Here is a 109390-nt window from a genome sequence, read left to right on the forward strand (position 1 = left end):
ACCCTTTGGTGAGCCCCGCCTGGCGAGTGGACTACGAGGATCTCCAGCTTGCCGATCCCGGTGTTCCGGGTGCAGTGGGAAACACCCCGCGGCACGCAGAACATATCGCCTGGTCCAATTGCGAAAGGAGCCGCGTCTCCAATCACTTGCTGACCCTCCCCCGAAATAACATAGGCGAGTTCTAGCGCATCAGGATGACAGTGAAGGTCGTCCACTTGGTTCGGGAGTACCGCCATCTGACCGGCGGCCAGGCTGACTTCCGCCTCACTGAGGTGCCACCTGATCTGGCCCCACTCAAAGATCTCAGTGCCAGTATCTTTGATGTTGCCCTTGTGCATCTTCGATCCGATCCAGGTTCGCAGTCTATGGGAAACAGGCGCAAAACGAGCATAGCGCCTTTAGCAACGTGCCCCTACCCCATCGCTCGCCCTCATCCCTCTCAGCTGGCAGAACCAACTCCCCCAACGCATACATATTTCATATCGAGAAACTCGTTGATGCCGTACTGGGACCCTTCTCGGGAATTGCCGCTTTCCTTGATGCCACCAAAGGGAGCAAGTTCGGTCGAGATCATCCCAGTATTCACGCCGACCATGCCGTACTGGAGCCGCTCCATTACGCGGAACAGGCGTGCGGCGTTCTGCGAATAAAAGTAGGCGGCAAGCCCGGTGTCTGTCGCATTGGCTGCCACGATCACCTCATCCTCGTCGATGAACCTGAACACCGGAGCGAGAGGACCAAATGTTTCTTCTCGGGCCAAGGTCATCTCGCCCGTTACCCCAGTGAGCACTGTCGGCTCGAAGAAGGTGCCGCCCCGAGGATGGCGCCTGCCGCCTAATTTGACCGCAGCGCCCTTTTGAACTGCATCGGCGATATGAGCCTCCACCTTCTGGACGGCCGCCTCGTTCACCAGCGGACCTTGCATGACCCCTTCAGCAAAGCCGTCCCCGACCTGGAGCGAGCGCATCCTGTCAGTCAGCCTGGCGACAAAAGCGTCGTGCACGCTGTCGTGTACATAAATACGGTTCGTGCAGACGCAAGTCTGGCCCATGTTCCGGAACTTGGAAACGATCGCACCTTCCACGGCCGCTTCGATGTCGGCATCTTCGAATACGATGAAGGGTGCGTTTCCGCCCAGTTCAAGTGCCACTTTCTTGACTGTACCGGCGGCTTGTCGCATCAGGATCTTGCCGACTTCGGTGGATCCGGTAAACCCTACCAACCTTATGTCTCGGTGGGTGGTCAGCACCTGCCCGATGGCAATGGCATCACCGGTCACCACATTGAGCACCCCTGCTGGCAAGCCGGCACGCCGCGCCAATTCTGCCAATGCAAGAGCGGTCAGCGGAGTTTCCGGAGCTGGCTTGAGCACCACAGTACATCCAGCCGCCAGGGCGGGCGCAACCTTGCGCGTTACCATGGCTGCCGGGAAGTTCCACGGAGTTATTGCAGCCACCACACCGACCGGCTGGCGCAACACCATGATGCGTGCGTCTGCGCGATGCGCCGCCAATACCTCGCCAGAGATGCGTTTGGCCTCTTCAGCGTAAAACTCGACATAGGATGCTGCATAGTCGATCTCCCCCAGCGCTTCGGCAAAGGGCTTGCCCTGTTCGCTGGTAAGAACAGTCGCCAGATCCGTGCGGCTGCCGACAATCAGATCGAACCATCGGCGCAGCAATGCCGACCGGTTCTTTGCCGTGGTGCCCGCCCAGCCAGGCAAAGCGGTGGCAGCGGCATCGACCGCCTCCTCTGCTCCGGCGCTCCCGACATCGGGAACCTGGGCCAGCAACTCCCCGGTAGATGGATTGGTCACCGCAAGGCGGGGCTCACCAACAAAACTGCCGCCTATGTAGCTCTGGTTCTGCAGCAGGTCGGCATCAATAAGAGGACGCATGGCTTTCCTTTCTTGCCAGCGCGGCGGCAAGCGCACGCTCCAGTTTTTCGAGCCCCTCACTCAGCGTGGCATCGGATATGGTCAGTGGATTGAGAATGCGGATGGTGTTGCCGTGGATGCCGCAGGACAGCAGCACCAACCCTTCGTCCAGTGCATGCTGGATGACACGCTTGGTGCCCGCAATATCGGGCTCTCCTCGCTCGCCGACGATATCAAAGGCAATCATGGCGCCTGGTCCGCGGATGCCGGAGATCGATACCACGTCATTGCGCCGCAGCAGTGCTTCGAGCTTGCCTCGAATAGCGGCGCCAATGGCCTGTGCACGATCAAGAAGCTGCTCTTCTTCGATAACATCAAGGACGGCAAGCGCCGCAGCACAGGCCAGGGGGCTGCCGGCATAGGTGCCTCCCAAACCGCCTGGTGCCGCTGCCTCCATGATGCTGGAGCGGCCGATTACGCCCGAGAGCGGAAAACCGCCGGCCAGAGATTTCGCTATGGTGACGAGATCAGGCTCAACACCAGAATGCTCGATGCCGAACATTTTGCCTGTGCGGGCAAATCCGGTCTGTACCTCATCTGCGATGAGCACGATGCCATGGTCATCGCAGATCGCCCTGAGCGCCTGCAAGAGTTCGGCGGGAGCCGGCAGGAAACCGCCCTCCCCCTGCACCGGTTCGATGATGATTGCCGCCACGTCGGTCGGTGCGATGTCGGCGCGGAACAGGGTCTGTAGCGCGCCCAGAGTATCGGCTAGAGTGACGCCGTGCGTCTCGGCGGGAAACGGGAGGTGATAAATGGCCGGCGGCGCAACGCCGAATTTGAGCTTATAGGGCGCGACCTTGCCGGTAAGCGCCATTGTAAGCGTGGTACGCCCATGAAAGCCTCCGCTGAAGGCGACAACGCCCAAACGGCCGGTGTGGGCACGAGCCAGCTTTATGGCGTTTTCGACAGCTTCCGCTCCGGTTGAAAAGAGCACCGACTTGGCAGCACCGGTGAACGGGGCCAGAGTGTTGAGCCTTTCGCATAAGGCGACATAAGGCTCGTATGGCAACACCTGAAACGCCGTATGACTGAACTCGTCCAACTGGTCGCGAACTGCCGCCAAGATTTTGGGGTGGCAATGTCCGGTATTGAGAACGGCTATTCCTCCGGCAAAATCGATGTACCGCCGTCCCTCCACGTCCCATAGCTCAGCATTCCTGGCGCGCGCTGCATAGACGGGGAAGGCGCTGGCGAGGCCCTGAGGAAGGGCATTTTCCCGGCGCATCTGAAGCGCGAGATTGGCAGACATCATGGTGACCTCGAAGGCGAATTGATCTCCCACACGATAGTTCGGCGCAACGGTGCGCTGGTAGCAGATTGAATTGTTCACAGTGGTGCACTAGAGCTTCCACTCGTGAGTAATGCACCCAAACTGCCGCCACTGACTATGCTGCGCGCGTTCGAAGCCGTCGGGCGCACCGGAGGGATGCGAAAAGCGGCAGCCGACATAGGTGTCAGTCACACGGTCGTTGGTCGCCACGTGCACAATCTTGAACATTGGATGGGGCAAAAGCTGGTGGAGACGACGCCGCGGGGCGTGGTGCTGACAGCCTCGGGGCAGGTCTTGTTTGGTGCGGTGGAGCGGGCGTTCAGGATCATCGGCAATTCCGCCGCCGAATTGCGACCGGCACACCCACGGACTGCGCTGAGAATCTGGTGCATGCCGGGCCTTGCCACCCGTTGGATGACACCACGCTTGGCGGTAATGGAAGCAGCTCTGGGGCCGGTTGATATCAGCTTGCGCGCGATTGACCGTCTACCCGACTTTTCCAGCGGCGAGGCTGACCTGATGATCGGGTTTGGCAGTGCCGATGCGATACCCGAGAACTCGCGCAAGCTGATCCAGCCGCGCATGTTTCCAGTGGCGAGCCCTATCTGGATCGCGCAGCACGGGGCCCCCGATGATTTGGCCGCGCTCGCGCGTGCGCCGCTGATCCATGAAGAGAGCAAGCAGCAATGGACCGACTGGTTCGATGCGATGCGGCACCGGCTCACTGATGAGTTGAAGGGACCCCGGCTATGGGACGCGAACCTGGGCTTTGATGCAGCCCTGGCCGGCCAAGGGATTGCCCTCGTCACCCGGCTGACAGCCGGTTCCGAGATCGATGAGGGGCGGCTTGTGGAAATTCTCGAGAGCCAGGTGCGGCTAGGCGGATACTACCTGATGATTGCGCCCCAAAGGCGAGGCAAGAGAATTCTGGCACAGTTCGAAGCGTGGCTGGCCGACAATCTGGCTGAGGACTAAGCGGCACCCATCTGGCTGCCGCGACGCAATGCCTAACCAATCTCCAGGACGCGCAGCCTTCCGGGCATCGATCTTTTCTGAGACTTACCGTCTTGACGAACCCGCAGTCGACGCCAAGCTTTGGTGAGCCCTTTCAAAGCAGCGTCCTGTTCTTCCATGCACAATAACACCAAACCCCTGATCGGGGTGATCTCCTGCACACGTTCAGTGGAGGGCGAAGAAGCCTACATTGTCAAAACCCGTTATGCGGATGCAGTGGCGCGCTACGCCCATGCCGTGCCCGTGATCTGCCCTGGTCTCGAGGCAACCCAGGATGCCGAGGCGCTGGTGGCGCGTCTCGATGCAATTCTGTTGACCGGCAGCAATTCCAACATCGAACCGGCACGGTATGGTGCAAACAGTGGACGCTCGCCCTTCGACCGCAGGCGAGACGCCATGACTGACGCGCTTGTTTCGGCCGCATTGAAAGCAGGCAAGCCCGTCTTTGGAATCTGCCGGGGGTTGCAGGAAATAAATGTCGCGCTTGGTGGGACCCTGATGGACCAGCGGGACTCAAGCATGCAGGACCTGCTTCATCATGCTCCCGACGGCGCTGACCTCGATGCGATGTTTGGGCACGCCCATATCGCCACACCGGTCCCGGGAACACCTTTGGCTGTTCTCCTCGGGGACGAACCACTTCGCATCAACAGTGTGCACTACCAGACAGTGGGCACACTCGGGGCAGGTCTCGTCGTGAACGCGACAGCCGAGGACGGCGTGGTGGAAGCCATCTCGTCAGCTCCCGGCGCACCCTCGCTCCTGGCCGTACAATGGCACCCCGAATGGCGCCCCGAAGGACGTGCCCATGATCTCCTCTTCTGGGAAGAAGTGGGTCGGATCGCTCGGCTAGGGCATTTTTGATAAAACTTCCTTATCGCTAAAATTGCAATTCGGAATTGGACAGGCTCGCGGCAACGGCTTTGATTGATGCATCAACTCAAGCCATGGCGATCATGTCCGACAAAAAGTTCTATCTCAAATTCGTCGATGCCAACGTGCAGGGCATCATCACGCTTTATTGGGACAACGCTCCCAAGACCTGCGAAGCCCTCTGGGGTGCGCTTGAAACGCCGATCCAGTGGAAGGCGACACATGCGATGTTCTCGGGGCCTGAAATCATGATGGGCCTTCCCGAGACGCACCGCAATTTCGATCCCACAGCACTTCCCCCGGAGAACCAGACGGTTCTTCCAGAACCAGGCGAGTTGCTCTGGTTCTACCAGCCCAAGAACTTCTTCAAGATTGACCCCACCGAGTTTTGGGAAATTGGCATGTTCTACGGCGTTGGGGGACGCACATTTGGTCCGACGGGTTGGATTCCCTGCACCTATTTCGGCAAAATGACGCAGAATCTTGAAGCCGTGGCCGAGCAGTGCCGTCTGATCCGCCTCGAAGGCGCCAAGACCGTGGAAGTCGGTCGCCTCGCCTAACATCACTTTGCCGGACCCAAGGGTCCGGCTTCGGTTCAACCAGGAAGGGAACGTCAAATGAAAGCAAAACTGAGCACCGCCGTTTTGGGCCTCTCGGCCCTCCTCGGCTCGACAGCCATGGCGCAGGACAATACGCTCACCATCAACTCGTTTGGTGGCGCCTATGAAGAAGCCCATCGCAACTGCGTCATCACCCCGTTTGAAGAAGCGACGGGTGCCACGGTGAACGTCGTCACCGCCTATTCAGCGGATGCCTTTGCCCAGCTGCGCGCCCAAAAGGATGCGCCGCAGTTCGACGTCATCCATTTCTCGGGTGGTCAGGAGATCGTTGCAGCAGATGAGGGCCTGCTGTCTCCGATTGACGCGGCTGCATTGAGCAATGCCGGGGATCTCTATGACTTCGCTAAGGCCAACTTGTCCGAGGGCGAAGGACCGGCCTACTCGATCGCGGCCATTGGTCTGGTCTACAATAGCGAGGCAATAACCACTGCTCCGACAAAGTGGACTGACCTTATGAACCCGGACTATGCCGAGCACCTGGTGCTTACGGACATTTCCAACGGCTATGGCATGCTGGGCTTCCTGATGCTCAATCAGGTGCAGGGTGGTGATCTGAACAACATTCAGCCAGGCCTTGATGCGGTAGGTCAGCTGCTTGACGCCGGCGCTCTGATCGTCTCCACTTCCCCCGAAATTCAGCAGGAGTTCGCACAGAACGACGCCTGGATTGCCCCATATGCTTCGGACTACGCCTACACCCTCCGCAATGCGGGCCTACCCACCAGGTTCACCCAAGGAGAGGAAGGTACGCCGGCCAGCTTTATCACGGCAAACCTTGTCGCTGGTCGACCCAACACCGAACTTGCCCTCGAGTTTATCGATCTGACAATTTCGGCGGATGCTCAGGCCTGCTTCGCTGAAGCGCTGCGCTATACCCCGACGAATTCCCAGACCGAGCTGGCCGAAGACGTCGCAGCCGACGTTGCATATGGCGAAGAGGCAGTTGCAGGACTGCTGCGCTTCGACCCAACCGTGATTGAAGCTAATCGCTCCACCTGGGTTGAGGAGTGGAACAAGGCCATCGCTCAGTAGCGCTGAGCACACTTGAATCTGAGCGCTCCCGGCGTTCTGCATCCCCGCCTTATCGGGCCGGAATGCTGACCTGGGGGCGCTCCAATGCACTAGCTGACGCCGGCGAGTAACCTCATCTTCTCAGCGAGGGCGTGCGCGAAAACCGCAATTGTATCTCTGTCCGACAAACAGCCGGCGACCGTTCCACGCGGATCTCGGCCGGTGACGGAGATCATCGCCATGTTTTTCAACTTGTGAACCACAGTGCCGGCAACCGCTCGAGAGACATCCTAAGCCGATGAACGACCGTACAGAAAACCTGCTGCTAGCCCTTCCTGGGGTTTTGCTGCTAGCCTTGGCCTTCTTCATGCCGATCGCCCAAATGTTGGCGTTGAGTTTCTCCGGTCCCGAAGGCTTGACACTGCAGCCCTTCGCACGGTTTTTGTCGGATTCATATTACCTCGGCATTCTGTGGCGCACCGTGCGCTTGTCTCTGCTCATAACCGCGATCTGCGCAGCTATTGGTTTTCCTCTCGCCTACATCATGACGAAAGTGGGTCCGCGGCTACGCCTTTGGCTCGTCGTCATGGTCATCCTGCCGCTGATGACCAGCGTGGTCGTACGTACATTTGGATGGATGGTCCTGCTCAGCCGCAGTGGGCTAGTCCCCGAACTGCTTCGGGATTGGGGCTTTGTAGGCCGGAACTTCGCGCTGATGCAGACCGAGACCGCCATCGTGATCGGCATGGTGCAGGTTCTCTTGCCGTTCATGACCCTCTCCATCCTGGGCGTGCTGACGCGGATGGATGGGCGCTTGGAGGAAGCCGCTCGAACAATGGGCTGCTCGTTTCTGCAGACCATCCGCACTGTCGTGCTGCCGCTTGCACTGCCTGGTATCGTCGCCGGCTCGCTCCTGTGCTTCACCCTGTCAGCCAGTTCCTTTGTGACCCCAAACCTGCTCGGCGGAACCCGTATCCAAGTCCTCGCGGCCTCCATCTACCGCTCGGTAACGGCAACCCCTGACTGGCCCTTCGCGGCAGCGCAAGCCGTCATCCTGTTCGCGGGCATCCTGCTGGTGCTCATTCCCTACATCAAGCTGACGGGGTCCAAGCATGGTTAGGGCTATTCCGCTTGGCCTGCGCGCCGCTGGTGTGATCTTCGTCGCGCTTACGGCACTTTTCCTGTTGGCGCCACTGATCGTCGTGGTAGGCGTTTCAGTGTCGGAAAGTCAGTTCATCGCCTTCCCGCCCGACGGATTGAGTCTACGTTGGTACCAGCAAGTTCTGTCGTCCGATGCCTATCTGGGCGCCGGCTGGATCAGCCTGCAAATCGCTGTCCTCGTTACGGTAATGGCAACTCTGATTGGCGGATCGGCCGCCATCGCCATTCACCGTCGCCAATTGCCATTTTCCGAATTGCTAGCAACGCTCTTCCTGTCGCCGCTGGTACTACCCACGATTATTTATGCGATTGGCATGCTGATGTTCTGGAGTGCGGCTTTCGGCCCGGTAACCCCTGCAGTCCTGGCGTTGAGCCACACGGTTGTCGCCTTGCCCTATGTCGTGCGGACAACGTTAGCGGTGCTGTCCGAGTCCGATCCCTATCTCGAGCAAGCGGCGCGCACGATGGGAGCGAACCGTCTCCAGCGGCTGTGGTTCGTAGTCGTACCGCAATGCCTTCCCGGTCTAGCTGCAGGGGCTTTCTTCGCCTTCAATATCTCCTTTGACGAGGCCGTCCTCTCGCTCTTTCTACGTGGCCCCACCCTGACAACCCTGCCGGTGCAAATCTACGGTCAGTTGGAGTTTTCTCCCGATCCCTCCGTTGCTGCCGTTTCCACCATCATGATCGCTCTGACAGTTGCTCTGATCGCCATCATAGATCGCATGCTGGGGCTAACCAAATTCGCGAGTTCATGACCATGGCAAATGTGCGCCTTACCGACATCCGGAAATCCTTCAACAAGACGCAGGTGCTGCACGGCATCTCCCTGGAAATTGCCTCCGGTGAATTCATCTCCTTGCTGGGGGCGTCCGGCTGCGGCAAAACCACGTTGCTGCGCATCGTGGCAGGCCTTGAGGGCGTAAGCGGCGGGCAGGTCGAGATCGACGGCCGCGACATGACCACGCTCCCGCCCGAGAAACGGGACATTGCAATGATGTTCCAATCCTATGCCCTGCTCCCCCATTTGAGCGTGGCTGAGAACGTGCGGTTTCCGCTGCGTATGCGCGGCATTGGCAGTCGGGAAGATCAGGCGGACAAAGTGAAAGGAGCGCTCGAGACTGTCCAGCTGGGACACCTTGCGGAACGCAAGCCGCGCGAGCTTTCGGGCGGACAGCAACAGCGCGTAGCCCTCGCCCGGGCGATCGTTTCTCGACCCAAGGTGCTGCTGCTGGACGAGCCGCTTAGCAACCTCGATGCGCGCCTCCGGGAGGACATGCAGGTGGAGCTGATCGAAATCCACCAACGTCTGGGGCTAACCACGATATTTGTCACGCACGATCAGGAAGAGGCACTCAGTCTGTCTGACCGCATTGTTCTGCTCAATGGGGGCCGTGTCGAGCAGGAAGGCACGCCCGCGGAGATTTACGGGCAGCCGGCTACTGCCTTCGCGTCTAATTTCATCGGTTCGGCCAACCTGCTGCCCGCCGAAATCGTGGAAAGCGCAGGAAGTCCGCTGGCACGCTTCGCCGACGGACAAGAGCTGGTTCTGCCAGACGAGGTTGTGGTGAGAGGGCGGGCGACCGTAGCGCTAAGACAAGAGGATCTTACCTTGACCGAAGCCGGGATCGGGCCGCGCGCGAAGGTGCGAACCCGCGTATTCTTGGGTGCTCGCAACCGTTATGTGATGACGCTGGCCGGCGAGACACTCCGGGCGCTCACCGGCAACGACATTGAATTCTCTGATGGGCAGGAGGTGTCATTGAGCATTGAACCTGCCCGCATTCGCGTAATCCCGGCAACGTCTGGAAGCCAAGCATGACCTACGAAACCCGCCTCTTCATTAATGGCGAATACATCCTCGGCCAGGGCTCTGACCTGCCCGCCCGTGAACCAGCAACGGGAGGACTCCTGGCCGAGGTGGCGTCTGCAGATCCCGAACAGATCAACAAGGCGGTGCATGCGGCTCATGCCGCTTTCGCCAGGTGGAGCCAGACCACCCCCAAGGAGCGGAGCTTGGCTCTGCTGCGTATTGCCGATGCAATCGAGCAGCGCGCCGAGGCGCTTGCCGATATCGAGTCGATAAACGCCGGCAAGCCATGGCGGTATGTCAAAGCCGGCGAGTTGGCCAATGTGGCCGATGTGTTCCGCTTCTTTGGCACGGCGGTTCGCAATGTGCCGGGCACAGTTGCCGACGGTTATCGTTCGAGCCGACACACCAGCATGCTGCGGCGCGACCCGATAGGCGTAATCGCATCCATCGCTCCCTGGAATTACCCGCTTTTGATGGCGGCCTGGAAGATCGCTCCAGCAGTGGCCGCTGGAAATTGCGTGGTTATTAAACCCTCGGAGAATACGCCGCTCAGTCTGCTATTGCTGGCATCAATTCTGGGAGAATTTCTGCCGCCAGGGGTCGTCAACGTGGTTTGCGGCGATGGACCGACCGTCGGACAGACGCTGATTACCCACCCTCTGGTGCGCATGATTTCATTGACCGGGGATATTCGTACCGGGCGTGCCGTCCTCAAGGCTGCGGCGGGCGAGAGCATAAAGCGCACACATCTCGAGCTTGGTGGTAAAGCACCAGTCATTGTTTGTGCGGACGCCGATGTCGATAAACTGGTCGAGACCCTGCGTGAGGCGAGTTTCTACAATGCGGGACAGGACTGCACCGCCGCCTGCCGCATCTTTGTGGATAAGTCGATAGCGCGCGACCTGACTGACAAGCTCTCCAGCATGATGGACTCGCTGGTCTACGGGGAGCCCAGGCGCGACGATGTCGAGTTCGGCCCCCTTATCACCGCCGCACAGCGCGACCGCGTGCTTGGCTTTGTCGAGCGAGCTCGCGCGAGTGGTGCCGATATCGTCACGGGTGGAACCGCGATAGATGGCAGCGGCTACTTCTGTGAGCCCACCTTGGTGGCTGCACCGTTCGAAGCGGAAATCGTCCAGAAGGAAGTGTTTGGCCCCGTCGTATCCATTACGGCCTTCGAGGAGGTGGAGACTGCCCTTGGTTGGGCGAACGCCTCGGAATATGGGCTTGCCTCCTCGGTTTGGTCGCGCGACGCAACGCAGGCTATGAACATAGCCAACCGCCTTGAGTACGGCGTGACTTGGGTCAACACGCATGGTGTTTTTGCTACCGAGATGCCACATGGCGGCATGAAGAACTCCGGCTACGGTTCGGATCTCTCCATGCAGTCACTGCTGGACTACACTCAGGTGCGGCACATTATGGTAGCGTCCTGAGCCAGGAAAAGCCTGCAGAACATGAGCAAGTCTGATAGAGGAAGCGCCATGCGCATCCTCGACATGACGACCTTTGTCGCTTTGGCCCGGCATCGGCATTTTGGCCGAGCGGCAGAGGAACTGCACACAACCCAACCAGCTATATCGATCCGCCTGGCGGCTATCGAGCAGGAGTTCGGTTGCAAGTTGATGCATCGTACTGGGCGAGCCTTTTCGCTGACCTCCGAAGGAGAACGGGTCCTCGCCACTTTCCGCAGCATCCTGGCCAACTACGAAGGCTTGAAACGGGAGCTCTCGGATCATTCAGACTTGGGCGCCAAGGTCGTGCGGATAGGTGCCATCGACTCCGTTTCCTCGACTTGGATGACGCCCTTGGTTGAGGATCTGCACTCCGCATTTCCAACGCTCAAGATTGAACTGACGATCGAAGGCACCAAGCACCTGATCGAGGGCCTCAATCGAGGCGAGTTTGACGTGATTTTCGCAGTTGATCCGGCCATCGGTGATAGTTTCCGCAGCTTCACCGCCTGCGTGCTACAGATGACATGGGCCGGGTCACCCAAAATCATCGATCCAGATCGCATCTATACGGTGGACGATCTGGCGGGAATGCCCATCATCACCTTCCCGAAAGATACACCACCCTACCGGATGATAGCTCCCTACTTCCAAGACGAGCAGGTTCTGGCCAGTAAACTCACGAGCTCAAATTCCCTGTATTCCATCGTCAACTTGCTGATCGACGGCTTCGGTGTTGGCGCTATTCCCACGGTCACCATCAAACGGGAACTTAAGCTCGGACTTTTACACCAGATCAACGTCAGCAAGCGCTTCCCCGCAATGCCCATCATCGGCAGTTACAATTCGGCAAGCGAAGTTGAGCTGGTTCGCCGCGTCGTGGAACAGGCGCGGCTGAATGCGGCACGCTTTTGTGCCAGTGTGGATCCGAACATGGCCTGGCTGAATTGACTTGGGACAGCTACTCCCACGAAGTTCAAAGCCACGCAGATTTTGGAAGGTCAACATGCGGAAAAAATTCAAACAGACTCTAGGCAGAGTGTGCGAGCAGATCCGATCCTTCCTTTCCGACGTAATCGATGACGACGTTCATCTTGGGGAGATCACAGTTCTAGATGGATCTGTCATTTCGACCAGTGACCATCTACGGAGGCAATGTAGTGATCGGCGCCGGCAGCGATCGGATCGCCAGCAAGCGAGCAGTTCCCGTATTAGACCTCAACAAATAGCCGCACCCATACACGTTTGTTTTTGACTGCCATTGAGTTTCGGCCGCTGCTTAGACGCCATCCACTCCAAACCGACAGCGCCGCTGGAATGACAAACTTGGGGCTAGACCGGCAGCTTTCAGGCGGCGACATAGAAATAGCTGCCGTTTGGCGGCGGTTTGGACGATGGCAGCTACCGCCCCCTACCTGCCGCCCAGACCACGATTTCCCTAGATCTGCCATTCAGTGCATATGGCTGCGGCTGCACCACGCCGTTTAGCTGAAACGCATCAGAACAACCGCGTCGAGGTCCGCCACGAGTTTGTCGATGTGGCGCAGTACCGATGCGGTTCCGCCCAGACCAGAATAACAGCCGTGCCGGATGCCCCGAGAGGCGAGGCCTTGATGAACGACAACGGAATCGAAAAAAGCGGAACCATGAGGAGACTTCAGATCACGCGTTGAAAGCTTGCCCTTGCAACCCAAGCCGTGACGCGACAGGATCCTGAGGGGGAGACTTTGCGCTTCAGTGCTATGTGCTCCGATGCTCGGAAGAAGGAAAAATCATTGCTCGATTTCAACATTGGGGAGGTTATCTACTCGAGCAAAGACCTCAGACAACATGAAGACAAACCATACCTGAGTGCGTTCAAGCAGCTCCTGGAGTGGCTAAGTTCGATTGGAAGTCAACGATGATCGGCTCAGCGGTCGCACCGCGAGGAAGGACTTTGGTGGCGGAAGTTCAAGAAGCATTGGTCGAGGGTGTTCGTCGCTGTCGCGTGGGCACACTCGAACGGCCTTTCGATGACCTGCAAAGTACGCGAAAGTGGTACTTCGATCATCTTGAGGAGCGTATATCCTCAAGTGCGAATGTTCCCGACTGCATCCTCCTCAACTGGCACAATCAGATTGTCGCTCGTATTACGCCGGATGGAAAGATTCATTCTCACCGTTGTTCAGGTGAAGCTACATGCCAGGCGTCAGAAATCTCACCAGAGAAGTGGCAACTTGCGATGATGAAGTGGCTGGGTGGTTGAGGTAAGACGCCTCTTTTTGATCTAAGTCCAACTGATGCGGGACTCATCAAAGGGCATTGCTTAGAGGCGCAACTATTTGCGGCCTGAAAGCAGCGCGAGGCCGGCTACTCACTACGCTTTATCTCCTCGCTCTCCTGCACACGTATCGCTGCTAAGAATGCCTTGAGGCGCGCTCCCCATGCGCATACTGGCCAAGCACCTGCAGGAAAGGTAATCAACTGACTTCGGCGCCGATGCCGGCCGCACACCTCTCCCCGAGCTATGAGCTCTGCAGTCCAATTCCACAGGTTTGAGATTCTATATGGCCAATCATACGTTCAGCTGTTTCGACGGTCACACCTGCGGCAATCCGGTGCGTCTAGTGGCAGGTGGCGCACCACGCCTCAGCGGCGCGAACATGATCGAAAAACGTGCTCACTTCTTGGCCGAGTTCGACTGGATACGCACAGGTCTGATGTTTGAACCGCGCGGTCACGACATGATGTCGGGTTCCATTCTCTACCCACCCACGCGTGAGGACTGCGATGTGGCGGTCCTCTTCATAGAAACGTCCGGGTGTCTGCCAATGTGCGGTCATGGCACAATCGGAACAGTCACCATGGCGATCGAGAACGGCCTGGTCACGCCCCGAGAACCTGGCAAACTCCGCCTCGATACTCCTGCTGGCCTTGTGACGGTCGAGTACCGAATGGAAGGCCGTTTCGTTGAAGACGTGCGCTTGACCAATGTTCCTGCCTTCCTTCACTCCGAGGACCTTTCCGCGAATGTAGAAGGCTTGGGTGAGATCAAGGTCGATGTCGCTTACGGGGGAAACTTCTACGCCATTGTTGAGGCGCAGCACGGCTTCCGCGACATCGCTGACTTCACAGCTGGCGATCTGGTCCGCCTCAGCCCGCAGCTGCGAAGCGCCCTTAACGCAAAGTACGAATTCGTCCACCCCGAGAACTCCGCAATACGAGGGCTCTCCCACATTCTCTGGACGGGAGAACCCACGGTCCCAGGCGCAACGGCGCGCAATGCGGTCTTTTATGGCGAGAAGGCGATAGACCGATCCCCATGCGGCACTGGCACTTCAGCGCGCATGGCCCAGTGGGCGGCAAAGGGCCGGCTCAGCGTTGGCGACGAGTTCGTGCATGAGAGCATCATCGGCAGCCTGTTCCGCGGGCGGGTGGAAGAGGCGGCCAAGGTGGGGGATCGCGGGGCCATCATTCCCTCGGTCTCTGGCTGGGCCCGCCAGACCGGCATAAACACCATCTTCATCGACGATCGCGACCCCTACGCTCGCGGCTTTGCTGTGATCTAGGATCATGGAACCACCTGCCGCAGGAACGCGCCTATCTGTCATCGATCTGAACCGGAGGGTCGAAGCGATCTTTTCCAAAGCCGGGCTCTCGGAAATGCAGGCACTGGCACTGGCTCGAGCCATCACCGCTGCGGAACGCGACGCATGCCCATCGCACGGAATCTACCGGATAGAGGGGTGCCTGCGCACGGTGAAAGCCGGCAAGGTCGATCCGGCAGCCGAGCCCGTCCTCCAGCTCGACGACACAGCGGTTGTGCGGGTCGATGCCAAATACGGCTTTCCTGCCCTGCGGTCGAACTCGGGCTTCCGTCACTCGTTGAACGAACCCAGACCTACGGGCTCGCCGCGTTGGTCATTAACAATTGCACCCATTTTTCTGCGCTCTGGTACGAGATAGAACTTCTGACGCAACTCGGACTAGCAGGGCTTGCGATGTGCCCAAGCTACGCTACCGTTGCGCCCACGGGTGGCAGCAGACCTCTGCTGGGCACCAATCCCCTCGCCTTCGGATGGCCGCGCCCCAACCAGCTTCCCTATGTGTTTGATTTTGCCACGAGCGTCGCCGCTCGAGGCGAGATCGAGCTCTACCGCCGCGCGGGCGAACAACTGCCAGACGGGTGGGCGCTCGACGCAGCCGGGGCTCCAACCAATGATCCTGATGCGGCCTTGGCAGGCGCCATGTTGCCGTTCGGGGGGCACAAAGGGTCGGCCATTTCCACGATGATTGAGCTCTTGGCCGCCGCCATGATCGGAGATCTGACCAGTCATGAAGCACTCGATCAGCTGGGGTCGACCACACTCGCGCCGCGCCATGGCGAGCTGATTATCGCCTTTGATCCACTAAAGTTCTCATTCAGCGGTTCAGGAGACCCGTTCTCCCGCGCAGAGACCATATTGTCGTCTATCGTTGGGCAGGGAGCCCGCCTCCCCTCCTCGAGACGCTACGCGGCACGCGTAGATGCTGAGCTCAACGGCGTTGCGATTAGTGGTGCTGACGCTGCCATGCTCGATCGTTTACTGGCGGGCGGGCTCGACGCGATCGCCTAGTGCCAGAGGCAGGACGCCGGTTCGAACCCGGTGATGCCGCCTTAGGGCTGAAACTCCACGACCTCTCTGTCCTCGCTCATTGTGCGGGGAGGACGGGATCGTGACGCAGGCTGAATGCCTTTTTCTTCATGTCTTCGATCAGCGCTGCCATCGCTCCGGAGGCAGCCTCCGCATCTCCTTTGACGAAATGGTCCATTACTCTGCAGTGGAGCAAAACGGCTGCCTCTATGCCTGTGTCGGCAAAGAAGCGGAACCAGAACCGACGCGAGTGTGACTGCAAGGGTCGCAGTGTCGCTGACAGGTATGGGTTCGGGCAAGCGCTGGCCAAAGCGGCATCGAACGCTTTGTCGGCCTCCAGGAACGCCGATGTATCGCTGTGCGCGAGCGCGTGAAGCATCTCCTGCCGGCACTCTTCAACCCGCCGGCGCTGAGCACCGGTAGCAAAGCGGGTCGAGAGCAATGCCAGACTTGGCTCAAGCATCCTTCGGACATCGAGCACATTCAGAAAATCGTCGGGCCGGATCTCTGCGATACGGATGCCAGCACGAGGTCGGATCTCGACCAACCCTTCCAGCGCAAGTCTCTGCAGCGCTTCTCGTGCCGGCGTCCGCCCTACTCCGGACAGCTCAATCGTGCTGGCTTCGCTAACGACCGTGCCCGGCTCTATTTCAAGCATGACGATCTTGCGCTCAAGCGCGAGATAAGCCAACTGAGAGTGGCTTTCTGTGGTGGTGGGCAGCATGCAACACCTAAAGTTTTCGAGGCCAGGTGTCCGAAATCTTGTAGCCTCCCGGCCATGGGTCATCAGGATCGAGCATCTCCTGACGCGACCCAGTAATCCAAGCGCGGCCGGTGATCGAGGGCACTATCGCTCGCTTGTCTGCCAGCCTGGCATCCCGCTCAACGCGGCAGTCAAAGCGGGAGTCGATGATTGAACGGCCAATGAATCGATCACCCACGCTGAGTTGCCCGCGCTCTCTCAGCACTGCCATTCGCGCAGAGCAGCCCGTACCGGTGGGCGAACGGTCGATTTTTCCAGGCTGGATTACAACCGCACTCCTGCCGCTCATCACACCTTCCTCCGTGCCTAGCGGACCCGCGATCTGACAGAAAGAAATGTGGTTCCACTCGGCGTTTGTTGGATGGGTGAAGCCCAGTTGTTCGTTGGCCGCACGGGTGATCTTCACGCCGGACTCGGAAAGCTCCCTGGCCTCATCGGGTATGAGGCCAAATCCGAGCGCCTCTGCATCCACAATCACGAAACTGTCCCCGCCATAAGCGGTATCCACCACCAGTGTGCCTAGCCCTTCCACCTCCAGGTGCGCGCCAAGCCTGTCGGCAAAGCTGGGCACATTGTGAACCGTGATCCGCTGAGCTTTCCCGCCGACGCAGTGCGCAACCACTTCCACCAATCCGCCGGGTGCCTCGAGCACCATATAGGTTTCGGGCTCGGTCATTTCGATGATGCCGGTGTCAAGCAGAACCGTCGCAACGCAGATCGAATTCGAGCCGCTCATGGGCGGAGTGTCTTCGGGCTCCATGATTATCCAGCCCATCTGTGCGCGAGGGTCTTTGGGCGGGACCAGCAGATTAACGTGGCGGAATACGCCACCGCGAGGCTCGTTCAACACGAAATCACGTAAGGTCTTGTCCTGTGCAATCCAGCGCGACTGTTCCCAGAGGGTTTCCCCTGGCGGTGGGGCGACCCCGCCGACGATCACGTCGCCGACCTCTCCTTCCGCGTGGCACCCCACGATGTGGATCGTCTTCACCGAACGCATCTACTCCTCCTCGACCACCAACTATCTAGCGAAGAGTGCGAAACGCTGTGGCCGGAACGGCGTCAAGTCGATAGAAGGAGCTTCGCGATTGAGCAACTGAGTCACGAGCCGGGCGGTGCCGGCCGACTGAGTGAGACCCAGATGTCCATGACCGAAGGCGTAAACAATGTCGGCCCCGGCTCGAGAGTGGCCTATGGCTGGGAGGCTATCGGGCAAAGACGGACGATAGCCCATCCACTGCTTTCCGCCTTCGATCTTGAGATCGGGCAGGAAGGCCTTGGCCTTTTTCAGCATGGCATCGGCGCGAGCGAAGTTGGGCCCTATGTTCAGCCCTCCCAGCTCCACGGCCCCCCCAATTCGAACTCCGATCTCGAGTGGGGAGATTACAAAGCCGTGGCCTCCGAAAATCAGCTGACGCTTGAGCTCGATTGCGCCCGATGGGAGCGTCGTATTGTAGCCGCGCTCTGTTTCGAGAGGGATCCGGTCGCCCAGTTGAGTGGTCAGCTTGTTTGACCAGGCGCCGCCTGCGATCACCACCTGCCGGGCTGCCAGAGTACGGCCATCCTGCAGCGACACCTCTGTGCCTTCCCCGGAGCGCCGAACGGAGTTCACGGCGCCCAGCGCGAACTTTGCTCCCCGAGCTTGTGCAGCTGCGGCAATAGCGACGGTATAGGAATAGGGATCGTCCACCATCCGCCATTGCGGGACCAAGGTGCCGGCGTAAAATCGGTCGGAAAGACCTGGTTGCACCTCTGCTAACGCAGTTCCTTGCACATGCTCAAAAGCGATATCCTGCTTCTCGCGCTCAGCCCAGGCGGGCAGGGACGCCCGATATTCGTTTTCGCTTTCGTAGAGTTCGAGCGAACCGGTGGTCCCGACCTTGCTGCCGATCCCCGCCTCTTGCACGAGCCAGTCCGTCGCTGCTTGCGACAGGCGCATCATCTCGGCTTGCGCTCGGATCGAAGCCTGGATCTTGTCAGGCCAGCCCGCGCGCCAAAAGCGGATCAGCCAGGGCGTGACCTGCGGCAGGTAGCGTGGCGGGATCGTTAGCGGCCCCAAGGGGTCGGCCAGCCACCGCGGAACTTTGGCCAGCATACCTTTGGTGGCCAGCGGAATGATGTCTGAGAAGGCAAACGCCCCCGCATTGCCCGCACTGGTTTCGCCGGCGACGCCCTTGGGATCGATGACGAGCACGGAACGCCCCGCAGCTTGTAGTGCGAAGGCGCATGAGGTGCCAATCACTCCCGCACCAACTACCAAGACATCGGCTGACGTGGCCAAATCCTGCTCGTAGTGCACCTGTGCCTGGGCTTGCAGTGTCATTGAGTACTCTTGGTAAGTTTGCAGACCCTGCGACTCCTACTCGCCGAGATATGCTTGGACTATCGAAGTGTCCTGACGCAGCCCGGCGGCATCGTCCTGCATGCGAATTCGTCCACTCTCCAGCACGTATCCATAGTGGGCGAGCTTGAGTGCCAACCGTGCATTCTGCTCCACGAGCAGAATGGTGGTGCCGGCCTGATTGAGGCGCTTCACAATGCCCATGGTCTCAAGAACCAGCTTTGGAGCGAGCCCCATCGATGGCTCATCGAGCAGGATCAACTTGGGCCCATGCATGATCGCTCGGCCGATCGCAAGCATCTGCTGTTCGCCACCGGAGAGCAAAGCCCCATCTCCGCTTTGACGCCTTTCAAGTATCGGGAACAGATCGAACACTTCCCGCATGCGCTTCTTGCGCAATGCAGGATCTTTGACCGTGAAGGCCCCGAGCTCAAGGTTCTCCTTGACTGTGAGCCCGCGCAGGATATGCCGCCCTTCCGGCACCTGAACCAGCCCCGTCCTGGCGATCTCGTGAGCGTTTTTTCTGGTGATGTCCTCACCAAGAAACTCCACGGTGCCAGCGCTCGCGCGGACAAGGCCGGAAATAGTTTTGAGGGTCGTCGACTTGCCGGCGCCATTCGCCCCAAGCAAGGTAACGATCTGTCCTTCGCGCACTTCCAGGTCGATGCCGCCAAGCGCCTGAATGCGGCCGTAACCTGCCTCCACCCCGGTAAGCTTCAGGACGACGTTTCCAGACGTGCTCATAACACGTCCTCGGCGTCTTCCTGACCGAGATAGGCCTCGATCACCTTGGGATCGGACTGGATTTCCTTGGCGGTTCCCTCTGCAATCATCTTGCCGTGGTCGAGAACGCTGATGCGTTCGGAAATCTTCATCACCAACCCCGTGTCATGTTCAATCAGCAGTACCGAAACGCCACGCTCGGCTCGGATGCGGGTGATCAAGTCGATCAGTGCAGTCTTCTCGCCAGCATTCAAACCCGCTGCCGGCTCATCCAACAGCAGCAGCTTGGGCTGGGTGGCCAGTGCACGGGCGATCTCAACCAATCGCTGATGACCGTAAGCGAGCGTGGTGGCTTCGCGGTCAGCCAGATGTTCCAGGCCAACAAACTCCAGGCATTCGAGGCAGTATTGGTAGATCTCCCTTTCCTCACGCCGCTGGGAGGGCAAGCGGAGAACGGCTGCTAGGGCGCCCGCCTTGGTGCGGCAGTGCATGCCGCTCATGACGTTTTCCATCACCGTCATTTCGCGGAACAGGCGCACGTTCTGGAATGTGCGGGCGATGCCGGCCTGAGTGACCTGGTGCGGCTTAAGCTTGAGCATGTCACGCCCGGCAAACATCACCTGACCCTGCTGCGGCTTATAAAAGCCCGTAATGGAGTTGAACAGCGACGTCTTGCCAGCACCATTTGGGCCAATCAGGCTGACGATCGCGTCCTTTGGGATTGAGAAGTCAACATCCTCGAGCACGGTGTTGCCGGCAAACGCCAGCGTCACCCCCGACAGCGCCAAGAGAGTATCGTTCGCCACCGCTATGCCCTCCTTGCCGGCCAAATGCCTGAGGGGCGGAACAGCATGATGAGCAGCAACCCCACGGCGAATACGAGCAGTCGGAACTCACCCAAATCTCGTAGAAGTTCCGGGCCGAGAATGATGATGAAGGCGCCCAAGATAACGCCAGGAATTTTGCCCATTCCGCCCAGAATAACCGCCATCAGTACCAGGACCGACTGCTCGAAAGAGAAGCTTTCCGGAGAAATGGCGCCAAGATTTGTCGCGAAAAAAGCCCCGCCGATTGCGCCGAATATGGCTCCGATCACGTAGGCAGCAAGTTTGACCTTCACCCGGTTGATACCCATAGCCTCCGCCGCGTCCTCGTCGTGACGAACGTAGAGCCAGGCCCTTCCCAGACGCGAGTTGGCCAGCCGGAAAGACGCCAACACCGCGAGGGCGGCTAAAAAGACGAAAACGTAATAGTAATCGATGCTAGAGTTTATGTGCCACCCGAACAGCCACGGATCCTGGATGCCCGACAGACCACTGGCGCGCCCGGTGACTTCAAGATTGCGCGCTGAGAACCGTACAATCTCACCAAAGCCAAGCGTCACGATGGCGAGATAGTCCGACCGCAGGCGCAAGGTGGGGCCGCCGATGATCACCCCAGCAAGTATTGCGGCCAAAATTGCAAACGGGAATGCGACCCAGAAGTTGAATCCGAACTGAACCGTGAGCACACCGATGGTGTACGCGCCAACAGCAAAAAACGCGGCATACCCAAGATCGAGAAGACCAGCATACCCCACCACGATATTGAGCCCCAGACAGAGCACAACATAGAGCAGCGCATTGGTGAGGATTACGATCCCGTATGGGCCAAAGATCAGCGGCGCGGCAATCAGAACCGCCAGTGCGATGAGGCACGCCACCCACCGAACGCGGGCATCCTGAAGAAACGGGCCTAGGCCATGATCGGGAAGCGCGGGCTTGGCATCGGGCATCACATGCGCTCCTGTTCGGATTTTCCCAACAGTCCTGTCGGCTTGAGCACCAGCACGAGAATGAGAATGGCGAAGGAGAATACGTCCTTCCACTCACTGCCTACGCCCGGAAGCTGTGTCCCGAAGGCCTCCAGAAGACCCAGGATAAGCCCGCCGAGCATCGCTCCAGGTATAGATCCGATGCCACCAATCACTGCGGCGGTGAAAGCTTTGAGCCCTATCAGAAAGCCCATGAAGTACCAGACAGAACCGTAATAGGCGCCAGCCATCGTACCTGCTGCAGCTGCCAAAGCAGAACCGATCAGGAACGTGATGGCGATGACGGCCGAGACATTGATGCCCATCAACTGGCACATGTCCTTGTCGATCGCCACCGCACGCATGGCCCGCCCGTACTGGGTGCGCGAAACAAAGAGCTCTAGCGCTATCATCAGCAGGGCAGCAATCCCGATCAGAATCATCTGGTTATAGGTGATAAACAGATTGCCCAGATTGATGCCGCCGAAACCGAAGTCGGACCGGAAGGCAGTGTACTGTCCATGCGTCAGCGCCAGAACCGTGTTCTGAAGGACCAGCGAAACCGCCAACGCGGTGATCAGGATCGAAAGGCGGGGAGCCCGAAGCATGGGGTGATAGGCCACTCGCTCGATCACGACGCCGAGGCAGCCGACCGCGATCATCGACATGAACATCGCAATGGCGACACCGCCCCAGCCGGCGCCGACGACACTTGAGATTGCTGAAAGTGCCAGAAACCCGACAAACCCACCGACCATGTATAGGTCACCGTGGGCGAAATTGAGCAGTTTGATGACCCCGAAGATCATCGTATACCCCAGAGCAACCAGAGCGTAGAAGGACCCGAGCACCAGCCCGTTTACTATCTGCTGCAACACAACGTCAAACGTTGTCATATCCACTCGCCTCGCGTTCGCGGTGGCGCGACAGTATGCCGGCGCACGCGTTCCGCGCGCCGGACATGTGCACTCACCTTACTGTCTGATCAATCGTCAGCGCGCGTCCAGGCGCCGCCCTGACCTTCGAGAACGATGAAGTTGGAGCGGGCCAGCGTGTTCTCTTCCGTAAAGGAGATCGGACCGGCAAGCCCTTCGAAACCATCTACGGAGGCTAGCGCTGCAACGATGGCATCGGCGTCAGTGGAGCCAGCTTCCTCGATGGCTTGAGCGAGGAGCTTCATGCCGTCATAGGCAAGCGGAGCGTATGGGCCCGGTGCACCACCAAATTCAGCCTCATAATCTTCGATGAAAGAAGCTGCCTCTGGCAGAAACTGTGCCGTCGGGTTTGAGAACGCGAACACGCCTTCGGCCGCTTGACCGGCAATGTCGAAGAGCTGCGGCGAGTTGGATCCATCACCTACAGCGATTTCGCCCTGATAACCGGCTTGGCGGAGTTGACGGATGAGCAGCCCGCCATCCGCGTAGTAGGCGGTCCAGAACACTGCATCGGGGTTGGCGGAACGGATGTTCGTGACCACAGCAGAGTAGTCCTGCTCGCCCTTGTTGACCGTCTCGGTGGCCGCTACTGTATGACCCGCCTCCTCCCATGCTTCGGCGGTCAGATCAGCCAGGTCTTGCGAATAGGCGTCTCCCTGGTTAACGATCGCCAAGGTTTCGACTCCTTGACCCTCGAGGAACTCGACGGCCTTCGCCGCTTGATCGGCGCCCGTCGAATTAATCATGAATGCGTTGCCAGGATTCTCTGGGATCAACTGCGTCGAGTTGGCGGCGGCGATTACGAACGGAACATTGGCATCGCCATAGATTTGCATCGTCGGCAGTGTGGCACCGGAGCAATACCCACCCACAACACCGACCACCCCTGCCGAAACCAGACGGCTCGCAGCATTCACCGACTGCTGCGGGTCACAAGCGGTATCGCCCGTCACGATGGCCAATTGCTCGCCGAGCAGACCACCATCAGCATTGATTTCGTTGATAGCGAGCTGAACGGCATTGATCATGTCTTGTCCATACGTCGCTTCAGAACCGGTAGTTGGCACCTGCACGCCGATGTCTAGAGCCTGCGCACTGACGCTCGTTGAAAGAGCGACAACGCCAGCAATTAGTGCCCGTGTGAAAATCTGCATCATTCCTACTCCCTTGGGTGAATTCCAGCGCTGGTATCGTGCACCTAACAAGCTGAGCTTGTGAAGCCGCTTTCAGTGGAGCTCTTCGCTACGGTGACAGCCCTCTGATGCCAGCCGCCTGATATATCTATCATGCACGTGAAGCGTATCCATGCAAGCGCATAGCGCTTGTCCGTTTCCTGGCCTGAGCAGGTTCTTCAGCTCGATAGTCCAGCCTCGAGTCCCGCCCTCGACGTATTGACCGCCGCGAATAGATATATCAGACTTCTTGGAGGTGGCAGTTGTTCAGACCGCCCTCCCTCAGCAGTTGATTAACGCCGCGCTGCGAAAGTCAGCGATAACCACGAGACACACCATGAACGCCGACATTTTCAACGGCACTCTGCCGGCCCTTATGACGCCATGCAACGCCAACCGCGAGCCGGACTACGATGCTCTGGTCCAAAAGGCTCTGAGGTTGATGGAAGCGGGGATGTCCGGGATTGTCTACTGCGGCTCCATGGGAGACTGGCCCCTTCTTACCGATCAGCAGCGTCAGGAGGGCGTAGCACGACTTGTCGGTGCTGGCATTCCCGTGGTGGTGGGCACCGGTGCCATCAACTCGGCAAGCGCGGTCAGCCATGCTGCCCATGCCGCTAAGGTGGGGGCTGCCGGCTTGATGGTGATCCCGCGTGTCCTATCGCGCGGGCCCAGCAGCCTTGCGCAGAAGGCACACTTCAAAGCGATCCTCTCTGCAGCTCCCGATCTTCCGGCGGTGATCTACAACAGCCCATACTATGGTTTCTCAACGCGCGCAGATCTCTTCTTCGACCTGCGCTCCGAACATAAAAACCTCATTGGCTTTAAGGAATTTGGCGGTGCTGACGACCTCCGGTACGCGGCTGAATACATCACCAGCATTGATGCAGACGTTACGCTCATGGTCGGTGTGGACACCATGGTTTACCATGGGTTTGTGAGCTGCGGGGCTCGCGGTGCAATCACCGGGATCGGCAATGCCCTGCCGAAGGAAGTGCTCCACTTGGTGGAATTGTCCCGCAAGGCCGCAAAGGGAGATGCCAAAGCCCGGGCGGCCGCCAAGCAGCTCGATGAGGCGATGAATGTACTGGCTTCCTTCGACGCGGGCCCCGACCTAGTCCTCTACTACAAATATCTTGCCACCTTGGCGGGCGATGATTGCTACGAGCACCACTTTATCGAAACTGACCGGCTGTCGGATAGCCAGCGCGAGTATGCCCGTGCTCAATTCGAGCTCTTCCGAGCCTGGTATAGTTCTTGGTCAGCTACTCAGTAATGTAACTCTGGCGGCAGCGAACTTGTCGCGTGGCGCTGTGGGAACACCGCGTTGTAGGAAAGAAGATCGTGGCCAGACTGATGGAGGCTAAACGACGTTGCGCCCGCAGGCTCTTATGTGGCCTAATCGCCGATGGAGAAGCGCATCGCCTCTATGCTCAGTTTGGCTTCGTTCCCAGTGCCCCTGCCTGCATCGGCATGGGCTAGTTCATCCGGCCCCTTCGCAGTGACCTACCGGAACTAGAATTGCATTCCAGGCACCACGCACTAGGCGGAGTTTACTTGTGAAGCGTAAGCTTGATCTATACCGAGCCGAAAAGCTGCCATGCTTCAGAAGCAGCCTGCCTCGCGTTCTAAAGAAAGATAAAGCTGACCGGCAGCTATCAGGAGACCAGGCCAAAGGCCTGTACGGCGCGAATGGGGGCGCACAGCTGCTGGGCAGCTTTGCGATCTTTCCCACGAGACGCTAGAGCGTCGCTTGTAGCCACGATTCGAATCAGGCGCTCCTTGCCGCAGCTTTCGGTCTGCAACTTCCTCCAACGCGCCAGACGTTCAGGATCGAGCATCCCAACTGCCACCAACGCGAAACATAGCGCAGCTTGGTTCGTGATATGATTACAACTTTGAAAGCTTGCATCCTAGAGTGTTGCGACGCTCCGTTGAACCCACCGGTAGAGGGCGGGTTGTCCGTTTGTGCTAAGATTACATGGAAGACGTGTCAAAACCCGGCGAATTGACGAAAGATCAGCGGCGCCATGACTGCGGTTGCTAATCCGTTTAGTGCCATTGCCAGTCCGGCAAACGTGCCAGCGACTTGATCTACCTGGAAGGCCCTAGCGGTGCCGATGCCATGTGAGGTGAGTCCCGCTGCAAAGCCCCGGGCAGCAAAGTCGGTGATCTTAAAGGCATTCATCAGGGGCGTGACGATCACAGCCCCTAGGATGCCGGTTGAAATCACGAGGACCGCCGTAAGTGCGGGTTCGCCGCCGATTTCGCCAGCGATGCCGACCGCAATACCGGCCGTCACCGATTTCGGCACTAGCGCCAAAACGATCTGGTGTCCTGCTCCCACGAGCGCAGCGATGCCGGACGCGGACAGTATGGCGAAAGGTGCCCCTACCAGCAGCGCTGCAAGGATCGGCAGGGCCGACGCGCGCACCAGATGCCGACTTCGATAAAGAGGCACCGCAAGCGCCACGGTCGCGGGACCTAGAATGAAATGTATGAACTGGGCGCCATCGAAATATATGTCGTAGCTGGTTCCGGTCACCTGCAGCAGCACGACCATCACGACGATGGTGATTAGCACTGGATTGACGACCGGGTGATATCCACTGGCCCGAGCAAGGCGCTGCGCAGCAAGGAATGCCCCGATCGTCAGGGTCAGCCAAAGCAGTGGGCTGGCGGCGAGATAGGCCCAGAGATCAAGGGCCGGTGGGGTCACGACTGAACCTGCCGGTGAGCGGTCCAGCGGCTGACCAGCCGGAAGACTCCCATGGTAACCAACAGCGTTAGAACCGTCGACAGCACCAGAGCGCCCACAAGAGCGATCCCGTTGTCGACAATCAGCTGGTAATGCTGCGAGATGCCTACGCCGGCAGGGATGAACACGAGGCCCAGATTGCTAAGGAGGCCGTCGGCTGCCTTGGCGACCTCACCCTGTTCCGCCGCTTCGGATGGTTTTAGTCGTCCGCGCGTCAGCATGATAACAAACAGCAAGACGATGCCGATGACAGGGCCGGGAATGGGCCAGCCCATTCCGCGGACAATGACTTCGCCAACCAGCTGGCACGCAAGGAGAACAAACAGTCCGAGCAGCATGGCGACTCTCAATTTCCGGGCAGCATCTAGCGCCGCGGAGTCATTGCAACCGGTTCTTGGCGAAGTGGCCTCGGGCCATGATAGCAGCCATCCGCGCGCCATCTCCCTGCAATTGGGAAATGTCTTCGAGCGGATTCCCGTCGACCACCAGAATATCGGCCGAAGCGCCGGCGGCGACCACCCCCGCCACACCCTCCAACCGGCACAGTCGGGCGCCGATGGTGGTGGCGGAGCGGATAATCTCGGCGGGCGTGAGCACCTTTGCCAGGAGCTCGAACTCCATGCAATGGTGTTTGCGCAGCGCGCCCAGGAGATCCGAGCCGAACGCCATGGGCAGACCCGCGTCGCGCATGACCTCCAAGGAGCGCATTCCGCCGCTGCGGACCACCTCGATCTTGGCGAACTCAGCAGCTCCGAGGCCAAGGGCTTCGCCTTCTAACGCCAACGCCTCGTAGGCGACGAGCGTGGGCACGGCGATGCAGCCTTTTTCGGCAGCGAGACGCGCCGTTTCGGGTTCGATCAGGTTGCAATGCTCGAGCGAATGCACGCCCAGTTCCACACAGCGAAGAATAGCCTTGTCGGTATAGACGTGTGCGGCCACGTAGATCCCCGCATTCTCGGCTTCTTCGACCATGGCCAGGATCTCCTCGCGGGAATACTGGATGGAATGGATGGGATCGTTGGGCGAGGACACGCCGCCATTGGCCATGACCTTGATGAAGTTTGCCCCTTCCTTGATCATAGTGCGGCAGGCGGCACGGACATTGTCGACCCCGTCGACGATCAGACCCATCGACCCGAGGCGGTCCGAAAAGAGGCCAGGCCGGTCGTCGGTGCGCGAGCGCAGATCGGCATGGCCGCCCGTGGTGGTCAGGCCCTTGCCGCAGATGACGATCCGGGGCCCCGCAATCACGCCCTCATCGACGGCGCGGACCAGCCCGTAGTCGGCCCCTCCCAGGTCGCGCAGCGTGGTGAAGCCGCGCATCAGCGCCTCGTTCATCACGCGCGCGGCGCGCAGGGCGGCAAGCGAAGCCGGCGCCGTCATGTTGCCCCACAGATCAAGGGTTTCGGCCACCACATGGACATGGCAGTCGATCAGCCCCGGCATCAGCGTGCGACCGTCCAGATCGATGGTCGCCGCATCGGACGGCGCCACGAGGCCAGGGCCAACCTGGGCAATGGTGTCGCCGACCACCAGCACATCGAGACCGTCAAGGAGGGCGCCGGCCTCGGCGTCGAGCACGCGCCCACCGGTGAAGAGATAGCTTGAGGTCATGGGCAAAGATCCAGGATCAACGGTGATGACAGGCAACGAGCTGGCCACCATCGCGTGGCGTCAGCTCCGGCTCGACGGTCTTGCAGACCTCGGTCGCCAGCGGGCAGCGGGTGTGGAATGGGCAGCCGGAGGGCTTGCGGGTGGCGCTAGGGATATCGTCATTGCTGGCGCTGAACTGGTGGCGTTTGCGCGGATCATGCGACGGCGCCGAGCGCATCAGCAATTCGGTATAGGGATGGATGGGGTTGGCGAAGATCTCAGTTTTCGGGGCGATCTCCACGATACGCCCCAGATACATCACCGCCACCCGGTGGGAGATGTATTCGACCACGCCCAGATCGTGCGAGATGGCGAGGTAGGACACCCCCAGGTCGCGCTGCAGGTCACCCAGGAGATTGAGGATCTGCGCCTGCACGGACACGTCGAGCGCAGACACGGGCTCGTCGCAGACGATCACATCGGGATTGAGCGCCAGGGCGCGGGCAATGCCGATGCGCTGGCGCTGACCGCCGGAAAACTGATGGGCAAAATTGTCGGCTTGGTCGGGGCGCAGCCCCACGCGCTCCATCAGCTCGGAGACCCTGGCCTCGCGCTCGGCCTTGCTGCCGATCTTGTGGATGTCGAGTGGCGCGCGGATGATATCCTTTACCCGCTGGCGCGGGTTAAGCGAGGAAAACGGATCCTGAAACACGATCTGCATCCGCCGGCGGTAGCTTTTGAGCGCCCTCCGGTTAAAGCCGCGAATCTGATGGCCGTCGAAATTGACCACGCCGCCGGTGGGCTTGACCAGGCCCATCAGTGCCAGGCCGGTCGTGGATTTGCCGCAGCCGCTTTCCCCCACCAGGCTCAACGTCTCGCCCTTGCCCAGGGAAAAACTGATGCCGTCGACGGCTTTGACAGCACCCACCTGACGCTGCAGCACCCCGGCGCGGATGGGAAAATGCACTTCGAGATCGTTGACGCTCAGCAGCGGCGTAGCCTCAGGCTGCATCATCGTGCTCCCAGCATGCGGCCCAGTGACCCGGGTATTTCTCTGCGAATGGCGGCCGCTCCTCGAGGCAGCGCGCCGAGGCATTGGGGCAGCGCGGAGCAAAGGCGCAGCCCTTGGGCAGGTCCCACAGGGGCGGCACGGTGCCAGAGATATCGGCCAGCCGATCGCCGGCCTGGCTGGAGGCGCCGGCACGCGGAACGGCCCCCATCAGCCCGATGGTGTAGGGATGAAAGGGGCGATCGAACAGATCATAGATGCTCGCCTCCTCCACCTTGCGGCCGGCATACATGACGATGACGCGGTCGGCGACTTCAGAGACTACACCAAGGTCGTGGGTAATGAGGATCTGCGCCGTGCCGAGCCGCTTCTGCAGGTCCGAGATCAGGCCCAGGATTTGCGCCTGGATGGTGACGTCAAGCGCTGTGGTGGGCTCGTCGGCGATGATGATCTTGGGGTCGCACGCCAGCGCCAGGGCGATCATGGCGCGCTGGCGCATGCCGCCCGATAGTTCGTGCGGATACTGCCCCGCACGCCTCTGTGGATCAGGCATCTGCACCAGTTGCAACGTATCGATGGCCTTGACCATCGCCTCCTTGCGGGAGCAGCGCCGATGCTGGCGCACCGCCTCGGCGATCTGCTCGCCGATCTTTAGCACGGGGTTGAGCGCGGTCAGCGGCTCCTGGAAGATCATGGCGATCTGCTCGCCCCGGAAGTCCTCGACCTGCCGTTCGCCCATGGCGAGGAAATCAATGCCGTCGATCAGGATCTTTCCTGAAGCCACCTTGGCCGCCTCGGGCAGGAGGCGCAGCAGGGCGAGCGCGGTCATAGACTTGCCGCACCCGCTTTCGCCCACAATGCACAAGGTCTCGCCCGCGCGCACCGAAAGGTTCATGTCAGAAACGACCGCAAACGGGCCGTTGCCGCCGCGGATCTCGATTTCGAGGTCCGAAACCTGAAGCACCGGAGCCTGGGAAGCCTGTGCCGTGACACTCATCGCCGTCGTTTCCTTGCCTTGGCGCATGCAGCCGGCCTCGATTAGTCCGTCGCTCCGTCGAGATTGCCGACCATGTAAGCGTAGTCGCCGCTCTGCACGAGATTGCGGGTCAGGTGCTGCATGATCATCACGCCGTTGGCAAACGGGGTACTGATCTCTTCGAGCACCTCGAAATTATAGGGGCTAACGACGCGGCCGAGCAGCTGGTCCCCGGTGATGTTTTCCCCGTTTGCAGGCGCCAGCGTCTCGATCCAGCCGCCCTGGCTGGGGCGGATGCCGGCCAGCTCGTTGACCACGATCTGCTTGGGGCGGGGAGCCACATCGCCGGGGATCGCGCCCTTCAGGCGCAGCATGTTGAGCACGCCATCGACAGTGCGCTTGATATAGGGGGTCTGGTCAACGATGCCGCCACCGAGCTCGATCACCGCGACCGGAATGTTGCGCTGGTCGATGGTGACCGACTTGGTGGTGCCGCCGAACACGGTGCCCTGCTTGTTCTCGACCGGACGGTAGAGAACCGTGGAGCCGAAGGCGCGCGACAGCGGCTCGTCGTTCCAGATGTAGACATAGTCGACGGTTGGGCGATCGGTGCCGCTGTGGAGGTCGATATGAACATCGATAACATTGAAATAGTGCTCGGTCAGGGCATGGGCGAGCTGCTGGCTGTAGGTGCCCTTGGGGTTGCCCGGGAACTGGCGGTTGAGATCCACCTTGTCGATGGTGGCAAAGCGCTCGTTGACGGCGAAGGCGGACGGATTGGCGACCGGTAGCAGCAGGATGCGGCCCTTGATCGGCATGTCCTTGAGCAGGCGGAACAGTTCGAGAATGGCCTGCGAGCCGGTGTTTTCGTTGCCGTGGATCGAGGCGGATATACCGATCGTAGGACCATCCTGTTCACCGACCAGTTCATGCATGAACAGCACGGCGTCGCTGCCATCCGCATTGGTGGTGAACTTGGGCCGCAGCTGGTTGATGGACTTTACCATTCGAGTTTTCCTTGTCTTATTTGGTCTTGCCTGCACCGCGCGAAAGCTGGCGAGGATCGAGGACGTCCCTGAGCCCATCGCCCAGAAGATTGAAGCCGAGCACCGTGAGCATGATCGTGGCGCCCGAGACGATGGAGAGCCATGGCGCATCGCGCATGAAGCGGGTGCCGTAGGCCAGGGTCCAGCCCCAGGTCGGAGTCGGCGGCGGCAGCCCGAAGCCGAGGAAGCTCAGCGCCGATTCCGCGATGATGGCCGTGCCCAGTCCCAGCGAGGCGAGGACGATGATCGGGCCCAGCGCGTTGGGCAGGATTTCCTTGAACAGAATCCGCAGCGGGCTGGCCCCCAGGGCGCGGGCGGCCTGTACATAGTTCTGCTCACGCAGCACCAGCGTGGTGGAGCGCACCACTCGGGCATATTCGGTCCAGGCCACCACGATGATGGCAAAGGATACGTTGAGCACGCCGGGACCCAGCACCGCGACGATGGCAAGGGCCAGGACGATGGCCGGGAAGCCGAGGAAGATATCGGTGATGCGCATCAACACCTGGTCGACCCAGCCACCAAAGTAGCCTGCGGCAAGGCCGAAAATGGTGCCGATAAGCGCCGAACAGACCACGGAGATGATGGCGATGGTGAGGGAAATGCGGGCGCCGAACACCATGCGCGACCAAAGATCGCGGCCGAAATTGTCCGTGCCGAGGATATGTTCGACCGTGGGCAGGGCGAAGCGATTGCGCATGTCCATTTCCTCGACGCCATGGGTGGCCACGTAGGGAGCAAAAATGGCGCACAGGATGATGGTCAGGGTAATCAGGCCGCCGATGACCAGCGAGGTATTGCGGAGAGCTTTTGGAAGACGCATGGCCATCATCCGAGCCGGATCCGCGGATCGACCACGGCGTAGAGAAGATCGACCACCAGATTGATTAGCGCATAGACCAATGCGAAGGTCAGGACGATGCCCTGAATCAGGGGCAGGTCACGCTGCGAAATGGCAGCGATGGTCAATTGGCCAAGTCCCGGCCAGGCAAAGATGGACTCGGTGATTACCGCGCCGCCCAAAAGCGCGCCGAAGCGCAGACCGATGACGCTGAGCACCGGCAAGAGGGCGTTGCGCAGCGCATGGCGCACGACCACCCTGCCCCGCCGCAGGCCCTTGGCATAGGCGGTCCGCACGAAATCTTCACGCAGGACCTCGAGCATGGAGGCGCGCACCAGCCGCGAGATGATGGCGGCTGAATTGGCCGCCAGCGCCAAGGCCGGTAGGGCGAGATGGGTCAGGGAGTCCCACAAAAGCTGCGGGCGACCGGTAATGGCAGCAAACAGCGCCTCGTGCAGCGGAACGCCCCGGCCGATAGCCGGTAGCCAGCCCAGCTGCACCGCGAACAGCAGCATGAGCAGCAGGCCTAGCCAGTACACGGGCATGGACACGCCGAGCTGCGCAAAGAGCATGGTGACGGTGTCGATCCAGGAGCCCTGCCGAATGGCGGCTAGGACCCCCAGGGTCATGCCGATCAGCGTGGCGATGATCAACGCGACGACCGCGAGCTCGATGGTGGCGCCCAAGCGCCCCAGGATGACCTCGGAGACCGGTTGGTTCTGGAAGATCGAGCGACCCATGTCGCCCTGCAGCAGGTCGGTGAAATAGCCCCAGAGACGAATATACCACGGGTCATTGAGACCCAGCGCATTGCGCAGATTCGTGATGGCCTCAGGGGTAGCGTCCTGCCCGAGCAGGACGGCCGCCGGGTCCCCGGGGATCAGCAACAAGAGCCCGAAGGTCACTACCACCATGCCGATGGCCATCGGGATTAGGAGCAGCAGTCTGCGCGCGACATAGGCTAGCATCGCTGTTCCTGCGCTTGGATAAACTCGACCTTAGGCAATGACGATCTCATCGACTTTGCGCGTGAACTTAGTGAGGCTTTCGGGACCCTCGGGCGTGACGAGGACGGTGTCGGCCAGGCGGAAGCCACCCAGGCCCGGGACGTAGAGCGCGGGCTCGGACGAACAAACCATGCCGGGCACCAGCACCGTGTCGTCGCCGCCTTCGACCCACGGAGGCTCGTGGAACATCACGCCCATGCCGTGGCCGACGCGATGCAGGCAGAACCTGCTCATCCCCGCGTCGCGGATAAAGGCCAGCGCCGCATCGTCGGCAGCCGAGCATCTGGCACCGGGTGTCAGGCCGGCCGTACCGATGGCCTGCGCCTCCTGGGCAACGGTATAATACTTCTCCTGCTCCTTGCTGGGTTCGCCCAGGATGAAGGTGCGCTCGCTTTCGGCAGCGCGGCCGCCGACACGGCACCCCAGGGACAGGATCATGCTTTCGCCTCGCTGCGGGCGATGGTCCGATGGCATGCCATGAGGAAAGGCGGAGCGTACCCCGGAGTAGACGAGGCCCCCGGCAATACCCTGCACCAGCATAACTTCGTCGTGCTCGCGATACATGGTGTCGAGTGCGTGGCGGATGATGTGGGATTCGATCTCGATTTCGCTGGGCATGGTGCCGCCGCTGCGCAGAGCCTCCGCAATTAGGGCCACGCCCGCACCGACCATGGAGTCCGAGATGCGGGCCGCTTCGCGCTGCAGCACCAGCTCGTCGGGGCGCTTGACGAGACGCATCTGCGCAACGATCGCCGAAGCCTCTACGGTGGCGTTGGGAAAGGCCGCCTGGATCTGGGGCACGCGGACCAGGGAGATGCCGGGGGAATGGGCGACGACGCCCTTGATGTCGCCCAGGGCACGGCCCAGCACAGTGAACGGCCGGACGCGGCCGGGAAACTCGAAATAGACGACCAGCTCGGCTGCCGTGTGCTGTTCTTCGGCATGATGACGCTCGAGTTCGGGCACAAGCAGAAAGGCATCGGTCTGGGTCAGCGCAAACACTACCGGCCGCTCGGTGGTGTAGTGCGAAAATCCGGTGGTATAGATGACGTCGTCATTGGCATCGAGCAGCAGTACGTCGACGCCGGTCTCGGCCATGCGCGCACGAATATCGCGGTGGACGGCAGCATAGTAGTTGGCGCTCAGCCGCTGGGTGAATCTCATGACCAAAACCTTGCGCGGATGGATGCCCTGCCGGGGCCGAAGCACCGGCAGGACTTGGGGTCGGGTTAGTCGGCTAAGCCGATGAGACCGCGCAGATTGCCGCGTGGCGTGGCCTGAACTTCGACAGGGATGTCGTTGGCATAGAACAGCTGGTAGCCCTGCGCCGAGATCACGTAGTAGGGCAGCTCTTCGGCCAGAATGGTCGCTGCTGCCTGGTAGGCGGCGGCCCGTTCTGCCTGGTCGAGCGTGGTGCGCCCTTCCTGGAGCAGCGCGTCAACCTCGGGGTTGGAATAGCCACCCCAGTTGGTCGGACCATCCGTGGTGAACTGGGCAAACATAAGTCGATCAGGATCAACTATGTTGAGCCAGCCCAGCAAGGCAATCTGGTGCATGCCCTTCTGTACGTAGTTGGTCGAGAACGAGGGCCAGTCGGTGATCTGGGCCGCGGCGCGGACGCCGGCCGATTCGAAGATCGCCTGCAGGTATTCCACGGTCTGCACGCGGTTGGGGTCTTCGCTGTGCGTGGACAGGGTCACTTCGAGATCCTGGCCATCCTTGTCTAGTATGCCGTCCGCATTGCTGTCGGTCCAGCCCAAGGCGTTGAAATCGGCGATGGCGCCTTCAATGTCGAAGGTTGGCTGCGAAATCGTGTCTGAATATGCCCAGGAGGATGGCAAGAGAATCGAGTTCGTAATCTCGTCCACGCCCTGGTAGATATCATTGACGATGGTCTCCTGGTCGATGAGCTTGGCAAAGGCCGTGCGCATCGCCGGATCGGACAGCAGCGGGTCATTGGTGTTGAAGTTGATGTAGTTGATGCCCAGACCTGCGGTGATGACGCCGCCGAACCGGTCATCTGCTTCAAGACGCTCGATGTCCTGGGGCGATAGCGGGGACTGGATGACGTCGAGATCGCCTGCTTCAAATGCCTGCGCCCGCGCCGAATTGTCACCGATGATGCGGATGGTGACGTTTTCGATTTCAGGCGCACCACGCCAGTAGTTCTCGTTGGCTTCGAGCACGATCTCGCTGCCGCGGTCCCACGACACCAGCTTCATTGGACCAGCGCCGACAGGGTTAAGGGCAAGATCGGCGCCGCCCTCCACCAAAGCCTTGGGCACGATGCCGATATCGAGATAGCTCAGCAGCGGCGCATAGGGTGCGCTCAGAGTGAACTTAACGGTCAGCGGGTCGAGCGCTTCCACCGCGCTGATCGGGCTATAGAGCGCACGCTGCGGAGCGTTAAAGTCGGGGTCGACGATGGTGGTATAGGTGAACACCACGTCTTCCGCCGTCAGTGGGCTGCCGTCCGAAAAGGTCAGGTCGGGCCGCAGCTTGAAGATAAAGGTTGTTGGGTCGGGATTTTCCCAGCTTTCAGCCAGGTCGGGCACCGGCTCGAGCGACGGAGTGATGTGCACCAGGCCCGAATAGATCAGGTCGGCTGTGCGCGCAGCGGTGGTGTCACGCGTCAGTCGCGGATCAAGCGTGCCCGCATCGACGTCGGCGCCGACCACCAGGGTCTGCGTATCCTGCGCCACGGCCATCTGGGCCGGCATGAAGCTCAGTGCCACGATGGCGCTGGTTGTTAGAAGAAGAGTTTTCATTCCCTGTTCCCTTTTGCTTTCATTGTCAGGAGGCAGCGCCCATCGACTCCCCGGTGCGTGCACCGGACAGTCTCGCTTCCTCAGCGGCACGCCGCTGCCGAAGATCGGCAAGATGCGGCGCGAGCGTATTTTCCAGCGCACCCGGGTCTGGCGCGTGGCGATATTCGAAACAGCGAACATTGACCCCCACGAGGTCGGCGACATGGTCGGCGCCGGAGGCGTAGACCACGGCATCGCAGCTGGCGATGTGCTCGCCCAACTCGGGCGAGGATGACCAGGTTACGCGGATATCGGACACGTGGGGCGCAAACTCGCGCACGCTGGGGCGCATGATGGCGATGTATTCCTGGAAGTGCGTCACCGCCACGATACGGCTGCGCGGGTCAAGTCCGGCGAGACGCTGGCGCGTGCTCTGCGAGGGGATGAAGCGCAGCCCGAGCACGCTTTCCACACCCACAAGCGCCCGCACCTCGGCTTCGCGATGGGCAAAGGTGATGACCAGATCGGCAGCGGCGCAGGCGTCGCGGGCTGCGCCCGGCGCGCGAAGGCTGTCCAGCGTCACCAGGGCTATGGTGTCGCTGGCGGCAAGCGTGGGGCGGATCTGCTCGACATAGTCGCGACCCGGGACCTCGAAAATGCAGACAAACACCACCGACAGGCCAAGCGTCGGGCGGCGGAGCTGGGATTGCGCGTTGATCATCGACACCAGCGCCATGGTGGAGACGCCGAGCGCCTCAGCCTTGCCGATGACCGCCTCAATGTCGGCACGCAGCGTGTTGATGGGCTGGCGATCATTGGCTGCGCGCGGATCGCGCGTGGTGAAGGCGCCCAGGCCTTGGCGCATCTCGATCAGGCCCTCGTCGCGCAACTGCTGGTACACCTGGCTTACAGTCATCGGCGCCACGCCGATGTCCGCAGCGAGCTGGCGCACCGACTGCAGCTTGGTCCCATAAGGCAGGTTGCCGAAGGCCAGCGCATAGCTGAGCAGACCATGCAGCTGCGTTCCCACCGGGACCGGGAGCGACTTGTCGATGCTGGATGCGTCGATGGGGAACATGCGTTCTACCAGGTTAGTACACGCCGAGCCTATCACCGCTCTTTCGAAGCGCAATAGGGCATGAGGTATTTCTGTCCAGCATTTGCAATGGCTGAAAATCTATGCACTTTTGAACCGAGACCGGCCTGAACTCATGCTCCCGCTTCCATGCGGTGGTGCCGTGAGGGCGTGGCGCGCAACCGGAACAGATCGAGGCGGTGTACTAATGGACTATGTCAATCTCGGCCGGACAGGTCTCAAGATCTCTCGCCTCGGACTGGGCTGCATGACCTTTGGCTCGCCCACCTGGGCGCCATGGGTGCTCGATGAAGCCGGCTCGACACCGATCCTGCACAGGGCCGTGGATCTGGGGATCAATTTCTTTGACCTGGCGGACATGTATTCGGCCGGCGAAAGCGAAGTGGTTGTCGGTCGGGCTCTCGCCGATGTGCCGCGCCACAAGCTAGTGCTGGCCACCAAGCTCTACAATCCCATGAGCCAGGACCCCAACGATCGCGGCCTGTCACGCAAGCATATCTTCGAGGCGGTCGATGGTAGCCTCAAACGCCTTGGCACCGACTATATCGACCTTTACCAGCTCCACCGCTTCGATTACGAGACGCCGCTCGAAGAGACGCTGGACGCACTCAACGATGTGGTGCGCGCCGGCAAGGTCCGGTATCTGGGCGCCTCCTCCATGCATGCCTGGCAGTTCATGAAGGCGCTTGGGCTGCAGCGCGCCCATAGGTGGGCGCCGTTCGTGTCCATGCAGCCGCACTACAATCTGATCTATCGCGAAGAAGAGCGCGAAATGCTGCCGCTCTGCCGCTCGGAAGGCGTCGGCGTCATTCCCTGGAGCCCCCTTGCCCGCGGCCGCCTTGCGGGGCGCCCCGCCGACGCTTCGACACGCTCCAAGACCGATAAGACCGCCGGCGCGCTCTATGATCGCTCCGCGGAGCAGGACGACGCGGTCGTGGCGGCGCTGCGGCAAGTGGCCGAGCGCCATAGGCGACCGCTGGCGCAGATCGCTTATGCCTGGGTCGCTAGCCGCCCCGGCATCACCGCACCGCTGGTCGGCATTTCCAAGCTGCATCAGTTCGACGATGCCGTTGCCGCCCTCGACATCGTGCTGACGGACGAGGATGTCGCAGCACTCGAAGCGCCCTACCATCCTAAGCCGGTCGCCGGACATCATTGACCTCCAGACGCGAGACAACAGCATGAAAATCGGCACGGAGTTGGCAGAGCTGACCGCCGGAATCGACGCCCTTTATCGCAGGACGCCGCGTAGCGACGGCTTCTTGGACCAGGAGGGGCTGATCCCCGTCGCCGTGGCCGAAGTCAAGGCACGTCCGCTCGCCGATTACGACGCGGCCGTGGACGCCCTGCTCGCCCTGCACGATCGGTTGGATGGGGAGGCGGAAAGCGCCCTGCGGCGTGATTACCTGGGCGAGATGATTGACTCCCTGCTCACCCTTGTCGCCACCTTCAAGGAAGAGGACGTGTCCTTTGCCGACCGGGTGCGACGCCAGATCCGCGTCCCGACGCAGAAGGTGAGCGAGGACACGCTGGACGGCTATCGCCACATCATTCGTGACAAGCTCAACGAGATGGGCTTTGGCGGCGGCCCTCTGGCCGAGGATCTGGGGCGCTGGGAGGCCAGCGTGCTGGTGCCGCGCGACCAGGTGCTCGACACCATGCGGGATCTGACGCTGGAGGCGCGCCAGCGCGTCTCGGCCACCATGTACCCCATGGACGACCAGTGGATGGACCCGGTCGGTGTTTCCGACAAGCCGTTCTCGGCCTATTGCGATTATCCCAGCCGCAAGGTGCTGATGAACCTCGACTTCCCCTATACGCGCTTTTCGCTCAAGCACCTGTCGACCCACGAAGTGTTTCCGGGGCACTTGGTGCATCTGGCGCTGCGGGAAAAATATGTCGCCCAAGGCACCATGCCGCTCGACGGCGCGCAGGTGGTGACCAGTTCGGCCAGCAGCGCCCTGTTTGAAGGCATTGCCGACAACGGCATGTACTTCCTCGACTGGATAGAGGGGCCGGAAGACGAACTCGGGGTTGCCCTGCAGCGGCTGCGCGGTGCTCTGCGCTGCAACGCAGCCTGGATGATGCATGCGGAAGGCAAGACGCTCGACGAGATCGTTCCGGTGATAGCCGAAGGCGGGTTCCAGGATAGCGTTACGGCCCGCTCACGCCTGGCGTTCTTGGGCCATCGGCTACGCGCTCCCTTCGTCTACGCCTATTGGTGTGGCGACATGGCCGTGCATGATGTCTGGGCGACGGTGCCGACAGAAAGGAGGGCTGAGTTCTGGGCCTACCTCTACAGCAATATGCTCACGCCTACGACGCTCAAGAAGCATTGGGTTTGAAGCCTGGAGGACATAGAGATAATACGCCATGTTACTCCATCGCGCGGTTCGCAACAGGCCCCGACCAGGCCTATCTGGCCCGGTGCAGGCCACGGTGGACGCGAGGTTTTTCGCGGTGATGATCGCACGTTCTCTGCCTCGCCGAGTCGCTTAGGGCTTCCAACCTAGGTGGCCACGTAATTACTTCCGAACCAGATTACCGCTCCCCGCTGAAGAACGACGCAGAAAAGTGGTGCTTCGAAGTGCTTCGCCGTGGCAGCGGTAGACGGGGTTAGTTCGTCCGAGCTTCCCGCCAGCCGTTTCGTGTGTGGTGTCACTGAAACGCCCATAAGCCCTCTCCGGTCCGAGCGGATCAGCCAGTGAGAGAAGCGTTTTCCCGGCGAGCGAAGAAAGTTTTCGTTCAGCGCCATTCCCTCCGCCATTTACCCGACGAAAGCTGGCTCATAGACTAGCGCACTCGATTGCGTCCACCTCAGCGACCCCGTAGGAGGGAAGTGTTGTTGCTGGGTCAGGTAAAGCCAATGTCTGTCTTCTTGTTTATCGGGAGTTCAAACCGTTCGAAAGAAGCGATACGGCAGGATGCTGGTATCGCCATCTTCCGCTTCGATGAAGACACTCTGACGGCTGATCCGGTACTGACCGAGACTGGGATCGACAATCCCAGCTATCTGACGGTGGACCAGCAAAGCGGCATCCTGCTGGCCGTCTCAGAGGTAGAGGCCTGGAGCGAATGCACGCTCAGCGCCTATCGGTTTGATCCGAAGGCTGGAAAACTCACCTATCTCAACAAGCAGCCCACCCGTGGCAGCAGCACTTGCCACGTCGGCTTCCTTCCAGGTGGACGCGCGGGAATCGCCAATTACGGTTCGGGCGAGCACGGACCGGAACAGGCGATTTGCCTCTATTCTATGGGGGAGAACGGGCATCTGGGTGCGCCTGAAACGAGTTTTCGACACGAGGGGCCGACGGGACCCGCCAAGGAGCGGCAGGACCGCAATCACGCACACTGCCTTGTGCCGACGCCTGACGGCCGCTTTCTCCTTGCCGTTGATCTGGGACTCGACTGCATCATCGGCTACTCGGGGACACCGCCCCATGAGGCTTTCCGCGCCCAAACACCGGCGGGATTCGGCCCTCGGCATCTGGTTTGCCATCCTGACGCAGGGTTCGTTTATGTGCTCAATGAACTGAAGCCGTTCGTCAGCGTTTTCCGGCTGGCGGAAGATGGCCTTGTCCATCTGCAAGATGTCGCGGCGCTGAGCAATCCTTCGGCGGAGCCTGCCTGGGGCGCTGGCATTCAAACCTCTAGGGATGGCCGTTTCCTTTATGCGTCCATCCGGGGCCAGGACTGCGTCAGCGTTTTTCAGATCGAAGAAGAGGGACGCACTCTGTCACTCATGCAATCCATCGCAACGGGTGGCAGATGGCCCCGCGATTTTACGCTGACCCCATCTGGGCGCCACCTATTGGTCGCGAACCAGCATAGCGACACCATGACGATTTTCGCGCGCGACGCTGAAAGTGGACATCTCACGATGATCGGAACACCGCTTGCGGTGCCTGCGCCACAATGCGTCAAGTCGGTTGAGTTCAGCTAGGGAGCTCCAGCCGCACCGCTATGCCGGCTGAGTGATCCTATCGCGAACCGTCTTGGCCGGCGCGCCGCTCATTGCGTCCTTGAGTTGGGCGCTGGGCGTGAAAACGACAGTCAACCGGGGCGCGATGCGATGCTCGGTTCCCGTTCGCGGATTGCGACCCACCCGTTCTGCCCTCGAGCGTACCTGCAAAGAGCCGAACGCTGTTAGTTTGACCGTTTCGGCCGACATCAAGGCCTGACCGATTTTCTCGAACATTGATTCGCTCACGGCCATGACGTCGGCCTTCGACAATCCGGTCCGGTGCGCTGCAGCCTCCCCCAACATTGCGCGGGTCACGGTCTTGGCCACTTATCTCCTCCTATTAAATTCACGGGAGGAACTTAAATGCCTATCATACCATCAGCAACCATTTTAAAACCTGAACAGTCACGTCACCTTATGTTGACTTCTTTTAGAATGGTTATAAGGTACATAGACGATCTCGGTTGGCCTAGTCCGTTCCACCGGCGCCGAATGTCCCAGAAAGGCTAGATGTGAGACTTACCCGTCAATCCAATTACGCCATCCGAACTCTGGTCTATTGCGCAGTCAACGAGCCAGGGCTGAGCCGTGTGGGCGACATCGCCAAGGCCTACAACATCTCTGAACTGTTCTTGTTCAAGCTTATCAAACCACTGGTTGAGAATGGGCTGCTCCAGACGGTGCGTGGCCGCCATGGTGGCATCCGCCTGGGCAAGAAGGCCGAAGACATTACCTTGTTTGACACCATTCGCTTGACCGAAGAAAACTTCGCGCTTGCGGAGTGCTTCGAGGACGGCGCGGATTGCCCTCTAATCGGGGAATGTGATCTCAACGGCGCGCTACGCGAGGCGCTGGGAGCGTTTTTTGAAGTGCTGCAGCGGCATACCATCGCCGATCTCGCCCACAAGAAGCGGTCTATACGCGAGCGGCTAGGTCTCACGACCGCCGAAGTGGTCATGGAGCCGGCACACTAGCTGCTAGCTCTGAAAGTCAGAAGCCGTCCCTCGGGGCGGCTTTTTTGTGCCGAACGCCAAACATGACTTTGACAATCAAGATAACGTATGATTTGGTACAGCTACCAAGTGACCACCGGTTGCTGCCGTAATGACGGGGCTTGCTGCTACCGTCTCCCCGGGCTGGTCAGGGTCCTCAACGCCCTGACCAGCCTTTTGGCGATCGATTGATCTCAACTCGCCGCTGTGCTCTATCCGCCCGATGGCCGCCGCACCCCTGCTTTCGCTTCAAGACATCAACCTGACGTTCGGCGGCACGACGCTCCTGAACGGCGCTGACCTCATCGTATCGCCCGGACAACGCATTGCGTTGGTGGGCCGCAATGGATCGGGCAAGTCCACCCTGCTCAAGATCGCGGCGGGCGATGTGGCCCGTGATAGCGGCATCCGTTTTGTCGAACCCGGCGCCACGCTCCGTTACCTGCCTCAGGAGCCTGACCTTTCTGCGTATGCGACGACGCTCGATTATGTGGAGGCGGGTTTAGGCCCCAGCGATGACCCCTACCGGGCACAATATCTGCTAAGTTCGCTTGGCCTTACCGGCGCCGAGCACCCGCAGACCCTCTCGGGCGGCGAAGGACGACGTGCTGCGCTGGCGCGTGTTCTGGCGCCCAGGCCCGATATTTTGCTGTTGGATGAGCCGACCAACCACCTCGACCTTCCCGTGATCGAGTGGCTGCAGGAGGAGCTGAACTCCCTGCGCTCCGCCATGGTGCTGATCAGCCACGATCGAAGATTCCTCTCGGATCTGACGCGAGCCACCGTCTGGCTTGATCGCGGAGTCACGCGGCGATTGGACCAGGGCTTCGGCTCGTTTGAAGGTTGGCGCGACCAGGTGCTGGAACAGGAGGAGCTCGACCGGCATAAGCTCGACCGGCAGATCGTGCGGGAAGAGCACTGGCTGCGCTATGGCGTCACAGCGCGACGGAAGCGGAACGTCGGACGACTTGAACGCTTGAGTGGCTTGCGGCAGGAGCGGCGGGAGCAGCGCCGCACCACTGGGCTGGTCAATATGCAGGTCGCTGAGGGCCGCACCTCCGGCGCATTGGTGGCCGAAGCCGAGAATATCAGCAAGGCGTATGGCGAGCGGACCATCGTTGCGGAGTTCTCGACCCGCGTGCTGCGAGGGGACCGCGTGGGGATTGTGGGGCCTAATGGTGCGGGCAAGACTACGCTTATAAACATGCTGACTGGGCAGCTTCAGCCCGATACGGGGACAATAAAGCTTGGGTCGGCCCTCGAGTTGGCGATGCTCGACCAGGGCCGAGCGAAGCTGCACCCCGAAACGCGCCTCAAGGATGCCTTGACGGGTGGTGGCAGCGACACGCTGCAGATCAACGGCCAGCCCAAGCATGTGGTGGGCTATATGAAAGACTTCCTGTTCACGCCCGAACAGGCAAATACCCCAATTGGGAAGCTATCAGGTGGCGAGCGGGCGCGCGTTGCATTGGCCCGCGCCCTTTCCCTGCCGTCTAACTTCCTGGTGCTAGACGAGCCCACCAACGATCTCGACCTTGAGACGCTCGATCTGCTCGAGGAAATGGTATCGGATTATGCCGGTACGGTCATCGTGGTCAGCCACGATCGTGACTTTCTTGATCGTGTGGCCACCTCCATCATCATGGCTGAAGGCGAAGGCCGCTGGACGGAATACGCCGGCGGGTATTCCGACATGGTCGCGCAGCGCGGCGCCGGCGTTTCTGCCCGCCCTGCGGCTAAAACAGAGGCAAAGTCGGCTAAAACCGCGAACACCACCAGCATTCCGCCGCAAGCAAACGCCGCCAAGCGCAAGCTTTCCTTCAAGGAGAAACATGCACTTGACAGCCTTCCTAAGGAGATCGACCGGCTGGAAGGTGAGATAAAGGCGCTCACTGCGGCGCTTACCGACCCCAACCTTTATAGCCGCGACCCCAATGGCTTCGCCAGCAAGTCCAAAGCGCTTACCGAGGCGGAGGCGAAACGCTCGGCCGCCGAGGAGCAGTGGCTTGAGTTGGAAATGCTGCGAGAGGAACTCGAAGGTTAGCCGGAGCTAGTCCTTCCACTGGAACTGAGGCTGCGCCAAATAGCGAAGCCCCTCGGCTTCGCCCGCGATGCGCCGCAACAGCAATGTCCCCAGCTGCCGGCCCGCTTCAGTGAAGTCCTCGTAGACGGTTTCGGCGCCGGTCTCGAACTGCGCGAAAACCGGCGAAGACTGCTTGGTTACCACATGCGCGGTTTGCCCGACGACAAAACCTGCCTCGCTTAGGCCGCCAATGATGGCGAGAGCCGATACCTCCGAGGCGCCAATATATCCATCTGGAGGGTCGGGGCGTTTGGCCCGCTTGGCCACATAGGTTCTGATCGCGTCGCTGGGACTGCCCAGGTTCACGTCGGCTGCGAACTCGTACCCGACTCCCGCCTCGCCAGCGGCACGGGCTATGCCGGTCTTGAGGTGCTGCGTATAGGTCAACGCGCTATCGGGCAGCACAATGGATACCCGCCGACAGCCCTGCTCCACCAAGCGCTTTACGGCACCATAAGCATAGGCCTCATTATCATAGTCGACGCTGGGGTGCGCTTCGGGCCAGAGCGTGCGCCCATGGCTGACAAAAGGAAAATCGTTGTCGATCAGAAAGCGGATGCGCTCGTCGAAGCTCTCCGCCTTCGAGAAGATCACCCCATCGGCCATGCGATTGCGCACGATGTGACGGATAGGGTCAAGCGGTAGCACATTCCGGAACAAGGGTGCGATCACGAGATGATAGGGCGTGTCGCGCATGGCCTCTGTCAGGCCGGTGACTAGCGACGTGCCGAACCCATAGATCTGCTCGTCCGGCTCAAGTACCAATGAAATTACATTGGTGCGGCCCGTCTTGAGGCGCAGCGCCGCACGGTCGGGTAAATAGCCGATCTCCGCCGCAATCTTCTGCACGCGGTCGCGGGTTTCCTGCGCCAGTTCGGGCGCATTATTGAGGGCACGGGAAATGGTCGTGACCGCATAGCCCGTCATTTGCGCAATCGTTTTCAGCGTGGGCTTGCCGGATGGCTTCACTCCCCGCTTGCCCTTGCTGGCAGCGGGCAGTTGGTCTTGAGACACTGTGAATTTCCCCTCGGATTCCGCTTTTTGCGGATTTTTATCTTCAAGGGTCGACATCATCAGATTGTCGGGCACAGTTCAAGCAGAACGCACGTGGCGCTCCCGTCCAAGCCTTCGAATGCAGCATTAACAATGCGGCATCAGACCAAAGTAGGACAGGTTTTTTCCGCTGATCGCCAGCATTGAGGCGCGCTCCCTCTAGCTTTGTGCTGCAAACGGGCTTAGGTTTGCCCATGCTTCGGCATGATGTCGAGGCGCGTCGTCAACCCGCAGGAAAGGAATGAAGATGACCTCATCGAATGCCTTCACTATCCATGCCGGTTGTTCGCACGTAGTACGCCGCCTGCAAGCCGCCAAACGTTGGCAACGGGTCTGTCTCGTCAAACGAATGTGACCAGCGTCACACCATCGTCTCACAGAACAGATAGACCCCGCGTCGACGGCAGGAGGTGTCAGCTGTACAGCTCACCATCTGTTGCCGTTCCGATGCGCAAGTGGAGCATCCACCCATGCAGGAAAGCAGTCTCAGCAAGGCAACCGCCTTAAGACCCATTGTTATCGAAGTTGGCGGAGAGCCGCAGGGCGTTGTTGTGCCGCAGGATGGTGGCTATCGCTTCGTAGCTGTCAAGTTGCCGGCTTTTGCTGTCGACGGACAGCAGTTCGAGACGGTGCAGCAGGCGCATCTTGCCGTCTCGCAGGCAGTACGAGGAGCCGGCGCAGCATAGTCGGCGTCGGTTGGTTCGCGCTAAAGAGACCGGCTAGTCAGTCGTCATTGGTGGCGTTGAGTTCCTGAGGGCGCTTGCCCTCTGCGGGAGGGGCGCCCGATACGCTGGTGCTGTCAATCGCGTCCTCGATAGCATCGGCAAGTGCCGCAGTGTCGATGCGGGTAGCGCCCTTCTGGGCCTGCCGGTCGAGCTCGGCAGAAATCACGTCTTCGATGATTTCGCGGCGGCTACCGCCTATGGCCGGGTCAAGTCTTGCCATCAGTTCGTATCCCTCTTCATGATCCGCGTCGCAACGGCCGGTCGACCCGGAGGCGATCGGCTACAAGAGGTTCCAACGCACAATGAGCGGTCCGGTTCAATTCGTGTTGGCTATCGAGTGCAGGGCCATAACGAAGGTGGCAATCCCGATCGCGACCGAGCCCGAATTGTCGATGACGACCGGGGTCACGCCAGCTGGCACGGGTGCACTTTCTCGCGCCAATCGGGAAGAAATCTGGTCCGGGTTCTCCCTACCCCTCCGCCGCAGCCGTGCTGCACGTTCCGAGATTTCCGCTGAGATCAGCACCACCACGCTATGGGGATATTTCGCCCGGGCCGTGCTGATCACGTGGCGGGAAACGTTGGCGACCACGATGCGGCCGAGCGCCAGATCGGTATCCACGCTGATAGGCAAGGCATAGCGCAGATTGTGTGCATCCCATGACAGGGCAAAACGACCGCTAGCTTGCATGGCGGAGAACGTCACCGGATCGATACTGTCGTGATCCTCAAGCTCGGCGTCGGCCGGTCGGGTGACAATCCGCCGGACGAATGTGAAGCGGCTGTCGCTGCCGAGCGCTTCGCGGGCGCCATTGATCAAGGTGTCCTTGCCAACGCCGGAAGGACCGACAACGAGAACCAGGACACCCAGAGGCCGTATCTTTCTCACCCTACCCGCCGGCCCTCACGCCACACACCGCGTACCACCGGCAAGCCGCCGATCACCGAAATTCGCACGAGGTCGGCACGCTTGCCCACGGCAATTTCACCACGATCAGCAAGTCCAACGGCGGCGGCGGGATTGCGGGTGACCATGGCCAAGGCCGAAGCCAAGTCCAGCCCGTCTGCTTGGCTTGGCAGCATGAAGGCGGCCTGAAGCAGGGCAAAGGGGACGTAGTCCGAACTTAGGATTTGCAACAGTTGCTCCCGAACCAGATCGATCGCGGATACATTGCCGGTATGGGAACCGCCTCGCACGACATTGGGCGCACCCATGAGGATCGCCAGACCCGCATCATGCGCCGCAGCGGCCGCTTCCAGCGTGGTGGGAAATTCGGCGATCGTCACCCCATCGGCAACCGCCTCTTCCACATGCGCGATGGTCGTGTCGTCGTGGCTGGCGATGGCGATGCCCAGTTCATGAGCGAGGCGGACTATAGCAGCCCGGTTCTTGGCCGAATAGCGTTCGTGCTCCGACTGCCGGTCGGCCAGGTAGCGCTCGCGTTCCTCGGCCGTACGGCCCATCTTGTCCTTCCAGAAGCGCGAATAGTCCTCTAACGAGCGAAACTGCCGCTGCCCGGGCGTATGGTCCATGACCGAAGCGAGATGCGTCGCCTCGTGCGGCGCGAACGTCTCAAATTGGTCAAGCACATCATGGGCCGGCAGTTCGCAACGCAGATGGAGGAAGTGCTCGGCTCGCAGCCAGCCCTGGCTTCGCCCGTCTGCGATTGCCCCCACCAGGCGCTCCACATGCTCGCCCATCTGTGGCATGTCGTCGTCCGAGCCGATCCGCACGGCATCGAAAACAGTGGTGATACCGGAACTAGCGATCTGCGCGTCATGGGCGTGCAGCGCAGCCATTGGATTCCAGAATACGCCTGGACGGGGTCGGTAGTGGTTTTCCAGGTGGTCGGTGTGGAGCTCGACGAGTCCTGGAATCAGAAAATCTCCCTCCAGGTCCTCGCCGCCTCCGCCGACACCCGGATCGATGCTGGCAATCAGCCCGCCGCGCGTCGATAGCCCACCACTCACCACCTCGTCGGCGAGCACCAGCTTCGCGTTACAAAAGGCGATGCCGCTCATTGTGCCAGCGTCCTTAGGGGAAAGTCAGCAACCCGCCGGAAAGATTTGCCCGTGTCGGGCTCATGATAGAGCGCCAGCCTATCTAGCACCACCGGCTCGTCCAGAACGGGGCCAAACCAGGTCTGCGCTGCCGACAGTAGATCTGCCGCATCGGCATCGGACAGACGATCGCTCAAGGTCATATGAAAGCGGAAATCTTCGAACACATAGGGATAGCCATAGCCATCAAGTAGTTCTTCCTGGCGGGGGGTCAATCCACTGGCCAGCCTCGCCGCCCGGTTCTTTACCGACAATGGCGCGCGGAAAGGCTCAAATGCCTCTACCACGTGCGCAGCAAAATCCTGCAAGGCTTCGTTCTCATCTGCAACCAGCGCCAGGAAGCCGCCCATTTGCGCGAGGCGCAGCGTTCCCAGAGCAATAGAATTGTGCTCGGCACTGAAGGTGGTCAAAGCCTCACGCAACTCCGTCTCGGTTGTCCCCGCGGCAAGCGCCATAGGCGCCTTCAGAGTCGCATGAAAGCCGTAGCGGCTGGCCGACTGGGTAAGGTCAAGCAGTCGATTGCGATCCACACCCGCCACGGTGCCACTGAGGAATTCCCCAGTCCGGGCATCACGCCCCAGCCACGTCGAAGCTCGCTCCCAAAGGGCGCCAGTCGCGGAAGGGGCGTAGTAGATTGCAAATCGTTCAGCCATGGGAACTCCTGATACTGTCGCTAAAGAGCTTTCGTGTCTCTGGTTTGACAGCAGAGCCGCGCCCATGCTCGCTACAGGCGGCGAACACGAATCGCAAGGGTGGGAGGCTCCTTTGGACCGCGGACTGCTAGAGCAGATGTTTCGAGGCGCAGTTGCTCAGGCGCAACCATCACTAGCCGTGCGAAATAATCTACCTACTGTTCCCAAAGGCCGCACCGTTGTGATCGGCGCGGGCAAGGCATCCGCCCAGATGGCGAAGGCTCTTGAAGAGGCCTGGCCGGGTCCCCTCACCGGCTTGGTGGTCACCCGCTACGGCTACGCGGAGGCCTGCGAGCAGATCGAAATCGTCGAGGCGGCCCATCCCGTTCCTGACCAAGCGGGTTTTTTGGCTGCGCGGCGGATATGGGAAATGGTGTCGGGGCTCAGTCCTGACGATCTGGTCATTGCCCTGATCTCGGGAGGCGGGTCAGCCCTGCTGCCTGCACCGGCAATGGGGCTCAGCCTGGACGACGAACAGGCGATCAATCGCGCTTTATTGTCGTCCGGCGCTCCGATCGGGGTGATGAATCTCATCCGTAACCAGTTCTCCACGATCAAGGGCGGACGGTTGGCGGCGCAGTGCGCGCCTGCCCAAGTTGCAACATTGGTGGTGTCCGACGTGCCGGGGGACGATCCTGCAATCGTGGCATCGGGCCCGACCATTCCAAGCGCCAACAGCCGTGAGTTGGCGCGAAAATACGCCACCCTCTATGATCTAGATCTGCCGCCTGTTGCACAAAAACTGCTGGCGGGCACGGATAATCTCGCGCCAGATCCGTGCGATCCGGTGTTTGCTCGCCACACTGTTCGCACCATCGCTTCGGCATCTCTTTCGCTAGATGCGGCGGCGGCACACGCCCGCAAGCACGGCATGGAAGCCGCCATTCTTTCGGACTCCATTGAAGGCGAAGCACGGGACGTTGCACAGGTGCATGCTGCGCTGGCGCGCGAGGTGGCCTTGCGCAGCCGACCGTTCAACAAGCCGGTGGTGATGCTCTCCGGCGGGGAAACAACCGTCACGTTGCGGGGCAAGGGCCGTGGCGGCCGCAACGCCGAGTTCCTTCTGGCCTTCGCCATTGCAATAGACGGGTTCGAGGGGATCTCGGCACTAGCAGCAGACACAGATGGGATCGACGGTTCGGAAGATAATGCTGGCGCCTTTGCGGACGGCACCACGGCCACTCGCCTCCGCAAGGCGGGGATCGATCCCCTTGCCGCACTTGCCAACAATGACGCCTATTCGGCCTTTGATGCTCTGGGTGACCTTCTCGTCACCAAGCCGACTGGGACGAATGTGAATGACTTCCGCGCCATTATCGTGCGCTAAGGTAAAGTCATACTTTTAGCTTGGCAGGCAGTGCCAGGCTCTGCTCTATAGCGGCGCAAATGGAGGAGCGAGGCCATGGCCAAACGCAAAATCGCCGTTATCGGCGTGGGCAAGATCGCGCAAGATCAGCATCTGCCGGTCATCGACAAGTCGGACGACTTCGAGCTGGCGGCCACGGTGTCGACCCGCGGGTTGGGTCACGGTGACAAGCCAGTCTTCAAGACACCGGCCGAGCTCTATGCAGCCATGCCCGAGATTTCTTTGGTCTCGATCTGCACGCCGCCAAATGTGCGCCATCAATATGTCCGCGAGGCGCTCGACGCCGGCAAGGACGTGATGATGGAGAAGCCCCCCACCACTACCATTTCCGAACTGGATGACCTTATCGCGCATGCGCGGCGGCTGGACCGGGTGCTGTTCCAGACTTGGCACAGTCAATACAATGCTGCGGTCGACCGTGCGCGGGACATGGTCGCCAAGGATGGTGTCAAATCCGTGCGCATTGACTGGCGCGAGAGCGTCCGCAAATGGCACCCCGGTCAGGACTGGGTTTGGGAGCCCGGGGGGTTCGGTGTCTGTGATCCAGGCATCAACGCCCTTTCGATCTTCACCAAGGTCATGCCCTTCCCGGTGTTTGTCCAAGAGAGCACGTTGACTTTTCCCGCCAATCGGCAGACGCCAATTGACGTTCAGATCACGTTCAAGTCTGGCCAACTGCATCGGCCCGAGATGAGTGCCGGGTTCAATTGGCTCGAGGAAAGCGGTGAAATCTGGACGATCCGCTTTGAGACCGGCACCGGCGACGAATTGAAGTTGGAGAAAGGCGGCACGGTTCTTCGCGTCAACGGCGAAGTAGTGCTGGAGAACCCCTCCGAGGAATACGAGCGCATCTATGAGCGCTTCGCGGCGCTCCTTGACGCGCACCAGAGCGACGTCGACGCTGCGCCCCTCCGGCTGATGTCGGATGTCTTTCTCATGGGCGCTCGCGTCAACGGGCCCGACTTCGAGTGGTGAGATAGTTTGGGCCGCAATGCCTCGGTGCGGCCCATCCCTTGATTATCGACCAGCGTCGCTTAGTGTTCTCAGATCATCCTCGCTTAGCTTCAGCCGGACACCCTTGGCGAGACTCTTGACCTGCTCGACCGACGTCGCCGAGGCGATGGGTGCTGTGACGCCCGATTGTGCAACCAGCCAGGCGAGCGACACTTCAGCCGGCGTTGCGTCATTTGCTGCGGCAACCTGATCGAGGGCTGACAGTATCTTTTCGCCCTTGGCATCGAGGTATTTTTCGACTCCCCCGCCGCGTCGCGATTTCTCCAGGTCCGCTTTGGAGCGGTACTTCCCCGTGAGAAAGCCAGAGGCTAGGCTGTAGTAGACGATGGCGCCCATCTCGCTTTCTGCGGCCGCTTGCTGCAGTTCGCCTTCCCACTCACTCCGGTCATAGAGGTTGTAGCGGGGCTGCAGCACCTCATAACGCGGCAACGTCTTGTGGATGGAAATCTCGTGCGCCTCGCGCACCATCTGCGGCGTATAGTTGGAGGCGCCGACCACCCGCACGCGCCCTGACCGCACGAGCGGGTCATAGGCGCCGAGAGTCTCCTCATGCGAGGCCTCCGGATCAGGCCAATGGCTGAAATAAAGTTCGACATAGTCGGTCTGCAGCCGCTCCAGCGACTTCTCGAAGGAGGTGGCTATGTTCTCAGGTTTGAGTCCGCCTGACTTGTTCCCGGAATTAACCTTGGTGAAGACGTGCACCTTGTCGCGATTGCCGCGCGCCTTCATCCATTTGCCGATGATGGTTTCGCTCATACCAGGCGGGTTTCCCGGCACCCAGTTGGGATAACCCTCGGCCGTATCGATGGCGGAAAATCCCATGTCAACGAAGGCGTCCAGAATCTCGAAGCCGGTTCGTTCGTCAACAGTCCAGCCAAAGACGTTGCCGCCCAGCACCAACGGTTCGATGACAAGTTCACTGCGTCCAAGCGGGCGACGGTCCATAATAGCTCTCCATTGAGGGTGAACTCACTGAACGCTCGGCGCGCCTGTCGGTTCGTCTGCATCCTCAATGACCGGTGAGACGCGCGGCGCGCACCAAGTTAGCGCGCTGTTGATAGCGTAGAGCGAACCGGCAAGGCTCACCGGGTTTGTCGGCGGCTGGGTGCCGGTTTCCGGCTGCAGGTACACGAATGTCCCCTGCTTGAGCCGCTCGAGAAGCCATTCGGTTCCGTCCACAATCTGTGCGCCGTAGGGCGCGTCACTGGCGACCGTCTCGACCGTGCGGTTTTCTCGATCGATGGTCAGCAGCCATTCGCCGACATCTCCTTCGAGACGGCTGGTATGGATATGAATACCGGTCGAATAATCATCCTCGCACCGCACCGCCAGGCAGGCGAAACTCTCGGGAGTCGATCCCGGTGCGCACCCCAGCGAGGCACGGTCGCCCTCCCCAGGCAAAGGCGAATAATGCCAGCCCGCCTCTTGGGCTATGGCCGGCAGGCTGAAGAATACTGAAAAGAGGAGAACCGGAATGGGACGCAGGAGCTTCATTCTGTCATGGAGCACCGGGCAACCGCTCCGGTCAAGCGAACTGATCTTGGAAAAACCGTCCAATCCTGTGGAGGCGCCTCAGAAGTGTCACATGATTGACCAAATGGTCAAACTCCCCCATTGCGCTCCCGCAGATTCTGGGGTTTTGTGTGGCCCAAGCCCCCGGCCGGCAAACCGGGCGGCGTAAAACACTACTCGGGAGACATCATCGATGGCATTCAAAAAAGGCCTCCTGACTGCGACGGCGCTCGTCGCATTCACAGCAGGGGCAGCACAAGCCCAGACACTCGTTTATTGTTCTGAAGGATCCCCGGAAGGGTTCGATCCCGCACCCTACACCGCAGGTACGACGTTCGATGCTTCATCGCGCGCTCTCTACAACCGCCTCGTGCAGTTCACCCCCGGCACCACCCAGACCGAGCCCGGCCTGGCCGAGAGCTGGGATGTTTCCGAGGACGGCCTCGAATACACCTTCCACCTGCGCCCCGGCGTGAAGTTCCACAGCACCGACTATTTCACCCCCACCCGTGACCTCAACGCCGACGACGTAATCTTCTCGTTCGAGCGGCAGTGGCAGGAAGACCACCCGTGGTATGCCTACTCACCGGGCATCACCTGGGAGTACTTCAACTCCATGTCCATGGGCGACCTGATCTCCTCGATCGAGAAGGTTGACGATCTGACGGTCAAGTTCGTGCTCAACCGTCCCGAAGCGCCGTTCGTCGCCAACATGGCTATGGATTTCGCTTCCATCCTGTCGGCTGAATATGCGGCTCAACTGGAGGAAGCAGGCACTCTGGACCAGCTCAATCAGCAGCCCATCGGCACCGGCCCGTTCGAGTTCGTGAACTACCAGCAGGACGCGGTCATCCGTTACGCGGCTAACCAGGATTACTGGGAAGACGTTCCGGAGATTGAAAACCTCGTTTTCGCCATCACCGTTGACCCTGCTGTCCGTGCGCAGCGCCTGCAGGCCGGCGAATGCCAGGTCATGCCCTACCCGAACCCGGCTGATCTGCCGACGCTCCAGAATGATCCGAACCTCACCGTGATGGAGCAGGAAGGCCTCAACGTCGGCTATCTCGCCTACAACACGCAGCAGGAGCCGTTTGATAATCCTGAAGTTCGTCGGGCGCTGAACATGGCTATCGACAAGCAGGCCATCATCGACGCGGTCTTTGAAGGTTCGGGCTCCATTGCCAAGAACCCGATCCCACCCAGCATGTGGGGCTATAACGACGACATTGAGGATTACGAGTACGATCCGGAAGCCGCACGCCAGCTGCTGGCCGATGCCGGAGTCGAGGATCTCTCGATGAAGGTGTGGGCGATGCCCGTGTCGCGCCCCTACAATCCTGATGCGCGTCGCATGGCCGAGCTGATCCAGGCCGACTTCTCCGAGGTGGGCGTCGATGTCGAGATCGTCTCCATGGAATGGGCCGAATATCTCGCCCAGTCTTCTGCTGTAGACCGCGATGGTGCGGTGTTGCTCGGCTGGACCGGCGACAATGGTGACCCGGACAACTTCCTTGCCGTGCTGCTGGGTTGCGATGCTGTGGGCAGCGCCAACCGTGCCCAGTGGTGCAATGAGGAGTTCGAGGCCCTGATCCAGGAAGCCAAGACCACCACTGACCAGGAAGAGCGCGCTGAGCTCTATCGCCAGGCTCAGGTGATCTTCAAGGACCAGGCTCCTTGGGCCACCATCGCGCACTCGGTCGTCTTCATGCCCATGACCAACGAGGTCCAGGGCTATGTTATGGACCCCAAGGGCGGTCATTCCTTCGAAGACGTAACCCTCGCCGAGTAAGTACTCGCGTGTTATTGGCGGGCGCCTTGGGACCCAAGTCCCTTGGCGCCCCTAATTTATTGGCGATCACATGATCCGTTTCCTTCTCCAGCGCCTCCTGCTGATCATCCCGACCTTCATCGGGATCACCATCATTGCCTTCGCGTTCGTGCGAATCCTGCCCGGCGATCCCGTGCTATTGATAGCCGGCGAGCGCGGCGTTACGCCCGAGCGTTACCAGATGCTCATGCAGCAGTTCGGCTATGACCAACCGATCTGGCGGCAATACTTCGACTACTTGTTCGGTATTTTCCAAGGCGATTTCGGCACCTCGATCTCTACCAAGCGTCCGGTCGTCAATGACTTCCTGGCCCTCTTCCCGGCTACGGTCGAGCTTTCTTTCTTTGCCATTATATTTGCCGTCAGCCTCGGTATTCCGGCAGGCATTATCGCTGCAGTGCGCCGCGGGTCTTGGTATGATCAGACGCTGATGGGCACGGCGCTTGTGGGCTATTCCATGCCGATCTTTTGGCTGGGCCTGCTGCTCATAATTCTGTTCTCTGGCATTTTGGGTTGGACCCCGGTCTCGGGGCGTATTGACCTGTTCTATTTCTTCCCGGCTGTCACCGGCTTCATGACGATCGACGCCTTGATCTCGGGTCAGGACGGCGCCTTTGTCTCGGCGCTCCGCCACCTCATCCTGCCAGCGGTGACGCTTGGTACCATTCCTCTTGCGGTTATCGCTCGCCAGACGCGTTCGGCCATGCTGGAGGTTCTGGGCGATGACTATGTGCGCACCGCCCGAGCCAAAGGCTTGTCGCCCCGCCAAGTGGTGGGCGTTCACGCGCTGCGCAATGCGCTGATCCCCGTGATCACCACAATCGGTCTCCAAGTCGGGGTCATGATGGCCGGCGCCATTCTCACCGAAACAATCTTCTCTTGGCCCGGCATCGGCAAGTGGATGATCGACGCGATCTCGCGCCGTGACTATCCCGTCGTGCAGGCGGGCCTGCTGCTGATCGCGTTGATCGTGATGGCAGTCAATCTCATCGTCGATGTGCTCTACGGGCTCATCAATCCCCGTATCCGGCATCAGTAGGAGGTGAGCTTGACCGACACTGCCGTCCCCTCCGCTCCCGAAGCCAGCCGCGCCGCCCAGCTGCGCGAGTTCTGGTATTATTTCTCCGTCAACAAAGGCGCCGTCATTGGCCTCGTTGTCTTCATCCTTTTGGTGGTGACAGCGCTTCTAGCTCCATGGGTTGCACCCCATTCACCAACTCAACAGTTCCGTGACGCGCTTTTGGTACCGCCCGCGTGGCTCGAAGGGGGGCGTTCCGCATTCCTCCTGGGAACTGATGCCGTGGGGCGTGACATCCTTTCACGGCTCATTCACGGCGCGCGTTATTCGCTCCTAATCGGCGCCGTCGTTGTCACGATCGCACTGACATTCGGGATCATATTTGGTTTGGTCGCTGGCTATGCCCGAGGCTGGGTCGATGTCGTACTGATGCGTATCATGGACTTGATCCTCGCCTTCCCATCCTTGCTGTTGGCGCTGGTCCTGGTTGCTATTTTGGGCCCAGGCCTCATCAACATGATGATCGCCATCGCACTGGTGCTCCAGCCGCACTTCGTGCGCTTGACCCGCTCGGCGGTGCTGGGTGAACTCAACAAGGACTATGTGACCTCCGCCCGCGTTGCGGGCGCAGGGCACATGCGTCTTATGTTCAAAACCATTTTGCCCAATTGCCTTGCACCACTCATCGTGCAGGCGACGCTGAGTTTTTCGAGTGCCATTCTCGATGCGGCAGCGCTTGGTTTCCTGGGCCTCGGCGCTCAGCCGCCAACCCCCGAATGGGGCACCATGCTGGCCGAAGCTCGCCAGTTCATTCTGCGCGCGTGGTGGGTAGTGACTTTCCCGGGTCTCGCAATTCTCATCACTGTCCTGGCGATCAATCTCGTGGGCGACGGGTTGCGCGATGCACTTGATCCCAAGCTCAAGAGGAGCTGACCCATGGCCCTGCTTGAAATCAAAAATCTAACCGTCGCTTTCGACACGTCGGTCGGCCTGTTCAAAGCCGTTGATGGCATCGACGTAGCGGTAGATCCTCGCGAAGTTCTCGCCATTGTGGGCGAGTCCGGCTCTGGCAAGTCCGTGGCCATGCTGGCTGTTATGGGGCTACTGCCCAACACCGCCACTGTGACGGCCGACCGGATGACCTTCGAGGGTCGCGACCTTCTCACCATGCCGGTGCAGGAAAAGCGCAAGATCATCGGCAAGGACATCGCCATGATCTTTCAGGAGCCGATCGCCAGCCTTAATCCCTGTTTCACCGTAGGCTTCCAAATTCAGGAAGTGCTCGAGCGGCATATGGGTCTCAAGGGCCGGGCGGCACGCGACCGTGCGATTGAACTGCTGCAACTGGTCGGCATCCGAGACGGCGCGGAGCGCCTGGGCGCCTTCCCGCACCAGATGTCGGGCGGCCAGTGCCAGCGCGTGATGATCGCCATGGCGATCGCCTGCAATCCCAAGCTCCTGATCGCCGACGAGCCGACCACCGCTCTCGACGTCACCATTCAGAAGCAAATCCTTGACCTGTTGGTCGGTCTACAGGCCGAGCATGGCATGGCTCTCATCATGATCACCCACGACATGGGCGTGGTGGCGGAAACTGCCGATCGCGTGATCGTCCAATACAAGGGACACAAGATGGAAGAGGCGGACGTCCTCTCGCTCTTCGAAAACCCCAAGTCCAACTATACCAGGGCCCTGCTCTCGGCTCTTCCTGAAAACGCCGTAGGTGACCGACTTCCGACCGTCGCGGACTACGATTTTGAAGCGGAGGTCGGCCGATGAGCACTCCGGTTCTCGAAGTCCGCAATCTCAGGCGGGACTATGTGACCTCGGGCGGACTCTTCCGCCCAGCTAAGGTCGTTCATGCCGTGAAAGGGGTGAACTTCACGCTGGAAAAGGGCAAGACGCTCGCCGTGGTGGGTGAGAGCGGCTGCGGCAAATCCACCCTCGCCCGCATGATTACCCTTATTGACCCGCCGACTTCGGGCGACATCCTGATCGACGGCAAGAAGGTGGAAGCCAAGCACGGGGTAACCCGCGAAATGCGCCAGAAGGTGCAGATCGTCTTCCAAAATCCGTACGGGTCCCTGAACCCGCGTCAGAAGATCGGCGAGGTGCTTGCCGAACCGCTTTTGCTCAACACCGACATGGCCATCGCCGAACGACGCGACCGCGCCCTACAGATGCTGATCAAGGTTGGGCTCGGTCCCGAGCATTTCAATCGCTATCCGCACATGTTCTCGGGCGGCCAGCGCCAGCGCATCGCTATTGCTCGGGCGCTCATGCTCAATCCGAGCTTTCTCGTGCTCGACGAGCCGGTTTCTGCCCTCGACCTTTCGGTGCAGGCGCAGATCCTCAATCTTCTTAAAGATCTGCAGGACGAGTTCAGCCTCACCTACGTCTTCATCAGCCATGATCTCAGCGTGGTCCGCTACACCGCGGACGAAGTGATGGTCATGTATTTCGGTGACGTGGTGGAGCACGGCTCGCGCGACCAGGTCTTCGGAGCGCCGCAGCACGACTACACCAAGACGCTTTTTGCTGCGACACCGCGCGCCGATGTCGACAGCATCCGGGCGCGGCTCGCCCGAAAGGCAGCTCTCGCGTCCTAGCGCGAGAGCTCCATCCGTCGACCCAGGCTGGCTGAATCCATCAGCGCATCGATGAGCCGATGCACTTCGAGCGCCGTCTGGCCGTTCGAGAGCGGCTGCCGATCGTTGCGGATCGCTTCGACGAAGTCGGCAATTTGGCTGGCGTGCCAGTCAAAGGGGAAGGCCATGGGGTCGGCGCCGCCGCCCCCCTCGCTCGCCTCTCCTTCGATTATTGTCTCGCCCTCCATCGTCCGCACGGTGAGATTGCCGGCGGTGAGAGTTGCGGACGCCTCTTCGAAGTTTAGGGTAAGGCTCTCGGGGCCGCCGGGGAAGTTCGCCGTGGTCGCCATCAGAGCGCCCACCGCGCCATTGCTGAATTCCAGCCCTGCTGAAACGAAATCCTCCGTCTCCATCTGATGCAGCCGCGTGGTCTTGGCCATGGCAGTCACTGCTTCGACGGGACCGCAGAGGCTAAGCATCAGATCGAGTGAGTGAATGGCTTGGGTGATCAGCACACCACCCCCATCCTGGGCGAGGGTACCGCGTCCGGGCTGGTCGTAGTAACCGTGCTGGGGACGCCACCATGGCACCACCAGATGAACCGCCTCTAGGGCACCGTAGCGCTCCTCGGCCACCGCCTCCGCGAGATAACGCGACGCTCGTCGGAAGCGGTGCTGAAAGATGATGCCAAGTTTGACACCATGCTGTTCACAACATGCGACAATCCGTTGTGCCGCGTCGAATGTCCGCTCCACCGGTTTTTCCATCAGCACATGCTTGCCAGCCCTTGCCGCTGCAGCAACGATGTCCTCGCGGGCATTGGGCGTGGTGAGCACCAGAATGGCTTCGACGCGAGGGTTGGCCAGAAGCGCCTCATAGCCCTCAGCAGCGGGGAATCCGTAAAGCTCGCAGAAGCTCAAAAGCTCCGCGCGATTGCGCCGGTACACGCCTACCACCTCAATGCTGTCACTCAGCGATTGCAGCGCCAGTGCGTGCGGCTTGGCACCCATGCCGGCGCCGATAACTCCCAAGCCGAGACGTCTGCCGTTCATCCGAACCTCCCAATTTGTTCCTTGGCAGCTCAATACGACGTCAGGACGCCTGCCGCCACCTCTGGCTGCGGAGAAAAACTTCAAGCTCGTCGAGGCATAGCGGCTTGGCGAAGGCATAGCCCTGGAGCACATCGCACCCGAGATCCCGCAGAATGGCGGCGTGTGCCATGGTCTCGACGCCCTCGGCGACAATCTTAATGTCCATCGATTTGCCGATCTCGACGATCGAAGCGAGGAGCCGGCGCTGCGCCTTGTCCGATACGATCGGTTCGACAAGCTGCCGATCGATCTTTAATCGTGCTGGACGCAGCTTCTGCAAGGCGACTATCGATGTGTAGCCAGTGCCGAAATCGTCGATCTCGATGTCGATCCCAAGTTCCTTGATCCGGTCAATGTTCCAGGCGACGGCTGCGTCTCCCTCATCGAGGTAGATGGATTCCACAAGTTCGAACGCGATGCGACCTCTGGCAATCTGCAGTTCTTCCAGTCCCGAGATGAGATCCTCCTCACTAATCCGCTTCAGGGACACGTTGACGGAGGCGCGAGGTACTGAGAGCCCCTTCATGTCCAGGCGATCCAAGGCCAAGAGCGCTTGGTCGAGGATCACGCGGTCGATGGTGGTGACCACGTTGAGCTCTTCAGCCACGGGAAGGAACGTGTCCGGCGTCTTGATGCCGTCGGTAGGATGGACCCAGCGTGCCAAAGCTTCGATGCCGACCACATCTAGCGTGCGGGCATCAAACTGGGGCTGGTAGAAAGCCGTGAACTCGTCGCGTTCGAGGCCCTTTAAAATGTCGTCGGCGATGCGCTTGCTTTGAACCACCTCGGCTTGGAGCGCTTCGGAGAAAAACTCATATCGATTGCGACCGCGACCCTTGGCTCGATAGAGGGCAATATCAGCGTTCATCAACAGGCGCTGTACATCGAGCTGTTCGCCACTTTCGACAGCGATTCCGACACTAACGCCAAAACGGCATTCGTGAGTTTCATAGGGAACGGGCTTGCGCATCTCCTTGACGATCCGGTGGGCCAATTCGCTTAAGCGCGTCTCGCCTTCGGCAGCGGTCGAGAGCACGATAAACTCATCGCCGCCGACCCGCGCCACGAAGTCGTCCGGCCCACTCTTATCCCGCAGGATACGGCTGGCGTGCACCAACATGGCATCGCCTGCCGCGTGGCCCAGCGTATCATTGATCTGCTTGAATCGGTCGAGATCCAAATGCAGCAGCGCAATGCTTCCTGTCCCGCAATAGCCTTCGTCTGCATGTCGCCGCAGCATGTCGTCCAAATAGCGTCGGTTTGGCAGCCCGGTGAGGCTGTCGTGCAGGGCGTTGTGTTCGATGCGGTCTCGAGCCGCCTCCAGGTCCTTATTGCGCGCATCCGCCTGGGCCTTGGCGCGCTTGAGCTCGGCATTGAGCATGACGTCGGCCGTCACGTCCCAGTTGACGCCGACAATCTTGGGCTGGCCAGTGCTGTCGGTATAGATTGCGCCAATGGAGCGGATGTGCCGGATGGCGCCATCGGGATGTAGCGAACGAAAATCGGAGCGGTAGGTGCCTGTGCGTTTTCCCTCAACAAAGTCGAGCTCCGCCTGAGGGCGATCTTCCGGGTGAAGTGCGTTCTCCCAGTCGGCAATGTGGCGTTTCCCGCCCATCGGTGGCAGTCCATAGAGTTGGTCCATCCGCTCGTCCCACACCAGCTCGTCAGTGACCAAGTTCATCTCCCAGATACCCACTTTAGAGGTATCGAGAGCCAGTTCGAGCCGATGCGAAAGCGCCAATAACTCCCGCTCGCGTTGCTTCAGCAGCCGAAAATTGGATTGTCGTTCGGTGACGAGACGTGTTGCCACAAGCACCGGCAAGAGAATGAGAAGACCCGCAACCAGCATGATTATCCGCATGGGCCAGCTGCCCTGATCGGTCCAGCCGCTCTGGGGCGCTCCCGAAATCTCCCAAGCCCCCGACGGCAGCAAAATCTCCGCCGTCACGGGGTCGGCTCCGCTTAGATCCGCGCCAAAGAAGGGCACTCCCGTGTTGGAACTGTTGTTTGCCTTGGTGATCGCAACATTGATGTCCAGAGCAGGATCGAAGAGCCCGCTGTCTTCGTAGAGACGGTGGAGGTCGACAACAGCAGAGACCACACCCCAGAACCGCCGGCCTTGCGGAGTACTGTAGAATACCGGAAAGCGCCCGATGAAACCCTGTCCACCTTGCACGAGGTCTATTGGCCCTGCGAGCACCAGCTGACCAGTATCGCGGGCGAGCATCACCTCGTCCCGTTGAGCAAGGTTCTTGCGGTAGTCTAACCCCAGGACTTTCTCATTTCCTGCAAGGGGATAGGTCATGTTGACGACAAGGCCAGGTGCGGCGGCGATGGAGCGCAACTGGCTCTGCTCATTGAACAATTGCTCGGCGAGCTGGGAGAAGCGCTGCTGGTTCATCTCCGGTTCGGTCGCAATTGCGGCGACCAGGCCGCGCACCAGCTGGATGTTGGCGTTGATGTTGCCTTCGAGCTTGGCGCGGAGCAGCGAGACTTCGGCCAAGACTTCGTTGCGGTGCCGCTCCTCGTTGATCGTAGCGCTTTGATGATCAAGGAAAAAAAAGCCCGCCAGCAGTATGGCGAAGGCCAGCAGGGCGGGCACGAGAACTGGCCGAAGCCAGGCGAGACGGTGTTCGAGCGGTTGGGCAGCTTTGGTCGTCACAGTCTTCTTATTCCCACTGTCACTAGAGACAGGCACGAGGGAATAGACACCACACCGGCACTTATCCGAGGTTTAAGCGTGCTCTTAAAGTGCCGATCTGGTTAGCGGACTGTTAGCGTGTGGCGCAGCAGTTTCCAGCAATTCGACACCCGCACTGCTGCAAATCTGTCGAAAGGCTGCCGAGGGACAATGATCGGTGACGAAAGTGCCAATCTGGTCGATGCGCGCGATGCGCACGGGGGCGGAGCGCTGAAACTTGCTCTGGTCGGCGACAAGGATGACATGCCGAGCGTTGGCGATGATCGATTGGGCGACTTTGACCTCGCGATAGTCAAAATCGAGGAGGGCCCCCTCCTCGTCGAGGGCGGAGGCGCCGATCACGGCATAGTCCACCTTGAACTGGGAAAAGAAGTCCGCCGCTGCTTCCCCCACAACACCGCCATCGCTGCCGCGCACGACGCCTCCTGCGATGACGACCTCGAAGCGCGGGTAAATGCGCATGCGGTTGGCGACATTGATGTTGTTGGTGACGACGAGCAGACCGGAGTGATCGAGCAGAGCCTCACTCACCGCCTCGGTGGTAGTGCCGATATTGATAAAGAGGGAGGCGTCGTTGGGGATCAGCGCGGCGGCGGCGCGGCCGATTGCCTCCTTCTCCGGAGCCGCGATCCGGCGGCGTGCCTCGTATTGCAGGTTCTCGACACCCGAAGGCAGCATGGCGCCGCCATGGGTACGGGTGAGGAGGCGCTGGTCGCAGAGCTGGTTGAGATCCTTGCGGATGGTCTGGACCGAGACGGAGAAATGCGCGGCGAGCGCATCCACGGTGACGCGCTGCTGCTCGCGCGCCAATTCGAGGATTGCCTGCTGCCGCTCACCCGCGTCGTTCATCTAGGGAACAATGGTCTTAATGATAGAGGCGTCGAGCGCCTCGTAGTCGTGGAGGCCCATGGTGTCGTAGAGTTCCTGCCGGGTTTGCATTTCACCGAGCATTGATTGGGTACCACCGTCGCGTTTGATGGCAGCGTAGAGCTTTTCCTGGGCCTTGTTGGCAACGCGGAGCGACGACACCGGCCAGATGACCATGGAAAAGCCCAGCGCTTCGAACTCGGCTGCGCTCTGGTAGGGCGTGCGACCGAACTCGGTCATGTTGGCGAGGAGCTTGACGCCAGGCATCGCCTCGGCAAAGGCGCGGAACATGTCGACGCTGGTGAGCGCCTCGGGGAAGATCGCGTCCGCACCCGCTTCCACATAGAGCTTGGCACGGGCGACGGCCCCCTCGAGCCCTTCGCTGCCAGCGGCGTCCGTACGGGCGATGATGACAAGATCGCGCCGCGCCCGGGCTGCAGCGGCCACCTTGGCGGCCATGTCCTGAGGATCGGCGAGCTTCTTGTCGTTGAGGTGCCCGCATTTCTTGGGCAGGAGCTGGTCCTCAAGATGCACCGCCCCGGCGCCGGCGTCCTCGAAGGTGCGGACCATGTGCATGACGTTGAGCGCCTCGCCATAGCCGGTGTCCCCATCGACCAGTAGCGGGAGGCCCGAAGCGCGGGCGATCTGGCGGATAAAGAAACTGACTTCATCGACCGTGATGATGCCGAGATCGGGCAGGCCCATGGAAGCCGTCATAGCGGCGCCGGAGAGGTAGAGCGCCTCGAACCCGGCATTGCGTGCCTGGATGGCGGCCTGACCGTTGTGGGCACCCGGCAGCTGGAGGATGTGCGGACGGTCGAGCAAGGCGCGGAAGCGGCGCCCGGCGCTTTCGCGCGGCAGATCGTCGGCGACGAGATATGGCATGGAAGAACTCCTTAGGCGTCCTGACGCTCAGCAAGCGGCACGAAGGGCAGGTCGTCGGGACCGGTGTAGTTGGCCGACGGGCGGATGATCTTGCCGTCCTGGCGTTGCTCGATGACGTGCGCCGACCAACCGGACGTCCGCGCAATGACGAAGAGAGGCGTAAACATGGATGTCGGCACACCCATGAGATCGTAAGAAACAGCCGAGAACCAATCGAGATTGGGGAACATCTTCTTGGCGTCCATCATCACCGCTTCGATACGCTCGGCGATGGCGTATTGACGCTGCGAGCCGGCTTCATCGGCGAGACGCTTGGACACGCGCTTGATGACCTCATTGCGCGGATCGGACACCGTGTAGACCGGGTGCCCGAAGCCGATGATGACTTCGCGGGCCTCAACGCGGCGACGGATATCGGTTTCCGCCTCATCAGGCGTTGCGTAGCGTTTCTGAATGTCGAAGGCGACTTCGTTGGCGCCGCCATGTTTGGGGCCACGCAGGGCGCCGATAGCTCCGGCGATGGAGGAATAAAGGTCTGACCCAGTGCCGGCGATCACCCGTGCCGTGAAAGTCGAGGCGTTGAACTCATGCTCGGCATAGAGAATTAGCGAGGTGTGCATGGCCCGGACATGGCTCTGGCTGGGTGGTTTGCCATGCAGCAGATGGAGGAAATGCCCGCCAATGCTGTCGTCGTCTGTTTCCACCTCGATGCGGCGACCATTATGGGCGAAATGATACCAATAAAGCAGCATGGAGCCGAGATTCGCCATCAGCCGGTCGGCGATGTCGCGGGCACCGGGCGTATTGTGGTCATGGGCTTCGGGCAGGACGCAACCGAGCGCCGAGACGCCCGAGCGCATGACGTCCATCGGGTGGGCGGCAGCAGGTATGGCCTCGAGCACAGCTTTCACCGCCTGCGGCAGGCCTCGGAGTGATTTGAGCTTGGCCTTGTAGGCGGTCAGGTCGCTTTGGGTCGGCAGGCGCTCGTGGACGAGCAGATAGGCAATTTCTTCGAACTCGCTGGACTCGGCGAGATCGAGAATGTCGTAGCCGCGATAGTGGAGATCGTTGCCCGAGCGGCCGACGGTGCAGAGCGCCGTGTTGCCGGCGGGGACCCCCGATAGCGCCACCGATTTCTTGGGCTTGAAATTGGTCTCGGTCACGTGTGCTGCCTCCCTGACGCTTGTTGTTGCCCTAGTGATAGACCGGGGCCGCGCCAATCCCAAGCGGTGATCTCCTGCCGGTTCGGCAAGCCCCCTTGCAGGCTCAGGCGGGACCGAAATCGTGGGGCCGTGCCGTCACGTCCATCAGACCGGCGGCGAAGCGCTGGGCGTTGCGAACATAGCTGTCGGCAGACCGGCGCAGACCACCAATTGTTGCATCGTCGAGCTGGCGCACGACTTTGCCCGGGGCACCGATGACCAGCGAGCCATCGGGGATTTCCTTGCCTTCCGTCACCAGGGCACCGGCCCCGATCAGGCAGTTATTGCCAATTCGGGCGCCATTGAGGATGGTCGCGCCCATGCCCACCAGCGTGTTATCGCCGATGGTGCAGCCGTGGAGCATCGCCTTGTGGCCAATGGTGCAGCCGCGTCCGATGGTGAGGGGAAAGCCTATATCGGTATGGAGGACGACGTTCTCCTGCACATTGCTGCGCGCGCCGATGACGATGGGCTCATTGTCACCCCGCGCCACTACCCCGAACCAGATGCCCGCCTCGGCGTCGACGAAGACCTGCCCCACCAGAACGGCGGTCGGTGCGATCCAGGCCACTTCGGGGTGGATATCGGGGGCAATGCCATCCAGCGCATAAAGACTCATGGGCTCCTCCTATCGGATCCCATAAGCCTCGCGCATCTCGGCGATTTCGGCCAGTGTTTCGTGAAAGAGGCTCCAATCGTCGCGCTCGGCGATGGGGGCCCAGATTGCCTCCATGTCCTCGATCAGCATGGTGCGTGGCGTGGAGCGGGCGAAATAGGGGTGATCGAGATTGAGGCCGTCCGCCGGTTGATAGCTTTCGAACGCATCGGCGAGAGGGCGGAACGCGTCGCTCGCGTAGATTTCGGCCGATGGGCTGCGGGCCGCGCGTTCGGCGCCAAGTGCACCACCCCGCCAATCGAAGAAAAACTGCTCGTAGGGCGCCTTGCTCTGGAGAAGGAAGCCGAAGAGCGTGGTCATAAAACCAGTATCGGTCTCGACATCCTTCGACTTGAGGCCAAGGCGGCGCAGGATCTCCCGCGGCAGTGCCTCGCGAAACGCGGGCCAGACGGTGTTAAGGGCCGGTTCGAGTTCTTCCACCGTGGAAAGCGGCACGAGGCACTCGGCCAAGCGGGTCAGATTCCAGGCCAGCGTATCGGGCTGGCGGCCGAAGCTATAGAGCCGGGTTTCGTCGAAATAGGCGGCGGTGAATTCCGGGTCGTACACCGGCAAAAAGCGCCACGGGCCATAGTCGAAGCTCTCGCCGGTGACGTTGATATTGTCCGTGTTGAGGACCCCGTGCACAAATCCGGCGGCGGTCCACTGCGCGCCGAGCCGAGCGACCCGGGCAACCACCGCCTGGAGAAAGGCGACCGGCTTGTCGTCGGCATCAACCAGTTCGGGATAATAGCGCTCGATCGTGTAGTCGAGAAGGCGCCGGGTTGCTTCAAGGTCCTCCAGATAGGCCAAGCGCTGGAAGGTGCCGATGCGGATGTGGCTATGGCTGAGGCGGACCAGAACCGCCGATCTGGTGGGCGATGGCTCGTCGCCGCGATGGAGGTCCTCGCCGGTTTCAACCAGCGACAGGCTCTTGGAGGTGTAGACACCCAGGGCTTCGAGCAATTCGGTGGCGAGCACTTCCCGAACGCCACCCTTAAGCGTCAGCCGCCCATCGCCGCCACGAGACCAGGGCGTCTTGCCCGACCCCTTGGTGCCGAGATCAAGTAGGCGCCCGTCCTTGAGATCATGCAGTTGCGCAAAGAGGAAGCCGCGGCCATCCCCCAGATCGGGATTGTAGGAACGGAACTGGTGGCCATGATAGCGCAGGGCTAGCGGCTGCTCGAACGAGCCCGGCAGGGGCTCGAAACGGCCGAAAAGGGCGAGCCACTCCGACTCAGTCAACGCATCAAGACCGATGCGCTCGGCCCAGCGCTGATCGCGATGGCGCAGGATAGTCTTGGGAAAATCAGCGGGCTCGACGCGATCAAAGAAGGTGTCGCCGAGGGCCTCATGGGCGCGGGAGGGTTGGTAGCGGGTCATGAAGGGGTAAACGCTAGCACGGCCCCACCGGTTCGCCCACGCAACCCAGACTTGCTGCGCTTGCGCCTAGCGGGTCGGCCGGAATCCGCCTATACCGCACGAGATGAACGCTCCGCACGACACGCTCAGCCTTGATCCCTTCCAAGCCGTCATCTTCGACATGGACGGCACGATCCTCGATACCGAAACGGTGTTCCGGTCCATCGTTTTCGAGGTCTGCGCCGATCTTGGCTTCGAGATGAGCGATCTGGTGCATCTGTCCATGGTGGGATCGAGCCACGAGCGTACCCAGCAATTGCTGGTGGAAGCCTATGGCGTGGCCTTCCCCTATACGCTGTTCGACGAACGTTGCCGCAGCATCATGCGGGAGCGGATGCATGCCGAGGTGCCGGTCAAGACCGGGGCGCGGGAGCTGCTCCTTGAGTTGCGGGAGCGCGGCGTGCCGACGGCCATCGCTACCTCGTCGCGCCAACCCCATGCCCATACGCACCTGGGCACGGCGGGGCTGTTCGACATGTTCGAGACCATCGTGACGCGGGACGACGTGGTGAACCCCAAGCCGCATCCCGAACCCTATCTGCTTGCCGCCGAACGGCTGGGGGTGGATCCCATCCATTGCCTGGCGCTCGAGGACAGCTATTCGGGCGTCCGGGCGGCGCATGCGGCGGGCATGCAGACGGTGATGGTGCCCGATCTTGTCCATCCCAGCGAGGAGATCCGCGCGCTAGGCATCGCCATCATGGAGAGCCTGGACCATGTGCGGATTGCGGCGTTTCCCCAGCGCTGAACAACCCCCAATTGCATGAGCAAGCCCCAGGCGACTGGGGCTTTTTTGGTTCTCAGCTGCAACAGCGGCGGGGAAATAGTTAACGACGCCTTCCTTGATGCGTAAACTTTTACCGTGGCCCCGAAGCCCGGCTTCACCACCAAGCAAGTTCCTCAATTTTATGGGTTTTCAGCTCGGCTCGCGGCCGTTAACCGTGTTTTAAGACGCTAACCGCTATGGTTAACCGCCTGTAAATTTCCGCTTCCCTAGGCAGAGAAGCTTGGCTAGTGTGCCGCTCGGAAGTCACAGGGGGTCCGCAACGACGGGCTCGATAAGAAGGCGCGCTGGATATGACCGGACGCGCTCACGAGTAAGGACGGAGCATTGAAGCAAACCTGGCAGACGATGACCGTGCGGACGATTTCGCATGTGCTTGCTCTTTGCGCAGTTGTGCTTGTGCTCGTTGTTACATTCTCCCCGGCGCATGCCGAGACGATCAAGGTCGCATCCGTCGCCCCGCTGCCGGTGCCCGAAGGGATCGCCGCAGTGCGGAGCCAGCCGGCCATTGGTCCGACAATGGTGCCGGTCCCAGCCGGACAGCAGCCGCTCACTGAGGCACTTCTTGCCAACTATGTGGAACGGCAGAAGGAACTGCGCTCCGTGGACGTGCTGGGCCTTGCCGAACCCGATGAGCTCACCGCCGACATGCTGATGAGCTATATCTCGCGTGGCTCGCTGGGTGGCGGTAATAGCGCGGTTTCGGCCATTGCCAGCTTCACCACCCCGACCAGCGCCCGGGCCGATGGTGCGCTCAGCACCTCGACGCTCGCCGCCTATATCGAGAGCGGCTACCAGCCCCTGCCCAAGCGCCTCGAACACGCCAATGCCGAGCGCGATTGCCTGGCGCAGGCCATCTACCATGAAGCCCGCGGCGAAAGCCAAGCCGGTCAGCTGGCCGTGGCCAATGTGATCGTCAACCGGGCGCGTTCGGGCAAGTTCCCCGATACGCTGTGCGGCGTCATCTATCAGAATGCCGACAAGGGCCGCTATCGCTGCCAGTTCACCTTTGCCTGCGACGGCCGCGCCGAGACCGTTGGCGAGCGCCGCGCCTGGGCCCGGTCCAAGGATCTGGCGCAGCAGGTCTATGCCGAATTTGCGCTGGGCGAGAATGTCGGTGCGGTGCCGCGCTCGACGCTCTACTATCACACCACGGCGGTGAACCCCTCCTGGGCCAACACCTTCGACGCCGTGGCGCAGATCGGCTCGCACATCTTTTACGCGACCAACTGAGATAACCGTCTCGCATGAAAAAGCCCGCGACCTTGGTCGCGGGCTTTTCTGTTTGGTGGTGAGTGGTGACGCTTAGTAGCGGTATTCGCCGGACTTGAAGGGGCCTTCGACGGGCACGCCGATATAGTCGGCCTGGCCCTGGGTGAGCTTGGTCAGCTTGGCACCGAGCTTGGCGAGGTGCAGTTCGGCGACCTTTTCGTCGAGGTGCTTGGGCAGGACGTGCACCTTCTTTTCGAGCTTGTCACCATTGGTCCAAAGCTCGATCTGGGCCAGCGTCTGGTTGGCGAAGGAGGCCGACATGACAAAGCTGGGGTGACCCGTGGCGTTGCCCAGGTTTACGAGGCGCCCTTCGGACAGCAGGATCAGCCGGTTGCCATCGGGCTTTTCGATGAGATCAACCTGCGGCTTGACATTGGTCCACTTGAAGTTGCGGAGCGCTGCCACCTGGATCTCGTTGTCGAAGTGGCCGATGTTGCACACGATGGCCATGTCCTTGAGCTTGCGCATGTCATCGAGCGTCAGCACGTCGCGATTGCCGGTGGCGGTGACGACGATGTCGGCGCGCGGGGCAGCGTCTTCGAGGGTGACGACTTCAAAGCCCTCCATGGCGGCCTGCAGAGCGCAGATCGGATCGACTTCGGTGACCAGCACCCGGGCCCCGGCGCCGCGCAGCGACTCGGCCGAGCCCTTGCCCACGTCACCATAGCCACAAACGACGGCAACCTTGCCGGCCAGCATCACGTCGGTGCCGCGGCGGATCGCGTCGACCAGCGATTCACGGGTGCCGTACTTGTTGTCGAACTTGGACTTGGTGACCGAGTCATTGACGTTGATGGCGGGGAAAGGCAGCTCGCCCTTGGCCTGCAGCTGGTAGAGGCGCATCACGCCCGTGGTGGTTTCTTCCGAGACGCCGCGGATATTGGCGCGGATGGTCGAGAAGAAATTGGGCGAGGTCGCCAAACGCTTCTTGATGGTGGCAAAGAAGATCTCTTCTTCTTCATTGCCCGGACGCTCCAGGAAGGACGCGTCCTGCTCGGCCTTGGCGCCATTGAGGATGTACATGGTGGCGTCGCCGCCATCATCAAGGATCATGTTGGGGGTGAGGCCATTGCCCCAATCCATCATGCGATCGGTGAAGGCCCAGTATTCCTCAAGGCTCTCGCCCTTGTGGGCAAAGACCGGAATGCCGGCGGCTGCAATGGCTGCGGCAGCATGATCCTGGGTCGAGAAGATGTTGCAGCTGACCCACCGCACTTCGGCGCCAAGCGCCACCAAGGTCTCGATGAGGACCGCCGTCTGAATGGTCATGTGGAGCGAACCGGCGATGCGCGCGCCCTTGAGCGGCTGGGCCGCGGCGTATTCCTCGCGGATTGCCATGAGGCCGGGCATCTCGATCTCGGCGATCTCGATTTCCTTGCGGCCATAATCGGCCAGGGAAATGTCTCTGACCGCATAGTCGGTCGAATTGGTGGTCATCAGGGGCTCCAGCAGGGTTTGTTTTGCCCCTGCTATACGCGATCTGCCGCCGGGCTGACAACCGGACATAAAGAAAGGTTTATATCCCGCTACCAACCCGGTCGAGGCGGAGCTTTAGGAGACGAGGGATTGATGCGCGCCAATGGCGGCCATGGCTCCGCCATAGGAAGCAATCGTGACCGAGTGCATGGCATGGGCGAGATCGCCGCCGGCATAGACTCCCTCGACCGAGGTCTGGTGCCGATCATTGACCTTGAAGGCGATGCCTGTCGGGGTGTCGTCCGTCTCGACTCCGAGTTGCTCGTGCAGATCGGCCGAGGGCCGGTTGTGCGGATGCACATAGAGCGCGTCGAGCTCGGTGCGCGTGCCGTCTTCCCCGATGACTGCAGTGATACGACCCTCCTTATGCTCGAAAGCCTTCACCTTGCCCTCAACGAGAGCGACGCCGCGCTTGGCGAGCTTGCTCTTCTCGGCTTCGGGCAGATCGTGGCCATCGGAGAAGAGGGTGATCTGGTCGGTCCAGTGGCCATAAAGGGCCGTGGCGTGCAGCGATAGCGGGGTGGAATAGATGAGCCCCCAGCGCTTTTCGGCCACTTCATAGCCGTGGCAATAGGGGCAGTGCAGCACCGTCTTGCCCCAGCATTCGGCAAAGCCGTCGATGGGCGGGAATTCGTCGGTGAGACCGTAAGCCAAGACCAGACGGCGGGCGTGGTGCTCCCCCTTCTCCGTCAAGACGGTGAAATCATCGAGCTGGCCGCTGGCCTTGGTCGCGCGCGCGTTGATGATCTTGACCGTCTCGTAGCGGGCGAGCTGGTCGCGGGCGGCCGCCAGAATGTCGGCCGGGTTTTTGCCGTCATGCCCCAAAATGCCGTGGGCGTGCTCGGCATAGCGGTTTCGCGGCAGGGCGGTATCGAAGACGGTGACCTGCCGACGGGCGCGGCCGAGCTGGAGGGCGGCGGCAAGACCAGCAAAGCTGCCGCCGACGATGATGACGTCATCCATGAGAGAGAGTTCCATGAGCAGGGAGGGGATGGGGTAGGGCCTGAACGGCCAAATCAGCCAAAGAGATGCGTTCAAGACGTGCGGCAAGAAGCGCCTCGGCCTCGGAGAGGAAGTCGGTCATGACACTGTCGACCGCCCGAACGATGCCACATTGACGGTCGCCTGGATCGCTTTGGGTGCGGATGAGGAGACTCTCGCCCATGGCGGCATAGACCGCCCGGAGGCTGACCTCCGCTGCCGGTCGCGCCAGACGCCAGCCGCCGTCGTGCCCCTTGGTGGCGGTGACGATGCCTGCCTCGCGCAGTTCACCCAGGACACGTCGCACCACGACCGGATTGGTCATGAGGCACTGCGCCAAAGCCGCCGAGGTGATGGCAGCATCGGGCTGCTTGTGGAGGTGCACCAGGGCATGGAGAGCAAGGGAAAGGCGACTGGATCTTCTCATGTAACATTATTTGTTACATCACCTGGCCTGTGTCAAGCCGGAGTTGACGGAGTGCGCGGCACGCGACATGGTCCGCCCCGCATTTCGGCCGAGAAAGGCAGCACTTGAGCACGCGCCCGATCCACATCGCCCTGACCTTCGACGACAATTTTTGGGCGCCGGCCTACGCCACGATGCGCTCGGTCTGCCTTTTCACCCACCGAAGAAGCGACCTCGTCTTTCACCTCTGCCACCGCACGTTGAGCGAGACGCATCGGGCGGACCTCCTGGCCATTACCGAAGAGTTTCCCGTGAAGCTCGAATGGTACGACCTCGACCGGTCGGACATGTTCCGGGACGTGGCCGCGCGGATGCCCGAGAACAAGCGGCTCTCCAATATTGTTTATGCCCGGCTGATGATCGACAAGCTCCTGGGGCCCGATGTGGAACGCGTGCTCTATCTCGATTGCGACATGCTGGTGCGCGACGCCATTGAGAAGCTTTGTGAGATCGACATGGAGGGGCGACCCATCGCGGCAGTGCGCGACAGCATCGGCGCCTTCATCACTGGCGGGCGCGATCTTAAAGCCAATCGCGACATCCTCGACCCTGCCGACCCCTACTTTAATGCCGGGCTGGTGTTGATCGACGTAGCGCAATGGCGCGAGGCCGATATCATTGGGCAGTTGGAAGTAGCGCTACGCGAAGGGGTGATGCAGCGCATCTATTACGACCAGGATTTTCTCAACCTCGTCTTCAAGAACAGATGGCTCGAACTGCCCTGGCGCTGGAACACAATTGACGCGCGGCATGCCCATGAGGGGCTGAACCCGGCAATCCTCCATTATACCGGCGAATCCAAACCCTGGGGGATCTTTGCCGGCATGTTCCACTGGGTGGCGTTCGGACGGCTCTACCGGCACGTGATGACCAACGAGTTGTTCTACCGCTTCGCCCGGCACCGCTGGAAACGCTGGTGGAAAAAGAAGCTGCGGCTCAGCTGACTCCTTCCCGGGCGCAAAGCTCCGCCAAGGCGCTATCGGCTGGTGGCGGCGCAATACCGGCGCGGCCCCGATTGGTCAGCTGACTGCGCCAGATGTGGACGGCCATGGTCTCAGGGCGAATTGCCGGGTCGATGCTGGACCCGGGCTGGAGGAGCCCTGGGATGCCCTCATAGGGGATGGGGTAGAAGGATGCGCTGGGGAGCACCAAGTGCCCCAGCCCATGGTGCCTTACGTAGTAGGTCAGGGCCATCGGCCCGGTTGCGCCATATTGCATGTGCTCGGGCCTAACCGGGTCGCCGACGAGGCGACGCGCCGCGACTTCGAGGCGGCGAATGGGCGGCAGATGCGGCTCCAAGAGGGGCCGGCGCGATTGCTCGAATATTGCCAGAAGGTCGGCAAGGAGTGGTGCCTCTGGGGGAATTAGCAGCACCGCGCCATTGACCGAGCCCGGCCGCTCATAGGCCATGAGGTAGTCGGACGCGGGCGCAATGGGCCTGACACAGTACATGTCGAGATCGGCATAAACACCGCGGGCATGGCGCAGGAGGCTCATGCGGAAGTAGTCGGAAAAGACGCCCGGCGTGCCCTTGCCCTTGTAGAAGACCAGCTTGCTGCGCGGCAGGATTTCGGCCGCGTCGCGCTGCACGGCTTCTGTGGGCAGGTCGGGGATCGGCTCATAGGAATAGACCTCAACCTGGTGCCCATGCCGAACAAAGGACGCAATGGAGATGCGCTCGAGCCAGCTCATGGGTCCATGCCAGAAGCTGACAATGGTGGGGAGGGTCATCGGCGCCTCGGCGTGCCGTAGACGTCGGCGAAGGTGTCGATCATCAGCTGGTCCTTGACGTGCAGCTTGGGGTCGAAGGTGATCTGCTCGGTCCGATCCCAATACCAGGACCGGGAAATGCCGATGAAATGGTAGCCGTAGAAGGCGCCGGAGGATCCCGAGAGATTGAACCAGCCGCGCACCTGATGGGTCCAGGGCTGCGCCCGCCAAGAGGCAAAGAAGGCGCGGCCAGGCGCAATCGCCCATTTCTTGCCCCGGTCGCGCGCAGCGACACCTTTCTTGCGGATCACGAACTGGGCATGGCGGGGCACACCATCCTCGGCGCGGGCATTGAGCACCCACATGCGGTTGAAACGGAGGAGGCCGAAGGGGGAACGTTCAACCGCCTTGAACACGGAGCGGCGGAAGGGGGACATCACCAGTTCATCGATGTCGGCATTGAGGATGGAACGCGCGCGCATGCCGTAGCGGCGGAAGAATTGGGTGAATTTTGGTGGCTGGGCAAACATCGCCCAATTGCCTCCGAACCTATGCCCAGTGAAGACATCGTCCATCGACCCGAAGCGGTAGGGCCAGGGAATGACCAAGAACTTCTCCAGACCCGGCACGCCAGCAAGCGTGGTCCGCAGGTCATCGAGGCTATAGCTGGTAGAGTCATTGTCATAAACCACGGCCGCAGTGGCGCCGTGCTCGGCAACGTAGAAGCGGGCCCAATCGGCAATCCAGGCGAGATCATTGTCCTTGTTGATGGTGAAGACGATGCGGTCACCGCGGAAGGCATCGCTTCGATTGCGCTGGATGGCGACTTCTACCGGCTGCTCGCCAAACGTGAAGCGGAGGTGGGTATCGCCCTTGGGCAGGGTGACGCGCAGGATCTCGGCTTGGATGCCGTGGTGGATGCGGGGCCGGGCGCTGGTGCCGGAGGGATGGCCGACAATTTCAAGGTTGTCGATCAAGGGAGCAAGGTTCAGCGCCATGGGGCCGATGAGGTAGACGTGGCGGCCAGTATGATCGCGGAAGACGTCGTAGAAGACGGCGTCGTCGTCGAAACGATCATGAAAGCTCTGTGGACGGTCGAGCTCCGGTCCCAGTGGAATACGCCGCAACGGCCGGGCTGGATCGAGCAGCACGGGCGCGGCAACGGCGATATCGGGGTGTGCGAGCGCAAGGTCGATGGCCATACCGACCCCATAGCGCGACAGGGTGGGGTTGGGTAGAGGCGAGATCACCGCCCCTATCCGCTCAGCGCTAGAGCCGACCGTCAGCCAGAACGCTGGCCAGTGGAGCGGGGCGCTCGACGGGTGTGTTGATGTCGACCGTGCGACCCTCCGCCGAGGCGGTGGCAAAAGCTTCCATGACTTCAAGGACGTGGAGGGCCAGATCGCCATTGGCGCGGTGCGGACGATCCTCAAGGATCGCCTTGGCCATGTCGGCGAGACCGAGCGAGCGGTAGTTGCCGTCGGCATAGGGCTGGGTCACCTCGATGGGGTTCCAGGTCTCCTCGCGACCGCGCTTGCGCAGTTCGACCGCGCCGCCGAAGAAGTTCGGATCGGGAACGATGAGGCTGGCTTCAGTGCCGTAGATCTCCAGCGGCACATGCTTGTGCCCGGCGACATCGAAGCTGAGGCCTACCTGCACAATGGCGCCATTGGCAAAGCCGAGTGAACCGGTGACGTGCGTGTCGACCTTGACCGGCATGATCTCGCCGCGCTTGGGCTCGGAAGTGACGGGGCGCTCGGTGCGGAGCCGCGACGCCATGGCCGAGACGCGGGCGACAGGCCCCAGTAGATTGACGAGATCGGTGATGTAGTAGGGCCCCATGTCGAGCACCGGACCGCCACCGATGTCGTAGTAGAAGGCGGGATCGGGGTGCCAGCTTTCGTGGCCCGGGCATTGGAAAAAGGCGGTGCCGCCAACAATCTGGCCCAGGGCACCTGAATCCACCACGGCACGAGCCTGTTGGTGCGAACCGCCCAGGAACGTGTCCGGCGCCGAGCCGATGCGGAGGCCAGCGGCCGTGGCTGCGTCCAGCAGGCGCTTGCCCTCGGCGAAATTGATGCCCAGCGGCTTTTCCGAATAGACGTGCTTGCCGGCGGCGAGGCAGCGCAGGCCTACCTCGACATGGGCACGGGGAATGGTGAGATTGAGCACCAGCTTGATCTCTGGATCGGCGAGCAGTTCCTCGACGGTGACAGAGCGAAGCCCGAACTCGGCAGCCCGCGCAGCGGCGGCTTCGGGGCGCATATCGGCAATGGCGCGGATATCGAGCACGTCGAAACCGGGCAGACCATCACGGCCGAGAATGGCCTTGAGATAGGCCGAGGATATATTGCCGGTGCCGATGATGCCGACGCCGAGCCGCTGGTTACTCATGAACGCACTCCTCCTAGATGTACGTACCGCAAGCTACAAGGGAGTACGCTGCGCCGCTAGGCCCATCGCTACACGGTTGCGACGGTTGTCCGGCGACTGGTGACAACGAAAGCAACGACGAAGGTGGCGCTCATCAGCAGCACGATGGTGGGGGCCGGAGCGGAGTCGATGAAGAAACTGAGGTAGATGCCGGCCAGCGAACAGAGGACGGAGATGGTTGTTGCGATCAGCATCATGGGTGCGAAGCGCCGCGACAGGAGAAAGGCAATGGCGCCGGGCGCGACAAGGAGCGCGATCACGAGGATGATACCCACGGCGGTCAGCGCCGCGACGATGGTGAGCGACAGCATGGCAAGCAGGCCATAGTGGAGCAGGCGCGTGGGTAGACCGATGGCGCCGGCCTGCTGCGGATCAAAGGAGAAGAGAAGGAGGTCCTTCCATTTGACGAGCACCAAGGCGGTGACAAGCAGCGCGATTATGCCGGTCTGCCAGAGGTCGGCGGCGGAGACGCCGAGGATGTCGCCAAAGAGAATATGATCGAGATGCACGTCGGTCTGGATGGAGGTGTAAAGGACAATGCCGAGGCCAAAGAGACCGGCAAAGACCACGCCCATGACCGTGTCTTCCTTGATGCGGCTGTTTTCCTTGAGGAACCCCACCGAGAGCGCGCAAGCCATGCCAGCGGCGAAGGCGCCGACGCCGAGCGGCAGGCCCGCCATGTAAGCGAGGACGACGCCGGGCAGGACCGCATGGGAAATCGCGTCACCCATCAGCGACCAGCCCTTGAGTACCAGAAAGCAGGAGAGGAGCGCTGTGGGTATTGCCACCATCACCGCAATGGCCATGGCCTGCGTCATGAAGGGAAACTGGAAGGGCCAGAGGGCGTAGACGAGAAAATCGCTCACCGGGCGAGCTCCGCGGCGGCGCGACGGCGCGACGCCAGCATGCCGTGCTTGGGAGCAAAAAAGAAAGCGAGGAGGAAAACCAGGGTCTGCAGCACGACGATGACGCCGCCGGTCGCGCCATTGAGGAAGAAGGAGGCATAGGCGCCCAGAAGGGACGACAGCGTGCCCACCGCCACGGCAATGAGGATGAGGCGGGGGAAACGATCGGTGAGGAGATAGGCCGTGGCACCGGGGGTCACCACCATGGCGATGACGAGAAAGGCGCCGACGGTCTGCATGGCCGCGACGGCACAGGCGGCGAGCAGCGTAAAGAAGATAGCGCGCAGAAGCGGCGGATTGAGGCCGACGGAACGGGCATGGGTTTCATCGAAGAAGGTGACCATGAGGTCCTTCCAGATGACGGCCATGACGAGCAGCGTCACCACAGAGATGATGACCAGTTGAATGGTGTCTTCCGGGGTCACAGCCAGAATATTGCCCAGGATGATGGTCTGGATGTTCACCGAGGTGGGCGACAGGGAGATCATGAACAGCCCCAGACCGAAAAAGGCCGTGAAGATGAGCCCGATAACGGCATCTTCCTTGAGCTTGGTGCGCTGGGTAAGAAACAGCATGGCGATAGCCGCCAGCCCGCCGGAAAAGAAGGCGCCGAGGGAAAAAGGCAGCCCCAGCATATAGGCCCCTGCCACGCCCGGGACGATCGAATGGCTGAGTGCATCGCCAATCAGCGACCAACCCTTGAGCATGAGATAGGCCGAGAGAAAGGCGCAGACGCCACCCACAAGCGCCGAGACCCACATGGCATTGACCATGTAGTTGTAGTCGAAAGGCTGGAGCAGCAGCTCGATCACGATTGCGGCTCTTGTGTCTTGCGGCGAGCGGATTGCTGATGCACTTGCCGGCCCTCGAGCCCGTACATGACCAAGGGGCGCTCGTCGTCGGTGAGCACGGAAACATGCCGCTGGTCATCGTCGTCGTGCAGCCCTGCCCCGGCAAGCACGAAGTGACGGAGGGCGCCACCGAAGGTAAGTTCGAGCCACTCCCGGGTAAAGATCTCGCTGGTGGGCCCGGAGGCGAGCACAGTACCCTTGACCAGCACCGTGCGGTCGCAGAACTCGGGAACCGAGCCCAGATTGTGGGTCGAAACCAGCATCACCTTGCCTTCGTCGCGCAGCGCCCGCAGCAGGGCGACAATGGCGTCCTCGGTCTTGACGTCGACGCCGGTGAAGGGCTCGTCGAGAAGGATCACCTGCCCTTCCTGCGCCAGCGCTCGGGCCAGGAACACGCGCTTCTTCTGCCCACCAGAAAGCTCGCCGATCTGGCGCTTGCGAAACTCGATCAGGTTCACCCGCTCCAACGCCTGCGTGACCATGTCGTGGTCCTGGCGCTTGGGGCGGCGGAGCGGCCCCATATGGCCGTAGCGCCCCATCATCACCACGTCTTCGACGAGAACGGGGAAGTTCCAGTCGACATCTTCGGACTGGGGCACATAGGCGACGAGGTTGCGCTTGAGCGCCGTCCTGCCGGGAATGCCGAGAATCTCGACCGAGCCGGCGGCAAGCGGCACGAAGCCCATAATGGCCTTGAACAGGGTGGACTTGCCCGAGCCGTTTACGCCCACCAGCGCGGTGATCGAGCCGCGCGGGATGGTGAAGCTGGCGTGCTTCATAGCGGTGGTGCCGTTGCGATAGGCGACGGCAACATCGCTCACGACCAGTCCTGGCTGGCTGGCGTCGTTCATTCGGTCAGGCCTTCGACAATGGTGCTTGCGGTCACCGATAGGAGATCCAGATAGGTCGGTACCGGGCCATCGGCTTCGGACAGGGAGTCCACATAGAGCACCCCGCCATATTCGGCGCCGGTTTCGCGGGCGACCTGCTCGGCGGGTCGCGAGGAGATTGTGGACTCCGAAAAGATCACCGGAATGTCGTGCTCGCGCATCTGGTCGATCACTTGGCGCACCTGCTGTGGCGTTCCCTGCTGGTCCGCATTGATCGGCCACAGATAGAGTTCGCTAAGCCCGAAATCTCGGGCCAGATAGCTGAAGGCACCTTCAGAGGTCACCAGCCAGCGGCGTTCTTCTGGTACGGTGGCGATCGCCTCGCGGATCGGTGCAACCGTTGCCTCGATCTGAGCGACATAGGCGGCGGCGTTGGCGGTATAGGTGTCGGCGTTCGGCGGATCGGCGGCGATGAATGCGTCGCGGATATTTTCGACATAGATGACGGCATCGCTGGGCGACATCCAGGCATGCGGGTTTGGCCTGCCCGCATAAGGTCCCTCCCCGATGCCGATGGGTTCGATCCCTTCACTCACGACAACGGAGGGGACATCGCCGAGATTGCCGAGAAACTGCTCGAACCATTGTTCCAGGTTGAGCCCGTTCCACAAAATGAGGTCGGCATCCTGGGCCGCGATGAGGTCTCCGGGGGTGGGCTGATAGTTATGAATTTCGGCGCCCGGCTTGGTGATGGAGACAATATCGGCCGCATCGCCGGCAACGTTTCGTGCCATGTCAGCAATGATGGTGAAGGTGGTGACCGCCTTCAGCCGCTCCTGCGCCGCAACGGGAACGGCGCAAAGGGTAAGCGCAGCCAGCAGGTACACGAAAACTCGTAGTCGCATGCGTCTACTCCACGGGAACCAGTTACCGCAACTTAGTGCAATTGCAAATCATTCGCAAGTGCATGTTGGAGCGTGATTGGCATCATGGCCGCAATTCCGGATGTGCCGATCCGTTCCGCCGCCGGCGAGGACCGTCGTGAGATGGACAGCTGCCCTTGCGCACCGGAGTAAGACTTCCGATGGTCGTGGCGACTTCAAGGAAGATGTGCTTCACCGCCCTGGCTCCAGCCAGGAGCCTGAAGGTCTCTCTGGCCGAACTGCCTGCAGTTTATTCGCCTAAGCGCGTCCTGGAATGCGGGCGATCACCTTGATCTCAAAGTCGAACCCGGCGAGCCAGTTTACGCCTACAGCGGTCCAGTTGGGATATGGCGGTTTGCCGAAGATCTGGTTCTTGACCGCCATGATCGTGCCGAATTGGTTCTCTGGATCGGTATGGAAGGTGGTGACGTCCACAATATCGGAAAAGGTGCAGCCGGCGGCGTCCAGGGTGGCTTCCAGGTTATCGAATGCAAGACGGACCTGCTTGGCAAAATCGGGTTCCGGTGTGCCGTCCTCGCGGCTACCGACCTGCCCGGAGACAAAGAGAAGATCGCCGGACCGGATAGCTGCCGAATAGCCGTGGGCTTCGTAGAGGGCGTGTCTGTCCTGAGGAAATATAGCTTCGGAAGTGGTCATCACATGAGCGCTTTCTGGGTCTGATTGGCGTGGAGCCTTCCTTTTCAACGGACGCTCCAGTTGCATACGTGGCGTATGTGGAATAGCTCGCGTCATGCACCCATGTCAATTCATATACGACTCGTATGTGAAACGAGGAATGAAATGGCCAAATCACGCGCTCAATCCATGCAAGAAAATCGCGACAAGCTGCTGCGAGCAGCGCGGCAGGCGTTCGCAGAGAAGGGGTATGCCGGGGCGTCCATGGACGATCTCACCGGCGCAGCGGGCCTCACCCGAGGTGCACTCTACCATAATTTTGGCGACAAGATCGGTCTGCTGGCGGCCGTAGTGCACCAAATCGACGGCGAAATGGCCGCCCGCGCACGTGCCGTGGGTGCGCAAGCCAGCACGGAATGGGAGGGGCTCCTGGCGGAGGGCGCCGCCTATATCGAGATGGCGCTGGATGCGGAAGTTCAGCGCGTGGTGCTGCTGGATGGCCCGGCCGTATTGGGGGATCCGTCACAGTGGCCGAGCCAGAGCGCTTGTCTCGAGGAAACGAGGCGGGCCGTCGAACGGTTGATTGCAACAGGGGTGCTAAGAAACGTGGATCCTGAAGCTGCAGCCCGTCTCCTCAGTGGTGCAGCACTCAACGCGGCCTTGTGGGTGGCAGCCGGCGACAAGTCGGATGAACTGCTGCCCAAAGCTGTGGAGGCGTTCCGGTGTTTAGCGTCGGGTCTGCTGAGGGTGCCCGACTGAGCCGTCTTCCAAGGCAGGTTTGCCGATGAGCCCATCGTCGTCGTGAAAGGTTGGCGTAGATCCGTTCAGGGACGGTTGGACAGCAGGTCCAGGTTCATGCCCCCGAGAATGGCGACCAGGAGTACCAGCACGACCAGCATGCCGTAGAAAAGTAAATCGTCCAGAGTAGGTCGAACCATTTGGCTGCTCCGTGGAGGTGCAGCTATCCAACGCGCGGACAGCAGAAGCCAGCCCAAGGATTTGATTTAGTTTCACTGCGACATATCTGCCGCTGCAACAGCGTCTCCTATGCGCGCGGCCGCGCAAATTTGACCGATCATTTTCAAGCGATTGGGCCTATGATGCGCCAGGGCAACGGCACGTAAGCCAGAATGCCCGGGGAGCGGCCATGAGCTTGGAGCGGCAGATCGAATTTACGGTCGAATCCTACAACACCGATCCCGAAGGCCGGCCTCAGCAATCCGACGTCTGCAAGGTCATGGCAACGTCTGCGGAGGCTGCTGCACTCATGGTGCTGCAAGAGGATCTCCATACCATTGGGGAGACCAGGCGCCTCCGAGCCCGGGTCCGTCACAAGACCATTGCCGGGGTGGAGAAAGTAACGATCCTATATAGCCGGCACGGGTCAGCCTAAACACCGGCAGAACAGGACGCTGCGGCAGTCGGTGCCGCTAGCAGTGCAACTTGCAAGAATTGGAGATAGGCGTTGGCGCTGTTTGCCGTGAGTTTCAAGCTCGAGGACGGAAGCGACTACAAAGACCGCTATGCGGCCCTGACCGAAGCGATCGAAGCGGCGAGCGAGGGTGATGTCTGGTCGGAAACCTCGTCCTTTTACCTGATCACATCAACCCGCAATTCGGCGACGCTGAAAGACGCGTTCGCCGAGGCTGCGAACCTGCAGGATGGAGACGTGCTCCTGGTGATCAATCTGAGCAAAACCAAGGGTCATGCCACCAGCGGCATTTCAAAGAAGTCGCTGTTCACGCACCTAGTCAGCCAACGCTAGGCGTTAGCGCAATGCAAGTCGCTGGCCCGGGTATAGGCAGGCGCGATGTCAGGAGAAATCCGTACCCGTGCTTGACTGCTGATCGCGCGCGATCGCCGCATCGAGGTCTGCCTGGGTGACCGGCAGGGCCTCAACCCTTCCGGGGTAAGGCAGCATGATGCTCATGCTGGTGCGGTATGCGTCCCACATCAGATCGAACTGCTCTTCCTCGGCGTTCACCTGAAAGCTCCCCGGTGCATGGGCTTTCTCCATGCCGGGGAGCCTAAAGGAGTGGCGGAAGGTGACGGTGCGGACTGTTGATCTGGTCGTCATCAATTTGCTCCTGCGAGGCGGTGGCGGAGCAGATCGAGCGACCCGACCCGGGCGCCGCTATTTCTTCTTCTCACCAAGAGTAACCGCACCCTTGAGAGAAGGTGCCGAGGCGTTCCCCTGGGGCTTCTCTTTCTTGGGCTTCTTGGCTTCTTTATTTCCGCGCAGCTGACCTTTGGCCATCGGTTGTCTCCAGAGCGATTTCGCTCACACGCAAAATGGCACGTCCGCAGGGCGAAAGACACTCACAAACAGCTTGAGAACCTCGCGTCTGCGGCCGGCCGGCGATGGTCACTCGGCCGGAACAATCCGCTCGAGCGGATAATCGGCGGCTTCATAAAGGACCCGGATCTCGGCACCCTCGAAACGCTGCTCGTCCACCTCGAGGAACGATCCGGCCAATGACTTGGACGGCATGTCCTCGATGCAATAGCGAACAGCCTCCGAAGCGGTGGCGAACCGGCGATACTGCGTCGTCTGCGACTTTGCATAGCGCCTGCTGGGGAAGAGCTCCGCAGCGGCGGCATAGTTGAACTTGTTCATGCTAGCATTCTCCAATTGTGCAGCCCGGATCTGGTTCGACCCGCACCGCTAGTGTTTGCGTTGCAACGGATAGTTGGCGCTGCGATAAAGCTCATGCAGATCTGCGCCTGAATACTCGGCATTGCCGATGCTCAGTCTGGCTCCGCGCAGGCTCACCGGCGCTGCGTGTTCGAGAGCAAAGCGGATTGCATTGGCTGCGGTGCGGAACGAGCGCGAGCCTTGCGCAGCCGCTGTTTGCCAGGAGCTGCCGAGATAGAGCTCGGCGGGAGCCTGGAAGTCGGGATATGTCATAGATTGTCTCGGTTGATGCGGCAGAACGCCGGATCGTCGTTGTATGCCTCACCAAGGGAGCGGGAGGCGTGACGGGCCTGCGCGAGGCAGACCCGGCGAGCTTTGTGCTTAGACGAGCGCCAGGTTGACCGCCGAGTCCTTGCCATCGCGGCCGGTCTCGAGCTCATAGGTAACCTTGTCGCCTTCGTTCAGGCCATTCAGGCCCGAGCGTTCGACGGCAGAGATATGGACAAAAGCGTCCTTGCTGCCGCCTTCAGGCGAAATGAAGCCGAAGCCCTTGGTGGTGTTGAAGAACTTTACGGTGCCGGTTGTCATGGCTGTAGCCTTGTCTTGTCGTGCCCCGGCCAAATGGCCAGAAAGCATCATTGCTGCCCGACAACATGCAGGGCAGGTTCATAACGCTCTCAAAAACAGGGAAGTAGCCAAGAACCGGAAAAACCGGCCTTCAGATAGCCATGTGAGCTCAAACGTATGAAGAACATATAAGTGCACAATGCCGCAATAACAAGGCAGCCATTCGATGGTGTGTTTAAATCGTTCGTCGTCACTGGCTTGGCGAGCGATTATGCGGGAGCCTGAGCTCACACTCGCCTAGCTGAGAATTACTGAGTGAATTCACTACCGGGCGCCGCGTGTACCTTGAAGGTGATGGATACTTCGAGAACCTGATCCTGCTGCTGGTCCCGGACACGAATAGAGATGTCCCTCTCCGCCCCGCCATTGGGCAGAAGGTCGCGAGCCGCTTCGATGATGTGGCTGGTGGCTTCCCGGCGAGCTGCGCTCGCATCTGGCAGATCGGTGCCTGCTTGGTCCTCGGTGATGTTTTCCCCATCGATCAGGTCGAAATAGAAGAGGGGCATGGTCGCACTCCTTTGATTGTCCCTCATGAACATTCCTGTGGAGCTTAGGTTCACCGCCTCGTGGCAAAAGACGGACGCAGACCTCTTCTTCATCAGGTCGGATACCAGTTCACAACGGCACCGCGCCAGGCGCGACAATGCTGGGGAAGCAGCTTTGCGAACGCGACGAACCTGCTTATGGTTACGCGTTTGATCGGACTGGCGCCTTCGCGCTGCCGTGTCGATGGAGGGACGCGGGTGACAATCAGTGAAGCGGCCATGGCAAAACGCCGGCCTCGCGCCGATTTGCTGGCGATTGCGCTTATCGTGGTGCTGCTCGTTTTCTTTATCGTGGGTACGGCGCTGCTGATCTGGCGCTCCTTCAACACGGCGGAGGAGCGCATGTTTGCGCAGGCTGCCTTGTCCTCACAGGTTGTCGCCGCGAACGCAGAATGGACAATCGAAACCGCGCGGCAGGTGTTGCGCCGCGTTGATGACGCGGTGGGGGACGGCTTTGAACCGCCAACGGCCGAGACCGTGCAGCGCCTGGCCGATTCTGTCGTGAGCCTGCCGGGCAGCGCCAAGATCTACGTGGTGGGCGAGGACGGGACCACGCTGTTCTCCACCGATCCCGAAGTCATGCCGATCGAGGTCAGAGACCGGGAGTATTTCACCGGGGTGCGGGATGGGGCCGCCTATTACGTCAGTTCCATGCTCGTCAGCCGGCTCAATGGCGAACAGATCTTTGCTATCAGCAAGCGCATGGAGCGGAACGGGGTCTTTGCCGGTGCCGCAGTAGTTACGTTCAACTACGAGCTGTTGCGTCGAGTGTGGGAATCGCTGCGCCTGGATGATCAATCCACCGTTGGTCTGATCCGTGGCGACGGCGAGTTGGTGTCACGCTATCCACAACCGCCAGGGCCACTGGACCTGAGCAATTATGTGCTCTTCACCGATTATCTGCTCGCAGCTCCCGCCGGCGTCTACGAGACAATCTCTCCGGCGGATGGGGTGCACCGCATCGTGGGCTACCAGACTGTGCGCGGCAGTGATCTCATTGCAGTGGCGTCGATTGGCGTGTCGCCTACCTATGCGGCTACCACACGGGGGATTTGGACCGGCCTTGTCGTTGTGATCCCCACGGCCTTGGCGCTTGCCTATGCCGCCTATGTCGTATGGCGTTTGCTGCAACGCGAAGGGCGCAACCAGGAACGCCTAGCGGCCTTGGTCGACACCAACCAGATGCTGTTGCGGGAAGTGCACCACCGGGTGAAAAACAATCTGCAGTCGGTAATTGCGCTGGTAAACATGCAAAAGGGCGATCCCGCACTCAAGCAGAACCTAAAGGATCGCATCAGCGCCATGGTGGCGGTGCACGAGCATATCTATGGCAATGACCAGTTCGCGGCCGTGGATGCGGGCGGCTATGTGGCCAATATTGCCCAGGGACTGCTCGCCTCCTATGGCCGACCCGTAGCGGTGAGCTATGACATCGAACCGATGATGATTGACCGCGATCATGCCACTCCACTAGGGCTGATCATCAATGAAGCAGTTTCCAACGCGCTTAAATATGCCTTTACCGAGGACAAGCCTGCCGAGCTTAAACTCGCCCTCCGGCGAGTGGACGCCGAGAATGGGCAATTGGTCATTGAGGACAATGGTGTGGGTTTCGATCCCGACGAGACCGGCAAAGGCATGGGAACGCGCCTCATTCATGGGCTTGTCAACCAGATGAGCGGCGAGGCGCGCTATGAGCGCGACAATGGCACCCGTTTCATCTTCAACTTTCCTCTCGCCGAGGCGGCAACCACCGCCTAGTGCGTGGGGTCGTCGAAATCCTGCTGCTCGGCATCGGGCTCCACATAACCGGACCGGGTCAGCCAATCGCGCAGGATACGGTTGATGGCATCGTTGCGACTGAGCATCCCGGCCTCCGGATCGGAGTGGGTGGCGATGAATTTATCGATCCCGGCGATGAGATCGAGGTCGAGGTCAGGCAAGGGGCTGAGATCGGGGCTCGGCTTCATGTGAGCTTCCGCCTTTCGGCGGCAGCATCGGCAGCCTCGCGGCTAGGGCCGGCTTCCTCGATGATCTGGCGCGCTTCGTCCGTTGACAGGCCATGGCGGCTGGCGAAGTAGGACAATTCGTATTGCTGCTCGGCGGCGAGCCGCTTGCGGTCGGCGCCGCCGGTCAGGTCCCTGTTGTCGGGCATGCTCGTCTCCCTCGATGCTGTGGAGATAACACGAGCATGCTAGGGCGGTTCCGCTTGGCGCACCAGCGAAACCACCCCCGAACTTATACCGGATCCCGATAATATATAAGCGTGACTCGGCGGGGATTCCCAAATCGGTTGGTTTCTGAATCATAAGTGCGAACGAGGGAGGTTCGCCATGCCGGTTCCGTTACGAGATGATTTCGAGGCGTCGCAGTTGAGGGTGTTTGCCCGCAAGACAAAGGACGCGCCGCAGGCGCGGCGGCTTCTTGCGTTGGCGGCAATCTATGACGGTGCATCGCGCACCGATGCGGCTCGCATCGGCGGGGTGACGCTGCAGATCGTGCGGGACTGGGTGGTCAAGTTCAACGCCCAGGGGCCGGAGGGGCTTATCGACCGCAAGGCGCCCGGACAGCCCTCCAGGCTAAACGACATGCATCGGGTGGCGATCGCGAGAATGATCGAGAGTGGTCCGATCCCGGCGGTTCATGGCGTCGTGCGTTGGCGGCTGGTTGACCTCGCACAATGGATCTTTGAAGAGTTCCGCATCAGTGTGGCCAAGCAGACCCTGAGCCGGGAACTGCGAGCAATGGGCTATCGCAAGCTTTCTGCTCGCCCCCGACACCATTCCCAGGCCGAAGGCGCAATCGAAACGTTCAAAAAAAGTTCGGCGCCCGCCTGGACGAGATCGCGCTCGAAAAGCGCATCAACTCCGCCGACATAGAGATCTGGTTCGCCGACGAGGCGCGGATCGGCCAAAAGAACAAGATCACACGACGCTGGGCAAAGCGCGGCACACGGCCCAGCGCACCAAACGATCAGCGCACGGTCTCGACCTACATTTTTGGAGCCATCTGTCCCCGGCAGGGCAAGGGTGCTGGCCTCGTCCTGCCCTTCTGCAACACCGCGGCCATGAACCTGCACCTGGCCGAGATCGCCACGGCAGTCGCGCCACAGGCTCACGCCGTGCTTCTCCTGGATCAGGCCGGCTGGCACCTGTCCAGGGACCTGGTAATCCCGCCCAACATTACCATCCTCCCGCTGCCGCCGAAATGCCCCGAGCTCAATCCGGTCGAGAACGTCTGGCAGTTCATTCGCGACAACTGGCTCTCCAATCGAGTCTTCAACTCCTACGAGGACATCCTCGACCATTGCTGCGATGCCTGGAACAAGCTCACCGATCAACCCTGGAAAATCATGTCCATCGGAATGCGTAATTGGGCGCACAGGTTCTAATCAGTGGGACTTGGTATTAGTTGTCGTTGACGCGTCGCCGGTATTCGCTGGCGATATAGAGGACAATCAGGGCAAACAGCGCGCCGGTGCCAACCTGGAGCCAGCCGAACCGCAAAATCAGGTCCGAAACAAAGGCGCCCGCCGCGAAGTTTTCACCGCTCATGAACCAAGTGTCGAGGTAGCCCTCCTCGCTGAGCGGGAAGGTGGAACGGTAGCTGAGATAATTCCATGTTGCGGTATCGAAGGGGTGGAGACCGCCCAGGGTCACCCATTCCAGTGTGGAGATGATCGCGGGCAACAGGAGGGACATGGGAATAGCCCAGCGCCCCATCGCGGTAGCCATGGCGCCAACCAGAGCCATATAGGGCAGGAACCAAAGCAGGCCACAGACGATGACGACAAGCAGACTGACTGCCACCTGGCCATAGACTTCGGCGATATTGCCCAAGAGTGCTGCGGACCCCGTGCCGTTGACGAGCGCTGTGGTGAAGGCGACGCCGAACAGCAATAGGCCACTGAGGAGGGCGACCCCATAGATCACTCCGGGGAAGATGGTCAGGGCTGCCGCCAGTTTGCTCAAGAGAATGCGGAAGTCGGAAACCGGCATGGACTTCCAGAACAACATGGCGTTGTTGCGCTTGTCGGCGGCAAATCCATCGGCGCAATAGAAGAAGAGCGTGCCAAGCAGATAGAGGCACCAAGCTGCCGAAAAGCCCAGGAAGCCGAGCTCGTAGACGCGCATCGGGGCGACGGTGAACATGGCACCGGAAAACTTCCCGTCGACGCGGCCGACGGTGAAGGCGAGGATGGCGGCGCCGAACAGCACCCCCACCAGCGACAGCGGAGCGATGAAGAACGCACCGCGATGCTCGATGAACTCGCGACGGATCAGGGCGGCAAAAGCCTTCATCGGGCACGCTCCGGATTGGCCGTAGGTCGCTGCATGAGCGCCACGAAGAGATCGGACATAGTGGGGGTCGAGAGCTTGCCCAGCGGTTCCAACTGCTCCCGCGCGATGCCGTCGAAGATCATCACGGTCTGGCCGAAGCGGGTTTCCTCATAGACCGGACCAAAGCCGCGGGCCTGCGCCTGCAAGTCGGGATCGTTGACCACCAATTGTACGAACTTTTCGTTCACCGTCTCCATCTGCATGTGGAGGATCAGCTCACCATCGCGGATAAACATAATGTCGGACAACATGAACTCGATTTCGTCCACCTGATGGGTGGTGATGAGCAGCGTTCTCTCCTCGGTCATGTAGTCCTCGAGGAGCCGGCGGTAGAAGCGTTTGCGGTAGGTGATGTCGAGGCCTAGCGTCGGCTCGTCCAAAACGAGGAGCTTGGCATCGATCGCCATCACCACCGCCAGGTGGAGCTGGGCGATCATGCCCTTGCTCAGATTCTTGATCTTGAGCTCGGGCTTGATGTCGGTGCCTTCAAGGAAGGTGCGGGCTTTTTCGATCGAGAAGTTGGGATGAATGTTGGAGAGGAGAGCGAAGAGCTCCCGCACGCGCAGGAAGCGGGGGAGGCTCGCCACGTCGGAGATAAAGGCAACGTTCTCCATGAGCTTGGCGCGCCGCGCAAAAGGATCTTCGCCCAGCACACGAATGGTGCCTTCGCAATTGGTGAGGCCAAGCATGGCGTTGAGCGTGGTGGTCTTGCCCGCGCCATTGTGTCCGATAAGCCCGTAGATTCGGCCCGGCGGAATATCAAAATCGAGCCCGTGCAAGATCTGCTTGCGTCCAAAGGACTTCTTGAGTCCGCGTGCCGAAACGATGGGTTCGATGGCGGTGGTATCGGCTGACAGATCGGTCATGAGTTTGGTCCCTCTTTGGGCGAAGCGCCGGACTGGGCGAGCAGGCTTTGCAGATCAAGATCAAGGGCGCGGATTTGCGCCGCAATGCGGGGCCAGTCCTCCTTGAGAAACTTTTCCCGTTCATGGGACAGCAATTCGGCGCGCGCGCCCGTCTTGACGAACATTCCCAGACCCCTCCGCTTCTCGACCACGCCAATATCGACCAGTGCTTCGAATGCCTTGGTGACAGTCAGCGGATTGACTGAGAGCTCCGTGGCAGTCTGGCGAACCGAAGGCAGCGCCTCCCCTTCCTTTACTGCGCCACGCAGGATCATCTCAGTCAGCCGTTGCCTGATCTGCACGAAGATCGGCTGGCTTGCGTGAAACTCATCCATGTGTTCTGCCTACTTGGTGTAGTAGTGATGTATTACACCATATAAGGAGTGTCAATCGTCTTGCGGAAGAACATGGAGCAATCTACCAGTGAGATACCAATAGGAGACCAGTTGATGAGTCAGTACCCGTTCAAGATCGAAATTTGCGTCGAAGGGGTAGATGGCTTGGTGGCCGCCCAAGAGGCGGGCGCTGACCGCGTGGAACTCTGCGCCAGCCTTCTGGAAGGCGGCATTACGCCAAGTCTTGGCGTGGTCAGGGCCGCGCTCACTGCCGCAACCATCCCCTTCCACGTCATCGTGCGCCCGCGTGGCGGCGACTTCCTATATTCCGAACTCGAATTCCGCTCGATGATCGAGGACGTCAAAGCGCTCAAGGAGCTTGGCGTTGCGGGGGTCGTCATCGGCTGCCTCACGGCCGAGGGCGAGATTGACGAAGCTCGGACGCGGGCTTTGGTAAACGCGGCACGCCCCATGAAGGTTACCTGCCATCGCGCTTTCGACATGACGCGCGATTTCCGCGCCGCGACCGAGGCGCTGATCGGGTGCGGTGTTGACCGCGTGCTGACCAGCGGGCAGCGCGATACCGCCGAGGAGGGCATCGAGATCCTCAAACAGACCATGGCAGTTGCCGACGGACGCATTGTCGTGATGGCGTGCGGAGCGTTGGACCAAAACAACATCGCGGCCGTTCGGCAGGCCACGGGGGTCGACGAGATGCATTTCGCTGCACTCAAGACCATCAAGAGCGGCATGGCGTTCCGCAATCCCCATGTCGGCATGGGCGGCACGGCAATCGAGCGGGAGTACGAGGTCACGCTCACCGACAAAGAAGCAGTGAGGACGACGATCGCTGCGGCAAAGGCGGCTGCCTAACCGCTTTCCGCCTAGCGCGCGGAGCGCTAGAAGCTGGCCATGGCCCGCTCCTTTTTGTTTCCGCAAGACAGCGCTGATCCAGCGACCACCAGGCTGATTGCCGCCGCTGCACAGTTCACCGGCTTCATGAAAGGGGAGCCCGGTCCGCCCCTGCCCGGCTGGTATGCGCCTCAGGGGGATAACAGCGCCTTTTTGGGCGAGCTGCTGGCGGCACTACGTGCCGCCTATCCGCAGGCAAGGCCTGCCTTTTGGGCGGTTCGGCTCTGGACCAACCTGACCTGGCAGCCGATCTACCTGGCGTTCATCGCCGTGCATGTGCATGGCGCAGTGCCAGATTTGCTGGGCCTCACCCAGCGGCGCCGGGGCATCTATGTGGATGGCTATCGGCTACTGGCAGAAGCGCAGTCGTCCGGCACGACCGAAGAGATGGTGGAAGGGGCAGCGCAGCAATTGCGCGCGCTATCAGAAACCATGCTGGAAGAGGTCAATGCATTGGCCAAGCTCAGGCCGATCCCGGCGCAGCGGCTCTTTGCGGAGCGTGTCCTGAGCCTGCTTGTCCGCCTCGCGCGCAAGCAGCCGGACTTGAGAAATGAACAGATCCGCGGCCTAGCGCAGCTATGGCTCGGCGCTCTCGATATGGAGGGCAGAGGAGAGCTTGAGGCTGTGGGGGCGCCCGATGGCACCGAAGTGCTGATCGTGCGCCGCAAAGGTTGCTGCCTGGATTATCTGATCACGCCGGACCGGCTCTGCTCTAACTGCTCGCGACAGGATGAAGAGCAACGCCGCGTCCGCCAACTCGCTGATGTCTTGGCGGAGCGGGGCTAGTCGAACTCTTCCTGTGGGTACACGCCCCAGAGCTCTTCCTGATGCAGAAAGCCCGAATAGGTGGCGCTGCGCTGCCCGGCCTCACCGCCGGTGGCGCTGACCTCGCACCATTCGCCATCGCATTGCTTGATGGTGACCTTGAGCCCCGGCCCGAGCCGTGCCCGCACTGACGACTCATCGGAGCGATTGGCACGCAGCGGGATCTCGGCATTGGCCAGGACGGGCGTGACAAAACCCATCCTCGTGCCGGACAAGAGGTTCTGGTGCACCCAGCCCTCCGTGCCATCCACATCCCTGATCTTGCGCCAGGTATCGAACTCCTGGACGATCTCGACGGGCAAGCCGGACTTCACATAGGTCCAGGCAATGTCGTATTTCGTGCCGGGGCCGACACGGACATTTATCGGGTCGGAGCGGGTGCTGGCAAAGCGCGGTAGCGGCAGCCCACTGGGGTTGGACGCCTGCGCCAAAGCGGGAGCGGCTAGGCCGAGTAGCATTGACAAGACGATCAGCAGGGCACGAAACGCGCTCTGGGACTGCCGAGTGATGATTGCGCCGGTGGTCTGGTCGAACATGACTTTGCAGATGGGTCAGAATTGCCCTATCACTAGCCCGATATCCTTAATGGTCGCTGAAGGGCTCTGCATTAGCCCGTTGTAAGCGGTGTGACCCGGAACTGAATGGCCAGCCTGAAACCTAAAATCCTCGTTACCAGGCGCCTGCCTGAAGCCATCGAAGCGCGCATGGCCACGCTGTTCGAGACCGACATCAATGAGGGCGATGTCACCCTCACCAGTCACGACATTGTCGCCGGGCTCTCTGGCAAGGACGTCTTGGTCTCTTCCATCACCGACCGGATCGATGCGGACCTCATCGCTCGGCTGCCGCCCTCGGTTCGCCTGATCGCGCAATTCGGCAATGGCGTGGACAATATCGATCTGGAGGCGGCGTGGGCGGCGGGGCTGACGGTCACCAACACGCCGTCAGTCTTGACCGAGGACACGGCCGATATGGCCATGGTGCTAATGCTGGCCCTGCCGCGACGCCTGGTCGAGGGCACGCAAAAGCTGGTCCGCGATGGCGTCTGGGCCGGCTGGTCGCCCACTTCCATGCTGGGTCACCGACTCCGGGGCAAGCAGCTCGGGATCGTCGGCATGGGCCGCATCGGCACCGCCGTCGCCCAACGGGCGAAGGCTTTCGGCCTCAACATCCATTATTATTCCCGCAACCGCCGGCCAGAAGGTCTCGAGTCGCCGCTGGAAGCGACCTATTGGTCCGATCTCGATGCTATGGTCGAGGCGGTGGACATTGTTTCGCTCCACACGCCCCACACCCGAGAAACCTTCCATATCCTGTCGGCCGAACGGCTCTCGCGGATGAAGCCGGGCAGCTTCGTGGTCAATGTCAGCCGCCCCGAGCTCGTGGATGAGACGGCACTGGTTGCGGAAATCGAGAATGGCCACTTGGCGGGCGCGGCCCTCGACGTCTTCGAGTATCGGCAGGGCATCAACCCGCACCTGCTCGCACTGGCCGAGGCCAACAAGGTGGTGTTGACCGCCCACATGGCGTCGGCCACCCTGGAAGCTCGCATCGAGATGGGCGAAACGGTGATTGTGAACATCCGCACCTTCATGGACGGGCACCAGCCGCCCCATCGGGTGCTGCCCGACGGCACCCCCAGTCACCGCAGCTAAGTCATCAAAGTGTTGCGCCAAGTATTCACCTTGACCCCGATCGCATTTCGCGGCGGGTGAGGGCCTTGCGGGAGAACCCCCTCCCCTCCTAATCGTCGCGCGCGTCGGGGTTGGATCAACCGCAGCGCTTGAGGCGGGGGAAGTCGCTTATGCAGAAGTTCGGTTGGTGGTCGCTCGCGCTGATTGGCAGCTTGATGATTGGAGCGACGACTCCCCTGCTGGCGCAGGAGGCGGCGCCGCCACTCACCCTGTCTGGCGACAATCTTGTGCTCCAGGCCATGGATCATAGCCTTTCCATGCCATTGCCGGGCTGGCTTGCCCCAGAGCAACTGCCCGCGGGGGAAGTCGGGGCCGCCGTGCCGAGCCGATATGATGTCGAAGAAGACGGCGTCCGCCTGGCGCTTTATCCTGAAGGGGAAGGCCAGGAAAGCTGGACCCAGCTGTATGGGGCCCGGATTGCGCGGAACGATGGTCGGCATCTGGCCTCCTACCGCAATCAAGTGGTCGAGACTTACGGACAACGCTGCAAGCGCGAAGTCACCGGGTTCTTTCAGCTTGGTGAGGACAATGGGGAGCAGCTGGCGCCCTTGGGCTTTGTGTGCGGTGCCTTCCACGATGGTTTGGCGGGCTTCGCCGGGCAGGGCGAAGTGATGGTGATGACCTTTCGCAAAACTGATGCGGGCGTGGCGAGCGTCTACCAGGAATGGCGCGGGGATGCGTTTGATCCGGCCGATCCGGCAAGCTGGCCGGTGGCCACCGAGGTGGTGCAGGCCCGCGCCGAATTGCTGCAGGCGCAAACACAGCTTGCTCAGGACAATTGACGCGCCGGGCCGGAGCGCCTAAGTCGCGGCAATGAGCAGAGATAACAAGCCCTCCGGACCGAGCCAGCGCATGCTTCGCGTCGGGGAACTGGTGCGTCACGCCCTGGCGAGCATGTTCGCGCGCGGTGACGTGGTAGACGACGCCTTGCGCGGTGCAGTCGTCACCGTACCTGAGGTGCGCATGACGAATGACCTCAAGATTGCCAATGCCTATGTGATGCCGCTGGGCGGGGAGCATGCCGAGGAGATCGTCGCCGCGCTCAACCGCAACAAGAAGTTTATTCGCGGCCAGGTGGCGCCCCAGATCAACATGAAGTTCGCGCCCGAAATCCGGTTCTTCGTGGACGACACCTTTGACGAAGCCAGCCGCATCGACGCGCTCTTGCGCTCGGACCGGGTGCGCCGGGATGTCGAAGCCGAAGATGGGGACGACGAGCAAGAGTGAGCGCCCCCAAACGCGTGAAACGCCCAATCTCGGGATGGGTGGTTCTCAACAAGCCCTATGACATGACCTCGACCCAGGCGGTGGGCAAGGTGCGCTGGCTTTTTGCCGCTGCCAAGGCGGGGCACGCCGGTACGCTCGATCCGCTCGCGACCGGCATTCTGCCCATCGCGTTGGGCGAAGCAACCAAGGCCGTGCCGCAAGTGCAAGACGGCACCAAAGTCTATCGCTTCGCTATTAAATGGGGCAGTGCCACCACGACCGACGATGCGGAAGGCGCGGTGATCGCCACGTCCGACGTCCGACCCAGTCGTGAGGCGCTCGAGGCTGTGCTGCCGCAGTTTACCGGAGCGGTCATGCAACGGCCGCCGATCTTTTCGGCGCTCAAGATTGCTGGTGAACGCGCCTATGATTTGGCGCGGGCCGGAGAAGCGGTGGAACTCGAGCCTCGCCCCGTGGACATCGACGCTATTGCCGTGCTCGAGCATGGCGCCGAGCACACCATGCTCGAAGTCACCTGCGGCAAGGGCACCTATGTGCGCTCGCTGGCGCGCGACCTCGCCGAGGCGCTAGGAACGCGTGGGCATGTCAGCCTGCTGCACCGCGCCGCTGTGGGCCCCTTCACCGATGCCGAAGCGGTGACGCTGGAGCAGCTCGAAGCAGCGGAAGGCGCGCAGCGCGACGCTCTTTTGGCTCCTGTGGCAGCGGGTTTCTCGGAACTACCGGAGATCCGGCTGGATGCTCTGCAGGCTTCGGCCGTGCGTCATGGCAATCCGGTGCTCCTCACCGGCGCAGCGGCCCCGGTGCAAATGGATGAGTGCTGGGCAAGCTTTGCCGGCGGGGTCGTGGCGACCGGCTCGGTGGCATACGGGCAGTTTCAGCCCCGGCGGGTCTTCAATACATAAAATAAAGGGCAGAGATTTTTCTCCACCCTTTGAGTTTAATGGTTCGGGGGCGTTGGTGCCCTTCTCTATTGCTCTTAGAAGCGACGGAAGTCCGTCAGCATCAATTTCTTGTCGCGGTGATTGCCACCCTTCTGAGCTGCCCAGAACGAGGCAATGGCGGCGGCGAGCAGCGAGGCCGAGATCAGGAAGGCCGAGATGATCGCGGTGTTGCGGGCAGTTCGGGCCGCGTCGACGGCCTGCTGGCGCGCATTTTCGACGCTTGCACTGACCTGCTCAACGCGAGCTTCGGCTTCCTGGGGGGCCAGGCCGGTGTTAGTGGCCACGGACGAGACGAGATAGGCACGATCTTCCTCGGGCAGCGGGCCCTCGTTGAGCGCAGCCTGCGCAAAGATGCGGGTTGCCTCGGCGCGAGCAGACTCGGTGTCGGTCGCCTGGGGCGAGCGGAACAGAGAGTCCACGTAATAGGCGTTCGGATCCATTTCGCTGACGGCATCGCCGGCGACCGTGGAGGCAGCCTCGGTTGCCGTCGAGGCGACTGAGCCTAGCGCATTGAGACCGGTGCCAACGCCACTCATGGCCAGATAAGCACCGACGACGGCAGCACCCGCCCAGACCAGCAGGCCGTGGACTCCGTCCCGGAGGTCGCTTTCTTCTTCGCTGGCATCAAAATGCCGGCGACGCAGACGCCCGGTGATGTAGCTGCCGGACATATAGCTGGCCAGCACGACGAAGAGGAACCAGACGGCAGCTGCAATGCCGATGAGAATCGGATTGGCATCTGCATTGTACTGGAAGTCGAGGAAGTTGAGGCCAATAGCAGCGCCGAAGCTGATCAGTATCAAGCTGACTGCGGAGGCGAGCACGATGCCCCCGATGATAGCCGGCCAGTCGACATAGCTCGACTGATCGGCGCCGGCATCGACCGACACGACCGAAGGTGAATCCATTGCCATTATACTGGCTCCTGTCTCAAGTTGACGCTTATCGGGGACGGCTTATGCCAGGCCGATGAAAGACAGGATGGCCAGAACGATGACGATGAGACCAACGATGTAGATGATGGAGTTCATTGAGAAGACCTCTCTTGGTGACGCAATGGCCCATCAACAAACAGTGAGCGAGAATCGTTCCGGAGCCCGGTGAAAACTCTTGCTCTAGGTTAACGCGAAAGGGCGGGCATACTGTCCCGCCCCTCGCCACTCGGTCGACGGGTTAAAGTCCGTCAGTCACCACATGGGTGTAGGCGCCCTCAGGCTGCGTGGTGATAGCCGGATTGTCCGGTGACACAGCCGAGAGCAGCGTGTCGACAGTCTGCTGGTAATCGGCTTCGTCGAGGACACCGGTCGAGCCCTCTGTGAGCTTATTGACCTCCTGGACCTGATAAAGCTGGTCCTCGACTGTCATGGCGCCGGTCATGTCGTTGTCGACGATGATCTGGGCGGCTTCTTCGGGGTTCTCGCGCACCCACTCCCAACCCTTCATCGAAGCGCGGACGAACTTGGTCATCTTCTCGACGAAGGCGGGGTCCTCAAGGTCTTCTTCGAGCACGTAGAGGCCGTCCTCGAGCATGCCGACGCCCTCGTCGCGATAGTTGAAGACCGTGAGTTCGTCTTCGGTGAAGCCCGCGCGCAGCACCTGGCCGTATTCGTTGTAGGTCATGGTGGAGATGCAGGCGGCCTGGTTCTGGACCAGCGGATCGACATTGAAGGCCTGGCGCAGTACTTCGACGCCCCCCTCGCTGCCATCGGTGGACAGGCCCAGCTTGGCCATCCAGGCATAGAAGGGATATTCGTTGCCAAAGAACCAGACGCCCAAGGTCTTGCCGGGGAAGTCGTCGGTGGTTTCAACACCGGCATCCTTGCGGCAGGTCAGCAGCAAGCCAGATTCAGCGAAGGGTTGGGCGATGTTGACGAGTGGTACCCCGCGTTCGCGCGCCGCCAGGCCCGCAGCCATCCAGGTGGTGATGACGTCTGCGCCACCGCCGGCGATAACCTGCTCGGGTGCAATGTCAGGGCCGCCTGGCTTGATCTCGACGTCGAGACCTTCCTCTTCGTAGAAGCCCTGCTCCTGAGCGGCGTAGTAGCCGGCAAACTGGCCCTGGGTGACCCATTTGAGCTGCAGCACGACCGAGTTGTCGTCCTGCGCCCAGGCGGCACTGGCGGTGAGCGCTACAGCGCCCGCAACCGCACCCATGAGAATGTTCTTCATTTGCGCTTTCCCCTTTTTGTTTCCTGATGGTTCAGGCACCCCGCATGGATGGATGCCAGAACGTGACCCCTCGTTCGATGAGGGCGACCACTCCGTAAAAAACCGAGCCTGCCAGGGCAGCCATGGCGATCTCGGCCCAAACCATGTCCACATTCATTCGGCCGATCTCGGCCGAGATGCGGAATCCCATGCCCGCGACCGGCGAGCCGAAGAATTCGGCGACGATGGCACCGATCAGCGCGAGCGTGGAATTGATCTTGAGGGCGTTGAAGATGAAGGGCCCCGCTGCCGGGAGCCGTAGCTTGAGCAGCGTCTGCCAGTAGGATGCGGCATAGGTGCGCATAAGGTCGCGCTCGATGGCGCTCGCTGCATTGAGGCCGGCCACCGTATTCACCAGCATGGGGAAGAAGGTCATGATGACCACGACGGCCGCCTTGGACTGCCAGTCAAAGCCAAACCACATGACCATGATGGGTGCGACACCAACGATGGGCAGGGCGGAAACGAAATTGCCCAAGGGCAGGAGCCCCGATTTGAGAAATGGGGAACGGTCGATGAGGATGGCAACAAGGAAGCCAAGGCCGCACCCCAGGGCGTAGCCCGCAAGTACCGCCTTGAGGAAGGTTTGCTGGAAGTCGATCCAGAGTAGGCCCAGTGAGCTGGCAATGCGGGCACCGATCATCGAGGGTGGCGGCAGAATAACCTGCGGGACATTGGCGCCGCGGGTGACCACTTCCCAGGCGACCAGCAGGGTCATTCCGAAGACTACCGGGATCAGGAGGCCCAGACCGGCATTGTCGCCCAATCGAGGGGCCAAGGCCTTGCTCAGGCGCTCGACGAACAACCAGGAAAAGAGCCAGGCGGCCACCAGCGCCATCCAGAAAAAGGGCGGGATGGGACTAAACACATTGATCGTCGTCAACACCGCCACCGCGCCAAGCAGGGCAAAGGCGCCATCGACCCAAAGCCCTAGCGGCACGATGAAGCGGAGCATGGAGGCGACGCCCAGCAGCAGAAAGGCTTTAAGCACCAGCGCCGTCTCGAAAGGCGTCACGAGGCTCAATGCCACAGCCGCAGCAGAAAGCCCGCCGGCGACAATTGCCAGGAAATGCTGGAACTGCGTCATGCTGGGCGCGCTCCCATGGCGCGATTGACGAGCTTTTCCACAAGGCCAACAGCGAGGACCAGCAGCGCCGCCAGGATCGAGGCCGCCACGAGCGCCGACCAGATCTGCACCGTCTGGCTGTAATAGGAGCCGGCAAGGAGACGCGCGCCCAGGCCGGCGACGGCGCCGGTCGGCAGTTCGCCCACTATGGCACCGACGAGACTGGCGGCAACGCCAACTTTGAGCGAGGCAAAAAGGAAGGGCATAGCAGCGGGCCAACGCAGCTTCCAGAAGGTCTGGTTGGCGCTGGCGCTATAGGTGTGCATGAGGTCGAGTTGGATCGCTTCAGGCGAGCGCAGGCCTTTGACCATGCCTACGGCAACTGGAAAGAAGCTGAGATAGGCCGAGATGATCGCTTTGCTGAGCAGGCGCGCGGGATCAGTGGGCATGCCGATGGTGCCGGTGAAGAGATTGAAGCCAATGACCACGATCAGCGGCGCCAACGCCAGAATGGGGATAGTTTGGCTGGCGACGATCCAGGGCATGAGCGAGCGGTTCATCGCCTCGGAATGAACAATCAGCACGGCAAGGGCGATGCCGAGAACCGAGCCGAGGGCGAAACCGAGTCCTGTGGCCGAGAACGTCACCCAGGCATGAAACAGAAGACTGCGCGGCTTGTTGGGCGCCACCATGACCGTGCTGTTCCAGAGTTCCTCGGCCACCTGATGCGGCGTGGGCAACACAGGCTTTTCCTGGTTCCAGGTGTCGGCAATAAACTGGGTCAGGGGAACATTGGTGACATCCCCGCGCCGGTAAACGTCATTCTGCCAGGGCGCATTGAGCGCGATCGCGGCGAGATACCAGACGACCACAAGAGCGATGAGGATGGTGAGGATTGGGATGGCGCGCTTCATGCGGCGTCACCATCGGCAAAGACCCCCACCCGGCCTCCCCCTGAGAGAGGGAGGAGGGGGGCTGGTGGGTGCAAGATACAGCGCCAATCACCGTTCCGTTCCTCCCCCTCCCAGGGGGAGGCTAGGTGGGGGTTACGCGATGGCGTGCTCAACACCACCATCACACCGTCTCCTCATAAGAGTGGCCAGCGCGCAAGCCTTCCCGCACGCGGGCGGCGATGGCAAGGAACTCCGGCGTCTCGCGGATGTCGAGCGGGCGCTCGCGCGGCAGGGTGGATTCGATCACATCGGTCACCCGACCCGGTCGCGGCGACATGACGACGATCTTGGTTGAAAGATAAACCGCCTCGGGAATGGAGTGGGTCACAAAGCAAATGGTTTTGCCGGTGCGGGACCAGAGCTTGAGCAGTTCAAAATTGAGGTGGTCGCGCACGATCTCGTCGAGGGCGCCGAAGGGCTCGTCCATTAGGAGGAGATCGGCGTCGAAGGCCAGCGCCCGCGCGATGGACGCCCGCTGCTGCATGCCGCCTGACAATTGCCAGGGGTACTTTTTCTCAAAGCCCGCGAGGTTCACCAGATCCAGCGTGCGAGCGATGCGTTCGGACTGCTGCGCCGCGGAATAGCCCATGATCTCGAGCGGCAGGGCAACGTTCTTTTCGATGGTGCGCCAAGGGTAGAGGGCAGGCGCCTGGAAAACATAGCCGTAGGAGCGATCCTTGCGGGCGTTTTCCGGCGTCTGTCCATTGACTGTCAAAAGGCCCGAAGTGGGTCGCTCCAGATCGGCGATCGTGCGTAGGAACGTGGTCTTGCCACAGCCCGACGGCCCGATGAAGGACACGAAGTCGCCCTTAGCGATGGTAAGGTTCACGTCCGAGAGGGCATGAACCGGGCCGTCATTGGTCTGGAACGTTAGGCCGAGATTGGTGGCGGACACCACCGCGTGGGGCGCAGCCTTGTCTGTGAGGGAAGTGGAAGTTTCGGTCATCACGGACAAGAGCTGGTGCCTTTCTCAGCTGGGTTGAACGACCGGCTGCCGGAAAGCGGCGGCTTGCCTCTCCCCAGTACCGAACAAATGCAAAAGGTGTGCCGAACGGCGTTGTCTGGCTATTGCGCCCGCCATCTGACTGCCACCCAAGAAGGGGGGATCAATGCTGCCTAAATAACCGGCAGCACGCCCATCGATACGAGCCCTTGGCGTGACCATCAGACGCCCGTCGCCGGAATGCCAGAGCGCTCGATCTTGCGTGGCGCGACGATCTCCTTCCACTGGCTGAGCGCACGGTTGACCGCGCCCTTGGGCTCGCGCGCGACGAACTTGCCGTGTCCGGGTTCGGTCTTGATCTCGCTCTCGACGATGGCAACCTTGCCGCGCGTCAGCACGAAACGAGGCAAACCGGTGACTTCAAAGCCTTCGAAGACATTGTAGTCTATAACCGACTGCTGGTTTTCAGATGAGATGGTCTTGCTGCACTTGGGGTCCCAGACGAGGAGGTCGGCATCGGCACCCACCATCACCGCACCCTTTTTGGGGTACATGCCCAGGATCTTGGCGATGTTGGTGGAGGTGACGGCAACGAACTCGTTCATGGTCAGGCGACCCGTATTAACGCCTGCCGTCCACAGCACTGGCAGGCGATCTTCGAGACCACCTGTTCCATTGGGGATCTTGGAGAAATTGCCGACGCCGGTGCGCTTCTGCTCGGTGGTGAAGGCGCAATGGTCGGTAGCTACGACGGAAAGCGAGCCGGCCTGCAGACCCGCCCAGAGCGAATCTTGATGTTGCTTGTTGCGGAAGGGGGGCGACATGACCCGGCGCGCCGCATGATCCCAGTCGGGGTTGAAGTACTCGCTCTCGTCCAGCGTCAGGTGCTGCACCAAAGGTTCGCCATAGACGCGCATTCCCTTCTGACGGGCGCGGCGGATCGCTTCATGCGCCTGCTCGGACGAGACATGCACGACATAAAGCGGCACGCCGGCCATATCAGCGATCATGATGGCCCGGTTGGTGGCTTCGCCCTCCACTTCGGGCGGGCGAGAATAGGCGTGGGCCTCGGGTCCATTATTGCCTTCGGCCAAGAGCTTGGCCGTCATGGCAGCGACCACATCGCCGTTTTCGGCGTGAACCAGCGGCAGCCCGCCCAGATCGGCACAGCGCTGGAAGGAGGCAAACAACTCATCGTCGTTTACCATCAGCGCGCCCTTGTAGGCCATGAAGTGCTTGAAAGTGGTGATGCCACGGTCGACCACATCGGCCATTTCGTTGAAGACCTGCTCGCCCCACCAGGTGATTGCCATGTGGAACGAATAGTCCGCCGAGGCCTTGCCCGACTTGTTGTCCCACATCTGGAGCGCTTCGAGCAGACTTTGGCCGGGGCTCGGCAGACAGAAATCGACAACCATTGTCGTGCCGCCGGCAAGAGCAGCACGGGTGCCGCTTTCAAAATCATCGGCCGAATAGGTGCCCATGAAGGGCATCTCGAGATGGGTATGAGGATCGATGCCACCGGGCATGACGTAGCAACCCGAGGCGTCGAGCGTCTCGTCGCCAGACAGGTTCTGTCCGATCTCGACGATGGTCTCGCCCTCGATCTTGACGTCGGCCTTGTAGGTCAGGTCCGCCGTGACGATGGTGCCGTTCTTGATGACCTTGCTTGCCATGATGTGCCCCTAACTTACGATTTCAGCAGTTTCGACCACCGCGTGGAACAGCACTTCAGCGCCGGCACGCGCCCAATCCTTGGTGATTTCCTCGGCCTCGTTGTGGCTGAGACCATCGACGCAGGGGCACATCACCATGGCGGTGGGCGCCACGCGGTTGATCCAGCAGGCGTCGTGGCCGGCACCGGAGACGAGGTCGCGATGCGAATAGCCCAGCCGCTCGACGGCATTGCGCACGGCGGCAACGCAGCCAGCGTCGAAAGTGACGGGATCGAAATGCCCGGTAACTTCCATTGCGAAGCCCAGGCCTAGCTGGTCGGCTATCTTGGGCGCCTCAGCTTCAAGCCGGGTCTTCATGGCATCGAGGATAGCCTGGTCGGGCGAGCGGAAGTCGACGGTGAACACCACCTTACCCGGGATGACGTTGCGCGAATTGGGATAGACATCGACATGGCCGATGGCGCCGACCGCCTGGGGTTGGTGGCTCATGGCAATTTCGTGCACCAGTTCGGTAATCCGCGCCATGCCGAGCCCGGCATTCTTGCGCATGGGCATGGGGGTCGAACCGGTATGGGCATCCTTGCCGGTGAGCGTGATCTCGAGCCACCAGAGCCCCTGGCCGTGGGTGACGACGCCGATGTCCTTGCCCTCGGCCTCGAGGATCGGCCCTTGTTCGATATGGAGTTCGAAAAAGGCGTGAATCTTGCGCTCACCGACTTTTTCGTCGCCCTTCCAGCCGATCCGCTCCAATTCGTCGCCAAAGCGCAGGCCCTTGGCATCCTTGCGATCATAGGCCCAATCGAGATCGTGGAGGCCGGCAAAGACACCCGAGGCCAGCATGGCCGGGGCGAAGCGCGTGCCCTCCTCATTGGTCCAGTTGGTGACGACGATGGGGTGCTTGGTCTTGATACCAAGATCGTTGAGGCTGCGCACGATTTCCAGGCCACCGAGGACGCCCAGCACGCCATCATATTTGCCACCGGTGGGCTGGGTGTCGAGGTGGCTGCCGACATAGACCGGCAAGGCGTGGGGGTCGGTGCCCTCGCGGCGGGCAAACATGGTGCCCATCTCATCGATGCCCATGCTCATACCGGCGTCTTCGCACCAGCGGCGAAAGAGCTGGCGCCCCTCGGCATCCGCATCGGTCAGCGTCTGGCGGTTGTTGCCGCCGGCGACGCCCGGACCGATCTTGGCCATCTCCATTAGGCTGTCCCAGAGCCGGTCACCATTGATACGAAGGTTTTCTCCTGGTGCAGACATCTGGGCGCTTCCTTTGACTGAAGGCTATTTGAGGCTGGGGAAGGTGAACTCCGCACCACCCTTGATGCCGGCGGGCCAGCGGGTGGTGACGGTTTTCAGCCGAGTATAGAAGTGAACGCCCTCGGGTCCGTAGATGGAGTGATCGCCGAAGAGCGAGCGCTTCCAACCGCCAAAGGAGTGGTAGGCAACCGGCACTGGGATCGGTACGTTCACACCCACCATGCCCACCTCGATCTTGTCGGCGAATTCGCGCGCAGCATCTCCATCACGGGTAAAGATGGCGGTGCCGTTGCCATATTCGTGCGTATTGATGAGATCGACGGCCTCGGCATAGTCGGCAGCGCGGACCACCGACAGTACCGGGCCGAAGATCTCTTCCTTGTAGATGGTCATGTCGCGGGTCACGTTGTCGAACAGCGTGCCGCCGACATAGTAGCCTTCTTCATAGCCCTGGAGCTTGAAGCCGCGGCCATCCACCACCAGTTCGGCGCCTTCCTCGACGCCCTTATCGATATAGCCAACGATCTTGTCGCGATGCGCCTTGGTGACCACCGGACCCATTTCGGCGTCCTTGTCGGTCGCCGGACCGATCTTGAGGGCTTCCACGCGCGGCTTGAGCTTGGCGACCAGCGCATCGCCAGTTTCCTTGCCGACCGGCACGGCGACGGAAATCGCCATGCAGCGCTCGCCGGCCGAGCCGTAGCCAGCGCCCATCAGGGCGTCGGCAGCCTGGTCGAGATCGGCATCGGGCATGATGACCATGTGGTTCTTGGCGCCACCGAGTGCCTGGACGCGCTTTCCGGCCGTCGTGCCGCGCTGATAGACGTATTCGGCGATGGGGGTGGAGCCGACGAAGCTCACCGCCTTGATGTCGGGGTGGTCGAGAATGCCGTCGACCATCTCCTTGTCGCCATGAACGATGTTGAGCACGCCCTCGGGAAGCCCCGCTTCCATGAAGAGGTTCCAGGCGAGCATGGAGGCGGATGGATCGCGCTCGGAAGGCTTAAGGATGAAGCTGTTGCCGCAGGCAATGGCGGCTGGATACATCCACATCGGCACCATGGCAGGGAAGTTAAAAGGCGTGATGCCGGCAACGACGCCCAGGGGCTGGCGGTCCGAATAGGAGTCGATGCTTGGGCCAACATTGCGGGAGAATTCGCCCTTGAGCAGTTGCGGGATGCCGCAGGCGAAATCCACGCAATCGATGCCGCGCGCCACCTCGCCCAAGGCATCGTCATGGACCTTGCCATGTTCCTTTGAGATCTCGCGGGCGATATCGTGGGCGTGCTGATCCAGGAGCGCCTTGAACTTGAACATGACGCGGGCCCGCTTCATGGGCGGGGTGTTACCCCAGGCGATCTGCGCCTCCTTCGCAGAGGCCACGGCCTTGTTCAGCTCGTCGAGGGTCGAGAGCGGCAGTTCGGCGGCTTGCTCGCCGGTCGCCGGGTTGAAAACAGGAACGCGGCGGCTGGATGAGGAGACGTAGCGCTTGCCGGCGACGGCGTTCTCGATGATCTGCATTAGTCGATGCTCCGCAACGCGGCGCGCACGCCGTCTACCAGTTCGCCGATCTGGGATTCCGAAATGATCAGCGGTGGACTCATGGCGATGATGTCGCCGGTGGTCCGGATGAGATAGCCCGTTTCATAGGCTTTGAGGAAAGCCGAGAACGCGCGCTTGGTGGGTTGCCCAGCGATCGGCTCGAGCTCAATGGCGCCGACGAGGCCAATATTGCGGATATCGATGACGTGGGGCTCGCCCTTGAGAGAATGGAGCGCATCTTCCCAGGCTTTCGCCAGTTGGGCACCGCGGGTCAGCAGCCCCTCTTCCTTGTAGGTTTCCAGCGTCGCGAGCGCTGCCGCCGAGGCCACCGGATTGCCCGAATAGGTATAGCCATGGAAGAACTCGATGACGTGCTCGGGCCCCTGCATGAAGGCATCGTGGATCTCGGCCGAGACCATGACCGCGCCCATGGGGATGATGCCATTGGTGAGGCCCTTGGCTGTCACCATGATGTCGGGCACCACGTCGAAATAATCCGCGCCAAACGGCGTTCCGAGGCGACCAAAGCCGGTAATCACTTCATCGAAGATGAGGAGAATGCCATGCTTCTTGGTGATCTCCCGCAGGCGCTTGAGATAGCCGGCGGGCGGGATCAGTACGCCGGTGGAGCCAGCCACGGGCTCGACGATCACCGCAGCGATGGTCGAAGCATCGTGAAGGGTGACGATGCGCTCGAGCTCGTCGGCCAGATCCAGCCCATGCTCGGGCAGACCGCGCGAGAAGGCGTTCTTGGCGAGGTTGTGCGTATGCGGCATGTGGTCGACGCCACTGAGCAGCGTGCCGAACATCTTGCGGTTGGTGACAATGCCGCCCACCGAGATGCCACCGAAATTCACGCCGTGATAGGCGCGTTCGCGGCCGATGAGACGAGTGCGGGCGCCCTCCCCTTTCACCCGATGGTATGCCAGCGCGACTTTGAGCGCCGTTTCCACCGACTCTGAGCCCGAATTGGTGAAGAGCACATGGTCCAGCCCCTTGGGCGCGATGTCGACCAGCCGGTTGGCCAACTCGAACGCCTTGGGGTGCCCCATTTGGAAGGCTGGCGCATAGTCGAGCTCGGCCGCCTGCTTGGCGATCGCCTCGACGATGCGGGGCCGCGCGTGGCCAGCATTGACGCACCAGAGGCCAGCCGTGCCGTCAAGCACCTGCCGACCATCATTGGTGGTGTAGTGCATGTCCTTGGCCGCGACGAACATGCGCGGCGCTTTCTTGTACTGGCGATTTGCCGTGAACGGCATCCAGAAGGCGCTCAGATCATTTGGCGCGACTGCAGATGAATTGGACACGAAACCCCTCGCCTTCATGCTTTTCGGCTGGTTCTACTTTAGGCCTTGACGCGGAAGCGGGAAGTCCAGAATTTTGACCAGTTGGAAAAATGTTAGCACTCCCAGACTTTCCCGCAAGGCGAAAATGCCGCCGACAAAAGTGAAAATTGCCGAACCGCAGATAAGTCCGAGACGCCAGAGCAAGGCGGCAGCGAAGGCGCGCCCCCTCACGCGGATACAAAGAGAGAAGCAGGACTTGATCCTGGAGGCGGCACTCGAGGTCTTCTCGGTGCATGGCTTTCGTGGCGCGACCATCGACATGATCGCCGAGACCGCCGGGATGAGCAAACCCAATCTGCTCTACTATTTCCCGCGCAAGGAGGAGATCCATCGCCGCTTGATGGCCACCCTGCTCGACACCTGGCTCGCGCCGCTACGGGAGATGAAGGCGGACGGCGATCCGTTCCCCGAGATCCGCTCCTATATCCGGCGCAAGCTGGAAATGGCACGGGACTTTCCGCGCGAAAGCCGGCTCTTCGCCAATGAGATGCTGCAGGGCGCCCCCAGAATCATCGAGATGATTGAGGTGGACCTCAGAAACCTTGTCGATGAGAAAGCGGCGGTTCTCTTGAGTTGGATGGATCAAGGGCGGATCGCCCGCACGGACCCCTATCACTTGATCTTTTCAATTTGGGCGACGACGCAGCATTACGCTGATTTCGATGTGCAGGTACGGGCCGTTCTGGGGCCGGCGCGTGGTGGCGAGGGCCGTTTCGAGGATGCCGCCCGCTATTTGGAGCAGTTGTTCCTGCATGGTCTGACGCCGAAGGTGAAGTCGGCGCCGCACTAGTGCGGCGCCGAGCCGTCAAGCCAGTTCGATGTAGATGTTGAGATCGGCCGCAAGACGATCGCCCTGGCGAACCTTGCTCACCTCACCGACAAGCGCGAGCGCGCCACTGTCGAGCAATGGAGCGACAAGCTTGCCCGCATTGCCCGGCAGGTAGCCGAGGTGCTGGTCACCGGCCAGAACGGCCACTGCAGTTGCCGGCTCGAAGCGGCGGGAAGGATCCCGTTGCAGCGTCAGCGGGGTCCCCGGTGTCAAACGCCGGACCGCGTCCGCCTGAACGGATGTCAGGTAGCTTCGAGCGAGTGGATGGAGCTTTGCTGAGGACCCGCCAGGCACCGCCGCCGCTAAAGCGGGCGCCGTTGCGAGTAGGCCCGCACCGCCAGCGAGAAAGGCGCGACGAAACATGGTGCCCTCCTAGAGCTGCTCGGCTTGGGCGCCCGTACCCGGACGAGCGCGGCCAAGAGCCGGCTCTTCGCCAAGGGGCTCCATATTGCGCGTTTCGAATGTGCCGTTGCCGTCGATCGACTCGCCTTCTGACCACCGGCCCTGCACCGGCTCGCTGCCATCCTGCTTGAACCCGAGATAGGCGTAGCTGAATTCCTGCTTTTCTTCGGTCTGCGGGTGGCTGTTGGGGATCGGGAAGACGTCCTGGGCACCACCGAGCTCTTCGAGCGCGGCCAGCCACTGGTTCTGGTGCATGGTGTCGCGTGCAATGAGGAACTGCAGCATGTCCTTCATGCCGGGATCATTGGTCATGTTGTAAAGACGCACAGCGAGAACCCGGCCCGTAGACTCGGCGGTAACGTTGGCGGTCATGTCGGCGGCAATGTTGCCACTGGCGTAGCAATGGCTCATGTCGAACGGCACGCCGTCGGAGTCGACGGGCATAGCGGCCAAGCCGGCCGACAGGATGTTCTTCATGTTCATGCCGCCGAGAACGGCACCAGCCACCGGGTCCGCTGCCACTGCTTCCTGTTCGCCGACCGGCGCACCTTCAAGATTGAGCGCTACTGCCGTCGCTAGCATTTCGATGTGGCCCAGCTCTTCTGTGGCTGTGTTCAGCAGCAGGTCGCGGAACTTGGGATTACCACGAGCTCCCATGGCCTGGAAGAAATACTGCATGGCGACGCGGATCTCGCCCTCGACGCCGCCAATCGCCTGCTGCAGGGCGCGGGCGAAAATCGGATCGGGAGTTTCGACGAAAACGGGATATTGCAGCTTACCATCGGTATAGAACATGGGAGGGAGCTCCGGTTGTTGGAGCCTTACAAACCCTACCGGAGCAGCGGAGTTGCTTGTGCCGTTAAGCTGCAATTTAGGTTACTGACAGCCTACCGTCAGGTAACCTGCCGCAATGTTGCCCCAATACATTAGCGCCGAGCCTAAAGAGCCGTAACTTTCTGCGGAACCCTCCAAGTTTCTGATCAGCTATTGGTGAAGTTCACCGCCGTGGCCAAAGGGCAACAGCTTGGAACCTGGTTCTAAAATTGGGGTACCGCAGTTCCGCAGAGCGGCCGGAGGTGGTCGGAAGTAGATTCATTTCCTCTGAATGCGGAAAGTAAGTTCCTCGTGGCACTGAGTCTCGCCGCATTAAGCTGTTGCACAACCACAACAGTTCCCCGCTTTGCGGCTGGTGTCCCAAAGTGGATCACATTCTGGCCCAAAGGAGATTTTAGACGGGCTGCACCTTAACTGAAGCGAGAACTACTCCAGTGAACAAGAAGATCCTCTCCGCTGCTGTGATTGCTGCCTCTGTGCTGTCCTTCTCTTCTGCTGCTTATGCACAATGTGGTGGTGCCTCCTGGTATGGTCCTGGGTTCAATGGCAAGGTCGCGGCCTCGGGGGAGATCTTCAACGAGAACGCCATGACTGCGGCGCACCGCTCGCTCCCGTTTGGCACGCAGGTACTGGTGACCGATCAGCGGACTGGCGAAAAGGTGCAGGTCACGATCAACGATCGGGGGCCGTTTCATGGTAGCCGGGTGATCGATTTGTCCAAGGCCGCTGCGACCAAGCTGGGCTTCCGCAATCGCGGCACCACCTCGGTTTGTCTTTCTGCGCTCTGATTTCTGAACGAGATCTGAACGCTCGAAAGGGGTCGCCAAGCGGCCCCTTTGCTCTAACCGCACCTAAGCGCTACAAGATCAGACGCATTCCGCTGCCTGGCACCAGGTAGCGATCCACACGTGGAGTGATGCAGCACCCTCACCAAGGCGTAAAGCCAGTTGACGGTCGCCGCCCTTTCCCCTATAGACCCCGCGACTTGGCGGCTCCCATGTGCCGCCGCTTTCATTTCATCCCGGACGCCTGCGACATGCCAAGAGGCGCATGCGGCCGGTTGGACGCCAAGAGGACCGTTATGGCCAATACGCCGTCAGCCAAGAAGGCTACCCGCAAGATCGAAGCCCGCACCGCGGTCAACAAGTCGCGCCGCAGCCGCGTTCGCACATTCATCCGCAAGGTCGAGGAAGCAATTGCCGGTGGCGATCACGCCGCTGCCATGTCGGCGCTCAAGGCTGCCGAGCCCGAGATCAACCGCGCCGCTTCCAAGGGCATCGTTCACGCCAATCTGGCGGCTCGCAAGGTGTCCCGCCTCAACAATCGCGTTAAGGCTCTCAACGCCTAAGATGATCCGCCTCTGAGGAGGCGCTAGCGAATTGACAATGGGCTCCGCGAGGGGCCCTTTTTCTTTGATCCGTCTGAGCATGGTTTTTCCGAGTCGGGCGCCACGTGTCATTCTGATGACACATGCGCCGCGCAAGCGAGATAACCCCAACCAAGCAAATATATCGAGCGTAGTCAGCCTCTTAACAGGATGGGCTGCCATTGTGAAAATGTCACAATGCCCTCCCGACACCCCTACGCAGCACGCGACAGAAATAAATTTTTGGTTGTCACTTTCCGGCTAAGGAATCGAATCTGCATTGAGTCACAGAGCGTTGCCGCAGGTTAATTTTCGGAGGCCTGGCAGGGTAAAAACCAAAGGTTAGAGTCAAGCCCCCATTTTAGAGATTCACGTGTTGCGGGGCCAAAATGCTCCCTCTAAAGTAATCTGGTCAGCAGGAAAAAGGGCGCC

113 protein-coding genes and 1 pseudogene (1 of these 114 running past the window's edge) are annotated in these 109390 nt (G+C 60.9%); 43 read left to right on the forward strand and 71 right to left on the reverse strand.

Features of this window, described 5'->3' with window-relative positions; genetic code table 11:
• The 3 genes from QOV41_RS19840 to gabT form a co-directional block, all read right to left on the reverse strand.
• Positions 1–338: the 5' portion of a cupin domain-containing protein gene (locus QOV41_RS19840; RefSeq protein ID WP_350150218.1), read on the reverse strand. It extends 103 nt beyond the left edge of the window; 338 of the gene's 441 nt are visible here — the first part of the coding sequence; it begins with the start codon at positions 336–338; the stop codon falls past the left edge of the window.
• Positions 339–439: 101 nt separating this feature from the next.
• Complete coding sequence (locus QOV41_RS19120) at positions 440–1897, reverse strand: NAD-dependent succinate-semialdehyde dehydrogenase (RefSeq protein WP_284578550.1); 1458 nt, start codon at positions 1895–1897, stop codon at positions 440–442.
• Positions 1881–3188: a 4-aminobutyrate--2-oxoglutarate transaminase gene (gene gabT / locus QOV41_RS19125; protein ID WP_284581382.1), complete on the reverse strand. Its 1308-nt coding sequence runs from the start codon at positions 3186–3188 to the stop codon at positions 1881–1883. The genes QOV41_RS19120 and gabT overlap by 17 nt, the downstream gene beginning before the upstream one ends.
• 105 nt (positions 3189–3293) lie before the next feature.
• Between gabT and QOV41_RS19130 the strand changes: the two genes are divergently transcribed.
• From QOV41_RS19130 to QOV41_RS19185, 12 genes and pseudogenes are all read left to right on the forward strand, one after another.
• A complete protein-coding gene (locus tag QOV41_RS19130; protein WP_284578551.1) occupies positions 3294–4184 on the forward strand; it encodes a LysR substrate-binding domain-containing protein in 891 nt (296 codons plus the stop codon).
• A 156-nt stretch (positions 4185–4340) separates the two neighbouring features.
• Positions 4341–5087 carry a gamma-glutamyl-gamma-aminobutyrate hydrolase family protein gene (locus QOV41_RS19135; protein ID WP_284578553.1) on the forward strand — a complete coding sequence of 249 codons (747 nt, stop codon included), beginning with the start codon at positions 4341–4343 and terminating at the stop codon, positions 5085–5087.
• A gap of 92 nt (positions 5088–5179) precedes the next feature.
• Positions 5180–5656 (forward strand): DUF3830 family protein, encoded by a 477-nt coding sequence (locus QOV41_RS19140; RefSeq protein ID WP_284578554.1) that lies wholly within the window; start codon positions 5180–5182, stop codon positions 5654–5656.
• Between the two features lie 57 nt (positions 5657–5713).
• Positions 5714–6748 (forward strand): ABC transporter substrate-binding protein, encoded by a 1035-nt coding sequence (locus QOV41_RS19145; RefSeq protein WP_284578556.1) that lies wholly within the window; start codon positions 5714–5716, stop codon positions 6746–6748.
• Positions 6749–7025: 277 nt separating this feature from the next.
• Positions 7026–7847, forward strand: coding sequence for an ABC transporter permease (locus QOV41_RS19150; protein WP_284578557.1), 822 nt, complete (start codon positions 7026–7028; stop codon positions 7845–7847).
• Positions 7840–8643, forward strand: coding sequence for an ABC transporter permease (locus tag QOV41_RS19155; protein WP_284578558.1), 804 nt, complete (start codon positions 7840–7842; stop codon positions 8641–8643). The genes QOV41_RS19150 and QOV41_RS19155 overlap by 8 nt, the downstream gene beginning before the upstream one ends.
• Positions 8640–9707 (forward strand): ABC transporter ATP-binding protein, encoded by a 1068-nt coding sequence (locus QOV41_RS19160; protein WP_284578559.1) that lies wholly within the window; start codon positions 8640–8642, stop codon positions 9705–9707. The genes QOV41_RS19155 and QOV41_RS19160 overlap by 4 nt, the downstream gene beginning before the upstream one ends.
• Complete coding sequence (locus tag QOV41_RS19165) at positions 9704–11134, forward strand: aminobutyraldehyde dehydrogenase (RefSeq protein WP_284578562.1); 1431 nt, start codon at positions 9704–9706, stop codon at positions 11132–11134. Before QOV41_RS19160 ends, QOV41_RS19165 begins: the two co-directional genes overlap by 4 nt.
• 21 nt (positions 11135–11155) lie before the next feature.
• The gene (locus tag QOV41_RS19170; RefSeq protein ID WP_284578565.1) at positions 11156–12103 is read left to right on the forward strand and encodes a LysR family transcriptional regulator; all 948 of its coding nucleotides are present in this window, start codon (positions 11156–11158) and stop codon (positions 12101–12103) included.
• 922 nt (positions 12104–13025) lie between these two features.
• Entirely contained in the window at positions 13026–13397 is a 372-nt protein-coding gene (locus tag QOV41_RS19175) for a hypothetical protein (RefSeq protein ID WP_284578566.1), read from the forward strand.
• Between the two features lie 301 nt (positions 13398–13698).
• Positions 13699–14700, forward strand: coding sequence for a 4-hydroxyproline epimerase (locus QOV41_RS19180; RefSeq protein ID WP_284578568.1), 1002 nt, complete (start codon positions 13699–13701; stop codon positions 14698–14700).
• A gap of 4 nt (positions 14701–14704) precedes the next feature.
• Positions 14705–15747 (forward strand): annotated as a pseudogene (locus QOV41_RS19185) (Ldh family oxidoreductase).
• Positions 15748–15823: 76 nt separating this feature from the next.
• On the opposite strand, the gene QOV41_RS19190 reads toward QOV41_RS19185, so the two are convergent.
• From QOV41_RS19190 to QOV41_RS19225, 8 genes are all read right to left on the reverse strand, one after another.
• Positions 15824–16489 (reverse strand): GntR family transcriptional regulator, encoded by a 666-nt coding sequence (locus QOV41_RS19190; protein ID WP_284578570.1) that lies wholly within the window; start codon positions 16487–16489, stop codon positions 15824–15826.
• Between the two features lie 7 nt (positions 16490–16496).
• Positions 16497–17528, reverse strand: coding sequence for a trans-3-hydroxy-L-proline dehydratase (locus QOV41_RS19195; RefSeq protein ID WP_284578572.1), 1032 nt, complete (start codon positions 17526–17528; stop codon positions 16497–16499).
• A 21-nt stretch (positions 17529–17549) separates the two neighbouring features.
• The gene (locus tag QOV41_RS19200) at positions 17550–18851 is read right to left on the reverse strand and encodes an NAD(P)/FAD-dependent oxidoreductase (protein ID WP_284578573.1); all 1302 of its coding nucleotides are present in this window, start codon (positions 18849–18851) and stop codon (positions 17550–17552) included.
• 36 nt (positions 18852–18887) lie between these two features.
• Positions 18888–19613, reverse strand: coding sequence for an ABC transporter ATP-binding protein (locus tag QOV41_RS19205; RefSeq protein ID WP_284578575.1), 726 nt, complete (start codon positions 19611–19613; stop codon positions 18888–18890).
• On the reverse strand, positions 19610–20398 hold the full coding sequence (locus QOV41_RS19210; protein ID WP_284578576.1) for an ABC transporter ATP-binding protein: 789 nt from the start codon (positions 20396–20398) through the stop codon (positions 19610–19612). Before QOV41_RS19210 ends, QOV41_RS19205 begins: the two co-directional genes overlap by 4 nt.
• 2 nt (positions 20399–20400) lie before the next feature.
• Positions 20401–21366 (reverse strand): branched-chain amino acid ABC transporter permease, encoded by a 966-nt coding sequence (locus QOV41_RS19215; RefSeq protein WP_284578577.1) that lies wholly within the window; start codon positions 21364–21366, stop codon positions 20401–20403.
• Positions 21366–22280, reverse strand: a complete 915-nt coding sequence (locus QOV41_RS19220) for a branched-chain amino acid ABC transporter permease (RefSeq protein ID WP_284578579.1) — start codon at positions 22278–22280, stop codon at positions 21366–21368. The genes QOV41_RS19215 and QOV41_RS19220 overlap by 1 nt, the downstream gene beginning before the upstream one ends.
• Before the next feature lie 89 nt (positions 22281–22369).
• Entirely contained in the window at positions 22370–23476 is a 1107-nt protein-coding gene (locus QOV41_RS19225; RefSeq protein ID WP_284578582.1) for a branched-chain amino acid ABC transporter substrate-binding protein, read from the reverse strand.
• Between the two features lie 352 nt (positions 23477–23828).
• Between QOV41_RS19225 and QOV41_RS19230 the strand changes: the two genes are divergently transcribed.
• A complete protein-coding gene (locus tag QOV41_RS19230; protein ID WP_284578583.1) occupies positions 23829–24767 on the forward strand; it encodes a dihydrodipicolinate synthase family protein in 939 nt (312 codons plus the stop codon).
• Between the two features lie 717 nt (positions 24768–25484).
• Here the strand turns inward: QOV41_RS19230 and QOV41_RS19235 are convergent.
• From QOV41_RS19235 to QOV41_RS19285, 11 genes are all read right to left on the reverse strand, one after another.
• Positions 25485–26210, reverse strand: coding sequence for an LrgB family protein (locus QOV41_RS19235; protein WP_284578584.1), 726 nt, complete (start codon positions 26208–26210; stop codon positions 25485–25487).
• A complete protein-coding gene (locus tag QOV41_RS19240; protein WP_284578586.1) occupies positions 26207–26587 on the reverse strand; it encodes a CidA/LrgA family protein in 381 nt (126 codons plus the stop codon). The genes QOV41_RS19235 and QOV41_RS19240 overlap by 4 nt, the downstream gene beginning before the upstream one ends.
• Positions 26588–26627: 40 nt before the next feature.
• A complete protein-coding gene (locus QOV41_RS19245) occupies positions 26628–27863 on the reverse strand; it encodes a metal-dependent hydrolase family protein (RefSeq protein ID WP_284578587.1) in 1236 nt (411 codons plus the stop codon).
• A gap of 16 nt (positions 27864–27879) precedes the next feature.
• Positions 27880–28854, reverse strand: coding sequence for an ABC transporter ATP-binding protein (locus QOV41_RS19250; RefSeq protein WP_284581384.1), 975 nt, complete (start codon positions 28852–28854; stop codon positions 27880–27882).
• A complete protein-coding gene (locus QOV41_RS19255) occupies positions 28844–29875 on the reverse strand; it encodes an ABC transporter ATP-binding protein (RefSeq protein WP_284578588.1) in 1032 nt (343 codons plus the stop codon). Before QOV41_RS19255 ends, QOV41_RS19250 begins: the two co-directional genes overlap by 11 nt.
• A gap of 14 nt (positions 29876–29889) precedes the next feature.
• Positions 29890–30834: a succinylglutamate desuccinylase/aspartoacylase family protein gene (locus QOV41_RS19260; RefSeq protein WP_284578590.1), complete on the reverse strand. Its 945-nt coding sequence runs from the start codon at positions 30832–30834 to the stop codon at positions 29890–29892.
• Positions 30835–30850: 16 nt separating this feature from the next.
• Entirely contained in the window at positions 30851–31696 is an 846-nt protein-coding gene (locus QOV41_RS19265) for an ABC transporter permease (protein WP_284578591.1), read from the reverse strand.
• 5 nt (positions 31697–31701) lie between these two features.
• Positions 31702–32682, reverse strand: a complete 981-nt coding sequence (locus QOV41_RS19270) for an ABC transporter permease (RefSeq protein ID WP_284578592.1) — start codon at positions 32680–32682, stop codon at positions 31702–31704.
• Positions 32683–32712: 30 nt separating this feature from the next.
• On the reverse strand, positions 32713–33885 hold the full coding sequence (locus QOV41_RS19275; RefSeq protein ID WP_284578594.1) for a M24 family metallopeptidase: 1173 nt from the start codon (positions 33883–33885) through the stop codon (positions 32713–32715).
• A 65-nt stretch (positions 33886–33950) separates the two neighbouring features.
• Positions 33951–35489 carry an ABC transporter substrate-binding protein gene (locus tag QOV41_RS19280; protein ID WP_284578595.1) on the reverse strand — a complete coding sequence of 513 codons (1539 nt, stop codon included), beginning with the start codon at positions 35487–35489 and terminating at the stop codon, positions 33951–33953.
• A gap of 25 nt (positions 35490–35514) precedes the next feature.
• On the reverse strand, positions 35515–36546 hold the full coding sequence (locus QOV41_RS19285) for a GntR family transcriptional regulator (RefSeq protein WP_284578597.1): 1032 nt from the start codon (positions 36544–36546) through the stop codon (positions 35515–35517).
• A gap of 205 nt (positions 36547–36751) precedes the next feature.
• On the opposite strand from QOV41_RS19285, the gene QOV41_RS19290 reads away from it, so the two are divergent.
• The 3 genes from QOV41_RS19290 (at position 36752) to QOV41_RS19300 (ending at position 40507) form a co-directional block, all read left to right on the forward strand.
• The gene (locus QOV41_RS19290) at positions 36752–37723 is read left to right on the forward strand and encodes an aldo/keto reductase (RefSeq protein WP_284578598.1); all 972 of its coding nucleotides are present in this window, start codon (positions 36752–36754) and stop codon (positions 37721–37723) included.
• Between the two features lie 22 nt (positions 37724–37745).
• Positions 37746–38909, forward strand: coding sequence for a hypothetical protein (locus QOV41_RS19295; protein WP_284578599.1), 1164 nt, complete (start codon positions 37746–37748; stop codon positions 38907–38909).
• A 521-nt stretch (positions 38910–39430) separates the two neighbouring features.
• Positions 39431–40507 carry a lactonase family protein gene (locus QOV41_RS19300; RefSeq protein ID WP_284578601.1) on the forward strand — a complete coding sequence of 359 codons (1077 nt, stop codon included), beginning with the start codon at positions 39431–39433 and terminating at the stop codon, positions 40505–40507.
• An 18-nt stretch (positions 40508–40525) separates the two neighbouring features.
• Here QOV41_RS19300 and QOV41_RS19305 read toward each other — a convergent pair whose 3' ends face one another.
• Positions 40526–40855 (reverse strand): HU family DNA-binding protein, encoded by a 330-nt coding sequence (locus tag QOV41_RS19305; protein ID WP_284578602.1) that lies wholly within the window; start codon positions 40853–40855, stop codon positions 40526–40528.
• 185 nt (positions 40856–41040) lie between these two features.
• Here QOV41_RS19305 and rirA point away from each other — a divergent pair, with 185 nt between their 5' ends.
• Together rirA and QOV41_RS19315 are read left to right on the forward strand one after the other, a co-directional pair.
• Positions 41041–41502, forward strand: a complete 462-nt coding sequence (gene rirA / locus QOV41_RS19310) for an iron-responsive transcriptional regulator RirA (RefSeq protein WP_284578603.1) — start codon at positions 41041–41043, stop codon at positions 41500–41502.
• 241 nt (positions 41503–41743) lie between these two features.
• Entirely contained in the window at positions 41744–43564 is a 1821-nt protein-coding gene (locus QOV41_RS19315) for an ABC-F family ATP-binding cassette domain-containing protein (protein ID WP_284578604.1), read from the forward strand.
• Between the two features lie 6 nt (positions 43565–43570).
• Here QOV41_RS19315 and QOV41_RS19320 read toward each other — a convergent pair whose 3' ends face one another.
• The gene (locus QOV41_RS19320) at positions 43571–44617 is read right to left on the reverse strand and encodes a LacI family transcriptional regulator (RefSeq protein ID WP_284578605.1); all 1047 of its coding nucleotides are present in this window, start codon (positions 44615–44617) and stop codon (positions 43571–43573) included.
• A 509-nt stretch (positions 44618–45126) separates the two neighbouring features.
• Between QOV41_RS19320 and QOV41_RS19325 the strand changes: the two genes are divergently transcribed.
• Positions 45127–45342, forward strand: a complete 216-nt coding sequence (locus QOV41_RS19325; protein ID WP_284578606.1) for a hypothetical protein — start codon at positions 45127–45129, stop codon at positions 45340–45342.
• 37 nt (positions 45343–45379) lie between these two features.
• Here QOV41_RS19325 and QOV41_RS19330 read toward each other — a convergent pair whose 3' ends face one another.
• The 4 genes from QOV41_RS19330 to QOV41_RS19345 form a co-directional block, all read right to left on the reverse strand.
• Positions 45380–45601, reverse strand: coding sequence for a hypothetical protein (locus QOV41_RS19330; RefSeq protein ID WP_284578608.1), 222 nt, complete (start codon positions 45599–45601; stop codon positions 45380–45382).
• Between the two features lie 96 nt (positions 45602–45697).
• On the reverse strand, positions 45698–46270 hold the full coding sequence (phnN, locus tag QOV41_RS19335; protein WP_284578609.1) for a phosphonate metabolism protein/1,5-bisphosphokinase (PRPP-forming) PhnN: 573 nt from the start codon (positions 46268–46270) through the stop codon (positions 45698–45700).
• The gene (locus QOV41_RS19340; RefSeq protein WP_284578610.1) at positions 46267–47403 is read right to left on the reverse strand and encodes an alpha-D-ribose 1-methylphosphonate 5-triphosphate diphosphatase; all 1137 of its coding nucleotides are present in this window, start codon (positions 47401–47403) and stop codon (positions 46267–46269) included. Before QOV41_RS19340 ends, phnN begins: the two co-directional genes overlap by 4 nt.
• Positions 47400–48095 carry a DUF1045 domain-containing protein gene (locus QOV41_RS19345; protein ID WP_284578611.1) on the reverse strand — a complete coding sequence of 232 codons (696 nt, stop codon included), beginning with the start codon at positions 48093–48095 and terminating at the stop codon, positions 47400–47402. Before QOV41_RS19345 ends, QOV41_RS19340 begins: the two co-directional genes overlap by 4 nt.
• Before the next feature lie 136 nt (positions 48096–48231).
• Here QOV41_RS19345 and QOV41_RS19350 point away from each other — a divergent pair, with 136 nt between their 5' ends.
• Together QOV41_RS19350 and QOV41_RS19355 are read left to right on the forward strand one after the other, a co-directional pair.
• Complete coding sequence (locus tag QOV41_RS19350; protein ID WP_284581386.1) at positions 48232–49461, forward strand: glycerate kinase type-2 family protein; 1230 nt, start codon at positions 48232–48234, stop codon at positions 49459–49461.
• A gap of 75 nt (positions 49462–49536) precedes the next feature.
• Positions 49537–50475 carry a Gfo/Idh/MocA family protein gene (locus QOV41_RS19355; protein ID WP_284578612.1) on the forward strand — a complete coding sequence of 313 codons (939 nt, stop codon included), beginning with the start codon at positions 49537–49539 and terminating at the stop codon, positions 50473–50475.
• A gap of 42 nt (positions 50476–50517) precedes the next feature.
• Here QOV41_RS19355 and QOV41_RS19360 read toward each other — a convergent pair whose 3' ends face one another.
• Together QOV41_RS19360 and QOV41_RS19365 are read right to left on the reverse strand one after the other, a co-directional pair.
• Positions 50518–51459, reverse strand: a complete 942-nt coding sequence (locus QOV41_RS19360) for an aldo/keto reductase (protein WP_284578613.1) — start codon at positions 51457–51459, stop codon at positions 50518–50520.
• 24 nt (positions 51460–51483) lie between these two features.
• Positions 51484–52023, reverse strand: a complete 540-nt coding sequence (locus QOV41_RS19365) for a hypothetical protein (RefSeq protein WP_284578614.1) — start codon at positions 52021–52023, stop codon at positions 51484–51486.
• 196 nt (positions 52024–52219) lie between these two features.
• On the opposite strand from QOV41_RS19365, the gene QOV41_RS19370 reads away from it, so the two are divergent.
• From QOV41_RS19370 to QOV41_RS19390, 5 genes are all read left to right on the forward strand, one after another.
• The gene (locus QOV41_RS19370) at positions 52220–53815 is read left to right on the forward strand and encodes an ABC transporter substrate-binding protein (RefSeq protein WP_284578615.1); all 1596 of its coding nucleotides are present in this window, start codon (positions 52220–52222) and stop codon (positions 53813–53815) included.
• A 70-nt stretch (positions 53816–53885) separates the two neighbouring features.
• A complete protein-coding gene (locus QOV41_RS19375) occupies positions 53886–54893 on the forward strand; it encodes an ABC transporter permease subunit (protein WP_284578616.1) in 1008 nt (335 codons plus the stop codon).
• A 9-nt stretch (positions 54894–54902) separates the two neighbouring features.
• Positions 54903–55805, forward strand: coding sequence for an ABC transporter permease subunit (locus QOV41_RS19380; protein WP_284578617.1), 903 nt, complete (start codon positions 54903–54905; stop codon positions 55803–55805).
• Between the two features lie 3 nt (positions 55806–55808).
• Positions 55809–56651: an ABC transporter ATP-binding protein gene (locus QOV41_RS19385; RefSeq protein WP_284578618.1), complete on the forward strand. Its 843-nt coding sequence runs from the start codon at positions 55809–55811 to the stop codon at positions 56649–56651.
• Positions 56648–57481 carry a dipeptide ABC transporter ATP-binding protein gene (locus tag QOV41_RS19390; RefSeq protein WP_284578619.1) on the forward strand — a complete coding sequence of 278 codons (834 nt, stop codon included), beginning with the start codon at positions 56648–56650 and terminating at the stop codon, positions 57479–57481. Before QOV41_RS19385 ends, QOV41_RS19390 begins: the two co-directional genes overlap by 4 nt.
• Here the strand turns inward: QOV41_RS19390 and QOV41_RS19395 are convergent.
• The 7 genes from QOV41_RS19395 to QOV41_RS19425 form a co-directional block, all read right to left on the reverse strand.
• Positions 57478–58512 carry a Gfo/Idh/MocA family protein gene (locus tag QOV41_RS19395; RefSeq protein ID WP_284578620.1) on the reverse strand — a complete coding sequence of 345 codons (1035 nt, stop codon included), beginning with the start codon at positions 58510–58512 and terminating at the stop codon, positions 57478–57480. The two genes, QOV41_RS19390 and QOV41_RS19395, sit on opposite strands and share 4 nt — an antisense overlap.
• Positions 58513–58552: 40 nt before the next feature.
• Positions 58553–61213, reverse strand: coding sequence for a bifunctional diguanylate cyclase/phosphodiesterase (locus tag QOV41_RS19400; protein WP_284578621.1), 2661 nt, complete (start codon positions 61211–61213; stop codon positions 58553–58555).
• Between the two features lie 84 nt (positions 61214–61297).
• The gene (locus QOV41_RS19405) at positions 61298–62101 is read right to left on the reverse strand and encodes a DeoR/GlpR family DNA-binding transcription regulator (protein WP_284578622.1); all 804 of its coding nucleotides are present in this window, start codon (positions 62099–62101) and stop codon (positions 61298–61300) included.
• Entirely contained in the window at positions 62102–63004 is a 903-nt protein-coding gene (gene prpB, locus QOV41_RS19410; protein WP_284578624.1) for a methylisocitrate lyase, read from the reverse strand.
• Positions 63005–63015: 11 nt separating this feature from the next.
• Positions 63016–64167, reverse strand: a complete 1152-nt coding sequence (gene prpC, locus QOV41_RS19415; RefSeq protein ID WP_284578625.1) for a bifunctional 2-methylcitrate synthase/citrate synthase — start codon at positions 64165–64167, stop codon at positions 63016–63018.
• Between the two features lie 103 nt (positions 64168–64270).
• On the reverse strand, positions 64271–64825 hold the full coding sequence (locus tag QOV41_RS19420; RefSeq protein ID WP_284578626.1) for a gamma carbonic anhydrase family protein: 555 nt from the start codon (positions 64823–64825) through the stop codon (positions 64271–64273).
• Between the two features lie 9 nt (positions 64826–64834).
• A complete protein-coding gene (locus QOV41_RS19425) occupies positions 64835–66241 on the reverse strand; it encodes a protein adenylyltransferase SelO (RefSeq protein WP_284578627.1) in 1407 nt (468 codons plus the stop codon).
• Positions 66242–66344: 103 nt separating this feature from the next.
• Between QOV41_RS19425 and QOV41_RS19430 the strand changes: the two genes are divergently transcribed.
• Both QOV41_RS19430 and QOV41_RS19435 read left to right on the forward strand, forming a co-directional pair.
• Positions 66345–67028 carry an HAD family hydrolase gene (locus QOV41_RS19430; RefSeq protein WP_284578628.1) on the forward strand — a complete coding sequence of 228 codons (684 nt, stop codon included), beginning with the start codon at positions 66345–66347 and terminating at the stop codon, positions 67026–67028.
• Between the two features lie 363 nt (positions 67029–67391).
• Positions 67392–68297 (forward strand): cell wall hydrolase, encoded by a 906-nt coding sequence (locus QOV41_RS19435; RefSeq protein ID WP_284578629.1) that lies wholly within the window; start codon positions 67392–67394, stop codon positions 68295–68297.
• A gap of 72 nt (positions 68298–68369) precedes the next feature.
• Here QOV41_RS19435 and ahcY read toward each other — a convergent pair whose 3' ends face one another.
• From ahcY to QOV41_RS19450, 3 genes are all read right to left on the reverse strand, one after another.
• A complete protein-coding gene (ahcY, locus tag QOV41_RS19440) occupies positions 68370–69773 on the reverse strand; it encodes an adenosylhomocysteinase (RefSeq protein WP_284578630.1) in 1404 nt (467 codons plus the stop codon).
• Positions 69774–69887: 114 nt separating this feature from the next.
• Positions 69888–70775, reverse strand: coding sequence for an NAD(P)/FAD-dependent oxidoreductase (locus QOV41_RS19445; RefSeq protein ID WP_284578631.1), 888 nt, complete (start codon positions 70773–70775; stop codon positions 69888–69890).
• Positions 70768–71220 (reverse strand): RrF2 family transcriptional regulator, encoded by a 453-nt coding sequence (locus QOV41_RS19450; protein WP_284578632.1) that lies wholly within the window; start codon positions 71218–71220, stop codon positions 70768–70770. Before QOV41_RS19450 ends, QOV41_RS19445 begins: the two co-directional genes overlap by 8 nt.
• 104 nt (positions 71221–71324) lie before the next feature.
• Here QOV41_RS19450 and QOV41_RS19455 point away from each other — a divergent pair, with 104 nt between their 5' ends.
• Entirely contained in the window at positions 71325–72203 is an 879-nt protein-coding gene (locus QOV41_RS19455; RefSeq protein ID WP_284578633.1) for a glycosyltransferase family 8 protein, read from the forward strand.
• On the opposite strand, the gene QOV41_RS19460 is transcribed toward QOV41_RS19455, so the two are convergent.
• From QOV41_RS19460 to QOV41_RS19495, 8 genes are all read right to left on the reverse strand, one after another.
• A complete protein-coding gene (locus tag QOV41_RS19460) occupies positions 72196–72990 on the reverse strand; it encodes a glycosyltransferase (RefSeq protein WP_284578634.1) in 795 nt (264 codons plus the stop codon). The genes QOV41_RS19455 and QOV41_RS19460 overlap by 8 nt on opposite strands.
• The gene (locus QOV41_RS19465) at positions 72987–74219 is read right to left on the reverse strand and encodes a hypothetical protein (RefSeq protein WP_284578635.1); all 1233 of its coding nucleotides are present in this window, start codon (positions 74217–74219) and stop codon (positions 72987–72989) included. The genes QOV41_RS19460 and QOV41_RS19465 overlap by 4 nt, the downstream gene beginning before the upstream one ends.
• A gap of 19 nt (positions 74220–74238) precedes the next feature.
• Complete coding sequence (locus QOV41_RS19470; protein WP_284578636.1) at positions 74239–75363, reverse strand: Gfo/Idh/MocA family protein; 1125 nt, start codon at positions 75361–75363, stop codon at positions 74239–74241.
• A gap of 68 nt (positions 75364–75431) precedes the next feature.
• Positions 75432–76220 carry a metal ABC transporter permease gene (locus QOV41_RS19475; protein WP_284581388.1) on the reverse strand — a complete coding sequence of 263 codons (789 nt, stop codon included), beginning with the start codon at positions 76218–76220 and terminating at the stop codon, positions 75432–75434.
• 44 nt (positions 76221–76264) lie between these two features.
• Positions 76265–77119, reverse strand: coding sequence for a metal ABC transporter permease (locus tag QOV41_RS19480; RefSeq protein ID WP_284578637.1), 855 nt, complete (start codon positions 77117–77119; stop codon positions 76265–76267).
• On the reverse strand, positions 77116–78009 hold the full coding sequence (locus tag QOV41_RS19485) for a manganese/iron ABC transporter ATP-binding protein (RefSeq protein ID WP_284578638.1): 894 nt from the start codon (positions 78007–78009) through the stop codon (positions 77116–77118). Before QOV41_RS19485 ends, QOV41_RS19480 begins: the two co-directional genes overlap by 4 nt.
• Positions 78006–78893, reverse strand: a complete 888-nt coding sequence (locus tag QOV41_RS19490; protein ID WP_284578639.1) for a metal ABC transporter substrate-binding protein — start codon at positions 78891–78893, stop codon at positions 78006–78008. Before QOV41_RS19490 ends, QOV41_RS19485 begins: the two co-directional genes overlap by 4 nt.
• Before the next feature lie 276 nt (positions 78894–79169).
• A complete protein-coding gene (locus QOV41_RS19495) occupies positions 79170–79568 on the reverse strand; it encodes a RidA family protein (RefSeq protein ID WP_284578640.1) in 399 nt (132 codons plus the stop codon).
• Positions 79569–79712: 144 nt separating this feature from the next.
• Between QOV41_RS19495 and QOV41_RS19500 the strand changes: the two genes are divergently transcribed.
• The 3 genes from QOV41_RS19500 (at position 79713) to QOV41_RS19510 (ending at position 81312) form a co-directional block, all read left to right on the forward strand.
• Complete coding sequence (locus QOV41_RS19500) at positions 79713–80306, forward strand: TetR/AcrR family transcriptional regulator (RefSeq protein ID WP_284578641.1); 594 nt, start codon at positions 79713–79715, stop codon at positions 80304–80306.
• Positions 80307–80694: 388 nt separating this feature from the next.
• The gene (locus tag QOV41_RS19505) at positions 80695–80940 is read left to right on the forward strand and encodes a hypothetical protein (RefSeq protein ID WP_284578642.1); all 246 of its coding nucleotides are present in this window, start codon (positions 80695–80697) and stop codon (positions 80938–80940) included.
• 72 nt (positions 80941–81012) lie between these two features.
• Positions 81013–81312, forward strand: a complete 300-nt coding sequence (locus QOV41_RS19510) for a hypothetical protein (protein ID WP_284578643.1) — start codon at positions 81013–81015, stop codon at positions 81310–81312.
• 48 nt (positions 81313–81360) lie between these two features.
• Here the strand turns inward: QOV41_RS19510 and QOV41_RS19515 are convergent, their stop codons facing one another.
• The 6 genes from QOV41_RS19515 to QOV41_RS19540 all read right to left on the reverse strand — a co-directional run bounded on the left by QOV41_RS19515 (position 81361) and on the right by QOV41_RS19540 (position 83315).
• Positions 81361–81624, reverse strand: a complete 264-nt coding sequence (locus QOV41_RS19515) for a hypothetical protein (RefSeq protein WP_284578644.1) — start codon at positions 81622–81624, stop codon at positions 81361–81363.
• Positions 81625–81681: 57 nt separating this feature from the next.
• Positions 81682–81804 (reverse strand): hypothetical protein, encoded by a 123-nt coding sequence (locus tag QOV41_RS19520; RefSeq protein WP_284578645.1) that lies wholly within the window; start codon positions 81802–81804, stop codon positions 81682–81684.
• A 108-nt stretch (positions 81805–81912) separates the two neighbouring features.
• Complete coding sequence (locus QOV41_RS19525; protein WP_284578646.1) at positions 81913–82164, reverse strand: hypothetical protein; 252 nt, start codon at positions 82162–82164, stop codon at positions 81913–81915.
• A gap of 48 nt (positions 82165–82212) precedes the next feature.
• Positions 82213–82455, reverse strand: a complete 243-nt coding sequence (locus tag QOV41_RS19530; RefSeq protein WP_284578647.1) for a hypothetical protein — start codon at positions 82453–82455, stop codon at positions 82213–82215.
• Between the two features lie 108 nt (positions 82456–82563).
• Positions 82564–82770 carry a cold-shock protein gene (locus QOV41_RS19535; protein ID WP_284578648.1) on the reverse strand — a complete coding sequence of 69 codons (207 nt, stop codon included), beginning with the start codon at positions 82768–82770 and terminating at the stop codon, positions 82564–82566.
• Positions 82771–83057: 287 nt separating this feature from the next.
• Complete coding sequence (locus QOV41_RS19540) at positions 83058–83315, reverse strand: DUF6894 family protein (protein ID WP_284578649.1); 258 nt, start codon at positions 83313–83315, stop codon at positions 83058–83060.
• Between the two features lie 237 nt (positions 83316–83552).
• On the opposite strand from QOV41_RS19540, the gene QOV41_RS19545 reads away from it, so the two are divergent.
• Positions 83553–85115 carry a sensor histidine kinase gene (locus QOV41_RS19545; protein WP_284578650.1) on the forward strand — a complete coding sequence of 521 codons (1563 nt, stop codon included), beginning with the start codon at positions 83553–83555 and terminating at the stop codon, positions 85113–85115.
• On the opposite strand, the gene QOV41_RS19550 is transcribed toward QOV41_RS19545, so the two are convergent.
• Together QOV41_RS19550 and QOV41_RS19555 are read right to left on the reverse strand one after the other, a co-directional pair.
• Complete coding sequence (locus QOV41_RS19550) at positions 85112–85324, reverse strand: hypothetical protein (RefSeq protein WP_284578651.1); 213 nt, start codon at positions 85322–85324, stop codon at positions 85112–85114. The two genes, QOV41_RS19545 and QOV41_RS19550, sit on opposite strands and share 4 nt — an antisense overlap.
• The gene (locus QOV41_RS19555; protein ID WP_284578652.1) at positions 85321–85509 is read right to left on the reverse strand and encodes a DUF3606 domain-containing protein; all 189 of its coding nucleotides are present in this window, start codon (positions 85507–85509) and stop codon (positions 85321–85323) included. Before QOV41_RS19555 ends, QOV41_RS19550 begins: the two co-directional genes overlap by 4 nt.
• Positions 85510–85687: 178 nt before the next feature.
• Here QOV41_RS19555 and QOV41_RS19560 point away from each other — a divergent pair.
• Positions 85688–86745 (forward strand): IS630 family transposase gene (locus tag QOV41_RS19560; RefSeq protein ID WP_415926731.1). Its coding sequence is split into 2 segments (ribosomal slippage): positions 85688–86174 and positions 86174–86745, totalling 1059 coding nucleotides; the frame shifts between segments, so codons are not numbered across the junction.
• Between the two features lie 16 nt (positions 86746–86761).
• Here the strand turns inward: QOV41_RS19560 and QOV41_RS19565 are convergent.
• From QOV41_RS19565 to QOV41_RS19575, 3 genes are read right to left on the reverse strand one after another with little or no spacing between them, the layout of a single operon-like run.
• Positions 86762–87655: a hypothetical protein gene (locus QOV41_RS19565; RefSeq protein WP_284578654.1), complete on the reverse strand. Its 894-nt coding sequence runs from the start codon at positions 87653–87655 to the stop codon at positions 86762–86764.
• Positions 87652–88560, reverse strand: coding sequence for an ABC transporter ATP-binding protein (locus QOV41_RS19570; protein ID WP_284578655.1), 909 nt, complete (start codon positions 88558–88560; stop codon positions 87652–87654). Before QOV41_RS19570 ends, QOV41_RS19565 begins: the two co-directional genes overlap by 4 nt.
• On the reverse strand, positions 88557–88934 hold the full coding sequence (locus QOV41_RS19575) for a GntR family transcriptional regulator (RefSeq protein ID WP_284578656.1): 378 nt from the start codon (positions 88932–88934) through the stop codon (positions 88557–88559). The genes QOV41_RS19570 and QOV41_RS19575 overlap by 4 nt, the downstream gene beginning before the upstream one ends.
• A 114-nt stretch (positions 88935–89048) precedes the next feature.
• Here QOV41_RS19575 and QOV41_RS19580 point away from each other — a divergent pair, with 114 nt between their 5' ends.
• Positions 89049–89807, forward strand: a complete 759-nt coding sequence (locus QOV41_RS19580; protein WP_284578657.1) for a copper homeostasis protein CutC — start codon at positions 89049–89051, stop codon at positions 89805–89807.
• Between the two features lie 39 nt (positions 89808–89846).
• Positions 89847–90632 carry a siderophore ferric iron reductase gene (locus QOV41_RS19585; RefSeq protein ID WP_284578658.1) on the forward strand — a complete coding sequence of 262 codons (786 nt, stop codon included), beginning with the start codon at positions 89847–89849 and terminating at the stop codon, positions 90630–90632.
• On the opposite strand, the gene QOV41_RS19590 is transcribed toward QOV41_RS19585, so the two are convergent.
• Positions 90629–91207, reverse strand: coding sequence for an SH3 domain-containing protein (locus QOV41_RS19590; protein WP_284578660.1), 579 nt, complete (start codon positions 91205–91207; stop codon positions 90629–90631). The genes QOV41_RS19585 and QOV41_RS19590 overlap by 4 nt on opposite strands.
• A 105-nt stretch (positions 91208–91312) precedes the next feature.
• Here QOV41_RS19590 and QOV41_RS19595 point away from each other — a divergent pair, with 105 nt between their 5' ends.
• The 4 genes from QOV41_RS19595 (at position 91313) to truB (ending at position 94494) form a co-directional block, all read left to right on the forward strand.
• Positions 91313–92326, forward strand: coding sequence for a 2-hydroxyacid dehydrogenase (locus QOV41_RS19595; protein ID WP_284578661.1), 1014 nt, complete (start codon positions 91313–91315; stop codon positions 92324–92326).
• A gap of 149 nt (positions 92327–92475) precedes the next feature.
• Positions 92476–93147 (forward strand): hypothetical protein, encoded by a 672-nt coding sequence (locus QOV41_RS19600; RefSeq protein ID WP_284578663.1) that lies wholly within the window; start codon positions 92476–92478, stop codon positions 93145–93147.
• A 31-nt stretch (positions 93148–93178) separates the two neighbouring features.
• Positions 93179–93592, forward strand: a complete 414-nt coding sequence (gene rbfA, locus QOV41_RS19605; RefSeq protein WP_284578664.1) for a 30S ribosome-binding factor RbfA — start codon at positions 93179–93181, stop codon at positions 93590–93592.
• Entirely contained in the window at positions 93589–94494 is a 906-nt protein-coding gene (truB, locus tag QOV41_RS19610; RefSeq protein ID WP_284578665.1) for a tRNA pseudouridine(55) synthase TruB, read from the forward strand. Before rbfA ends, truB begins: the two co-directional genes overlap by 4 nt.
• 74 nt (positions 94495–94568) lie before the next feature.
• On the opposite strand, the gene QOV41_RS19615 is transcribed toward truB, so the two are convergent.
• The 9 genes from QOV41_RS19615 to aptA all read right to left on the reverse strand — a co-directional run bounded on the left by QOV41_RS19615 (position 94569) and on the right by aptA (position 105506).
• Complete coding sequence (locus tag QOV41_RS19615) at positions 94569–95447, reverse strand: hypothetical protein (RefSeq protein WP_284578666.1); 879 nt, start codon at positions 95445–95447, stop codon at positions 94569–94571.
• A 259-nt stretch (positions 95448–95706) separates the two neighbouring features.
• On the reverse strand, positions 95707–96702 hold the full coding sequence (locus tag QOV41_RS19620; protein ID WP_284578667.1) for an ABC transporter substrate-binding protein: 996 nt from the start codon (positions 96700–96702) through the stop codon (positions 95707–95709).
• A gap of 31 nt (positions 96703–96733) precedes the next feature.
• Complete coding sequence (locus QOV41_RS19625) at positions 96734–97828, reverse strand: ABC transporter permease (protein WP_284578668.1); 1095 nt, start codon at positions 97826–97828, stop codon at positions 96734–96736.
• On the reverse strand, positions 97825–98721 hold the full coding sequence (locus QOV41_RS19630) for an ABC transporter permease (protein WP_284578671.1): 897 nt from the start codon (positions 98719–98721) through the stop codon (positions 97825–97827). Before QOV41_RS19630 ends, QOV41_RS19625 begins: the two co-directional genes overlap by 4 nt.
• Positions 98722–98881: 160 nt before the next feature.
• Complete coding sequence (locus QOV41_RS19635) at positions 98882–99706, reverse strand: ABC transporter ATP-binding protein (RefSeq protein ID WP_284578673.1); 825 nt, start codon at positions 99704–99706, stop codon at positions 98882–98884.
• 218 nt (positions 99707–99924) lie between these two features.
• Positions 99925–101379 (reverse strand): dihydropyrimidinase, encoded by a 1455-nt coding sequence (hydA, locus tag QOV41_RS19640; RefSeq protein WP_284578675.1) that lies wholly within the window; start codon positions 101377–101379, stop codon positions 99925–99927.
• A 9-nt stretch (positions 101380–101388) separates the two neighbouring features.
• Positions 101389–102639 (reverse strand): Zn-dependent hydrolase, encoded by a 1251-nt coding sequence (locus QOV41_RS19645; RefSeq protein WP_284578677.1) that lies wholly within the window; start codon positions 102637–102639, stop codon positions 101389–101391.
• Positions 102640–102663: 24 nt separating this feature from the next.
• Complete coding sequence (locus QOV41_RS19650; protein WP_284578679.1) at positions 102664–104160, reverse strand: CoA-acylating methylmalonate-semialdehyde dehydrogenase; 1497 nt, start codon at positions 104158–104160, stop codon at positions 102664–102666.
• The gene (gene aptA, locus QOV41_RS19655; RefSeq protein ID WP_415926732.1) at positions 104160–105506 is read right to left on the reverse strand and encodes an omega-aminotransferase AptA; all 1347 of its coding nucleotides are present in this window, start codon (positions 105504–105506) and stop codon (positions 104160–104162) included. The genes QOV41_RS19650 and aptA overlap by 1 nt, the downstream gene beginning before the upstream one ends.
• 55 nt (positions 105507–105561) lie before the next feature.
• On the opposite strand from aptA, the gene QOV41_RS19660 reads away from it, so the two are divergent.
• On the forward strand, positions 105562–106317 hold the full coding sequence (locus QOV41_RS19660; protein WP_284578680.1) for a TetR family transcriptional regulator C-terminal domain-containing protein: 756 nt from the start codon (positions 105562–105564) through the stop codon (positions 106315–106317).
• Positions 106318–106332: 15 nt separating this feature from the next.
• Here QOV41_RS19660 and QOV41_RS19665 read toward each other — a convergent pair whose 3' ends face one another.
• Positions 106333–106719, reverse strand: a complete 387-nt coding sequence (locus QOV41_RS19665) for an HIRAN domain-containing protein (RefSeq protein ID WP_284578681.1) — start codon at positions 106717–106719, stop codon at positions 106333–106335.
• 9 nt (positions 106720–106728) lie between these two features.
• Positions 106729–107553 carry a manganese catalase family protein gene (locus QOV41_RS19670; RefSeq protein ID WP_284578682.1) on the reverse strand — a complete coding sequence of 275 codons (825 nt, stop codon included), beginning with the start codon at positions 107551–107553 and terminating at the stop codon, positions 106729–106731.
• Positions 107554–108026: 473 nt separating this feature from the next.
• On the opposite strand from QOV41_RS19670, the gene QOV41_RS19675 reads away from it, so the two are divergent.
• Positions 108027–108380 carry a septal ring lytic transglycosylase RlpA family protein gene (locus tag QOV41_RS19675; RefSeq protein ID WP_284578684.1) on the forward strand — a complete coding sequence of 118 codons (354 nt, stop codon included), beginning with the start codon at positions 108027–108029 and terminating at the stop codon, positions 108378–108380.
• Positions 108381–108673: 293 nt separating this feature from the next.
• Positions 108674–108940 (forward strand): 30S ribosomal protein S20, encoded by a 267-nt coding sequence (gene rpsT / locus QOV41_RS19680; RefSeq protein ID WP_284578685.1) that lies wholly within the window; start codon positions 108674–108676, stop codon positions 108938–108940.
• Positions 108941–109390 lie beyond the last annotated feature (450 nt).

It is taken from the genome of Devosia sp. RR2S18, from assembly GCF_030177755.1.
GTDB classification, from domain to species: Bacteria; Pseudomonadota; Alphaproteobacteria; order Rhizobiales; family Devosiaceae; genus Devosia; species Devosia rhizosphaerae.

Bases quoted from the DNA above. Each gene is read 5' to 3' on its own strand.
- QOV41_RS19120 (WP_284578550.1), bottom strand. From the start codon at position 1,897: ATGCGTCCTCTTATTGATGCCGACCTGCTGCAGAACCAGAGCTACATA.
- gabT (WP_284581382.1), bottom strand. From the start codon at position 3,188: ATGTCTGCCAATCTCGCGCTTCAGATGCGCCGGGAAAATGCCCTTCCT.
- QOV41_RS19135 (WP_284578553.1), top strand. From the start codon at position 4,341: ATGCACAATAACACCAAACCCCTGATCGGGGTGATCTCCTGCACACGT.
- QOV41_RS19140 (WP_284578554.1), top strand. From the start codon at position 5,180: ATGTCCGACAAAAAGTTCTATCTCAAATTCGTCGATGCCAACGTGCAG.
- QOV41_RS19145 (WP_284578556.1), top strand. From the start codon at position 5,714: ATGAAAGCAAAACTGAGCACCGCCGTTTTGGGCCTCTCGGCCCTCCTC.
- QOV41_RS19150 (WP_284578557.1), top strand. From the start codon at position 7,026: ATGAACGACCGTACAGAAAACCTGCTGCTAGCCCTTCCTGGGGTTTTG.
- QOV41_RS19155 (WP_284578558.1), top strand. From the start codon at position 7,840: ATGGTTAGGGCTATTCCGCTTGGCCTGCGCGCCGCTGGTGTGATCTTC.
- QOV41_RS19160 (WP_284578559.1), top strand. From the start codon at position 8,640: ATGACCATGGCAAATGTGCGCCTTACCGACATCCGGAAATCCTTCAAC.
- QOV41_RS19165 (WP_284578562.1), top strand. From the start codon at position 9,704: ATGACCTACGAAACCCGCCTCTTCATTAATGGCGAATACATCCTCGGC.
- QOV41_RS19170 (WP_284578565.1), top strand. From the start codon at position 11,156: ATGAGCAAGTCTGATAGAGGAAGCGCCATGCGCATCCTCGACATGACG.
- QOV41_RS19180 (WP_284578568.1), top strand. From the start codon at position 13,699: ATGGCCAATCATACGTTCAGCTGTTTCGACGGTCACACCTGCGGCAAT.
- QOV41_RS19190 (WP_284578570.1), bottom strand. From the start codon at position 16,489: ATGCTGCCCACCACCACAGAAAGCCACTCTCAGTTGGCTTATCTCGCG.
- QOV41_RS19195 (WP_284578572.1), bottom strand. From the start codon at position 17,528: ATGCGTTCGGTGAAGACGATCCACATCGTGGGGTGCCACGCGGAAGGA.
- QOV41_RS19200 (WP_284578573.1), bottom strand. From the start codon at position 18,851: ATGACACTGCAAGCCCAGGCACAGGTGCACTACGAGCAGGATTTGGCC.
- QOV41_RS19205 (WP_284578575.1), bottom strand. From the start codon at position 19,613: ATGAGCACGTCTGGAAACGTCGTCCTGAAGCTTACCGGGGTGGAGGCA.
- QOV41_RS19215 (WP_284578577.1), bottom strand. From the start codon at position 21,366: ATGCCCGATGCCAAGCCCGCGCTTCCCGATCATGGCCTAGGCCCGTTT.
- QOV41_RS19220 (WP_284578579.1), bottom strand. From the start codon at position 22,280: ATGACAACGTTTGACGTTGTGTTGCAGCAGATAGTAAACGGGCTGGTG.
- QOV41_RS19225 (WP_284578582.1), bottom strand. From the start codon at position 23,476: ATGATGCAGATTTTCACACGGGCACTAATTGCTGGCGTTGTCGCTCTT.
- QOV41_RS19230 (WP_284578583.1), top strand. From the start codon at position 23,829: ATGAACGCCGACATTTTCAACGGCACTCTGCCGGCCCTTATGACGCCA.
- QOV41_RS19240 (WP_284578586.1), bottom strand. From the start codon at position 26,587: ATGCTGCTCGGACTGTTTGTTCTCCTTGCGTGCCAGCTGGTTGGCGAA.
- QOV41_RS19245 (WP_284578587.1), bottom strand. From the start codon at position 27,863: ATGACCTCAAGCTATCTCTTCACCGGTGGGCGCGTGCTCGACGCCGAG.
- QOV41_RS19250 (WP_284581384.1), bottom strand. From the start codon at position 28,854: ATGCAGCCTGAGGCTACGCCGCTGCTGAGCGTCAACGATCTCGAAGTG.
- QOV41_RS19255 (WP_284578588.1), bottom strand. From the start codon at position 29,875: ATGCGCCAAGGCAAGGAAACGACGGCGATGAGTGTCACGGCACAGGCT.
- QOV41_RS19260 (WP_284578590.1), bottom strand. From the start codon at position 30,834: ATGGTAAAGTCCATCAACCAGCTGCGGCCCAAGTTCACCACCAATGCG.
- QOV41_RS19265 (WP_284578591.1), bottom strand. From the start codon at position 31,696: ATGCGTCTTCCAAAAGCTCTCCGCAATACCTCGCTGGTCATCGGCGGC.
- QOV41_RS19270 (WP_284578592.1), bottom strand. From the start codon at position 32,682: ATGCTAGCCTATGTCGCGCGCAGACTGCTGCTCCTAATCCCGATGGCC.
- QOV41_RS19275 (WP_284578594.1), bottom strand. From the start codon at position 33,885: ATGAGATTCACCCAGCGGCTGAGCGCCAACTACTATGCTGCCGTCCAC.
- QOV41_RS19280 (WP_284578595.1), bottom strand. From the start codon at position 35,489: ATGAAAACTCTTCTTCTAACAACCAGCGCCATCGTGGCACTGAGCTTC.
- QOV41_RS19285 (WP_284578597.1), bottom strand. From the start codon at position 36,546: ATGTTCCCCATCGACGCATCCAGCATCGACAAGTCGCTCCCGGTCCCG.
- QOV41_RS19290 (WP_284578598.1), top strand. From the start codon at position 36,752: ATGGACTATGTCAATCTCGGCCGGACAGGTCTCAAGATCTCTCGCCTC.
- QOV41_RS19295 (WP_284578599.1), top strand. From the start codon at position 37,746: ATGAAAATCGGCACGGAGTTGGCAGAGCTGACCGCCGGAATCGACGCC.
- QOV41_RS19300 (WP_284578601.1), top strand. From the start codon at position 39,431: ATGTCTGTCTTCTTGTTTATCGGGAGTTCAAACCGTTCGAAAGAAGCG.
- QOV41_RS19315 (WP_284578604.1), top strand. From the start codon at position 41,744: ATGGCCGCCGCACCCCTGCTTTCGCTTCAAGACATCAACCTGACGTTC.
- QOV41_RS19325 (WP_284578606.1), top strand. From the start codon at position 45,127: ATGCAGGAAAGCAGTCTCAGCAAGGCAACCGCCTTAAGACCCATTGTT.
- QOV41_RS19330 (WP_284578608.1), bottom strand. From the start codon at position 45,601: ATGGCAAGACTTGACCCGGCCATAGGCGGTAGCCGCCGCGAAATCATC.
- QOV41_RS19340 (WP_284578610.1), bottom strand. From the start codon at position 47,403: ATGAGCGGCATCGCCTTTTGTAACGCGAAGCTGGTGCTCGCCGACGAG.
- QOV41_RS19345 (WP_284578611.1), bottom strand. From the start codon at position 48,095: ATGGCTGAACGATTTGCAATCTACTACGCCCCTTCCGCGACTGGCGCC.
- QOV41_RS19350 (WP_284581386.1), top strand. From the start codon at position 48,232: ATGTTTCGAGGCGCAGTTGCTCAGGCGCAACCATCACTAGCCGTGCGA.
- QOV41_RS19355 (WP_284578612.1), top strand. From the start codon at position 49,537: ATGGCCAAACGCAAAATCGCCGTTATCGGCGTGGGCAAGATCGCGCAA.
- QOV41_RS19360 (WP_284578613.1), bottom strand. From the start codon at position 51,459: ATGGACCGTCGCCCGCTTGGACGCAGTGAACTTGTCATCGAACCGTTG.
- QOV41_RS19370 (WP_284578615.1), top strand. From the start codon at position 52,220: ATGGCATTCAAAAAAGGCCTCCTGACTGCGACGGCGCTCGTCGCATTC.
- QOV41_RS19375 (WP_284578616.1), top strand. From the start codon at position 53,886: ATGATCCGTTTCCTTCTCCAGCGCCTCCTGCTGATCATCCCGACCTTC.
- QOV41_RS19385 (WP_284578618.1), top strand. From the start codon at position 55,809: ATGGCCCTGCTTGAAATCAAAAATCTAACCGTCGCTTTCGACACGTCG.
- QOV41_RS19390 (WP_284578619.1), top strand. From the start codon at position 56,648: ATGAGCACTCCGGTTCTCGAAGTCCGCAATCTCAGGCGGGACTATGTG.
- QOV41_RS19395 (WP_284578620.1), bottom strand. From the start codon at position 58,512: ATGAACGGCAGACGTCTCGGCTTGGGAGTTATCGGCGCCGGCATGGGT.
- QOV41_RS19405 (WP_284578622.1), bottom strand. From the start codon at position 62,101: ATGAACGACGCGGGTGAGCGGCAGCAGGCAATCCTCGAATTGGCGCGC.
- prpB (WP_284578624.1), bottom strand. From the start codon at position 63,004: ATGCCATATCTCGTCGCCGACGATCTGCCGCGCGAAAGCGCCGGGCGC.
- QOV41_RS19420 (WP_284578626.1), bottom strand. From the start codon at position 64,825: ATGAGTCTTTATGCGCTGGATGGCATTGCCCCCGATATCCACCCCGAA.
- QOV41_RS19425 (WP_284578627.1), bottom strand. From the start codon at position 66,241: ATGACCCGCTACCAACCCTCCCGCGCCCATGAGGCCCTCGGCGACACC.
- QOV41_RS19430 (WP_284578628.1), top strand. From the start codon at position 66,345: ATGAACGCTCCGCACGACACGCTCAGCCTTGATCCCTTCCAAGCCGTC.
- ahcY (WP_284578630.1), bottom strand. From the start codon at position 69,773: ATGACCACCAATTCGACCGACTATGCGGTCAGAGACATTTCCCTGGCC.
- QOV41_RS19445 (WP_284578631.1), bottom strand. From the start codon at position 70,775: ATGGATGACGTCATCATCGTCGGCGGCAGCTTTGCTGGTCTTGCCGCC.
- QOV41_RS19450 (WP_284578632.1), bottom strand. From the start codon at position 71,220: ATGAGAAGATCCAGTCGCCTTTCCCTTGCTCTCCATGCCCTGGTGCAC.
- QOV41_RS19460 (WP_284578634.1), bottom strand. From the start codon at position 72,990: ATGACCCTCCCCACCATTGTCAGCTTCTGGCATGGACCCATGAGCTGG.
- QOV41_RS19470 (WP_284578636.1), bottom strand. From the start codon at position 75,363: ATGAGTAACCAGCGGCTCGGCGTCGGCATCATCGGCACCGGCAATATA.
- QOV41_RS19475 (WP_284581388.1), bottom strand. From the start codon at position 76,220: ATGACGCAGGCCATGGCCATTGCGGTGATGGTGGCAATACCCACAGCG.
- QOV41_RS19485 (WP_284578638.1), bottom strand. From the start codon at position 78,009: ATGAACGACGCCAGCCAGCCAGGACTGGTCGTGAGCGATGTTGCCGTC.
- QOV41_RS19490 (WP_284578639.1), bottom strand. From the start codon at position 78,893: ATGCGACTACGAGTTTTCGTGTACCTGCTGGCTGCGCTTACCCTTTGC.
- QOV41_RS19495 (WP_284578640.1), bottom strand. From the start codon at position 79,568: ATGACCACTTCCGAAGCTATATTTCCTCAGGACAGACACGCCCTCTAC.
- QOV41_RS19500 (WP_284578641.1), top strand. From the start codon at position 79,713: ATGGCCAAATCACGCGCTCAATCCATGCAAGAAAATCGCGACAAGCTG.
- QOV41_RS19505 (WP_284578642.1), top strand. From the start codon at position 80,695: ATGAGCTTGGAGCGGCAGATCGAATTTACGGTCGAATCCTACAACACC.
- QOV41_RS19515 (WP_284578644.1), bottom strand. From the start codon at position 81,624: ATGACGACCAGATCAACAGTCCGCACCGTCACCTTCCGCCACTCCTTT.
- QOV41_RS19520 (WP_284578645.1), bottom strand. From the start codon at position 81,804: ATGGCCAAAGGTCAGCTGCGCGGAAATAAAGAAGCCAAGAAGCCCAAG.
- QOV41_RS19525 (WP_284578646.1), bottom strand. From the start codon at position 82,164: ATGAACAAGTTCAACTATGCCGCCGCTGCGGAGCTCTTCCCCAGCAGG.
- QOV41_RS19530 (WP_284578647.1), bottom strand. From the start codon at position 82,455: ATGACATATCCCGACTTCCAGGCTCCCGCCGAGCTCTATCTCGGCAGC.
- QOV41_RS19535 (WP_284578648.1), bottom strand. From the start codon at position 82,770: ATGACAACCGGCACCGTAAAGTTCTTCAACACCACCAAGGGCTTCGGC.
- QOV41_RS19540 (WP_284578649.1), bottom strand. From the start codon at position 83,315: ATGCCCCTCTTCTATTTCGACCTGATCGATGGGGAAAACATCACCGAG.
- QOV41_RS19550 (WP_284578651.1), bottom strand. From the start codon at position 85,324: ATGAAGCCGAGCCCCGATCTCAGCCCCTTGCCTGACCTCGACCTCGAT.
- QOV41_RS19555 (WP_284578652.1), bottom strand. From the start codon at position 85,509: ATGCCCGACAACAGGGACCTGACCGGCGGCGCCGACCGCAAGCGGCTC.
- QOV41_RS19565 (WP_284578654.1), bottom strand. From the start codon at position 87,655: ATGAAGGCTTTTGCCGCCCTGATCCGTCGCGAGTTCATCGAGCATCGC.
- QOV41_RS19570 (WP_284578655.1), bottom strand. From the start codon at position 88,560: ATGACCGATCTGTCAGCCGATACCACCGCCATCGAACCCATCGTTTCG.
- QOV41_RS19575 (WP_284578656.1), bottom strand. From the start codon at position 88,934: ATGGATGAGTTTCACGCAAGCCAGCCGATCTTCGTGCAGATCAGGCAA.
- QOV41_RS19580 (WP_284578657.1), top strand. From the start codon at position 89,049: ATGAGTCAGTACCCGTTCAAGATCGAAATTTGCGTCGAAGGGGTAGAT.
- QOV41_RS19585 (WP_284578658.1), top strand. From the start codon at position 89,847: ATGGCCCGCTCCTTTTTGTTTCCGCAAGACAGCGCTGATCCAGCGACC.
- QOV41_RS19590 (WP_284578660.1), bottom strand. From the start codon at position 91,207: ATGTTCGACCAGACCACCGGCGCAATCATCACTCGGCAGTCCCAGAGC.
- QOV41_RS19595 (WP_284578661.1), top strand. From the start codon at position 91,313: ATGGCCAGCCTGAAACCTAAAATCCTCGTTACCAGGCGCCTGCCTGAA.
- QOV41_RS19600 (WP_284578663.1), top strand. From the start codon at position 92,476: ATGCAGAAGTTCGGTTGGTGGTCGCTCGCGCTGATTGGCAGCTTGATG.
- rbfA (WP_284578664.1), top strand. From the start codon at position 93,179: ATGAGCAGAGATAACAAGCCCTCCGGACCGAGCCAGCGCATGCTTCGC.
- QOV41_RS19615 (WP_284578666.1), bottom strand. From the start codon at position 95,447: ATGGCAATGGATTCACCTTCGGTCGTGTCGGTCGATGCCGGCGCCGAT.
- QOV41_RS19620 (WP_284578667.1), bottom strand. From the start codon at position 96,702: ATGAAGAACATTCTCATGGGTGCGGTTGCGGGCGCTGTAGCGCTCACC.
- QOV41_RS19625 (WP_284578668.1), bottom strand. From the start codon at position 97,828: ATGACGCAGTTCCAGCATTTCCTGGCAATTGTCGCCGGCGGGCTTTCT.
- QOV41_RS19630 (WP_284578671.1), bottom strand. From the start codon at position 98,721: ATGAAGCGCGCCATCCCAATCCTCACCATCCTCATCGCTCTTGTGGTC.
- QOV41_RS19635 (WP_284578673.1), bottom strand. From the start codon at position 99,706: ATGACCGAAACTTCCACTTCCCTCACAGACAAGGCTGCGCCCCACGCG.
- hydA (WP_284578675.1), bottom strand. From the start codon at position 101,379: ATGGCAAGCAAGGTCATCAAGAACGGCACCATCGTCACGGCGGACCTG.
- QOV41_RS19645 (WP_284578677.1), bottom strand. From the start codon at position 102,639: ATGTCTGCACCAGGAGAAAACCTTCGTATCAATGGTGACCGGCTCTGG.
- QOV41_RS19650 (WP_284578679.1), bottom strand. From the start codon at position 104,160: ATGCAGATCATCGAGAACGCCGTCGCCGGCAAGCGCTACGTCTCCTCA.
- aptA (WP_415926732.1), bottom strand. From the start codon at position 105,506: ATGAAGGCGAGGGGTTTCGTGTCCAATTCATCTGCAGTCGCGCCAAAT.
- QOV41_RS19665 (WP_284578681.1), bottom strand. From the start codon at position 106,719: ATGTTTCGTCGCGCCTTTCTCGCTGGCGGTGCGGGCCTACTCGCAACG.
- QOV41_RS19670 (WP_284578682.1), bottom strand. From the start codon at position 107,553: ATGTTCTATACCGATGGTAAGCTGCAATATCCCGTTTTCGTCGAAACT.
- rpsT (WP_284578685.1), top strand. From the start codon at position 108,674: ATGGCCAATACGCCGTCAGCCAAGAAGGCTACCCGCAAGATCGAAGCC.